114 protein-coding genes and 1 pseudogene (2 of these 115 only partly in view) are annotated in these 110,695 nt (G+C 69.7%); 43 read left to right on the forward strand and 72 right to left on the reverse strand.

The genetic code is table 11. The features are described from left to right. From FCI23_RS03120 to FCI23_RS03175, 12 genes are all read left to right on the forward strand, one after another. Positions 1-12: the end of a glycosyltransferase gene (locus FCI23_RS03120; RefSeq protein WP_136721865.1), read on the forward strand. Its footprint begins 1,260 nt before the window's first position; the window shows 12 of its 1,272 coding nt (coding positions 1,261-1,272); its start codon lies beyond the left edge, outside the window; its stop codon occupies positions 10-12. A gap of 126 nt (positions 13-138) precedes the next feature. Continuing rightward, complete coding sequence (locus tag FCI23_RS03125) at positions 139-786, forward strand: D-sedoheptulose-7-phosphate isomerase (protein WP_136721866.1); 648 nt, start codon at positions 139-141, stop codon at positions 784-786. Positions 787-1,141: 355 nt separating this feature from the next. Then, positions 1,142-2,542 (forward strand): PfkB family carbohydrate kinase, encoded by a 1,401-nt coding sequence (locus tag FCI23_RS03130; protein WP_169316666.1) that lies wholly within the window; start codon positions 1,142-1,144, stop codon positions 2,540-2,542. Positions 2,543-3,048: 506 nt separating this feature from the next. Next, on the forward strand, positions 3,049-4,017 hold the full coding sequence (locus FCI23_RS03135) for a glycosyltransferase family 9 protein (protein ID WP_407645916.1): 969 nt from the start codon (positions 3,049-3,051) through the stop codon (positions 4,015-4,017). Next, the gene (locus FCI23_RS03140; RefSeq protein WP_136721869.1) at positions 4,014-4,925 is read left to right on the forward strand and encodes a glycosyltransferase family 2 protein; all 912 of its coding nucleotides are present in this window, start codon (positions 4,014-4,016) and stop codon (positions 4,923-4,925) included. The genes FCI23_RS03135 and FCI23_RS03140 overlap by 4 nt, the downstream gene beginning before the upstream one ends. After that, entirely contained in the window at positions 4,922-5,845 is a 924-nt protein-coding gene (locus tag FCI23_RS03145) for a glycosyltransferase family 2 protein (protein ID WP_136721870.1), read from the forward strand. Before FCI23_RS03140 ends, FCI23_RS03145 begins: the two co-directional genes overlap by 4 nt. Before the next feature lie 5 nt (positions 5,846-5,850). Continuing rightward, positions 5,851-6,768, forward strand: a complete 918-nt coding sequence (locus tag FCI23_RS03150; RefSeq protein ID WP_136721871.1) for a polysaccharide pyruvyl transferase family protein — start codon at positions 5,851-5,853, stop codon at positions 6,766-6,768. 518 nt (positions 6,769-7,286) lie between these two features. After that, complete coding sequence (locus tag FCI23_RS03155) at positions 7,287-8,567, forward strand: MFS transporter (protein ID WP_407645925.1); 1,281 nt, start codon at positions 7,287-7,289, stop codon at positions 8,565-8,567. A gap of 91 nt (positions 8,568-8,658) precedes the next feature. After that, positions 8,659-9,234, forward strand: a complete 576-nt coding sequence (locus FCI23_RS03160) for a GNAT family N-acetyltransferase (RefSeq protein WP_246143254.1) — start codon at positions 8,659-8,661, stop codon at positions 9,232-9,234. Between the two features lie 201 nt (positions 9,235-9,435). Next, entirely contained in the window at positions 9,436-10,641 is a 1,206-nt protein-coding gene (locus FCI23_RS03165) for a cytochrome P450 (RefSeq protein ID WP_136721873.1), read from the forward strand. Positions 10,642-11,122: 481 nt separating this feature from the next. Beyond that, the gene (locus FCI23_RS03170; RefSeq protein WP_136721874.1) at positions 11,123-12,187 is read left to right on the forward strand and encodes a type III polyketide synthase; all 1,065 of its coding nucleotides are present in this window, start codon (positions 11,123-11,125) and stop codon (positions 12,185-12,187) included. Between the two features lie 152 nt (positions 12,188-12,339). After that, positions 12,340-12,930, forward strand: coding sequence for an acetyl-CoA carboxylase biotin carboxyl carrier protein (locus tag FCI23_RS03175; RefSeq protein ID WP_246143256.1), 591 nt, complete (start codon positions 12,340-12,342; stop codon positions 12,928-12,930). A 185-nt stretch (positions 12,931-13,115) separates the two neighbouring features. On the opposite strand, the gene FCI23_RS03180 is transcribed toward FCI23_RS03175, so the two are convergent. Beyond that, positions 13,116-13,904, reverse strand: a complete 789-nt coding sequence (locus FCI23_RS03180; RefSeq protein WP_136721876.1) for an AraC family transcriptional regulator — start codon at positions 13,902-13,904, stop codon at positions 13,116-13,118. A 71-nt stretch (positions 13,905-13,975) separates the two neighbouring features. Here FCI23_RS03180 and FCI23_RS03185 point away from each other — a divergent pair, with 71 nt between their 5' ends. Beyond that, on the forward strand, positions 13,976-14,791 hold the full coding sequence (locus FCI23_RS03185) for a phytanoyl-CoA dioxygenase family protein (protein WP_211265185.1): 816 nt from the start codon (positions 13,976-13,978) through the stop codon (positions 14,789-14,791). Further along, a complete protein-coding gene (locus FCI23_RS03190) occupies positions 14,788-15,093 on the forward strand; it encodes a hypothetical protein (RefSeq protein WP_136721877.1) in 306 nt (101 codons plus the stop codon). Before FCI23_RS03185 ends, FCI23_RS03190 begins: the two co-directional genes overlap by 4 nt. A 109-nt stretch (positions 15,094-15,202) precedes the next feature. Here the strand turns inward: FCI23_RS03190 and FCI23_RS03195 are convergent, their stop codons facing one another. Further along, complete coding sequence (locus FCI23_RS03195) at positions 15,203-15,481, reverse strand: helix-turn-helix domain-containing protein (protein WP_136721878.1); 279 nt, start codon at positions 15,479-15,481, stop codon at positions 15,203-15,205. A 49-nt stretch (positions 15,482-15,530) separates the two neighbouring features. On the opposite strand from FCI23_RS03195, the gene map reads away from it, so the two are divergent. Both map and FCI23_RS58120 read left to right on the forward strand, forming a co-directional pair. Beyond that, positions 15,531-16,298, forward strand: a complete 768-nt coding sequence (map, locus tag FCI23_RS03200) for a type I methionyl aminopeptidase (RefSeq protein WP_136721879.1) — start codon at positions 15,531-15,533, stop codon at positions 16,296-16,298. Continuing rightward, entirely contained in the window at positions 16,295-16,438 is a 144-nt protein-coding gene (locus FCI23_RS58120; RefSeq protein ID WP_211265186.1) for a hypothetical protein, read from the forward strand. The genes map and FCI23_RS58120 overlap by 4 nt, the downstream gene beginning before the upstream one ends. A gap of 131 nt (positions 16,439-16,569) precedes the next feature. On the opposite strand, the gene FCI23_RS03210 is transcribed toward FCI23_RS58120, so the two are convergent. Together FCI23_RS03210 and FCI23_RS03215 are read right to left on the reverse strand one after the other, a co-directional pair. Then, the gene (locus FCI23_RS03210; RefSeq protein ID WP_246143298.1) at positions 16,570-17,403 is read right to left on the reverse strand and encodes a pentapeptide repeat-containing protein; all 834 of its coding nucleotides are present in this window, start codon (positions 17,401-17,403) and stop codon (positions 16,570-16,572) included. Positions 17,404-17,738: 335 nt separating this feature from the next. After that, positions 17,739-18,194: a carboxymuconolactone decarboxylase family protein gene (locus tag FCI23_RS03215; protein ID WP_136721880.1), complete on the reverse strand. Its 456-nt coding sequence runs from the start codon at positions 18,192-18,194 to the stop codon at positions 17,739-17,741. A gap of 77 nt (positions 18,195-18,271) precedes the next feature. On the opposite strand from FCI23_RS03215, the gene FCI23_RS03220 reads away from it, so the two are divergent. Next, complete coding sequence (locus tag FCI23_RS03220; RefSeq protein WP_136721881.1) at positions 18,272-19,156, forward strand: sigma-70 family RNA polymerase sigma factor; 885 nt, start codon at positions 18,272-18,274, stop codon at positions 19,154-19,156. Positions 19,157-19,219: 63 nt separating this feature from the next. Here FCI23_RS03220 and FCI23_RS03225 read toward each other — a convergent pair whose 3' ends face one another. The 12 genes from FCI23_RS03225 to FCI23_RS03280 all read right to left on the reverse strand — a co-directional run bounded on the left by FCI23_RS03225 (position 19,220) and on the right by FCI23_RS03280 (position 29,978). After that, positions 19,220-19,612, reverse strand: coding sequence for a YccF domain-containing protein (locus tag FCI23_RS03225; protein WP_136721882.1), 393 nt, complete (start codon positions 19,610-19,612; stop codon positions 19,220-19,222). After that, the gene (gene htpX / locus FCI23_RS03230) at positions 19,609-20,469 is read right to left on the reverse strand and encodes a zinc metalloprotease HtpX (RefSeq protein WP_136721883.1); all 861 of its coding nucleotides are present in this window, start codon (positions 20,467-20,469) and stop codon (positions 19,609-19,611) included. Before htpX ends, FCI23_RS03225 begins: the two co-directional genes overlap by 4 nt. A 106-nt stretch (positions 20,470-20,575) precedes the next feature. After that, positions 20,576-22,078, reverse strand: coding sequence for an NADH-quinone oxidoreductase subunit N (locus FCI23_RS03235; protein WP_136721884.1), 1,503 nt, complete (start codon positions 22,076-22,078; stop codon positions 20,576-20,578). Then, complete coding sequence (locus tag FCI23_RS03240; RefSeq protein ID WP_136722018.1) at positions 22,078-23,655, reverse strand: complex I subunit 4 family protein; 1,578 nt, start codon at positions 23,653-23,655, stop codon at positions 22,078-22,080. Before FCI23_RS03240 ends, FCI23_RS03235 begins: the two co-directional genes overlap by 1 nt. 9 nt (positions 23,656-23,664) lie before the next feature. Further along, positions 23,665-25,653 (reverse strand): NADH-quinone oxidoreductase subunit 5 family protein, encoded by a 1,989-nt coding sequence (locus FCI23_RS03245; protein ID WP_136721885.1) that lies wholly within the window; start codon positions 25,651-25,653, stop codon positions 23,665-23,667. Further along, positions 25,650-26,021: an NADH-quinone oxidoreductase subunit NuoK gene (gene nuoK / locus FCI23_RS03250; protein ID WP_136721886.1), complete on the reverse strand. Its 372-nt coding sequence runs from the start codon at positions 26,019-26,021 to the stop codon at positions 25,650-25,652. The genes FCI23_RS03245 and nuoK (FCI23_RS03250) overlap by 4 nt, the downstream gene beginning before the upstream one ends. Beyond that, entirely contained in the window at positions 26,021-26,611 is a 591-nt protein-coding gene (locus tag FCI23_RS03255) for an NADH-quinone oxidoreductase subunit J family protein (RefSeq protein WP_136721887.1), read from the reverse strand. The genes nuoK (FCI23_RS03250) and FCI23_RS03255 overlap by 1 nt, the downstream gene beginning before the upstream one ends. Next, a complete protein-coding gene (locus tag FCI23_RS03260) occupies positions 26,608-27,189 on the reverse strand; it encodes a NuoI/complex I 23 kDa subunit family protein (RefSeq protein WP_136722019.1) in 582 nt (193 codons plus the stop codon). Before FCI23_RS03260 ends, FCI23_RS03255 begins: the two co-directional genes overlap by 4 nt. Then, positions 27,189-28,151 (reverse strand): complex I subunit 1/NuoH family protein, encoded by a 963-nt coding sequence (locus FCI23_RS03265; RefSeq protein WP_136721888.1) that lies wholly within the window; start codon positions 28,149-28,151, stop codon positions 27,189-27,191. Before FCI23_RS03265 ends, FCI23_RS03260 begins: the two co-directional genes overlap by 1 nt. Then, complete coding sequence (locus tag FCI23_RS03270; protein ID WP_211265187.1) at positions 28,148-28,993, reverse strand: NADH-quinone oxidoreductase subunit C; 846 nt, start codon at positions 28,991-28,993, stop codon at positions 28,148-28,150. Before FCI23_RS03270 ends, FCI23_RS03265 begins: the two co-directional genes overlap by 4 nt. After that, positions 28,990-29,619, reverse strand: coding sequence for an NADH-quinone oxidoreductase subunit B (locus tag FCI23_RS03275; protein WP_136721889.1), 630 nt, complete (start codon positions 29,617-29,619; stop codon positions 28,990-28,992). Before FCI23_RS03275 ends, FCI23_RS03270 begins: the two co-directional genes overlap by 4 nt. Next, entirely contained in the window at positions 29,610-29,978 is a 369-nt protein-coding gene (locus tag FCI23_RS03280) for an NADH-quinone oxidoreductase subunit A (RefSeq protein ID WP_136721890.1), read from the reverse strand. Before FCI23_RS03280 ends, FCI23_RS03275 begins: the two co-directional genes overlap by 10 nt. 192 nt (positions 29,979-30,170) lie before the next feature. Here FCI23_RS03280 and FCI23_RS03285 point away from each other — a divergent pair, with 192 nt between their 5' ends. The 7 genes from FCI23_RS03285 (at position 30,171) to FCI23_RS62260 (ending at position 39,247) form a co-directional block, all read left to right on the forward strand. Next, complete coding sequence (locus FCI23_RS03285; protein ID WP_136721891.1) at positions 30,171-31,343, forward strand: sensor histidine kinase; 1,173 nt, start codon at positions 30,171-30,173, stop codon at positions 31,341-31,343. A gap of 111 nt (positions 31,344-31,454) precedes the next feature. Continuing rightward, entirely contained in the window at positions 31,455-32,795 is a 1,341-nt protein-coding gene (locus tag FCI23_RS03290; RefSeq protein WP_136721892.1) for a sensor histidine kinase, read from the forward strand. A 163-nt stretch (positions 32,796-32,958) separates the two neighbouring features. Beyond that, complete coding sequence (locus FCI23_RS03295) at positions 32,959-33,618, forward strand: LuxR C-terminal-related transcriptional regulator (RefSeq protein WP_136722021.1); 660 nt, start codon at positions 32,959-32,961, stop codon at positions 33,616-33,618. Between the two features lie 272 nt (positions 33,619-33,890). Then, a complete protein-coding gene (locus FCI23_RS03300) occupies positions 33,891-35,819 on the forward strand; it encodes a 2-oxoacid:acceptor oxidoreductase subunit alpha (protein ID WP_136721893.1) in 1,929 nt (642 codons plus the stop codon). Beyond that, on the forward strand, positions 35,812-36,906 hold the full coding sequence (locus tag FCI23_RS03305; protein ID WP_136721894.1) for a 2-oxoacid:ferredoxin oxidoreductase subunit beta: 1,095 nt from the start codon (positions 35,812-35,814) through the stop codon (positions 36,904-36,906). Before FCI23_RS03300 ends, FCI23_RS03305 begins: the two co-directional genes overlap by 8 nt. Before the next feature lie 89 nt (positions 36,907-36,995). After that, the gene (locus FCI23_RS03310) at positions 36,996-38,978 is read left to right on the forward strand and encodes an APC family permease (RefSeq protein WP_136721895.1); all 1,983 of its coding nucleotides are present in this window, start codon (positions 36,996-36,998) and stop codon (positions 38,976-38,978) included. 134 nt (positions 38,979-39,112) lie between these two features. Then, positions 39,113-39,247, forward strand: a complete 135-nt coding sequence (locus FCI23_RS62260; RefSeq protein ID WP_265737715.1) for a hypothetical protein — start codon at positions 39,113-39,115, stop codon at positions 39,245-39,247. 237 nt (positions 39,248-39,484) lie between these two features. On the opposite strand, the gene FCI23_RS03315 is transcribed toward FCI23_RS62260, so the two are convergent. Next, positions 39,485-39,880: a winged helix-turn-helix transcriptional regulator gene (locus tag FCI23_RS03315; protein ID WP_136721896.1), complete on the reverse strand. Its 396-nt coding sequence runs from the start codon at positions 39,878-39,880 to the stop codon at positions 39,485-39,487. A 97-nt stretch (positions 39,881-39,977) separates the two neighbouring features. Between FCI23_RS03315 and FCI23_RS03320 the strand changes: the two genes are divergently transcribed. Both FCI23_RS03320 and rarD read left to right on the forward strand, forming a co-directional pair. After that, positions 39,978-40,835 carry an SDR family oxidoreductase gene (locus FCI23_RS03320; protein ID WP_136721897.1) on the forward strand — a complete coding sequence of 286 codons (858 nt, stop codon included), beginning with the start codon at positions 39,978-39,980 and terminating at the stop codon, positions 40,833-40,835. A gap of 136 nt (positions 40,836-40,971) precedes the next feature. After that, positions 40,972-41,955, forward strand: a complete 984-nt coding sequence (rarD, locus tag FCI23_RS03325; RefSeq protein WP_136721898.1) for an EamA family transporter RarD — start codon at positions 40,972-40,974, stop codon at positions 41,953-41,955. 19 nt (positions 41,956-41,974) lie between these two features. Here rarD and FCI23_RS03330 read toward each other — a convergent pair whose 3' ends face one another. From FCI23_RS03330 to FCI23_RS03340, 3 genes are read right to left on the reverse strand one after another with little or no spacing between them, the layout of a single operon-like run. Beyond that, positions 41,975-42,877, reverse strand: coding sequence for an ABC transporter permease (locus tag FCI23_RS03330; protein WP_136721899.1), 903 nt, complete (start codon positions 42,875-42,877; stop codon positions 41,975-41,977). Beyond that, positions 42,864-43,844 carry an ABC transporter ATP-binding protein gene (locus FCI23_RS03335; protein ID WP_136721900.1) on the reverse strand — a complete coding sequence of 327 codons (981 nt, stop codon included), beginning with the start codon at positions 43,842-43,844 and terminating at the stop codon, positions 42,864-42,866. The genes FCI23_RS03330 and FCI23_RS03335 overlap by 14 nt, the downstream gene beginning before the upstream one ends. A gap of 31 nt (positions 43,845-43,875) precedes the next feature. After that, positions 43,876-45,120 (reverse strand): LolA family protein, encoded by a 1,245-nt coding sequence (locus FCI23_RS03340; protein WP_136721901.1) that lies wholly within the window; start codon positions 45,118-45,120, stop codon positions 43,876-43,878. Positions 45,121-45,469: 349 nt separating this feature from the next. On the opposite strand from FCI23_RS03340, the gene FCI23_RS03345 reads away from it, so the two are divergent. Further along, on the forward strand, positions 45,470-46,006 hold the full coding sequence (locus FCI23_RS03345; RefSeq protein ID WP_136721902.1) for a sigma factor-like helix-turn-helix DNA-binding protein: 537 nt from the start codon (positions 45,470-45,472) through the stop codon (positions 46,004-46,006). After that, positions 46,003-46,746 (forward strand): anti-sigma factor family protein, encoded by a 744-nt coding sequence (locus FCI23_RS03350; RefSeq protein WP_136721903.1) that lies wholly within the window; start codon positions 46,003-46,005, stop codon positions 46,744-46,746. The genes FCI23_RS03345 and FCI23_RS03350 overlap by 4 nt, the downstream gene beginning before the upstream one ends. A 73-nt stretch (positions 46,747-46,819) precedes the next feature. On the opposite strand, the gene FCI23_RS03355 is transcribed toward FCI23_RS03350, so the two are convergent. The 16 genes from FCI23_RS03355 to FCI23_RS03430 all read right to left on the reverse strand — a co-directional run bounded on the left by FCI23_RS03355 (position 46,820) and on the right by FCI23_RS03430 (position 65,176). Continuing rightward, complete coding sequence (locus FCI23_RS03355; RefSeq protein ID WP_136721904.1) at positions 46,820-47,827, reverse strand: polyprenyl synthetase family protein; 1,008 nt, start codon at positions 47,825-47,827, stop codon at positions 46,820-46,822. A 422-nt stretch (positions 47,828-48,249) separates the two neighbouring features. After that, positions 48,250-48,681, reverse strand: coding sequence for a DUF7144 family membrane protein (locus FCI23_RS03360; protein ID WP_136721905.1), 432 nt, complete (start codon positions 48,679-48,681; stop codon positions 48,250-48,252). Between the two features lie 213 nt (positions 48,682-48,894). Beyond that, positions 48,895-50,553: an NADH-quinone oxidoreductase subunit NuoN gene (nuoN, locus tag FCI23_RS03365; RefSeq protein ID WP_136721906.1), complete on the reverse strand. Its 1,659-nt coding sequence runs from the start codon at positions 50,551-50,553 to the stop codon at positions 48,895-48,897. Then, positions 50,550-52,145 (reverse strand): NADH-quinone oxidoreductase subunit M, encoded by a 1,596-nt coding sequence (locus FCI23_RS03370; RefSeq protein ID WP_136721907.1) that lies wholly within the window; start codon positions 52,143-52,145, stop codon positions 50,550-50,552. The genes nuoN and FCI23_RS03370 overlap by 4 nt, the downstream gene beginning before the upstream one ends. Positions 52,146-52,215: 70 nt before the next feature. Beyond that, positions 52,216-54,159, reverse strand: coding sequence for an NADH-quinone oxidoreductase subunit L (gene nuoL, locus FCI23_RS03375; RefSeq protein WP_136721908.1), 1,944 nt, complete (start codon positions 54,157-54,159; stop codon positions 52,216-52,218). Between the two features lie 12 nt (positions 54,160-54,171). Next, positions 54,172-54,471: an NADH-quinone oxidoreductase subunit NuoK gene (gene nuoK / locus FCI23_RS03380; protein ID WP_136721909.1), complete on the reverse strand. Its 300-nt coding sequence runs from the start codon at positions 54,469-54,471 to the stop codon at positions 54,172-54,174. After that, entirely contained in the window at positions 54,468-55,304 is an 837-nt protein-coding gene (locus FCI23_RS03385; protein WP_136721910.1) for an NADH-quinone oxidoreductase subunit J, read from the reverse strand. The genes nuoK (FCI23_RS03380) and FCI23_RS03385 overlap by 4 nt, the downstream gene beginning before the upstream one ends. Continuing rightward, positions 55,301-55,978: an NADH-quinone oxidoreductase subunit NuoI gene (gene nuoI, locus FCI23_RS03390; protein ID WP_136721911.1), complete on the reverse strand. Its 678-nt coding sequence runs from the start codon at positions 55,976-55,978 to the stop codon at positions 55,301-55,303. The genes FCI23_RS03385 and nuoI overlap by 4 nt, the downstream gene beginning before the upstream one ends. Beyond that, entirely contained in the window at positions 55,971-57,362 is a 1,392-nt protein-coding gene (gene nuoH / locus FCI23_RS03395; protein WP_136721912.1) for an NADH-quinone oxidoreductase subunit NuoH, read from the reverse strand. Before nuoH ends, nuoI begins: the two co-directional genes overlap by 8 nt. A 172-nt stretch (positions 57,363-57,534) precedes the next feature. Next, positions 57,535-60,009 (reverse strand): NADH-quinone oxidoreductase subunit G, encoded by a 2,475-nt coding sequence (locus FCI23_RS03400; protein ID WP_136721913.1) that lies wholly within the window; start codon positions 60,007-60,009, stop codon positions 57,535-57,537. Further along, the gene (gene nuoF, locus FCI23_RS03405; RefSeq protein WP_136721914.1) at positions 60,006-61,343 is read right to left on the reverse strand and encodes an NADH-quinone oxidoreductase subunit NuoF; all 1,338 of its coding nucleotides are present in this window, start codon (positions 61,341-61,343) and stop codon (positions 60,006-60,008) included. The genes FCI23_RS03400 and nuoF overlap by 4 nt, the downstream gene beginning before the upstream one ends. Beyond that, entirely contained in the window at positions 61,340-62,158 is an 819-nt protein-coding gene (gene nuoE / locus FCI23_RS03410; RefSeq protein WP_136721915.1) for an NADH-quinone oxidoreductase subunit NuoE, read from the reverse strand. Before nuoE ends, nuoF begins: the two co-directional genes overlap by 4 nt. A gap of 23 nt (positions 62,159-62,181) precedes the next feature. Further along, entirely contained in the window at positions 62,182-63,519 is a 1,338-nt protein-coding gene (locus tag FCI23_RS03415) for an NADH-quinone oxidoreductase subunit D (RefSeq protein WP_136721916.1), read from the reverse strand. Continuing rightward, positions 63,516-64,250, reverse strand: coding sequence for an NADH-quinone oxidoreductase subunit C (locus FCI23_RS03420; protein WP_246143261.1), 735 nt, complete (start codon positions 64,248-64,250; stop codon positions 63,516-63,518). The genes FCI23_RS03415 and FCI23_RS03420 overlap by 4 nt, the downstream gene beginning before the upstream one ends. Then, a complete protein-coding gene (locus FCI23_RS03425) occupies positions 64,247-64,801 on the reverse strand; it encodes a NuoB/complex I 20 kDa subunit family protein (RefSeq protein WP_136721917.1) in 555 nt (184 codons plus the stop codon). Before FCI23_RS03425 ends, FCI23_RS03420 begins: the two co-directional genes overlap by 4 nt. Before the next feature lie 15 nt (positions 64,802-64,816). Beyond that, positions 64,817-65,176: an NADH-quinone oxidoreductase subunit A gene (locus tag FCI23_RS03430; protein WP_136721918.1), complete on the reverse strand. Its 360-nt coding sequence runs from the start codon at positions 65,174-65,176 to the stop codon at positions 64,817-64,819. Positions 65,177-65,753: 577 nt separating this feature from the next. On the opposite strand from FCI23_RS03430, the gene FCI23_RS03435 reads away from it, so the two are divergent. From FCI23_RS03435 to FCI23_RS03445, 3 genes are all read left to right on the forward strand, one after another. After that, positions 65,754-66,581, forward strand: a complete 828-nt coding sequence (locus tag FCI23_RS03435) for a C40 family peptidase (RefSeq protein WP_136721919.1) — start codon at positions 65,754-65,756, stop codon at positions 66,579-66,581. A gap of 131 nt (positions 66,582-66,712) precedes the next feature. Continuing rightward, on the forward strand, positions 66,713-67,822 hold the full coding sequence (locus FCI23_RS03440; RefSeq protein ID WP_136721920.1) for a baeRF3 domain-containing protein: 1,110 nt from the start codon (positions 66,713-66,715) through the stop codon (positions 67,820-67,822). A 79-nt stretch (positions 67,823-67,901) separates the two neighbouring features. Continuing rightward, the gene (locus FCI23_RS03445) at positions 67,902-68,267 is read left to right on the forward strand and encodes a hypothetical protein (protein ID WP_136721921.1); all 366 of its coding nucleotides are present in this window, start codon (positions 67,902-67,904) and stop codon (positions 68,265-68,267) included. A gap of 130 nt (positions 68,268-68,397) precedes the next feature. On the opposite strand, the gene FCI23_RS58125 is transcribed toward FCI23_RS03445, so the two are convergent. The 5 genes from FCI23_RS58125 to FCI23_RS03470 form a co-directional block, all read right to left on the reverse strand. Next, the gene (locus FCI23_RS58125) at positions 68,398-68,730 is read right to left on the reverse strand and encodes a hypothetical protein (RefSeq protein WP_211265188.1); all 333 of its coding nucleotides are present in this window, start codon (positions 68,728-68,730) and stop codon (positions 68,398-68,400) included. A gap of 369 nt (positions 68,731-69,099) precedes the next feature. Then, complete coding sequence (locus FCI23_RS03455; protein WP_136721922.1) at positions 69,100-69,999, reverse strand: ABC transporter ATP-binding protein; 900 nt, start codon at positions 69,997-69,999, stop codon at positions 69,100-69,102. Then, the gene (locus tag FCI23_RS03460; protein WP_136721923.1) at positions 69,996-70,388 is read right to left on the reverse strand and encodes a GntR family transcriptional regulator; all 393 of its coding nucleotides are present in this window, start codon (positions 70,386-70,388) and stop codon (positions 69,996-69,998) included. Before FCI23_RS03460 ends, FCI23_RS03455 begins: the two co-directional genes overlap by 4 nt. A 388-nt stretch (positions 70,389-70,776) precedes the next feature. Continuing rightward, a complete protein-coding gene (locus tag FCI23_RS03465; protein ID WP_136721924.1) occupies positions 70,777-70,971 on the reverse strand; it encodes a DUF397 domain-containing protein in 195 nt (64 codons plus the stop codon). A 10-nt stretch (positions 70,972-70,981) separates the two neighbouring features. Next, positions 70,982-71,872: a helix-turn-helix domain-containing protein gene (locus FCI23_RS03470; RefSeq protein WP_136721925.1), complete on the reverse strand. Its 891-nt coding sequence runs from the start codon at positions 71,870-71,872 to the stop codon at positions 70,982-70,984. A 164-nt stretch (positions 71,873-72,036) separates the two neighbouring features. On the opposite strand from FCI23_RS03470, the gene FCI23_RS03475 reads away from it, so the two are divergent. Genes FCI23_RS03475 through FCI23_RS03485 form a run of 3 tightly spaced genes read left to right on the forward strand, consistent with a single transcriptional unit; the run spans position 72,037 to position 73,479 of the window. Beyond that, on the forward strand, positions 72,037-72,483 hold the full coding sequence (locus FCI23_RS03475) for an ATP-binding protein (protein WP_136721926.1): 447 nt from the start codon (positions 72,037-72,039) through the stop codon (positions 72,481-72,483). Continuing rightward, entirely contained in the window at positions 72,473-73,018 is a 546-nt protein-coding gene (locus FCI23_RS03480; protein ID WP_136721927.1) for a M14 family metallopeptidase, read from the forward strand. Before FCI23_RS03475 ends, FCI23_RS03480 begins: the two co-directional genes overlap by 11 nt. 29 nt (positions 73,019-73,047) lie before the next feature. Then, the gene (locus tag FCI23_RS03485) at positions 73,048-73,479 is read left to right on the forward strand and encodes a hypothetical protein (protein ID WP_136721928.1); all 432 of its coding nucleotides are present in this window, start codon (positions 73,048-73,050) and stop codon (positions 73,477-73,479) included. A gap of 1,289 nt (positions 73,480-74,768) precedes the next feature. Here FCI23_RS03485 and FCI23_RS03490 read toward each other — a convergent pair. From FCI23_RS03490 to FCI23_RS03510, 5 genes are all read right to left on the reverse strand, one after another. After that, positions 74,769-76,055: a geranylgeranyl reductase family protein gene (locus FCI23_RS03490; protein WP_136721929.1), complete on the reverse strand. Its 1,287-nt coding sequence runs from the start codon at positions 76,053-76,055 to the stop codon at positions 74,769-74,771. Positions 76,056-76,119: 64 nt separating this feature from the next. Continuing rightward, on the reverse strand, positions 76,120-76,812 hold the full coding sequence (locus FCI23_RS03495; protein ID WP_136721930.1) for a demethylmenaquinone methyltransferase: 693 nt from the start codon (positions 76,810-76,812) through the stop codon (positions 76,120-76,122). A 42-nt stretch (positions 76,813-76,854) separates the two neighbouring features. Continuing rightward, a complete protein-coding gene (locus tag FCI23_RS03500; protein WP_136721931.1) occupies positions 76,855-77,253 on the reverse strand; it encodes an imidazolonepropionase-like domain-containing protein in 399 nt (132 codons plus the stop codon). A gap of 156 nt (positions 77,254-77,409) precedes the next feature. After that, entirely contained in the window at positions 77,410-78,624 is a 1,215-nt protein-coding gene (gene mqnC, locus FCI23_RS03505; RefSeq protein ID WP_136721932.1) for a cyclic dehypoxanthinyl futalosine synthase, read from the reverse strand. 224 nt (positions 78,625-78,848) lie between these two features. Then, the gene (locus FCI23_RS03510; RefSeq protein ID WP_136721933.1) at positions 78,849-79,715 is read right to left on the reverse strand and encodes a menaquinone biosynthetic enzyme MqnA/MqnD family protein; all 867 of its coding nucleotides are present in this window, start codon (positions 79,713-79,715) and stop codon (positions 78,849-78,851) included. Positions 79,716-80,022: 307 nt separating this feature from the next. Between FCI23_RS03510 and FCI23_RS03515 the strand changes: the two genes are divergently transcribed. Continuing rightward, positions 80,023-80,226 (forward strand): cold-shock protein, encoded by a 204-nt coding sequence (locus tag FCI23_RS03515; RefSeq protein ID WP_136721934.1) that lies wholly within the window; start codon positions 80,023-80,025, stop codon positions 80,224-80,226. A gap of 155 nt (positions 80,227-80,381) precedes the next feature. Here FCI23_RS03515 and FCI23_RS03520 read toward each other — a convergent pair whose 3' ends face one another. The 4 genes from FCI23_RS03520 to FCI23_RS03530 all read right to left on the reverse strand — a co-directional run bounded on the left by FCI23_RS03520 (position 80,382) and on the right by FCI23_RS03530 (position 83,515). Next, on the reverse strand, positions 80,382-82,292 hold the full coding sequence (locus FCI23_RS03520; RefSeq protein WP_136721935.1) for an AMP-dependent synthetase/ligase: 1,911 nt from the start codon (positions 82,290-82,292) through the stop codon (positions 80,382-80,384). Positions 82,293-82,439: 147 nt separating this feature from the next. Next, positions 82,440-82,598, reverse strand: coding sequence for a hypothetical protein (locus FCI23_RS56125; protein ID WP_169316667.1), 159 nt, complete (start codon positions 82,596-82,598; stop codon positions 82,440-82,442). Positions 82,599-82,603: 5 nt separating this feature from the next. Beyond that, the gene (locus FCI23_RS03525) at positions 82,604-82,930 is read right to left on the reverse strand and encodes a DUF4229 domain-containing protein (RefSeq protein WP_322973791.1); all 327 of its coding nucleotides are present in this window, start codon (positions 82,928-82,930) and stop codon (positions 82,604-82,606) included. Positions 82,931-82,996: 66 nt separating this feature from the next. After that, positions 82,997-83,515, reverse strand: a complete 519-nt coding sequence (locus FCI23_RS03530) for a GNAT family N-acetyltransferase (protein WP_136721936.1) — start codon at positions 83,513-83,515, stop codon at positions 82,997-82,999. Positions 83,516-83,721: 206 nt separating this feature from the next. On the opposite strand from FCI23_RS03530, the gene FCI23_RS03535 reads away from it, so the two are divergent. After that, positions 83,722-84,009, forward strand: coding sequence for a DUF6716 putative glycosyltransferase (locus FCI23_RS03535; RefSeq protein WP_136721937.1), 288 nt, complete (start codon positions 83,722-83,724; stop codon positions 84,007-84,009). Positions 84,010-84,454: 445 nt separating this feature from the next. Here FCI23_RS03535 and mqnE read toward each other — a convergent pair whose 3' ends face one another. The 3 genes from mqnE to FCI23_RS03550 form a co-directional block, all read right to left on the reverse strand. Further along, positions 84,455-85,618: an aminofutalosine synthase MqnE gene (gene mqnE, locus FCI23_RS03540; protein WP_136721938.1), complete on the reverse strand. Its 1,164-nt coding sequence runs from the start codon at positions 85,616-85,618 to the stop codon at positions 84,455-84,457. A 52-nt stretch (positions 85,619-85,670) separates the two neighbouring features. Beyond that, positions 85,671-86,126 (reverse strand): Lrp/AsnC family transcriptional regulator, encoded by a 456-nt coding sequence (locus tag FCI23_RS03545; RefSeq protein WP_136721939.1) that lies wholly within the window; start codon positions 86,124-86,126, stop codon positions 85,671-85,673. 91 nt (positions 86,127-86,217) lie between these two features. Then, the gene (locus FCI23_RS03550) at positions 86,218-86,892 is read right to left on the reverse strand and encodes a UbiX family flavin prenyltransferase (RefSeq protein WP_136721940.1); all 675 of its coding nucleotides are present in this window, start codon (positions 86,890-86,892) and stop codon (positions 86,218-86,220) included. A gap of 114 nt (positions 86,893-87,006) precedes the next feature. Here FCI23_RS03550 and FCI23_RS03555 point away from each other — a divergent pair, with 114 nt between their 5' ends. Next, a complete protein-coding gene (locus tag FCI23_RS03555; protein WP_136721941.1) occupies positions 87,007-88,059 on the forward strand; it encodes a hypothetical protein in 1,053 nt (350 codons plus the stop codon). A 256-nt stretch (positions 88,060-88,315) separates the two neighbouring features. Further along, positions 88,316-88,852: a rhomboid family intramembrane serine protease gene (locus FCI23_RS03560; RefSeq protein WP_136721942.1), complete on the forward strand. Its 537-nt coding sequence runs from the start codon at positions 88,316-88,318 to the stop codon at positions 88,850-88,852. Here FCI23_RS03560 and FCI23_RS03565 read toward each other — a convergent pair. From FCI23_RS03565 to FCI23_RS03575, 3 genes are read right to left on the reverse strand one after another with little or no spacing between them, the layout of a single operon-like run. Beyond that, positions 88,842-89,426, reverse strand: coding sequence for a Uma2 family endonuclease (locus FCI23_RS03565; protein ID WP_246143263.1), 585 nt, complete (start codon positions 89,424-89,426; stop codon positions 88,842-88,844). The genes FCI23_RS03560 and FCI23_RS03565 overlap by 11 nt on opposite strands. Positions 89,427-89,453: 27 nt before the next feature. Then, positions 89,454-90,374 carry a menaquinone biosynthesis prenyltransferase MqnP gene (gene mqnP / locus FCI23_RS03570; protein WP_136721943.1) on the reverse strand — a complete coding sequence of 307 codons (921 nt, stop codon included), beginning with the start codon at positions 90,372-90,374 and terminating at the stop codon, positions 89,454-89,456. After that, positions 90,371-91,822, reverse strand: a complete 1,452-nt coding sequence (locus FCI23_RS03575) for a menaquinone biosynthesis decarboxylase (RefSeq protein ID WP_136721944.1) — start codon at positions 91,820-91,822, stop codon at positions 90,371-90,373. Before FCI23_RS03575 ends, mqnP begins: the two co-directional genes overlap by 4 nt. Before the next feature lie 90 nt (positions 91,823-91,912). Here FCI23_RS03575 and FCI23_RS03580 point away from each other — a divergent pair, with 90 nt between their 5' ends. Beyond that, positions 91,913-92,212 carry a hypothetical protein gene (locus FCI23_RS03580; RefSeq protein ID WP_136721945.1) on the forward strand — a complete coding sequence of 100 codons (300 nt, stop codon included), beginning with the start codon at positions 91,913-91,915 and terminating at the stop codon, positions 92,210-92,212. Between the two features lie 231 nt (positions 92,213-92,443). On the opposite strand, the gene FCI23_RS63555 is transcribed toward FCI23_RS03580, so the two are convergent. Continuing rightward, on the reverse strand, positions 92,444-92,716 hold the full coding sequence (locus FCI23_RS63555; protein ID WP_407645920.1) for a PucR family transcriptional regulator ligand-binding domain-containing protein: 273 nt from the start codon (positions 92,714-92,716) through the stop codon (positions 92,444-92,446). A 227-nt stretch (positions 92,717-92,943) separates the two neighbouring features. Between FCI23_RS63555 and FCI23_RS03595 the strand changes: the two genes are divergently transcribed. The 3 genes from FCI23_RS03595 (at position 92,944) to FCI23_RS03605 (ending at position 96,184) form a co-directional block, all read left to right on the forward strand. Next, the gene (locus FCI23_RS03595) at positions 92,944-93,399 is read left to right on the forward strand and encodes a nucleoside deaminase (protein WP_136721947.1); all 456 of its coding nucleotides are present in this window, start codon (positions 92,944-92,946) and stop codon (positions 93,397-93,399) included. Further along, complete coding sequence (locus FCI23_RS03600; protein ID WP_136721948.1) at positions 93,396-94,379, forward strand: isopenicillin N synthase family dioxygenase; 984 nt, start codon at positions 93,396-93,398, stop codon at positions 94,377-94,379. Before FCI23_RS03595 ends, FCI23_RS03600 begins: the two co-directional genes overlap by 4 nt. Before the next feature lie 377 nt (positions 94,380-94,756). Further along, positions 94,757-96,184 (forward strand): alkaline phosphatase family protein, encoded by a 1,428-nt coding sequence (locus FCI23_RS03605; protein WP_136721949.1) that lies wholly within the window; start codon positions 94,757-94,759, stop codon positions 96,182-96,184. Positions 96,185-96,332: 148 nt separating this feature from the next. On the opposite strand, the gene ccsB is transcribed toward FCI23_RS03605, so the two are convergent. From ccsB to hemL, 8 genes are all read right to left on the reverse strand, one after another. Beyond that, entirely contained in the window at positions 96,333-97,412 is a 1,080-nt protein-coding gene (ccsB, locus tag FCI23_RS03610; RefSeq protein ID WP_136721950.1) for a c-type cytochrome biogenesis protein CcsB, read from the reverse strand. Then, positions 97,409-99,298: a cytochrome c biogenesis protein ResB gene (locus FCI23_RS03615; protein ID WP_136721951.1), complete on the reverse strand. Its 1,890-nt coding sequence runs from the start codon at positions 99,296-99,298 to the stop codon at positions 97,409-97,411. The genes ccsB and FCI23_RS03615 overlap by 4 nt, the downstream gene beginning before the upstream one ends. Positions 99,299-99,306: 8 nt before the next feature. Beyond that, positions 99,307-100,131, reverse strand: coding sequence for a cytochrome c biogenesis CcdA family protein (locus FCI23_RS03620; protein ID WP_407645921.1), 825 nt, complete (start codon positions 100,129-100,131; stop codon positions 99,307-99,309). Continuing rightward, a complete protein-coding gene (locus FCI23_RS03625) occupies positions 100,128-100,757 on the reverse strand; it encodes a TlpA family protein disulfide reductase (RefSeq protein ID WP_136721952.1) in 630 nt (209 codons plus the stop codon). The genes FCI23_RS03620 and FCI23_RS03625 overlap by 4 nt, the downstream gene beginning before the upstream one ends. Positions 100,758-100,918: 161 nt before the next feature. Beyond that, entirely contained in the window at positions 100,919-101,560 is a 642-nt protein-coding gene (locus FCI23_RS03630; protein ID WP_136721953.1) for a TlpA family protein disulfide reductase, read from the reverse strand. Between the two features lie 32 nt (positions 101,561-101,592). Continuing rightward, positions 101,593-102,912, reverse strand: a complete 1,320-nt coding sequence (locus FCI23_RS03635; protein WP_136721954.1) for a polysaccharide deacetylase family protein — start codon at positions 102,910-102,912, stop codon at positions 101,593-101,595. A gap of 119 nt (positions 102,913-103,031) precedes the next feature. Further along, a complete protein-coding gene (locus FCI23_RS03640; protein ID WP_136721955.1) occupies positions 103,032-103,778 on the reverse strand; it encodes a histidine phosphatase family protein in 747 nt (248 codons plus the stop codon). A 40-nt stretch (positions 103,779-103,818) separates the two neighbouring features. Then, on the reverse strand, positions 103,819-105,138 hold the full coding sequence (hemL, locus tag FCI23_RS03645; RefSeq protein WP_407645922.1) for a glutamate-1-semialdehyde 2,1-aminomutase: 1,320 nt from the start codon (positions 105,136-105,138) through the stop codon (positions 103,819-103,821). Positions 105,139-105,238: 100 nt separating this feature from the next. On the opposite strand from hemL, the gene FCI23_RS03650 reads away from it, so the two are divergent. After that, the gene (locus tag FCI23_RS03650) at positions 105,239-105,808 is read left to right on the forward strand and encodes a hypothetical protein (RefSeq protein WP_246143268.1); all 570 of its coding nucleotides are present in this window, start codon (positions 105,239-105,241) and stop codon (positions 105,806-105,808) included. A 66-nt stretch (positions 105,809-105,874) separates the two neighbouring features. On the opposite strand, the pseudogene FCI23_RS03655 reads toward FCI23_RS03650, so the two are convergent. From FCI23_RS03655 to FCI23_RS03680, 7 genes and pseudogenes are all read right to left on the reverse strand, one after another. Beyond that, positions 105,875-107,041: pseudogene (locus FCI23_RS03655) on the reverse strand (tyrosine-type recombinase/integrase); the annotation flags it as partial. 48 nt (positions 107,042-107,089) lie between these two features. Next, positions 107,090-107,392: a hypothetical protein gene (locus tag FCI23_RS03660; protein WP_136721958.1), complete on the reverse strand. Its 303-nt coding sequence runs from the start codon at positions 107,390-107,392 to the stop codon at positions 107,090-107,092. A gap of 156 nt (positions 107,393-107,548) precedes the next feature. Then, positions 107,549-108,355, reverse strand: coding sequence for a phosphotransferase (locus tag FCI23_RS03665; RefSeq protein WP_246143270.1), 807 nt, complete (start codon positions 108,353-108,355; stop codon positions 107,549-107,551). Between the two features lie 70 nt (positions 108,356-108,425). After that, positions 108,426-108,560, reverse strand: a complete 135-nt coding sequence (locus FCI23_RS62265; RefSeq protein ID WP_265737716.1) for a hypothetical protein — start codon at positions 108,558-108,560, stop codon at positions 108,426-108,428. Positions 108,561-108,562: 2 nt separating this feature from the next. Next, positions 108,563-109,678, reverse strand: a complete 1,116-nt coding sequence (locus FCI23_RS03670; RefSeq protein WP_136721959.1) for a radical SAM protein — start codon at positions 109,676-109,678, stop codon at positions 108,563-108,565. Positions 109,679-109,687: 9 nt separating this feature from the next. Further along, positions 109,688-110,242: a hypothetical protein gene (locus tag FCI23_RS03675; protein WP_136721960.1), complete on the reverse strand. Its 555-nt coding sequence runs from the start codon at positions 110,240-110,242 to the stop codon at positions 109,688-109,690. Next, positions 110,236-110,695, reverse strand: the 3' portion of a protein-coding gene (locus FCI23_RS03680; RefSeq protein ID WP_246143272.1) for an ATP-binding protein. The gene runs 2 nt beyond the window's last position; the window shows 460 of its 462 coding nt (coding positions 3-462); only part of the start codon is in view: it crosses the right edge, with 1 base visible at position 110,695; its stop codon occupies positions 110,236-110,238. The genes FCI23_RS03675 and FCI23_RS03680 overlap by 7 nt, the downstream gene beginning before the upstream one ends.

Consider the following 110,695-nt stretch of genomic DNA (forward strand, 5'->3'; position numbering starts at 1 on the left):
GGAGTGGCATGAACTTCTGGCCGAACGTCCGCGCCGAATGTCCGGCCGCCGAAATCGACCGCTCACGTGTGAAGGAGGCAGGGCCGCCACCGCCGTCCGTCGTCCATCGTCCGTCCGGACGGCGCGGGCCCGACCACCATGATCGATTCCCTTCGCGCAGCACACCAGCACTGCCAGTCCCTGCAGGACGCCCTCGGCCACTTCCGCGAGCACGGCCTGCGCCAAATCGCCGACTGGGGCGGCCGGCTCGCCACCGTCCTCCCCGTCGGCGGCAGACTGCTCGCCGCCGGCAACGGCGGCAGCGCCGCGCAAGCCCAGCACCTCACCGCCGAACTCGTCGGCCGCTACCAGCACGAACGCCCGGCGTACTCCGCGATCGCCCTGCACGCCGAAACTTCCAGCGTCACCGCCATCGCCAACGACTACGGCTTCGAAGAGCTCTACGCCCGCCAGGTCGCCGCCCACGGGCGCCCCGGCGACGTCCTCATCCTCCTCTCCACCTCCGGACGCAGTCCCAATCTGCTCGCCGCCGCCGACACCGGCCGTGCCGCCGGGCTCCAGGTCTGGGCGATGACCGGGCCCCGCCCCAACCCGCTCGCCGCCCGGGCCGACGAATGCCTCTCCATCCGCTCCGGCAGCACCGCGACCGTCCAGGAGGCGCACCTCGTCGCCCTCCACCTGCTCTGCGAGGCCTTCGACGCCGTCACCGCTTCCCCGCCCCCGGCCCCGGCCGGGGTGACCGCCCCGCCCCGGCCCACGGCCGCCCGGCCGAGGAGGCCCGCATGACGCGGGGCACCCCGCGGCCGCGCCCGGCTCCGGTCGCGGTCCCGGCCGCGGTCGCTGGCAAGGTGCCGGGCGGGGCCGCGAATGGTTCTCCGCAGGGGCGCGGTGCGGGGTCCCGAGGTGGTGCCACGCGGCGGCAGCTGCGCGGGGGCGGCGGACCGGGGCGGCGGCGCCTGGATCTCCGGCCGCGTCGGCCGGGGCGTGGCATGTACTGGCGCGTGGCATGTACTGGCCGGCGCGCCGGGGCAGGTCGGCGTCGGCAATCGAGCGGGGTGCCGCTCGGGGGCGGGTTGTGCCGGGGAACGGGCGCGGCAAGCGGGGCGGCAGGCCGGCCGGGGCCGGCGGATCGGAGGCATACGTGAACGCCAAGAAGCCACTCGTTGTCGTCGGCGACGTCCTGCTGGACCGGGACATCGACGGCGAGACGACTCGCCTCGCACCGGACGCGCCGGTGCCCGTGGTGGATGTGGTCCGGGACCGCTGCCGTCCTGGCGGCGCCGGGCTCGCCGCGGCGCTCGCCGCGCGCGACGGGCGTGAGGTCATCCTGGTCACCGCGCTGGGCGAGGATCCCGCGAGCGGCACGGTGCGCGAGGCCCTGCGGTCGCGGGTGCGGCTGGCCGAGCTGTCGCTGGACGGCACCCTGCCGGTCAAGACCCGGGTGCGGGTCGGCGGACGGCCCCTGGTGCGGGTGGACCACGGCGGAGGGACGCCCGGCGGGCCCGGCGATGCGGTGCGGGCCGCCCTCGCCGGGGCCGGGGCGGTCCTGGTCGCCGACTACGGGCGCGGCGCCGCCACCGCCGTACGCCAGGATCTGCTCCGGGCGGCGCGGCGGCTGCCGCTGCTCTGGGACCCGCATCTCCGGGGCGAGGCGCCGGTTCCCGGGGCGCGCCTGGTCACGCCGAGCGCGGCGGAGGCCTACGCCATGACGCGGGTCGGCGACGACTCCCTGCGCGCCCACGCGGCTCGCGGCGCCCGGCTCGCGGAGCGCTGGCAGGCGGTGGCCGTCGCCATCACGCTGGGCGAACGGGGCGCGATGCTCACGCGGGCGGGCAGCGACAGCCCCATGCTGGTGCCCGCACCCCACCGCGCCGCCGGTGATCCGTGCGGCGCGGGCGACTGCTTCGCCGCGACGGCCGCCGCGGCGCTCGCCGACGGAGCGCTTCCGGAAGAAGCGGTGCAGCGGGCGGTCACCGAGGCCACGGCGTTCGTCGCCGGAGGCGGCGCCGGTGACCACGCGCTGTGGCGGGACCCGTCCGAGGTCCCGGACCTGCGGCCGACTCGGACCATGGACCCCTTCGCCCTCGCCGAGTCCGTCCGGGCCCGCGGCGGAACGGTCGTCGCCACCGGCGGCTGCTTCGACCTGCTGCACGCGGGCCACGTCGGTCTGCTGGAGAGCGCCCGCCGGATCGGCGGCTGCCTCATCGTCTGCATCAACTCCGACAGCTCCGTCACCCGTCTGAAGGGCCCGGGGCGGCCGCTCACCCCCGAGCCGGACCGGGTCCGCATCCTGAGCGGGCTGGGCTGCGTCGATGCCGTCGCCGTATTCGGGGAGAACACCCCGGAGGCGCTCCTGCGCAGGCTGCGCCCCGATGTCTGGGTCAAGGGCGGCGACTACACCGCCGACGCCCTCCCGGAAGCCGCCGCCCTCCGCGAATGGGGCGGCCAGGCCGTCGTACTCCCCTACCTCGACGGCCGCTCCACCACCGAACTCGCCCGCCGCGCGGCGCTGGCCCGTACCGCCTCGGAGCCGCAGCGATGAGCCGCCCAGGCCGCACGGTGCCGCCTTCCGGCACGGAGCGCGCCCCCGATGCGGGTCCCGCACCGACGGCCCGGGGCGCCCTGCCCCACGCGGACCGCCGCCAGCCGTGCGGGACGGCCGCGTCGCCGGGGTCCCGGGCGGCGCCCGGCGCTGCGGCGCCCGGGGGCGAGCACGCCGGTCCGTCGGCAGTGACGGGCCTCAGCCCATCCCCGTCCGGATCCGAGCACCGGCCGGGCCGCACGAACCGGCCCGCACCGCCGGACCGCAGCACGCCACCCGTCAGGGCCGCACCCGACAGGGCGGCACCCGAGCCCGACCGCGGAGGCCGGCCCTCGGCGCCGGACCATGGCACCGCCCCCGCGAGGCCCGCTGCGCCCGACCGCGCCCCGCCCGACGAGGCTGCGGGCAGGACCGTATGCCCGGGGCCGCCTACAGCATCGGGCCGTATCACCCCGCCCGGGAGCGCCGGCCCGCGCGGCACCGCGCCGTCCGGGCAGCGGCGGCTTGTGGTGTTGCGGGCGCTGGGGCTGGGGGACCTGCTGACCGCTGTGCCGGCTCTGCGGGGGCTGCGGCGGGCGTATCCGGGTCACGAGATCGTGCTGGCGGCGCCGGGCCGGCTGGCGGAGGCGGCCGGGGCAACGGGGGTGGTGGACCGGCTGCTGCCGGCCGCCGCGCCGGGCCGGGCGGTGCCGGGCGCGATCGACTGGGCGGGGCCGCCCCCCGGCATCGCCGTGGACCTGCACGGGAACGGGCCGCCGAGCCGCCGCCTGCTCCAGGCACTGCGACCGCACCGGTTGTTCGCGTACGCGGATGGCGGCCCGCCCTGGTGCGAGGACGAGCACGAACGGGACCGCTGGTGCCGGCTGCTGTCCTGGTACGGGATCCCGGCCGACCCCGGGGACGTGCGGATCCCGGCACCGGACACCCCCTCGCCCGTTCCCGACGCCACGGTCGTGCATCCCGGGGCGGACGCGGCCGCGCGCCGCTGGCCGCCGGAACGCTTCGCGGCCGTGGCGGGGGCGCTGCGGGCGGCGGGGCACCGGGTGGTCGTCACGGCGGGGGCGGGCGAGGGGCCGCCGGCGCACCGCATCGCGCGGCTGGCGGGGCTGCCGGCCTCCTCGGTGCTGGGCGGCGCGGCCGATGTGCCGTTCATGGAGCTCGCCGCGCTGGTCGCGGGCGCGAGGGTGGTCGTCGTCGGGGACACCGGCCTGGCGCATCTGGCCACCGCGCTCGGTACGCCGTCCGTCGTACTGTTCGGCCCGGTCGCGCCCCGCCTGTGGGGGCCGCCGGACGGTCCGCGCCACCGGGTGTTGTGGCATCCCGGCCCTGACGACCCGCCCCGGCCGGGCGACGCCCACGGTGAGCGGCCGGACGAGCGGCTGCTGCGGATCACCCCGGCCGAGGTCCTCGACGCCGTCGGCCGGCTGCCCCGGCCGGGCTCCGAGCTCCTGCTGGTCGCCGGGCGGATGCCATGACCCCGCGAGTCGGGGTCGTTGTGATCACCCGCGACCGCCGCGAGAGCCTGCTGCGTACCTTGGACCGGCTCGCGGCGCTTCCGGAGCGGCCCCCGGTGGTCGTCGTCGACAACGGGTCGGCGGACGGCACCGCCCAGGCCGTCCGGGCCCGGCATCCGGCGGTCGGGCTGCTCACCCCTGGCCGCAATCTGGGCGCCGTGGGCCGCAATCTCGGCGCTGCCGCGCTGGCCGCGCCGTATGTCGCGTTCAGCGACGACGACTCGTGGTGGGAGCCGGGTGCGCTGGCCCGCGCGGTGCGCATGTTCGACGAGCACCCGCGCCTGGCGCTGATCGCCGCCGCGACGAGCGTCGGCGAAAGCGCGGGGCACCCGGATCCGCTCAACGAGGTCCTCGCCGCCTCACCGCTCGGCACGGAAGCGGATCTGCCCGGGCCGTCGGTGCTGGGCTTCCTTGCCTGCGCGGCCGTCGTACGGCGGGAGGCGTTCCTCGGCGTGGGCGGGTTCCATCCGGTACTGCACTTCGGGGCCGAGGAGCGGTTGCTCGCCCTGGACCTGGCGGCGCGGGGCTGGGGGCTGGCGCACTGCCCCGAGGTTGTCGCCCGGCACGATCCCGATCCCGGCGGGCGGCCCGGCCGGACCGCCCGGGTCCGCCGCAATGACCTGCTCACCGCGTGGATGCGCCGGCCGCTGCGGCACGCGCTGGCCCGCACCGCCGGGCTCGCCCGCGACTCCCGTACGGACCCGCAGGCCCGGCGCGCGCTGGCCGGGGCGGCCCGCCGGCTTCCGTCGGCTCTCGCCCACCGGCGCGTCCTGCCCCCGTCGTTGGAGCGACGGGTCCGCGCCCTGGAGCCCGGCCGGCCCGCGCGGCCCGGCCGGCCTGTCCGGACCGCCCGAGGAGACCAGTTGTGAACGATGCCCGGACCACTGTGGTCGTCATAACCCGCGACCGCCGCGACGACCTGCTGCACACCCTCGGCCTGCTCGCCGCCCTGCCCGAGCGGCCGCCGGTGACGGTCGTCGACAACGGGTCTGCGGACGGCACCGCCCAGGCTGTCCGGGCCCGGCATCCGGCAGTGCGGCTGCTCACTCCGGGCCGCAACCTCGGCGCGGTCGGCCGTAACCTCGCCGCCCGGGAGGTGACCACGCCGTATCTGGCCTTCTGCGACGACGACTCCTGGTGGGAGCCGGGTTCGCTCGCCGGAGCGGCCGATCTGCTCGACGCGCACGAAGGCGTCGCCTCCGTCACCGCCCGCATCCTCGTCCACCCCCGCTCGGATCTCCCGGTCGCACCTGCGGAGCCGTACGAGGATCCCGTCATCGCGGAGCTGCGGCACTCCCCCATCCCCGCGCCTGGCTGGCTGCCGGGCCCCGCGCTCGGCTCGTTCCTCGCCGCCGCGACCGTCCTGCGCACCGACGCCTTCCGCGCCGCCGGCGGCTTCTCACCACGCCTGTGGCTCGGCGGCGAGGAGGAACTGCTCGCCGCCGACCTCGCCGCGCTCGGCTGGTGGCTGCTCTACGCCGACGAACTGACGGCCCATCACTGTCCTTCGCCGCACCGCGACCCCACGCTGCGCCGGCGGCACGGCATCCGCAACACCCTGTGGTTCAGCTGGCTGCGCCGCTCCGCGCCCGCCGCCCTGCGCCGGACCGTCCGCCTCGCGGCCACCGTCCCCCGGGACACCGTCTCCGTGCGGGCCTTCGCGGAGGCCGCCGCCGGTCTGCCCTGGGTACTGCGCGAACGGCGCCCCCTGCCGCGCGCCGTCGAGGAAGGGCTACGGCTGCTGGAGGCACCGCAGAACGCGTCCACTGCCCGCCGCTACGTCGGCTGACCCCCATGCCGGCCACCACGCGCGTGCTGCTCACCGGATGGTTCAGCTTCCTGGAGGGGGAGGCCACCGCGGGAGACGTGCTCGCCGCCGAGGCGGTGCGGCACGCGCTCCAGCGGGCCTCTGTCCCGTGCGAAACGGCCTGGTCCCCCATGTTCCGCCCGGACGCGCTGCACCTGGACGCCGCGGACCCGGCCGACTACACCCACCTGGTCTTCGTCTGCGGGCCGGTGCACTCCACGCCGGGACGCGCCGACGGCCCCGCGCCGCTCCTCGATCTGCACCGCCGGTTCGCGCGGTGCCGCCGGATCGCCGTCGGCGTCTCCGTGCCCGACCCGGCCGACCCGGCCGCGACGGGGTTCGACGTCCTGCTGCCGCGGGACGGCCCGGGGCTCGCGGGCGCCACCCCGGACCTGAGCCTGCGCGCCCCCCTCCCGCCCCGGGTGCCACTTGTCGGCGTCATCCTCACCGAGGGACAGCACGAGTACGGGGCGCGCCGCCACCACGCACAGGTCGCCCGGATCCTCGGCGACTGGCTGCGCGGGCTCGAAGCCGCCCGGATCCCCCTCGACACCCGGCTGGACACCCGTGACTGGCGGCTCCCGGCGACCCCCGGCCAGCTGTACTCGATGGTCTGCCGGCTCGACGCGGTCGTCACCACCCGTCTGCACGGGCTCGTACTCGCCCTGCGAGCGGGCGTGCCGGCCCTGGCCATCGACCCCGTGCGGGGCGGTGCGAAGGTCACCGCGCAGGGCGCGGCGCTCGGCTGGCCCGCGGTGCTGCCCGCCGAAGGGGCCGCGCCCGCTGCTCTCGACCACTGGCTGGCATGGTGCCTGTCCCCCTCCGGCCGCGGCCTCGCCCGCACCGCGAGCGGCCTTCCCCACCGCGACCCCCTCGCCGACCTCATCGGCCACCTCCTCCAGTGACTGGATTGTGCCGACGCTGCGGGCAGGCGTGCCGCAGGCCACAACACCGGCCGCCGCCTCCCACCCCCCAAGAACCCCCAAAATCGTACGAGTGTGAGCAAAACCACCCGGGCACCACAATGCCTGGTGAGCCCGGGGGAACGGCACTTTCGAGGCGTCGGAACAGGAAGGCGGGATTCCGGTAGCGGGCGGTCGTCTGTGAAGATGGCACGGCCCGCCGGTCTGCCCCGCCTCATCGTCGAGTGCGGGACGCGATCAGCACCACGATCAGCACAGGCCGCGCACCCGGACCAATGGGCTCCGCCCCGGTTCGGGGTCTGTCCTGCTGCCCGTACACCGCCCTGCCGGGGCTTCACGAACGTAGTGCTGTGACTTTTTCCGCCCCACCCGCCCCTTCCGCCACCACCGACCCGTCCGTCGCCGCCCAACCCGGCGACGCCGCCCCAGCACCCACCCGACGCGGTGCCTGGCGCGGACGCGGGGGCAGTGCCTCCTGGCGCTGTCTGCGGTACCCGAGCATGCGGTGGTGGTCCACCGCCAACCTCGTCTCCAACGCCGGTACCTGGATGCAGCTCACCGTCCAGAACCTGCTGGTGCTGCAGCTCACCGGCTCCGCCGCCGCCACCGGCCTGTCACTGGCCGCACAGGCCGCTCCCGGTCTGCTGCTCGGCGCGGCCGGCGGAGCCGCCGTGGACGCCCTGCCCCGCAAGCTGGTCGCGGCCGTGACCCAGACGGTGCTGGCGCTCGTGGCCTTCGCCACAGCCGCCCTCGTGGCGTTCCACCTGCTCAGCGTCGGTGGACTGATGGTGCTGGCAGCGATCACCGGTCTGGTCGCCACCCTCGACGGTCCGGCCACCTCCCTCCTGGGCAATGATCTGGTCCCACCGCAGGATCTGCCCTCGGCCATCGCCCTGGGCTCGGTGGTGCACAGCGTCGGCCGCCTCGCCGGCACGGCCCTGGCCGCCGTCGTCGTGGGCCTCTTCGGCACCTCGACGGCGTATCTCGCCAACGGGCTGTCCTTCCTCTTCGTCGCCGCCGTCATCCCCTTCCTCCGCCCGGTGGCCGACACAGCCCCGCCAACGGAGCCGGTCGCGCCGAGGCCACGCCGGACCGCCCGTACCGCAGCGCGGAAGGCCACCCGCGAGCCCGGCAGCGCCGCCTTCTTCCTGCGCCGGCCCCGGCTGGTCGCACTCGCCGGGATCACCGCCCTGAGCTCGGTCTTCGGTCGCAACTACACCCTCACCCTGGCCGTCCTGGTGACCGGCCCGCTGCACGGTGGCACCAAGTCCTACGGCGTGGTCTCCACCGTCCTCGCCGTCGGCGGCATCGCCGGCGCCATCCTCGCCGGGCGGCTCCGCAGCCCCTCCGTCCGACTCGTCGCCACCCTGGCCGCCGCCGGAGCCGTACTCCAGGTCGCCGCCGGACTGTCCCCCTCCCTCTTCCTCCTCACCGCCCTGGTGCTCCCCATGGCCGTACTGGAGTCCGTCTCCGACACCGCCGGCACCACGGTGCTGCAGACCGACCCGCCCCCGCACATGCGCGGCCGCGTCCTCGGCGTGTGGCGCAGCGCCAGCACCGGCTGGGGCCTCGCCGGTCCCCCGCTCCTCGGCCTGCTCCTCCAGTTCGCGGGCGCCCGCGGCGCCCTCGCCATCGGAGGCCTGATCATCGCCGGAGGCATCGCCGCAGGCGCCCTCGGCCACGGCCGCGTGCTCCGCCCCGCGCCCGCACCCGAGCCCGTCCCTGTCGTCCCCTTCCCTGGTCAGCGTCATGACTCCGGCCGTCCCTGGCCGGCCGTATGACGCCACCCGGCCCCACGAGGTTCGGCTGCGCCGAAGACACCGAAAGGCCCGTCCAGGCCGGACGCCCTCGGGGCGGGCTACGCTGCGGATCGTGACGCCGGAAGCAGCCAGCGATGTGACCGCCGAGCCCGCCATTCTCGACGCTGCGCAGCTGGCGTCCGACCCGGAGCTGAGGGCCCGCTTCGCGGAATCCGCGCACCGCATCCTGGCGGAGCTGGTCAGCGGCGGCGCCGCCCTGGGCTGGGTCGAGCCGCCCTCGCCGGACGACGTCGCGGAACTGATCGATCACGTCGTATCCGCGGCACAGGCCGGGGACGCGGCCCTGCGCGCCGCCTACCTGGACCGGCGTCTGGTCGCACTGGGCTACTGGCGCCGCTACGCCCGGCCCACCCACTGGCCTCACGCCGACCTGGAAAGGGTCGCGGTCGATGCCGCCATGCACGGCCACGGCATCGGGCGGTCCCTGACCGCGGCCCTGGTCGAGGACGCCCGGGCGGCCGGCATCGAGGTGCTCACCCTGGACGCCCGTGGCGACAATGCGAACGCCCTGCGCCTCTACCGCTCACTGGGCTTCACCGAATACGGCCGTCTCCCCGGCTTTGTCGCCTTCGCGGGACGCCGCTACGACAAGGTCTTCTACATGCTGGACCTCCGTCAGGAGGCCTGACGGCCGGCCCGTCTGCCCCGGGCCCCGTATTCGAGGCGGCCAACTGGGCGGGCGCTGCCTGTCAGGGCACGTACAACCATCCCTTCATATGGACTAATTGGGACCGATTGGTGCGTGCCTCTGCGGATGATCGGGTACCTATGCCCCGTACAGCCTAATAGGTCCCTATTCATCAGTCAGATCCCATATCTGGAGCTCCACATGAAACCCGGTTCTACCGCGCGGGACTGTCCTTTCGACTATGCCGAAGCACTCGAATTCGACCCGCAGCTCAAGAGCCTGCTGACGGACGAGCCCATCGCCCGCATCCGGCTGCCGCACGGCGAAGGCGAAGCCTGGCTCGTCACCCGCTACGAGGACGTGCGTACGGTGACCACCGACCGGCGTTTCAGCCGCAGTGCCATCATCGGCCGGAACTTCCCGCGTATGACACCTGAGCCGATTGTCCAGGACGAGGCCATCAATGTGATGGACCCGCCGGCCAGCAGCCGCCTGCGCAGCCTGGTCTCCAAGGGTTTCGCGCCGCGCCACCTGGAACGCATGCGGGTCCGTACCCAGCATGTCGTGGACGAGCTGCTGGACCAGATGGACCAGCACGGCTCCCCCGCCGACCTCATGGAGCACCTGGCGGGCCCTCTGCCCCTCACCACCATCTGCGAGGTCCTGGAGATCCCCGAGGCCGACAGCTCGCAACTGCGCGCTCACGCACGGACCATGATGGACACCGGTATCGACAACCGGGACAGCGCCGTGCACGCCAAGGCCGAAATGCGCGCCTATTTCGAGACGCTGACGGCGCACCGGCGCCAGAACCCCGGCGACGATCTGATCAGCGCGCTGGCCACCGCCCGCGACGGAGATGAGATTCTCAACGACCAGGAACTCACCGTCATGGCGATGGTCCTGCTCATCACCGGCCAGGACACCACCACATACGAGATCGGGAACATCGCCTACACGCTGCTCACCCGGCCCAAAGAGCTGGCCATGCTGCGCGCCCGCCCCGAGATGCTCCCGCAGGCTCTCGAAGAACTGCTGCGCTTCATTCCGTTCCGCAAAGGTGTCGGCATCCCCCGCGTCGCCACCGAGGATGTGGAATTGAGCGGGGTGAAAATCCGGGCAGGAGATATCGTGCACGTCTCCTACCTGACGGCCAACCGGGACAGCCGGAAATTCGAACGGCCTGACGAACTCGATCTGGAACGCACCACTCTGCCTCACATGACCTTCGGCTGGGGTGGGCATCACTGCCTCGGTGCGCCGCTCGCCACCACGGAACTCCAAATCGCACTCGGAACCCTCCTGGAGCGGTTCCCTGGTCTGAAGCTGGCCAAGCCGGCCGAAGAAGTGCGCTGGAATACGACATCGATCTGGCGCTACCCGCTCGAACTGCCCGTCACCTGGTAAAAGTGGCGCCCCACCGCAGGCCGGTGGAAGCCGGCCGCAGCGGGTAGCCGCGTGGCGGTGCGGTCGTACCCGTGCCGGACAGCGCCCGGTTCCGGTGGGCGTGCGGGCCACGATCAGGACCGAGGACCTTGCCTTATCGATGATGCGTCAGTCCATGGTGCACGGCAACCGGAATCACCTGGCTCATTGCGTGTTGCGTTCCGCTCGACATGCGGCCCGCCTCCGCCTGCCGTAGCGTGATCAGCGGTGGCCAACCGCGCCGTGGCAGAACCGATCTGCCCATTACGGCGAGACCTCGATCTTCGACGGTGGGCCGCCCGTCCGCGCCTACAGGCGTATCGATCTCGACGCCGTTGGAACGCTGGCGATGTGTTCGTTGCCGTTCCGCACACGCGGCGCCGCAGCGGCTGGCGCCGGCCGGTAAGGCTTCGGACCCGGCATAGCCGCACCAGGTGGACCACCGTCCGCTAGGAGGAGATCCATGGCGATTTTGTGCAAGCCGGCAATCGCGGTCCCCGAGTACGTCATCACCAATGACGAAACCCTCGAACTGGCCCGAAGGTTGCACGCCGACCATCCGCAGCTCGAACTGGCTCTCAGTCTGATCGAGCACACGGGTGTGCAGAAGCGGCATCTGATCCAGCCCATCGAAAAGGTGCTGCAGCACCCGGGTTTCGATGCCCGCAGCGCCACCTACGAGGCGCAGACCAAGTCCCGCGTCCCGGCCGTGGTGCGTCAGGCGCTCGTGGAGGCGGAGCTCGACGCGACGCAGATCGACATGATCATCTACGTCTCCTGCACCGGCTTCATGATGCCGCCACCAACCGCCTGGCTCATCAACACGATGGGCTTCCGGCCGGAGACGCGGCAGATGCCGATCGCCCAACTCGGCTGTGCCGCAGGCGGCGCCGCCATCAACCGGGCCCACGACTTCTGCAGGGCGTACCCCGAGTGCAACGTGCTCATCGTCGCCTGCGAGTTCTGCTCGCTGTGCTACCAGCCCACCGACCTGAGTGTGGGATCGCTGCTGTCCGACGGGCTGTTCGGCGACGGGATCGCCGCCGCCGTGGTCCGGGGCACCGGTGGCACCGGGATCCGCCTGGAGCGCAACGGCTCGTACATCATCCCGAACACCGAGGACTGGATCTCGTACGCCGTCCGGTCCACGGGCTTCCACTTCCAGCTCGACAAGCGCGTGCCCGGGACCATGGAACCACTCGCCCCGGCCCTGAGCGCCGTCGCGGAACAGCACCAGTGGAACGCCAGCAAGCTGGACTTCTACATCATCCACGCGGGCGGCCCGCGCATCCTGGACGACCTGAGCCGCTTCCTGGACGTGCCGCCCGAGGCATTCCGCTTCAGCCGCGCCACGCTCACCGAGTACGGCAACATCGCCAGCGCCGTGGTGCTCGACGCCTGTGCCCGCATGTTCGACGAGGCATCGGCCCTCGACGGCCAGCGCGGGCTGATGGCCGGCTTCGGGCCTGGCATCACCGCCGAAATCGCCCTGGGCACCTGGACCTCGGATCCCGCGGCATCGGAATGAACCCGCGACGCTCGCGCTGCCACCGGTATGCGGGAAGACATCCGTCCCCTGCGCGGCCGGCTGGTGCCGTGGGAGCCGAAGCGGTGGAAGCGGCCGCACGGGCCGCTTCCACCCGCTTCGGCGTCGATAGAGACGCAAAAAGAAGGTGCGTCGTGACACTGGACAGCGAGAAGAAGAACCTCCGCGACTACGGCCACCCGGCGGGGCACGTCATCAGCACCACCCGGTCGGGCCCGACGACGTTGGACTCCGTGTGCCGCAATGTGACGGAACTGGCCAAGGCCGCGCCGAAGCCGCCGCGCAGGATCAGGCTCCAGCACGGGCTGACCACGGTCGAGGTCGAGTGGCCGACCCCGGAGAAGGCGGGCAACGCGCCCGCCTCCTCCGGGCGGGTCCCCGCTCCCGAGGAGCCGGGACCCGCCGCGGCCCGGGAGGAGCCCCCCTCCGGCCAGGAGCAAAAGGACGGGCTGCGGTATGTGTGCGCCTCCATGCCTGGCACCTTCCACCACTCCCCCCAGCCGGGCGCACCGCCGTTCGTCTCGGTCGGCGATGTGGTCCGGCCCGGACAGACCATCGGCATCCTCGAGGTGATGAAGATGATGAGCCTGGTCGAGGCGGACACCGACGGACGGATCGTGGAGATCCTCGCGACGGACGCCCAGTCCGTCGCGCGCCAGGAGCGGCTCATCGCCATAGCGCCGGCGAGCCGGACAGAAGAAGAGGTGATCATTCGCACGGCATGACCGAATTGCCGGTTCCGGGGTGGTAGGCACGTCGTGTCGCGCACCGAGATGCTCGCCGGCGCCGGGCGGGCACGGCTGTCGACCTGGTCCGATCGACCCGCGACCGGATGCTCGACGCCCTTGCCCGCCACGTAGCGGACGTTGAGGATGTCGCCCTCCACCGCGGGGGGTCGGTGCGTCGTTTTCTACGCTACGCCGCCGACCCCTCCGTACCGTCGCACCGTCCGGGGTGAGCCGCCCAGTTCCCGGTGGCAGGCCTTGTTGAAAGCCTGCAGGTCGGGGATGCCGACAGTGGCGGCGATCGCCGGGATGGAGAGGGTCGACTCGCGCAGCAGGTGCCGGGCCCGCTCCAGGCGGCGGCGCCGGATGTAGCCGACGACGGTGCCGCCGGTCTCGGCACGGAAGAGCCGGGTGAGGTGGTTGTGCGAGATCCCGGCGGCGCGGGCGACAGCGGGGACGGTGAGCGGGTGGGCGAGGTGCGACTCGATGTGGGTGATCGCGGCCGTCATGGCCGGGTGCGGGCCCGACTGCGGGGGCGGCGTGAGGTGGGCGACCCGCCAAAGGGCGGCCCAGACCTCGGCGGTGACCCGGCCGGGCGCGGTGGGGGCGGCCGCGATGGCTTGCAGCATCGCCGCGTTGAGGGCGGGCAGCCCGGCCCCGGCGTCCTGCATCACCGGGACGGAGCGGGGCGTGCCGGTGGTGGCGGGCAGTCGCAGGTGCGCGTAGAGGTGCTCGGAACGGTCCCGGTGATAGTGGTACCGGACGGTCGTCGCCGGCGGTACGAGACTGACCCGGCCGGGGCGGATGGCGTACGCAGTGCCGTCGACGGTCAGATCGGCGGCGTAGCGGTAGAGGTGGAGCTGCCAGAGGTCGGGGAGCCGGAACACATCCGTGTGCCCGGCGGGGCCGTGGACGCCGACGCCGATATTGACGACCCTAGGGGGCGCGTCCAGATGGACCAAGACCGCTTCCATGGTGAAAAACTACCAGCAGTGGGTGAGTACCACCCACACGCGGGCCGTACTCACCGGCCTAGCTTGGACGCATGGCAACCAGTGAGAGCTTGTTGACCTCCGTCCAGATGGCCCACTTCGTCGCGCACGGCTCGCTGCGCGTGGACGCGGTCGTCCCGGAGGAGATGAACGCCGAGGCGCTCGGCGTCCTCGCGGCGGGGATCCCCGCCGTCCCCTACGGCACCCCCGTGCCGCAGGCCTACCCGGAGGGCTCCTTCGCCCGCCGGCTCGTCGAACTCCCCGTGGTGGCAGGGGCCCTGCGCAGTCTCGTCGGCCCCGAGCCGACCATCGACCACCACGCGGTGCACATCCGTGAGCCGCGCGAGGGCAACGCCCAGCCGCTGCACGGCGACGCCATCATCGACGTGCGCCCCGACGCCTTCGACGTCCAGCTGATGTACTACCCGCAGGACGTCACCCTGGACATGGGCGGCACGCTGAGCGTGCCGGGCTCCCATCTGCGGCGGACCAACGAGACCGACACCGGGCGCTACCAGAATCTGCTGGGGCAGACCCGGCTGGTGTGCCCCGCAGGCACCGTGGTGTTTCTGCACCACGGGATCTGGCACGGCGGGCGGCGCAACGACAGCGATGCCGTCCGCTATATGTTCAAGATCCGCTTCAACCCGACCGTTCGGCAGCAGCTGCTCTGGGACACCGCCGATCTGGACGATCCCGCCGTGGCGGAGGAGTTGCAGCGCGGCTTCCCCTGGTACGAGGGCGCCACCGCCCGGCTGGAGATCTACAACCGGATCAAGCTCTGGCGCGCCCTGACCGGCGACGAGTCCTTCGACCTGGAGTACTGGATGACCCGGAGCTCCAACCGCCCGCAGAGGAGCGCCGTATGACCACCGCCACGACCTCCGCCGCGAACGCCCTCCGGCAGCAGGTGCTGGTGCTCTACCTGAACACGTCGGCCCTCGACGCCGAAGTCGTCGGCTGGTCCTTGTACGACGGTACGGGCCTCACGTCGCCGACCACCGGCGACAGCGACGAACCGCCATACGGGACGGGCGTCGACGCCCTGCGGGACGGATGGCGGCTGATCCAGGCGGCGCAGCTGATCCCGCCCTACCCGGGGCACGAGTACGACACGTCCTTCCTGAAGCACGAGTTCCTCTTCGAGAAGCTGGTTGCCCTGCCGTCGTAGGCGAGCAGGCGGCGGTGGCTCCTCCCCGAGGCGGGCGGCCGGCGCTGCCGGGTCCGCGAAGCGGCCGCCCGTCACACCCCGATCAGACGTACCGCGTCCGGCCCCGCGCTCACGCCGAGATCGCCTCCGCACCGCCCTCGGCGGCGCCGTCCGCGCAGGCGGCGGCCAGCTCGTCCAGCGACAGGTCCAGCGCGGAGGCCAGGGCCGCCACGGTGAAGAAGGCCGGGGTCGGCGCCCGGCCGGTCTCGATCTTGCGCAGCGTCTCCGCGGAGACGCCGGCCGCCGCGGCCACCTCCACCATGCTGCGTTCACCACGGGCCTGACGGAGCATCGCGCCGAACCGCTCGCCGCGGTCCCGCTCCCACGGGGTCAAAGGAACTCTCACCATGTCTGTGATACTAATACCGGTATAAGTATTGGTTGAGGAGGCACGGGACATGGTGGAGATCAAGACCGACGCGGCGCTGGAAGCGATGCGCGAAGCCGGGCGCGTCGTGGCACACGCCCTCGCCGCCGCCCGTGCGGCCGCAGCCGTGGGGACCCGCCTCCGCGAGCTGGACGAAGCGGCCCGCGCCGTCCTGAGCGAGGCCGGCGCACGCTCGCCCTTCCTGGGCTACCGGCCCTCTTTCGCCCCGACCCCCTTCCCCGCCGTCATCTGCGCCTCCGTCAACGACGCCGTCGTCCACGGCATCCCCGACGACTACCGCCTGCGCGACGGCGACCTCGTCAGCATCGACTGCGGCGCCGAACTGGGCGGCTGGACCGGCGACTCCGCCATCTCCTTCACCGTAGGCACCCCGCGCCCCGCCGACCTGGCCCTGATCGCCGCCACCCAGCAGGCACTCGACGCCGGCATCGCCGCCGCCACCACGGCCAACCGCATCGGCGACATCTCGCACGCGATCAGCACCGCCGCCCGCGCCGCCGGCTGCGGCATGCCCACCGATTTCGGCGGCCACGGCATCGGCCGCCGCATGCACGAAGACCCGCACGTCCCCAACCACGGCCGCCCCGGCCGCGGCTTCCCGCTCCGCCACGGCCTCGTCCTCGCCATCGAGCCCATGCTCATGGCCGGCGGCCGCGACGAATACCGCACCGCCCCCGACGGCTGGACGCTGCGCACCATCGACGGCAGCCGGGCCGCCCACATCGAACACACCGTCGCCATCACCGACGACGGCCCCCAGGTCCTCACCTTGCCGTGAGCGCGGCCGGCCGCGAGTTCGCGCACGACGCCGGCGAATCCCTGGACGAGCGGGTTGTCCGCGCCGTCCACCCAGGCGAGGGCGACCCGCAAGGGCTCGACGTCGGTAAGCGGGCCCAGGAGAGTTCGGGGCGGGCGTAGTACCGGTCCATGCTGGAGGGCGCGAAACAGATGGCGGTGCCTTCGGCCACCTGCTCCAGCACACTACGCGGCCGCGCCGCCCGCCGTCGAAAACGCGGGGCTTCGCCGCAGGTAGGCGAACCGGGCCAGGGCTACCAGTGGGCGGGGCGGGTGAGCGTCGGGGGCAGTTTGGTGGCGGCATCCCCCTTGGCCGCGTTGAGCTGGGCCTGGGTGAGGAAGATGCTTCCGGTGAGGTCGGCGCCGCTCACGTCCGCGTCGCGGAAGTCCGCTCCGATCAGGTCGGCCGCTCGCAGGTCGGCGTTCTTGAGGTCGGCAGCTATGAGGTAGGCCCCGCGAAGATTGGCGCCGCGCAGGTTGGCGCCTGCGAGTTTGGCCCCGATGAGATCGGCTCCCCGGTGGTTCTTCTTGCGGCCCGGGACGCCTGCCCGCACCAGTTCGCTGGTGCGCAGCAGCAGAGCGTTGACGTCGCTGCGGAGCGCCGCCACGTCCGTCTCCGCGAGCGATTCGGCGCTGCTGAGGGTGAGGCGTTCGGTGTTGTTCAGCGCTGCGCGGAGATCGCCGTGGACGGGGCGGGCCGGCGGCAGTGCGAGTGCTTCGGTCAGGTACCAGAGGAGTTCGTGGAGTTGCCGCATGACGGGGAACACCTCGAACATCCGGTGTGCGGTGCGCGGGGCCTGCCGCCAGTCCTGTCCGTCGAAGGTGACCTGGGAGACCTTCTGTCCCGCCCCGAAGCAGTCGAAGACGGTGCAGCCGGAAAAGCCCTGCTCGCGCAGGCCCGCGTGGATGCCGCAGCGGAAGTCCGCTCGCAGGTTTGTGCAGGGCTGCCCGGCGCCCTTGTCGACCGCGAAATCGGCCGAGGCGGCGAAGGGCAGCGCGACACAGCACAGTCCGAAGCAGTTCGCGCAGTCGGCCTGCAGGTTGAGACGGTCCCGGTCGGGGGAAGGGGCTTCGTGCTTCTGGGACAACGTCACTGATCTCCTGCCACAGGGTGAGCACCGCTTCCCCTGCCATGCGGTGGACGAGGACTCCATTCTCTCCGACGGGGAGGGTCCTTCTGGCCGCTGCTTCGTGCCGACCGTGCGCAGCACGGCGAGAACCAGTGCGCGGGTCACTGTGGTCTCCCCGGCATGAACGGCCAATGGGCACCTGGGGAGGCTACGGTCGGTCCTACCGACAATCAATACATGACCCTGGGCGCCGTGGACGCACCGCAGACGCGCTGATTTATATGCCGGCCAGGGGCATCCTGCACCTGGAGCAGGGCATTCAGCGCGTCCGCGGGACGCCCGTCGCCGCTGTGCTACCAGCCCGCGCCGGCGACCTGCTTGGTGGTGGCGTTGAGGCGGTTGAAGAGGTTGCTCACACCGATCATGAGGATCAGGGCCGCCAGCCCCTGCTCGTCGTAGTGTTTGGCGGCCTCGTCCCAGATCTCGTCCGGTACCGGGTCCGTCCGGTCGCTGAGCCGGGTGGCGGCCTCGGTGAGCGCCAGCGCGGCACGTTCGGCGTCGGTGAAGTAGGGCGCTTCCCGCCAGGCCGCCACCGCGAAGAGCCGCTCGTCGCTCTCGCCTGCCTTCTTGGCGTTGCGCGCTCCCCCGTCGACGCAGACGCTGCAGCCGTTGATCTGGCTCGCGCGCAGGTGGACAAGTTCGAGCGTCGCCTCGGGCACGCCGCCCTTCTTCGTGGCCTTGAGCACGCCGAGGATGGCGGGCATGGCCTCAGGAATGACCATTGCGGGGTTCTGCATCCGTGCCTGCATGGTTGCTCTCCTCGTGTCACATCGGCTGGGATTCATTCGTCACTGCTCTGACGGATCGCGACGAGGGAATGTGACCTATGGACGAGCACGATTTTCTGGCCGAACGCTTCGAGGCACACCGCACCCATCTGCGGGCCGTGGCCTACCGGATGCTCGGCTCGCTGAGCGAGGCGGACGACGCCGTCCAGGAGGGCTGGCTGCGGCTCAGCCGCTCGGACGCCGGCGAGGTCGAGAACCTGGGCGGATGGCTGACCACCGTCGTCGGCCGGGTCTGTCTGGACATGCTGCGCTCACGCACATCGCGGGGCGAGGAGTCCCTGGAGGTGCATGTGCCCGACCCGCTCGTGAGCAGCTCGGAGGGGATCGACCCCGAGCACGAGGCGCTGCTTGCCGACTCGGTCGGCCTCGCGCTGCTCGTGGTGCTGGAGACGCTGGCGCCCGCCGAGCGGCTCGCGTTCGTCCTGCACGACATGTTCTCCGTGCCTTTCGACGAGATCGCTCCCATGGTGGGACGCACCCCGACCGCGGCGCGGCAGCTCGCCAGCCGCGCCCGCCGCCGGGTGCAGCGGACGGCCTCGGCCCCCGACGCCGATCTCACCCGCCAGCGAGAAGTCGTGGACGCCTTTCTTGCCGCCTCGCGCGGCGGTGACTTCGACGCGCTGCTCGCGGTGCTCGACCCGGACGTCGTGCTCCGTGCCGACACCGGTGCCGGGCTTGTGGGCGTATCGCAGGTGCTCCGCGGTTCGCGGGCGGTGGCCGGTCAGGCGCTCGCCTTCCAGAGGTTTTCCGGGTTCGCACGACCGGCACTCGTCAACGGGGCGGCAGGAGTTGTCACGGCCTTGGACGGACAGCCGCTTGCGGTCATGGGCTTCTCGATCATGCGTGGGAGGATCGTCGAAATCGACATTCTGGCCGACCCCGAGCGCCTGCGCCGGCTCGACCTGAGGGTCCTCGGCGACTGACGAGCCAACCCGGCTGACTTGCCCGCCGGCCGGCCCGCCCCGGGCCAACCCGGCTGCCGCTGCTCAGCGCGTCGCGAACGGCTGGTCGGAGGGGACGATTTCGCGGCCCAGCGGCATCAGGGAGATCGGGATCAGCTTGAAGTTGGCGATGCCGAGCGGGATTCCGATGATCGTGACACAGAGGGCGATTCCCGTGATGACATGGCCGATCGCGAGCCAGATGCCGGCGAGGACCAGCCAGATGATGTTGCCGACGAAGGAGCCGACGCCGGCGTCGCGGCGCTCGACGGTGGTGCGTCCGAAGGGCCACAGGACGTAGTTGGCGATCCGGAGGGACGCGATGCCCCAGGGAATGGTGATGATGAAGACGAACATCAGCAGGCCCAGCAGGGCGTAGCCGATGGCCATCCACAGGCCGCACAGGACCAGCCAGACCAGATTGAGAATCGTTCTCACGGGCGGTGACCTGCCATTTCCTCAAGTCGGGCGATGCGCTCGGCCATGGGCGGATGGGTCGAGAAGAACTTGGAGGCGTCGCCGGGGCGGAACGGGTTGGCGATCATGAGGTGGCTGGTGGTCTCCAGCCTGGGCTCGGGCGGGAGGGGGAGCTGCTTGGTGCCGATGTCGAGCTTGCGCAGGGCGCTGGCAAGAGCGAGGGGATCGCCGGTAAGGCGGGCGCCGGAGGCGTCGGCCTCGTATTCGCGGGAGCGGCTGACGGCGAGCTGGATCAGGGAGGCGGCGAGGGGACCGAGGATCATCATGAGGAGCATACCCAGGATGCCGGGGCCTTCATCGTCGTCGGAACGGCCGATGGGGATGAGCCAGGCGAAGTTGACGAGGAACATGACCGCGGAGGCCAGCGCGCCGGCGACGGAGGAGATGAGGATGTCGCGGTTGTAGACATGGCTGAGCTCGTGGCCGAGGACGCCGCGCAGTTCGCGCTCGGTGAGGATCTGGAGGATGCCCTCGGTGCAGCAGACGGCGGCGTTGCGCGGATTGCGGCCGGTGGCGAAGGCGTTCGGCGCCGGTGTCGGCGAGATGTAGAGCCGGGGCATGGGCTGGCGGGCGGCGGTGGAGAGCTCGCGGACGATGCGGTAGAGCTCGGGGGCCTCGAATTCGCTCACGGGCCGGGCGCGCATCGCGCGTAGAGCGAGCTTGTCGCTGTTCCAGTACGCGTAGGCGTTGGTACCGAGCGCCACGACGAGCGCGATGATCAGTCCCGTACGGCCGAAGAGACTGCCGACGATCAGGATGAGTGCGGATAGTCCGCCGAGGAGTACGGCGGTCTTCAACCCGTTGTGCCGGCGGTGCACGGTGCGCCCTCCAAGGTGTACGTCAGGGGTCCCACTTCTCCCCTTTAGGAGAACCTCCTGTACGTGGCAACGCCACCGGAAGGGAGTTAGTTCCCTTGTGCACCGCTCACAGAAGGCTCGCCGCGGCGAAGCGGAGGACGAGCTGGGGGGCGCCCGAGAGCGCCACGGCGAGGGCCGCGGCCACGGCGATGGCCGCGGTCAGGGGGGCGGGCGTTCGGGTGGCGGGGGCGCTCTCGCCTTCGGGGCGGACGAAGAGGAGTGCGGTCCAGCGCAGGTAGTAGACGAGCGCGATGACGACATTGACGGCCATGAGAACGGCGAGCCAGCCGAGCCCGGCGTCCACGGCGGAGGAGAAGACCGCGACCTTGGCGAAGAGGCCGATGATGCCTGGCGGGAGTCCGGCCAGGCAGAGCAGGAAGAAGGCCAGGGAGAGGGCTGCAAGCGGACGCGTCGTATATAGGCCGCGGTAGTCGGTGAGCCGGTTCGCCTTATATGTGCGCGATACGAGGGCTGCGACGGCGAAGGCGCCGAGGTTCACGGCCGCGTACATGAGCGCGTAGGCGACGGTGGTGCCGATGTGGTCGGTGGTGGAGTACGCGGAGGCGGCGATCGGGACGAGCAGGTAGCCGGCCTGGCCGATGGAGGACCAGGCCAGCAGCCGGACGGCGCTGTGCGGGGCGTCGGGGCGCTCGCGGAGGGCGGCGACATTGCCGACGGTCATGGTGAGGGCGGCGAGGGCGGCGGCGGCCGGGCCCCAGATGGCGTCGTACGGCTTGAAGGCGACGACGGTGACGAGGATGAGGCCGGAGAAGCCGACCGCCTTGCCGACGACGGAGAGGTAGGCGGCGATGGGCAGCGGGGCGCCCACATAGGTGTCGGGCACCCAGAAGTGGAAGGGCGCGGCGGCCAGTTTGAAGGCGAAGCCGACGAGGGTGAGGGCGGCGCCGGCCTTGGCGAGGGTGGTGAGCTGCGGATCGACGCCGGGGAGGGCGTGGGCGATGGCGGTGAGATGGAGGGTGCCGGTGGCGGCGTAGACGAAGCTGACGCCGAGGAGGGTGACGGCGGTCGCGGCGACGGAGGAGAGGAAGAACTTGAGCGCGGCCTCACTGGAGAGCCGGTCACCGCGCCGGATTCCGACGAGCGCGAAGGTGGGCAGTGTGGCGACTTCCAGGGCGACGACGAGCGTCGCGAGGTCTCGGGAGGCCGGCAGCAGGGCCGCGCCCGCGACGGCGGAGAGCAGCAGGAACCAGTACTCCCCGGCGGGCAGCTCGTCCATGGTGTGCATGGACAGCAGGGCGGTGAGCAGTGCGCCGCCGATGACGAGGAGCTGGATGACGAGGGTGAAGTGGTCGGCGACGTAGGAGCAGTCGCGGGGGCTGGTGGTGAGGCAGAAGGTGGTGTGGTCGCCGTCGGTGAGCGGGAGCAGCGAAAGCCCGGCCAGGAGGAGGCCGCCGATGGTGAGCCGGCCGAGCAGTGGTTTGCGCCGGTCGCTGAGGAAGAGGTCGGCGACGAGGACGACGAGTGCCACGACGGCCGTGATGGTCGGCGGGGCGATCGCGATCCAGTCGACGGACTGGATGACGGAGCCGGAGGCGGCCAGGGTGCTCATCAGTTTCCTCCGAGGAGGGTACGCACGGCCGGGTCGGTGAGGCCGAGGAGGACGGCGGGCCACAGGCCGGCGAGGACGGTGAGGGCGACCAGCGGGGTCCAGGCGGCGAATTCGTAGGTCTGGATGTCCGCCAGGACGGGCTGCGGGGCGTCAGCCGTCTCGCGCTCGCCCATGTTGACGCGGCGTACGACGACGAGCAGATACGCGGCGGTGAGCAGCGTCCCGAAGGCGGCGATCGCGGTGAAGGTGAGGTAGGCGCCCCGGTGGAGCCCGGCGGCGGGCTTGAAGGCGCCGAACATGGCGAGCATCTCGCCCCAGAACCCGGCGAGGCCGGGCAGACCGAGGGAGGCGACTGCGGCGAAGGCGAGCAGGCCGCCGAGGCGGGGGGCCTTGCCGTAGAGGGCGGCGCCGGTGTGTCCGGCGAGGGTGTCGAGGTCGCTGGTGCCGTAGCGGTCCTTGAGGGCGCCGACGAGGAAGAAGAGCAGGCCGGTGATGAGGCCGTGGGCGATGTTGGCGAAGAGCGCGCCGTTGACGCCGGTGGGGGTGAGGGAGGCGATGCCGAGGAGGACGAAGCCCATGTGGCCGACGGAGGAGTAGGCGATCAGCCGTTTGAGGTCGCCGCCGGAGCCGCCTCGGGCGAGGGCGAGGCAGGCGAGGGAGCCGTAGATGATGCCGATGACGGCGAAGGCGGCGAGGTAGGGCGCGTAGGTGTGGGCGGCGCCGGGGGTGATGGGCAGGACGATGCGTACGAAGCCGTAGGTGCCCATTTTGAGCAGGACGCCCGCGAGGAGCACGGAGCCGACGGTGGGGGCGGAGGTGTGGGCATCGGGGAGCCAGCTGTGCAGCGGCCACATCGGGGCCTTGATCGCGAGGCCGAGGCCGATGGCGAGGGCGGCGATCAGTTGCGTGGTGTGACTGAGGTGTCGCCCCGCGTGAGAACTGTCAGTGGCGAGTGCGACCATGTCGAATGTGCCCGCCTTCAGCCCGATGAGGAGCAGGCCGAGCAGCATGATAACTGAGCCGAGGAGGGTGTAGAGGATGAAGCGGAGAGCGGAGCGCTCGCGGCCCGCACCGCCCCAGCGGGCGATGAGGAAGTACATCGGGATGAGGACCATCTCGAAGGCCAGGAAGAACAGCATCAGGTCGAGCACCGCGAAGGTGGCGAGGGTGCCCGATTCGAGGAGGAGGAGCAGCGCGACAAAGGCTTTGGGGCTTGGGCCTTCCGGCATTTTGAAGTAGCTGTACAGAGCGCAGAGGAAGGTCAGCAGCGCGGTGAGTACGAGGAGGGGGAGGCTGATGCCGTCGATGCCGAGGTGGATCCGGATGCCGAGTGCCGGGATCCAGCTGATGTCGGTGCTGGCCTGCATCTTCGCCGGGTGGCCGTGGTCGAATCCGGCGGCGAGGGCGATCGTGAGGGCGAGCACCGCGCCGGTGATGGTCACGCCGTGGCGGAGCACCGCCTGGTCGGGGTTCTTGCCCTTCAGACCGGGCGGGGCGGGGAGCAGTGCGCCGCCCGCGCCGAGCAGCGGCAGCAGGACGACGGCCACGAGGAGGTACTGGAGGACGGTGTCGTTCACGGTCACGGCTTACGCTCCGACAGCTACGAGGACGGCGAGTACGACGGAGCCGGCGAGCAGCACGCTGAGATAGGTCTGCACATTCCCGGTCTGGGCGCGACGGACGGCCGCGCCGAGCAGCCGGGGTCCGGCGCCGGCACCGCTGACGTATGTCTCGACGACCTCGCGGTCGAGGAAGCGTACGAGGGTGGCCGCGGCGAGCACGGGGCGGACGAAGAGCGCCGCGTAGACGGCGTCGAGGTGGAAGCCGTGGGCCGCGTGGCGGTGCAGCGGGCCGAGCAGGATCCGGCCGGGGTCGGCGGGGTCGCGGGCGGAGGCGATGTCTCCGTAGACCTGCTGGTGGGTGGCGATGGCGGCTTCCTCGACGAGGGCGGGCTCGGTCTCCTCCGGCGGAGCGGCGACGACGGCGCCGATGGGCGTGGTGCGGCGGCGGACGGCGGCGGACTGCCAGGCGCCGTAGGTGGTGAGGACACCGACGAGGGCGAGGCCGGTGCCGAGGATGGAGGTGGTGAGGGTCGGGTTGAGCGAGGTGCCGTCGAACCAGTCCGGGAGGGCGCCTGCGGTGGCGCCGAAGCCGATGGTGGCGACTGCGAGCACCCACAGGACGGTGGTCATGACGACGGGTTCGCGCCCGTGGTCCTCGACCTCGACGCCCTGGCCCCGGAAGGCCAGGAGGAAGAGGCGGGTGGCGTAGCTCGCGGTGAGGACGGCGGTGAGGAGTCCGGCCACCAGGACTGTCCAGCCGACGGCGGACGGGATGTGGTGGGCGTGGCCGCCGGCGGCGTGCTCGGCGGCGCGGAGTACGGATTCCTTGGAGAAGAAGCCGGAGAAGGGGGGTAGCGCGGCGAGGGCGGCGAGGGCGATGCCCGTGGTCCACATGGTGTCGGGGATGCGCTTTCCGAGACCGCCCATGCGGGACATCGCGGCCAGGGAGTTGGTGCCGGAGGCGTGGATGACGACGCCAGCGGCGAGGAAGAGCAGTGCCTTGAAGACGCCGTGGGAAAGGAGGTGGAAGATGGCGGCGCTGCGGTCGCCGACGGCCAATGCCCCGGCCATGTAGCCGAGCTGACCAATGGTCGAGTAGGCGAGGACCCGCTTGATGTCGTCCTGGGCGAGGGCGGCCAGACCTGAGCCGATCATGGTCACGGCGGCCATGACGGCGAGTACGGCGAGCGCGGCCGCGGAGGAGGTGAAGACCGGCAGCAGGCGTGCGACGAAGTAGATGCCGGCCGCGACCATGGTGGCGGCGTGGATCAGCGCGGAGACGGGCGTGGGGCCTGCCATCGCGTCGGGCAGCCAGGTGTGCAGCGGGAACTGCGCGGACTTTCCGGCGACTCCGGCGAGCAGCAGCAGCGCGACCAGGGTCGGGTGGGCGAGCTCGCCGTGGGCGGCGGCGGTGAGGATGCCGTTGATCCGGAAGGTTCCGGCGTCGGTGGCGAGGGCGAAGACACCGATCAGGAAGGGGACGTCGCCGAGTTTGGTGACCAGGAACGCCTTGAGCGAGGCGGAGCGGGCAGCCTCGGTCTCCCAGTAGTGGCCGACCAGGAAGTACGAGCAGATGCCCATGATCTCCCAGCCGACGAGCAGCACCATCAGGTCGCCGGAGTAGACGACCAGGAACATGGCGGCGGTGAAGAGGGAGACAAGGGCGGCGTAGGAGGGGTAGCGGGGGTCGTCGCGCAGGTAGCCGGTCGAGTAGATCTGGACGCAGGTGGCGACGAGGCCGACAAGGACGGCGATCAGGACGGCGAAGCCGTCCAGGTGCAGGGCGAGGTCGATCGGCACGGAGCCGGTCGGGGCGAGCCGGTGGGCGGCGTCGGTCGCCGGGCCGGTGCCCTGCCGGGCGGCGACGATCGCGGCGATCACGAAGGCGGCGGCTGTCGGCAGCACGGCGACCGGTCGTACGAAGCCGGGGGCCCGGCCACCGAGCAGCAACCCGGCGACGGCGCCGAGGAAGGGAAGGATGGGTACGAGGGCGGCGAGGGTCGTCAGGGTCACGCGGCGGCCTCTGCCTTCTTTTCGGCCTCTTCTGCTTGATCTTCTCGTCCCGGTCCGCCTGTTCGTTCGGCGAGATCGGTGAGTTTGTCGACATCGGCGGTGCCCCGGTTGCGGTACACGAGCAGCACGATCGCCAGGCCGATGCCGATCTCGGCGGCGGCGATGACGATCACGAACAGCGTGAGCGCCTGGCCGCTGTGGAGCTTGTCGCGGAGCCAGACGTCGAATGCGACGAGGTTGAGGTTGACCGCGTTGAGCATCAGCTCGACCGACATCAGCACGAGGATCGCGTTGCGCCTGGCGAGTACCCCGTACAGGCCGATCGAGAAGAGGAGGGCGGCGAGCACGGCGGGATAGGCGAGGTGCATCAGCGCGGTGCCCTTCCGTTGGCGGCGGAGGTGGTGGTGGAGGAGGAGGAGGAGGAGGAGGAGCGGCGGGAGAGGACGATGGCGCCGACGAGCGCGGCGAGGAGCAGTACGGAGAGCGCCTCGAAGGGCAGCACCCAGTGGCTGAAGAGGATCTCGCCGGTGACCTTGGTGGAGCCCTGCGCGGCGCCGTCCAGATTGATCCAGGTGGCCCGGAAGGCGTCCACGACGACCCAGACGAGGGTGGCCGCGGCGGCGACCGCCACCACGAGCGCTGCCCATCGATTGCCGGAATCCGCGTCCGGGGAGCGGCCGATGGGCGCCCTGGTCAGCATCAGCCCGAAGAGGAGGAGCACCACGACGGACCCCACATAGATCAGCACCTGCACCCACGCGATGAACTCCGCGGTGAGCAGGAGGTACTCCACAGCGAGGCCGCCGAGCGCGACCACCAGCCACAGGGCGGCGTGCACCAGCTGCTTGGTGGTGACGGTCACCAGTGCCGCGCTGAGCGTCGCGATGCCCACCAGTACGAACGCGATCTCGACGCCGGTCGGGGACAGGAAGCCATGGCTTTGGGCGGCGAGCGTCATGCGTCGCCCTCCGGCTGCTCCTGGGCGGGCTCCCGCGCGGCGGTGGCAGCGGCTGCTGCGTCGGCCTGCTTCTCGGCGGTCTTGCGGGCGGCGGCGATCTCCTTGGGCTCCTCCGCGCCGGGGTCCAGCGCCGGGGGTGCGGGCACCGTCCACATCCACTCGCGGAGCTTGTCGCGCTCATGGGTCAGTTCGAGGATGTCGGTCTCCGCGTACTCGAACTCCGGGGACCAGAAGAGCGCGTCGAAGGGACACACCTCGATACAGATGCCGCAGTACATGCACAGCGAGAAGTCGATCGCGAAGCGGTCCAGCACATTGCGGCTGCGGTCGCGGCCGCCGGGGACGGAGGCCGGCACTGTCTCCTTGTGGGAGTCGATGTAGATGCACCAGTCGGGGCATTCCCGCGCGCACAGCATGCAGACCGTGCAGTTCTCCTCGAAGAGCGCGATGACGCCACGGCTGCGGGGCGGCAGTTCGGGCTGTGTCTCCGGGTACTGCGCGGTGACCGAGCGGCGGGTCATCGTGCGGAGGGTGACGGCGAGGCCCTTGGCCAGGCCGGAACCGGGAATGGCCATGATTACTGGATCACCACCTTGACGACGCCGGTGAGCGCGATCTGGAGGAGGGAGAGCGGAATGAGGACGGTCCAGGCGAACTTCTGCAGCTGGTCCTCGCGCAGCCGTGGGTACGTCACCCGCAGCCAGATGACGACGAAAGCGAGGACCGCCGTTTTGAGCAGGGTCCACAACCAGCCGATGCTGTCGGACCACGGGCCGTGCCAGCCGCCGAGGAAAAGAACGGTGGTCAGCGCGCAGAGCACGACGATCCCTGCGTACTCGGCGAGGAGGAAGAAGGCGAAGCGCAGGCCGGTGTACTCGGTGTACGCCCCGAAAATGATCTCCGAGTCGGCGACCGGCATATCGAACGGCGGCCTCTGAAGCTCCGCGAGGCCCGCCGTGAAGAAGATGAACGCCCCGACGATCTGCCACGGCGTCCACCACCACTGGTACGCCTGGACGATGCCCGGCAGCGAGAGCGTCCCGGCCGCCATCGCGACCGACGCCGCCGCGAGCACCATCGGCAGCTCGTACGCCATCAGCTGCGCGCCGGTGCGCAGGCCGCCCAGCAGGGAGTACTTGTTCGCCGAGGCCCAGCCCGCCATGAGCGAGCCGAGGACGCCGACGCCCAGCACGGCGAGTACGAAGAACAGGCCCGCGTCGATGGCCTGGCCGACGAAGCCGTGCGGGCCGACCGGGATGACGATCAGGACGAGGAGGTACGGCAGGAGCGCCACGGCGGGCGCGATCTGGAAGACCTTCCGGTCCGCGTCGGCGGGGACGATGTCTTCCTTCTGTGCGAACTTCACACCGTCCGCGACGAGCTGGGCCCAGCCGTGGAAGCCGCCCGCGTACATCGGGCCGAGGCGGCCCTGCATGTGGGCCATGACCTTGTGCTCGGTCTGGCCCACGGCCAGCGGGAGTACCAGGAAGGCGACCAGGACGGCGAGCAGTCGCAGGATGACGTCGAGCACGTCGTTCACTGGTTCTCGCCTCCCTCGGTGGTGCCGCCTGCGGCGGGCTTGTCTCCCCCGGCCTCCTGTGGCTGCTCCCATGGCGCGTCCGGCGTGGGCGGGGCTGCGGGCTGGGCCCGCTGGCTCGCGGAGCCTTCGCTCACGCTGCGGGCGCGCCGGGCGGGGCGCTCGCCGGACGCAGCGCCTGCCGCACCCGCCGCACCCGCCGCGCGGGGAGTGCGGGCGGCACGGGACGGGGCGGGGGGAAGTTGGCCTTTGAGGGGGCCCCATTCGTTGGGGTCGGGGACGCCCGGGGGGAGCATCTGGCGGCGCTTGGGGCCGCCGGACGCCCCTCCCACCGCAGGTTCCCCCGGCTCCTTGGCGCCGGGCCAGGCCTTGGCGACGCGCGCGGCCAGGATGAAGTCCTTGCGCAGGGGATGGCCCTCGAAGCCTTCGGGGAGAAGGAGCGGCACGAGGTGCGGGTGGCCGGTGAAGGCGATGCCGAACATCTCGTACGTCTCACGCTCGTGCCAGGCGGCACCGGCGTAGACGCCGGTGGCGGTGGGCAGGGCGGGTCCCTCGTGCGGGAGGGCGGTGCGCACCAGAAGCCGGCGGACGGCCAAGCCGCCGGACGGATCCGGGAGCGCGACGACATGGGCGCAGACGCGGAAGCCGGTGCCGGGCTCGTCGACGGCGCTGAGCCAGTCGAAAAAGGTGCAGCCGAGGGTGGAGCGGGCGGTCTCCAGGGCTGCGGTCCACGATCCGGCGGGGACGTCGATGGTGAGCAGGCCGTACGCCTCCTCGCCCGTCGCCTCCTCGCCGAAGAGTTCGGTGACGGCCGTGGGCAGCCAGCCGATGGCGGTACCGGTCACTGCCTGCCCTCCGGTGCCGCGACCAGGCCGCTCTGCAGGGCGGCGGCGGGCGGGCGGGCCGCGCCGGAGGCGGCGTAGCGGTCGCCGAGCGATTCCCGGGCGATCTTCTCCTGGAGCTTGAGAATGCCCTGGAGCAGCGCTTCGGGCCGGGGCGGGCAGCCGGGTACGTAGACATCCACGGGGATGATCTGGTCGACGCCCTTGGTGACGGAGTACGAGTCCCAGTAGGGCCCGCCGCAGTTGGAGCAGGCACCGAAGGAGATCACGTACTTGGGCTCGGGCATCTGCTCGTAGAGCCGCTTGACGGCCGGGGCCATTTTGTCGGTGACCGTGCCGGAGACGATCATGAGGTCGGCCTGGCGCGGCCCGGGCGCGAAGGGGATGACGCCGAGCCTGATGAAGTCGTGCCGGGCCATGGAGGCGGCGATGAATTCGATGGCGCAGCAGGCCAGCCCGAAGTTGAAGACCCACAGGCTGTAGCGGCGGCCCCAGTTGAGGACCACCTTCATCGGCTCGGGGGCCAGACGGGACAGTGTGCCGAGGCGGCGCGGCTCCGGCAGGTCCACGGGTACTGCGGGCACGGCGGGCTCCACGGCGTTCACGGAGTCCACAGGGTTCACGTCCATTCGAGGACGCCCTTCTTCCAGGCGTACAGCAGACCGACAGCGAGGAAGCCGAGGAAGACGAACATCTCCACCAGTGTCGCGCCGCCGTATCCCTTGGCGGCGAAGACCGTCGCCCAGGGGAAGAGGAAGATCGAGTCCACCGCGAAGACCACGTAGAGGAAGGAGTACACGTAGTAGCGGATCTGGGTGTGCGCCCAGCCCTCACCCACCGGGTCGACCCCGCATTCGTAGGTAAGCAGCTTCTCCGGCGTCGGCACGACAGGGCGGAGCAGCCGCCCGGCCCCGAAGGCCACGGCGACAAAGAGCACTCCGACCACCGCGACCAGGCCGACGACCGAGTAGCCGTGGAAGTAGTCCACGTCCGTCCGCCCCTTTACTACCTCGTGTCCAGCGATCCCGGTGGATCTTTAGACGATCTGTACGGAGGGGAGTCTAGGCCCTGCCTATGAAGAGGGAAGCAACCGCGTTCGACAGCGGTCGGGATAACCCCACCTTGTCCAGTCCTGCGGGCTCCATGGCGCGACCGGGCCGTCCGGCGGCAGGCTGGGCCCATGATTGCCCGCGCCGATACTCCTGCGCCCGAAGACGCCGCTGCGCTGCCGCCCCTCCGGCCACCGCTGTCGGCGGCTACCTGGAAGGAGATCAGCTTTCTGCTGACAAACCTACCGGTGGATCTGGTCGGCTTCATCTATGTCGTGATCCTGTTGACGCTGGGCATCGGCCTCTCCTTCACCGTGGTCGGCCTGCCCGTGCTGGCCACCGGTCTGATCGGCTGCCGCTTCCTCGGCCGGCTCGAGCGCGGGCGGGCGCGGGCACTGCTCGGCGTGCACGTCGACCGGCCGACGCCGTGGCGGCGCCGGACGCTCGGCTTTCTGCCGTGGCTGTGGGCGTCGCTGAAAGACCCGGTGGCGTGGCGGCACGCCCTGTACTTCTTCATACGGCTGCCATGGGGCATCGCCACCTTCACCGTAATACTCGTGTCGCTTTTCGTGGCATGGCCGGTGCTGCCCTGGCTGGCGCGCGGGCTGGCCAACGCCGACCGCGCGATGGTGCTTGGGCTGCTGTCGCCGTCGAACGAGCTGGAGCGGCGGATAGCCGAGCTGGAGTCCGACAGGGGGGTCGTCGTCGACACGGTCGCCGCCGATCTGCGGCGGATCGAGCGCGATCTGCACGACGGGGCGCAGGCGCGGCTGGTCGCCCTTGCCATGGACCTCGGGCTGGCGAAGGAGAAGCTGCTGGACGGCCAGGCCGACGAAACCGTGGCCAAGATGATCGACGACGCCCATGGGGAGGTCAAGCTGGCCCTTCAGGAGCTGCGCGATCTGGCGCGCGGCATCCATCCGGCGATCCTGACCGACCGGGGGCTGGACGCCGCGCTGTCCTCGGTCGCGGCCCGGTGCACCGTGCCGGTGGCCGTTGCGGTGGATCTGGCGTCCCGGCCCGCTGCCGCGATCGAGGGGATCGCGTACTTCACCGTCTCGGAGCTGCTGCAGAACGTCAGCAAGCACAGCGGCGCGGCGACCGCCGGCGTGGAGCTCTGGCGGTCCGGCGACCGCCTGATGATCCAGGTCCGGGACGACGGGCGCGGCGGCGCCGAAGCCGCCTGCGGTACGGGGCTGGCCGGCCTGGCGGCGCGGCTCGGGGCGGTCGACGGGCTGCTCGTCGTCGCCTCCCCCGTCGGCGGGCCGACCACGGTCACCGCCGAGCTCCCCTGGCGCGCGTAGAGGTAGGGATATCCCCCGGCCGAAGAGGCCGATCGGCACCATGGGCGGGCAAGCGATGTTCCGGGACGCTGAAAGCGCAAAGCCCACCGCTCATGAGGGACGGTCGCGATCATGGACTACGGCGACAACGACGCCTACGGCTTCCCGTCGGAGACACGGCGGCACCGCCTGCCGGCGGTATTGCGCGCTCCGGTGGAGGCCCGTACCTGGCGGGAGTTCCTGTACCTGCTGCTGAATCTCCCGATGGGGATCGTGGGCTTCGTCTACGCCGTGACGATGCTGTCGCTGGGCGCGGGCCTGCTGGTCACGTTCCTGGGGGTGCCGGTGCTGGGGGCGCTGCTGGCCGGGTGCCGCGGCCTCGGCATCGTGGAGCGGGCACGGGCGCGCAAGCTGCTGCGGCACGATGTGCCGGAGCCGGCGCGGACGCCGGGGCGGGGGCAGGGGTTCATGGCGTGGCTGGGGGCGCAGTTCAGGAGCGGGGTGTCGTGGCGGCATGTGCTGTACTGCCTCGCGCACTTCCCGTGGGGGGTGTTCAGCTTCGTCCTGTCGGTCACCCTCTTCACATACGGCTGGGGCGCCTTCACGTACCCGCTGTGGAAGTGGGTCTTCCCGGCCTACCTCGGCCAGCCCGGCGTGCAGTTGTACGGAGACGGGCACGGCCGGAGCTGGTACCTGGACTCGCCGCTGGAGCAGTTGGCCACGTCCGGCATCGGGCTGGTGATGGTGCTGGGCACGCCGTGGGTGATCCGGGGCATGGCGTACGTCGACCGGGGGCTGGTGTCGGGGCTGCTCGGTCCGGCGGGGCCGACGGCGCTGGCCACGCGGGTGACCGAGCTGGAGTCGGACCGTGGGGTCGTCGTCGACACGGCGGCGGCGGACCTGCGGCGCATCGAGCGGGACCTCCATGACGGGGCACAGGCACGGCTGGTGGCCCTTGCCATGGACCTGGGCCTGGCAAAGGAGAAGCTGACGGAGGACCCGGAGGCGGCGGCGAAGATGGTCGGCGAGGCACACGGGGAGGTGAAGCTGGCCCTTCAGGAGCTGCGGGACCTGGCGCGTGGCATCCACCCGGCGGTACTGACGGACCGGGGCCTGGACGCGGCACTGTCGTCGCTGGCGGCGCGGTGCACGATGCCGGTGTCGGTGGAGGTGGACCTGCCGGCCCGGCCGGTGCCGGCGATCGAGGGGATCGCGTACTTCACGGTCTCGGAGCTGCTGCAGAACGTCAGCAAGCACAGTGGGGGTTCGCGGGCGACGGTGGATGTCTGGCGGGCGGCGGACCGCCTCATGATCCATGTGAGCGACAACGGGCGCGGTGGCGCGAGCGCGGACGCCGGTTCCGGGCTGGCGGGGCTCACGGAGCGTCTCGGCGCGGTGGACGGGGTGCTGGCGGTGGACTCCCCGCCGGGCGGCCCGACCAGGATCGCGGCGGAGCTGCCCTGGCGCGTGTAAGAGGCCGCACAGGACCGGAAGGCGTTGACGACCCGGCGCGCCCGGGCCCCGAAGCTGGAATGCTGGGGGGAGGGGTCGGATCAACGGGTGGGGGATCAGCGCCGTGGAGCGTCTGGAACGTACGGATGGTGCGGGCCGTGCGGAACGTGTGGAGGACGGCAAGGTGCGGGTAGTCATCGCTGAGGACTCGGTGCTGCTCCGGGACGGCCTGACCCGGCTGCTGACCGACCGGGGGCATGACGTGGTCGCGGGGGTGGGCGACGCGGTGGCGCTGGTCAGGGTGGTCGGCGAGATGGCGCGGGAGGGCTCGATGCCGGATGTGGTGGTGGCGGACGTACGCATGCCGCCGACGCATACGGACGAGGGTGTGCGGGCGGCGGTCCAGCTGCGCCGGGACCACCCGGAGCTGGGGGTGCTGGTGCTGTCGCAGTACGTGGAGGAGCGGTACGCGACCGAGCTGCTGGCCGGCAGCAGCCGAGGCGTCGGGTATCTGCTGAAGGACCGGGTGGCCGAAGTCCGGGAGTTCGTGGACGCGGTGGTGCGGGTGGCGGCCGGCGGGACCGCGCTGGACCCGGAGGTGGTGGCGCAGTTGCTCGGGCGCAGCCGTAAGCAGTATGTGCTGGCGGGGCTGACGCCGAGGGAGCGGGAGGTCCTGGGGCTGATGGCGGAGGGGCGGACGAACTCGGCGGTCGCGAAGCAGCTGGTGGTGAGCGACGGGGCGGTCGAGAAGCACGTCAGCAATATCTTCCTGAAGCTGGGGCTGGCGCCGAGCGAGGGGGACCACCGGCGGGTGCTGGCCGTGCTCACGTATCTCAATTCATGACGGTGACAGCCCCGGGGGTCAGCCCAGGGCCCGAGCACAGGACCAGGACTACGAGCACAGGACCAGGACTAAAGGACCACTGAGGCGCACCTTGCGCTGCAAGCGCAACAGGGGTGGCAAACCGCCACAAAACATGGCAGACGGGGGGCTCGACGTGGCGCCTGCAATGCGAAATAGCCAGGGAAGGCGACCCTTACCGACGTACGATGGCGCGTGGGACAGAAGGTCACGACCAGGGTCGTGTGCCGCCGCCTCTAAGGAGGTCCGATTCAGTGAGCAGCCAGGTCAGCACTTCGGCGAACGGGCAGCCGGTCCTCGGTGAGCAGCGGGAGCCGGTCAAGGAGACCAGGCGTTTGGACCGGGTGATCATCCGGTTCGCGGGGGACTCCGGGGACGGCATGCAGCTGACGGGGGATCGTTTCACGTCGGAGACAGCTTCGTTCGGGAATGATCTGTCGACGCTGCCGAATTTCCCGGCCGAGATCCGTGCGCCCGCGGGGACGCTGCCGGGGGTTTCCTCGTTCCAGCTGCATTTCGCCGACCACGACATCCTGACGCCGGGCGACGCGCCGGATGTGCTGGTGGCGATGAATCCGGCCGCGCTGAAGGCCAATATCGCCGATGTGCCGCGCGGCGCGGAGGTGATCGTCAACACCGATGAGTTCACCAAGCGCGCGATGACCAAGGTCGGGTACCCGGCCAGCCCCCTGGAGGACGGTTCGCTGGCCGCGTACGCGGTCCATCCGGTGCCGCTGACGACGCTGACGGTGGAGGCGCTGAAGGACTTCCCGCTGTCGCGGAAGGAGGCCGAGCGCAGCAAGAACATGTTCGCGCTGGGCCTGCTGTCGTGGATGTACCACCGGCCGACCGAGGGGACGGAGCGCTTCCTGCGGTCGAAGTTCGCGAAGAAGCCGGAGCTGGCGGAGGCGAATGTCACCGCGTTCCGGGCGGGCTGGAACTTCGGGGAGACCACGGAGGACTTCGCGGTCTCCTACGAGGTCGCCCCGGCCACCAAGGCCTTTCCGCCGGGCACGTACCGGAACATCTCGGGGAACCTGGCCCTGTCGTACGGCCTGGTCGCCGCGTCGAGGCAGGCGGACCTGCCGCTGTTCCTGGGCTCGTACCCGATCACCCCGGCCTCCGACATCCTGCACGAGCTGAGCCGGCACAAGAACTTCGGCGTGCGGACCTTCCAGGCCGAGGACGAGATCGCCGGCATCGGCGCCGCGCTGGGGGCGGCGTTCGGCGGGGCACTGGGGGTGACGACGACGTCCGGGCCGGGGGTGGCCCTGAAGTCGGAGACCATCGGTCTGGCGGTGTCGCTGGAGCTGCCGCTGCTGGTCATCGACATCCAGCGCGGCGGCCCGTCCACCGGCCTGCCGACCAAGACCGAGCAGGCTGATCTGCTCCAGGCGATGTACGGCCGCAACGGCGAAGCACCGGTGCCCATCATCGCCCCGGCCACCCCCGGAGACTGCTTCAACGCGGCGATGGAGGCGGCGAGGATCGCGCTCGCCTACCGCACCCCGGTCTTCTTGTTGAGTGACGGCTACCTCGCCAACGGCTCCGAGCCCTGGCGCGTCCCGGACGTCGCCGAACTACCGGACCTGCGCGTGCGGTTCGCCACCGCCCCCAACCATGACGGCGAGTTCTGGCCCTACCTCCGCGATCCCGAGACGCTGGCCCGCCCCTGGGCCGTGCCCGGCACCCCGGGCCTTGAGCACCGCATCGGCGGCATCGAGAAGCAGGACGGCACCGGCAACATCTCCTACGACCCGGCCAACCACGACCACATGGTGCGCACCCGCCAGGCCAAGATCGACGGCATCACCGTCCCCGACATCGTGGTGGACGACCCGGAGGACCGCGCGCGCACCCTGGTACTCGGCTGGGGCTCCACCTACGGCCCCATCACCGCCGCCGTACGGCGCGTCAGAGGCGCAGGGGGCGCAGTCGCACAGGCCCATCTGCGCCATCTCAACCCGTTCCCGAGGAATCTCGGTGAGGTGCTCGGCCGTTACGACAATGTCCTGGTGCCGGAGATGAATCTCGGTCAGCTCGCCCACTTGCTGCGGGCGAAGTATCTGGTCGACGCCCGCTCCTACACCCAGGTCACCGGCCTGCCCTTCAAGGCCGAACAGCTCGCCCGTGCCATCGCCGCTATCGAGAACGGCACCCAGGAGGAGAGCGCAGATGTCTGAGGCACCCGCCGTCGAGCATCCGGCCGCCGGACTGCCGGCCCTCGCTGCCCTGTCACTGGTCCCCAAGGCCGGTGCCCCGCAGTCCATGAAGGATTTCAAGACCGACCAGGAAGTGCGCTGGTGCCCCGGCTGCGGCGACTACGCCGTCCTCGCCGCCGTGCAGTCCTTCATGCCCGAACTCGGCCTCGCCCGCGAGAACGTCGTCTTCATCTCCGGCATCGGCTGCTCCTCCCGCTTCCCGTACTACATGAACACCTACGGGATGCACTCCATCCACGGCCGCGCCCCCGCCATCGCCACCGGCCTGGCCGCCTCCCGCCGCGACCTGTCGGTCTGGGTGGTCACCGGCGACGGCGACGCGCTCTCCATCGGCGGCAACCATCTGATCCACGCCCTGCGCCGCAACGTCAACCTCAAGATCCTGCTCTTCAACAACCGGATCTACGGCCTCACCAAGGGCCAGTACAGCCCGACCTCGGAGATCGGCAAGATCACCAAGTCCACCCCGATGGGCTCCCTGGACGCGCCCTTCAACCCCGTCTCGCTCGCCATCGGCGCCGAGGCCTCCTTCGTCGCCCGCACCATCGACTCCGACCGCAAGCACCTGCAGTCCGTGCTCCGCGAGGCCGCCGCCCACTCCGGCACCGCGCTGGTGGAGATCTACCAGAACTGCAACATCTTCAACGACGGTGCCTTCGACGCCCTGAAGGACAGATCCTCCGCCGAGGAGGCGGTCATCCGGCTGGAGCACGGGCAGCCGATCCTCTTCGGCGCGGACCGCTCCAAGGGCGTCGTACGCGACCGTGCCACCGGCGATCTCAAGGTCATCGACACCACCGTGCACGGCACCGCCGATGTACTGGTCCATGACGCCCACGCCGCCTCCCCCACCACCGCCTTCGCACTCTCCCGCCTGGCGGACCCCGACACCCTGCACCACACGCCGATCGGGGTGCTGCGCAGCGTCGACCGCCCGGTCTACGACACCCAGATGTCCGACCAGCTGCAACAGGCCGCCGAGCAGCAGGGCAAGGGCGACCTCGCCGCGCTGCTGGCCGGCAAGGACACCTGGACGGTCGTCGGATAACCGCCGGTACAAGCCGGTAAGGGTGGCGTACGGGTGCCCGGCCGGGGAGTCTGACGACACCCGGGCCGGGCAGCCGTTCTGCTAGGGGTATGGCCGCCACCACCAGCAAGTCCGAGACCCTCCGCGACCCGCTGTCGTACCGCCTCAAACTGCTGCTGCTCGGACCGCCGCTGGTCTCCGAGCGGCTGAAGCACGAGAAGCTCAGCAACCCCATGGCGCTGGGGGTGCTCGCCTCCGACTGCGTCTCGTCGACCGCGTACGGCACCGAGGAGATGCTCCGCATCCTCGTGCCGGTTGTCGGGGTGGCGGCCTTCACCCTCGTGCTGCCGGTGACCGGGGCGATCCTGCTGGTCCTGCTGCTGCTCACGCTCTCCTACAGCGACGTCGTGATGATCTACACCCGGGCGGGCGGCTCGTATGTCGTCGCCCGCGAGAACTTCGGGCCGGACATCGCGCAGATCGCCTCCGTGGCGCTGCTCGTCGACTACATCGTCACCGTCGCCGTCCAGGTCTCGGCGGGCACGAACGCGCTGATCTCGCTCGCCCATCTGCTCGGCGACTACTCCCCCCGCCTCGACCGGTTCCAGCTTCCGGTCAGCGCCGCCGTCATCGTCCTGCTCGCCTACGGCAACCTGCGCGGAATCCGCGAGGCCGGCCGGGTCTTCGCGCTTCCCGCCTATCTCTTCATCGCCGGCGCCGGATCGATGCTGCTGGTCGGCGCCGTGCGCTGGGCCACCGGCGGCCTGCCGCACGCCGAAATCCACACCCCCGGCGCCATCCCCCTCGGCCATCCGGGCAACGGCTGGCTGTACGGCGCCTCCCTGTTCATGGTGCTGCGGTCCTTCGCCAACGGCGGCTCGTCACTCACCGGCCTGGAGGCCATCTCCAACGGCATCTCCGCCTTCCGCGAGCCCCAGGGCCTCAACGCCCGCCGCACCCTCATCGCCATGAGCTGCATCCTCGGCGTCCTGGTGCTCGGAGTGTCCGTGCTGGCCCACCTCACCCACGCCATCCCGTACCGGGCCGGCACGCCCACCGTGATCGCCCAGGAGGCCCACCTCGTCTTCGGCCACGGCTGGATCGGCCAGGCCGCGCTGGTCTTCATGCAGCTCGCCACGGCGCTCATCCTCTACACCGGCGCCAACACCCCCTTCACCGGCTTTCCCTACCTGGCCAGCTTTATCGCCGAGGACCGTTTCCTGCCGCGCTGGCTCACCCGGCGCGGACACCGGCTCGCCTTCTCCAACGGGATCATCGCGCTGTCCACGGTCTCGATGGCCCTGCTGCTGGTCACCCGCGCCAATGTCGACAAGCTGGTCGCGCTGTACGCCATCGGCGTCTTCACCGCCTTCACCATGGCCGGCGCCGGGCTGACCGCCTACCACCTGCGACGGCGCGAGCGAGGGCGCCGCTGGAAGCTCGGCGTCAACGCGGCGTCGGCCGTCGTCTCCGCCCTGGTCGTGGTCATCTTCGCGATCACGAAATTCACCGAGGGGGCCTGGCTGGTCGTTGTGATCTTCCCGCTCGGGGTGTGGGCGCTGATGCGAATCAACCGCGAGTACCGCCTGGAGGCCGCCGCCCTGGAGTCGTTCTCCGTCGTGGGCGAGCGCGAGCTGCCGGTCTGGCGGCGCCACATCATCTACGTACTCGTGGACGCCCTGGACCTGGCGACCGTCAAGGCACTGCGCTACGCCCACGCCGTCAACCCGGACTCGGTCCGGGCCGTGCACTTCGTCATCGACGAGCCCCGCGCCAAGCTCCTGGCGCGGCGCTGGCAGGACTCCCCCAGCACCACCGTCCCGCTGGAACTGGTCGACTGCCCGGACCGGCGGCTGCGGCACGCGGTGGTCGAGTTCGCCGCCAGGGCCACCGAGGACGCGGACACAGCGCTGACGCTGCTGGTGCCTCGCCGGGCGTATCCACCACTGATCGGCTTTCTGCTGCACCGGGGGACGGGTGAGGTGCTGGCCAAGGCGCTGGACCATCTGCCGGATGTGGCGGTGACGATCCTGCCGTTCGACGTGGCCCGGGCGATCCGTGAGCTCCAGGCCGGCCGGCGGCCGAGGCCGTGAGTGCCAATCGGCTCAGCCGTCCGCGGGACCCTCGGCGGAGACCTCCCCGATGCCCGCCGCGCCCACTCCTCCTGCATCGCGTACAGGCGCAGGCCGTACTCGAGGGCGAGTCGGCCGTTGGTGGTCAGCATGTCTTGAGCGCCCCGTACCTGACCTACCATCGCGCCGACGCCGGCGGCGAACTCACCGTCACCCGTCCCATCCACGTAGCCGCGCCCACGATGATCTCCCCCGCCGGCTTCCACGGCAACTGGCTCCCCGACGCCTGACCGAATACCGACCGCTTGCGGTGTCGACGGCGCGGGCGACCACCAGCACCGGAACGCTTGCCAGCCGCAGGAGGCCTTGGTGGAGGTCGGCGCGGCGCTCCGACCCCTCGGGTCTGCCCGGACCGGGCCACACCCTTGCGCAGCACATTCAGGACCTTTCCGGCCTGAGCCCCCGGACTGAACCAGCGCCATGCGCCACGGTCGCAGCGGGGGGACAAGAGGCCATTGACCCAAGGGCTAGCTCCGCGCCTTGAGCGTGTCGTATTCCTCGCGGGCGGCGGCGATATCCGGGGCGTGGCCCTCTACCCAGCGGGCCAGGGCCCAGACCTGCCGGGCGGCACCCTCACCGAGCGGGGTGAGCGAGTACTCGACGCGCGGGGGGATGACGGGGTACGCCTCGCGGCGTACGAGGCCGTCCCGCTCCAGGGTCTGGAGGGTCTGGGCGAGCATCTTCTCGCTCACCCCGCTGACCCGGCGACGCAGCTCGCTGAAGCGGTGGGTGCCTTCGAGCAGCACGGCAAGCACAAGCACGCCCCAGCGGCTGGTGATGTGTTCGAGCATGACGCGCGAGGGACAGGCGGCGGCGTTGACATCCGCGTTGATCCCGGGCAGGAGTGTCTCGCTTACGTCCATGGCAGTACCTTACTTCAAAGTCGGTACTAACGCATGGTTAGTGCACGCCTTATGGTTAGTAATGCATCCGCAATCGAGGAACCCAGGAGCAGAGCCCATGAGCATCGTTGTCGCCGGAGCCACCGGACACCTCGGCCAACTCGTCATCGAGGAACTGCTGACCAGCGTCCCGGCCGGGCAGGTCGCCGCCGTCGTGCGGGACGCGGAGAAGGCCGCCGGGATCGCGGCGCGCGGCGTCGAGCTCCGGATCGCCGACTACAGCGCGCCGGAGACGCTCAAGGACGCCTTCCACGCGGGCGACATCGTGCTGCTGATCTCCGGCAGCGAGGTCGGCCGGCGCGTCGCGCAGCACACCGCCGTCGTCAACGCCGCCAAGGAGGGGGGCGTCGCCCGGATCGCCTACACCGGTGTCCTCGGCGGTCCGGCGGCCGACTTCCTGCTTGCCGCCGAGCACAAGGTCACCGAGCAGGCCATCCTCGACTCCGGCCTGACGTACACCTTCCTCCGCAACGGCTGGTACACCGAGAACTACACCGCGCAGATCCCCGTCCAGCTGGAGCACGGCGTCGTCGGCAGCGCCGGTGACGGCAGGGTCGGTTCCGCCTCGCGAGCCGACTACGCCGCCGCCGCTGCTGCCGTCCTGACCGGCGAGGGCCACGAGAACAAGGCGTACGAGCTCAGCGGCGACAGTGCCTGGACCCTCACGGAGTACGCGGCCGAGCTGTCGAAGCAGTCCGGCAAGGAGGTCACCTACACCGATGTGCCCGGCGAGGCGCTCAAGGGCATCCTGCTCGGCGCCGGCCTTCCCGAGCCGCTCGTCGACATCCTGGTCGACGTCGATGTGTCCGGCATCTCGCGGGGCCTTCTGACCGGCGGCAGCGGCGACCTGTCCCGGCTCATCGGCCGCCCGGCCACCCCGCTCGCCGACACGATCGTGGCGGCACTCAACGCCTGATCCGCCCCTCCGCACCTCGCGTTTCCCATGTCATGACCGTCATGCGGAAAGCAGATGACGGATACCCTCCCCGCGCGCTACGGTCGCCCGGACAGGGCCTAGATTGCCAACCGCGTCCGCGTCCAAGGAGGATCCGTTGAACGACCAGGGGGACAGCCAGGGGGACAGCCAGCGTGCCGGGTTCGCGTACGGAGTCGCGGCCTACGGCCTGTGGGGCATCTTCCCGCTCTACTTCCCCCTCCTCGAACCGGCCGGCCCGCTGGAGATCCTCGCGCACCGGATGATCTGGTCACTGGTCGTCGTCGCCGTCGTGCTCCTGGTGCTGCGCCGCTGGGCCTGGATACCCGAGCTGCTCCGGCAGCCCAAGCGTCTCGGCCTGATCGCCCTCGCCGCCCTCGTCATCTCCGTCAACTGGGGCACGTACATCTGGGGCGTCAACTCCGGCCATGTCGTGGAGACCTCCCTGGGGTACTTCATCAACCCGCTGGTGACCATCGCTCTCGGCGTCATCGTCCTCCACGAGCGGCTGCGCCCCGCCCAATGGGCCGCTGTCGGCATCGGCGTCACCGCCGTACTCGTCCTGGCCATCGGCTCCGGGCGGCCGCCCTGGATCGCCCTCACCCTCGCCTTCTCCTTCGGCAGCTACGGCTTCATCAAGAAGAAGGTCAACCTGGGCGGCCTCGAATCCCTCGCCGCCGAGACCTCGGTCCAGTTCCTCCCTGCCCTCCTCTTCCTCATCGTCCTGGGCGTCCGCGGCGACTCGACCTTCGCGACCCACGGGCCCGCCCACGCCTCGCTCCTCGCAGCCTCCGGCGTCATCACCGCCATTCCCCTCGTCGCCTTCGGCGCCGCCGCCATCCGCATCCCGCTGAGCACGATGGGCCTGCTGCAGTACCTCGCCCCGGTGTTCCAGTTCCTGCTCGGGCTCACCTATTTCCACGAGTCCATGTCCCCGGCGCGCTGGGCCGGCTTCGCCCTCGTCTGGGCCGCCCTGACCCTGATGACCGGCGACGCCCTCCGCACCGCCCGCCGCACCCGGATCGCCCTGCGCGCCGCCGCGGCCGACACCCCGCCCCGGTCCGTGCTCCCAGGCCCCGGCGGTACGCCCGCCCGGCACTGAGCGTTCCGCTGCCCGCCGCTCAGACGGTGATGTCCCGGGTGGTGAACCGCGCCCAGGCGGCAGAGCCGAAGACGACGGCGTAGACGGCCTGCAGGATGAGGTTGCTGCGGAGGTCGTCCCAGTAGACGGGGTCGCGGAGGATGTCGGCGAAGCTCAGCCAGTAGTGCGTGAAGAGGTACGGCTGCACCGCCTGGAGCTGGGGGATGGTGTCGACGATCTGGACGGTGATGAGCAGGCCGATCGTCGTGGCCATGGCGGCGATGCCGCTATTGGTGAGCGTCGATACGAAGAGGCCCAGCGCGGCGATGCCGACGAGGGAGGCCGCGACGGCGACGGCGATCAGCAGGGCCCGCAGCAGGCCTTCGGAGAACGGGACCGTCGTGCCGGACAGCAGGGTCACGTCGCCCAGCGGGAAGAGGATCGCGCCGACGAGGAGCGCGCAGGCGGCGACCACGAGGGTCGCGGCGAGGCAGAAGGCCAGTACGGAGACGTACTTGGCAAGGAGCAGGCGAGTGCGCCCGGCCGGGGCCACCAGGAGATAGCGCAGGGTGCCCGAACTGGCCTCGCCGGCGATCGAGTCGCCCGCGACGACGCCGATGGCCATGGGAAGGAAGATGGGCAGGGTCACGGCGAGGGAGGTGAAAACCAGGAAAAGGCCGTTGTTGGTGACCTGGGTGATGAAGGCGGGGCCGCCGCCCCGGCCTCCGTCGACCGATCCGCCGCCGCTGGACTCGATCTTCACGGCGATCCCGATGAGGATGGGGACTGCGGCGAGTACGGCGAAGAGGGCGAGGGTGCGCCAGCGGCGGAAGACGATGACCGCTTCGCTGCGGAAGAGGCCCAGGGTCCAGCTGAGCCTTACCGGCCTCGGCGGTGTTGCCGTCCCTGCCGCCGCGTCCGCCGCCGCCTCAGCCCGCGACATCGAAGCCCTCCCCCGTCAGGCTTACGAACACATCCTCCAGCGAGGCCCGTTCGACCCCGAAGGCCCGGACCCTTACGCCGGCGGTGACGAGGGCGGCGTTGATGTCGGCCAGGTCGGGCGGATCGGAGGCGGGGAGCTCTCCGGTGACCTTGTCGTCGAGGGTGGTCAGATCCGTGACTCCGTGTTCCTTGAGGACCCGGGTGGCATCCGCGGGATCCGGGGTGGTCACCGCGAGACGGCTGCGGGCAGCGAGTGCGTCGACCGTGCCCTGGGTGATGAGACGGCCGCGGGACATGACCGCGGCATGGGTGCAGACCTGCTCGATCTCGTCGAGGAGGTGCGAGGAGAGGAAGACGGTGGTGCCGTCGGCCGCCAGCTCGCGCACCAGGGATCTGATCTCGCGCATGCCCTGCGGGTCCAGGCCGTTGGTCGGCTCGTCGAGGATCAGCAGCTCCCGCGGCTGGAGCAGGGCGGCGGCCAGCCCGAGGCGCTGCTTCATCCCCAGCGAGTACGCCCGGGCCTTCTTGCCGGCCGCCGCCGCCAGCCCGACCCTGGCCAGCGCCTCGCCGACCCGGGCCGCTCTGGTGCGCGGGTCGGCGGTCGGGTCGACGGCGTCGTAGCGGAGCAGATTGTCGCGGCCGGAGAGGAACCCGTAGAGCGCCGGTCCCTCGATGAGGGCGCCGACACGGGGCAGTACGGTGCGGACGGCGCGCGGCATGGGCTCGCCGAGGAGCCGGGCGGTGCCGGAGGTCGGCTCGATCAGGCCCATGAGCATGCGGATGGTCGTCGTCTTGCCCGAGCCGTTGGGGCCCAGGAAGCCGAAGACGCTGCCGCGCGGCACCGTGAGGTCGAGCCCGTCGACGGCGAGCGTGCCGCGGTAGCGCTTCACGAGGCCGCGGGTGACGATCACCGGGCCGCCCCCGCCCGGCCCTTCCGCCCCGTCGGCCTCCGGCACCTGCTCCTCCATCGTGCTCCCGGTTGCTTCGGTTGCCTGGCTGCTACTTGGCGGCGTTGGCGGCCTTGACAAGGGCGTCCTGGCTGACAGCGCCGACGAAGACCGTGCCCTTGTCGGTGATGAGGGCATTGACCAGGCGGGTGCTGACCAGGGTGCCGGAGCCGAAGTTGCCGTGGACGGCCTTGCCGAAGTCGCTCAGCATGGAATTGCTCGTGCTGCCGGACGCCGAAGTCCCGGTGCCGGACTTGAGCTCGGCGATGGAACTCCAGCCCTGGCCGAGGACATTGAGGCCGGAGAGGGCGTCCTGGGCGGTGCGCTGGTTGTTCTTCTGGGCGTCCTTGAGCGCGGAGGTGCCGGCCTTCTCGGTCGTCACCTTGGCGCCCTTGGGCGCGGTGAAGGCGAAGGTGCCGGCCGCGGGCTTGCCGAAGTCCACCTTGGTGAAGCCGACGTCGACCACCGCTTTTCCACCGCTCGCGGGGAGCAGGGTGAACTTCAGCGGGACACCGGTGGCGGAATCGACCGCGATACGCACCGACCCGACCGTGGTGCCGGACTGCTTGGGCTTGATCAGCAGCTGGTACGCGTCCCGGCCCGCGACCTTGGCGGTGCCGTCGACCGAGACCGCCGTGGTGCTGTCGACGGCCTTGAGGGCCTGCTGAGCGGCTTCCTGCGGGGTGCTGGGCAGGCCCGAGGAGGGCGTCTGCTTCTGCTGGGCCTTGGAGGTGCCCTTGGGCGCGGTGGCGTGGTACGCCTCGTTGGTCTTGCTGTCGTAGGCCCACGTCTCGTCGCCGTTGTGGATGAGGCTGTACTCGGCGGCGTTCTCGATGATGGACACCTTCTGCTTCTGCGGCCCGTCGGCCGCGACCTGCAGGGTGTGGGTTCCGGACAGCAGCTGGACGAGCTGCTGCTGCGGGTCGGCGGCCGAGCTGCCGCTCTTGCCGTTCGTGGCGGCGCTCGCGGCGCCGGCGAACGGGCTTGTGCCGCTGCCCGAGGCGGCGCTGGTGAGAAGGGAGGGCAGCCCGAGGTCGGTGGTGAACCTCACCGTGCCCGTCACCGTCTGGGTGTCGGAGGCCGCGATCTTCTCGATCAACTTCTGTGCCGTGATGCCGGGAAGGCTGGGGCTGCCCGCGCTGGCCAGAGCGGGGACCAGCCCGACGGTCGCCGCGGCGACCCCGGCCGCAACCACCGGAACGGCGAAACGCACCGCCTTGCTGCGTGCGCTGTTGCGGCGGCTGTCCTGCGGGTCCCCGTTGTCCCCTGTGAGATGTACCGGTTCGATCCTTGTCATCGTCTACCTGCCTCCGTCGGTACGGCGGTTCCACCCATTGTCCACCCGGTCCGCCGTCTGGTGGTGTGTCAATCACATCAAAACAACCGCTCCGGCACATCAGCCGACGGGATCAACCCGGTGTACGCCGCCGGGATGACAGACCCCGAGGCGTGTACGGGTGGTGCGGCTTCGGTTCCGCTCCATCGGTTCGGGGTACTTCGCCGCGTGACGTTATTCATAGCGGGCCCCTCCCATGGCGGATCCGGGTGCTTCTTGTGCAGGACATGTGACGGCACTGTGGTGAGATTCACCCCGGATTCGGGATGTATGTCATGCACGGATGTTTGAACACTCTTCGATGCCGAACATGTTTGTCCATTTGGCGGTCTCGACCTGGAGGTTCGACGTAGGCGAAGATGCGGTGGTGACCGAATCTCGTCACGGCGCGGACCCAGACGAGCAGCTGATCCGCACCCTTCACCGGGAACATGCCGGCCCCTTGCTCACGTACGTCATGCAGTTAGTGGACGGCGATCGGCAGCGTGCCGAGTACGTCGTCCAGGAGACCCTCCTGCACGCCTGGCGCAGCGGCGTAACCGGGCCCGTCCGGCCCTGGCTCGTCACCGTCGCGCGGCGGATGGTCTACGGCGGCGCGCCCCCACGCCTGACTGCCGTCGACGACCAGGTCGGCAATGTCCTGCGTCTCATGTCCGCCTCCGACGCCATGGAGGCGCTGAGCGCGGAACACCGCACGGTGCTCACCGAGACGTATCTGCGACGCCGTACGGTCAACGAGGCAGCCGCCGCCCTGGGGCTGCCGCCCGCCACTGTCCGGACACGGATCTTCTACGCCATGCGCTCATTGAAGCTCGCCCTCGAGGAGCGGGGCGTGACCACCTCATGACCGGCCCCGGCCCCTACGACCCTTTCCACAATTCAGTCCCTTCCGCATCGCCCTACTGCGACTCCGTCGGTGCCTATCTGCTCGGCGTCCTGGACGACGCCGACGCCACCCGCTTCGAGTTCCATCTCGCCGACTGCGACGCCTGTGGCGCCGAGCTCGACTCCCTCTCCGGGCTCGGGCCGCTCCTCGCCGAGTACGCGGCCGGGGTGGCCGATCCGATGGCCTCGCCGAGCCCGGATCTGCTCGAGCGGCTCATGCGGGAGGTTTCCGAGGAGCGTGCCCGTAAGCGGCGCAAACGTTTCGTGCTGGTCGCCGCGGCCGCCGCACTGATCATCGGCGGGCCGGTCATCGCGGCCTCCGTCAGCTCCTCCGGCTCCCCTTCCGGCTCCGGCTCCACCGTCTCCGCCGCCACCCCGAGTGCGGCGGCCGTCGCGAGGGCCGCTGACGTCGCGTCAGGGGCGGTCGCTGTCGTCAGCATGGTCGACAAGGGCTGGGGTACCGACGTCAGCCTGACGCTGCGCGGCGCCAAGGGGCCGCAGAAGTGCTATCTCGTCGCCGTGTCGAAGGACGGCGAGCAGGAGACCGTCTCCACCTGGTCGGTACCCGCGGCCGGTTACGGCGTGCCGGGCCATCCGGACCCGCTCGTCGTGGAGGGCGGCACCGGCTTCGCGCGCAAGGACATCGCCCATTTCGAGGTCCGTACGTCGACCGGGACGACTCTGGTGACCGTCGACACCTGACGGTCACCGGAGCCGGCCCGCTCCGGCCGGTCACCCCGGCGCCCAGCCCCGCAGCCCCCCGGGCGGCAGCCCGTCAGCCCGCGCGGTGCACCACGGCGTCGCACAGGCCCTCCAGGGCCTGCTTCGCCGGGCACGACGGCAGTGGCACCAGGGACGCCCGCGCCTCGTCCGCGTAGCGCACGGTGTCCCTGCGGGCCTGTTCCAACGCCGGGTGGGCTCTCAGCAACCGCAGCGCCTCCGCGTGGCGGCCGTCGTCCGTGAGGTCGCCGTCCAGCAGCTCCCGCAGCCGCTGGTCGTCGGCGGTGGAGGGCGCCGACGCGCGCAGGTGCAGTACCGGCAGCGTCGGGATGCCCTCCCGCAGGTCCGTTCCCGGCGTCTTGCCGGACTCGTGGCTGTCGCTCGCGATGTCCAGGACGTCGTCCGCCAGTTGGAAGGCCGTCCCGAGCCGTTCCGCGTACTGCGTCAGGATGTCGACGACCGTCTCGTCCGCGCCGGACATCATCGCCCCGAAGCGGGCCGCCACGGCGATCAGCGAGCTCGTCTTGCCCGCGATCACTTCCAGGTAGTGCTCGATGTGGTCGCGGCCGTCGCGCGGGCCGACCGTCTCCAGGATCTGGCCGGTCACCAGCCGCTCGAACGCCTGAGCCTGGATCCGTACGGCTTCCGGGCCCAGGTCGGCCAGGATCTGCGAGGCCTTGGAGAAGAGGAAGTCACCGGTCAGCACGGCAACGGAATTGTCCCAGCGGGCATTCGCGCTGGGCACTCCGCGCCGTACGTCCGCCTCGTCCATCACATCGTCGTGGTAGAGCGTCGCCAGATGCGTCAGCTCCACAACCACGGCGGCGGGTACGAGACCCGGCGCGTACGGGTCACCGAACTGCGCCGCCAGCATCACCAGCATCGGCCGGAGCCGCTTGCCACCGGCCTGCATGAGATGCCGGGCGGCCTCGGTAATGAAGGGCACATCGCTCTTGGTGGCCTCCAACAGGCCTTCCTCGACGGCTGACAGACCGGCTAGGACGTCGGCCTCAAGTGCCGGGTCCCGCACGCTCAGCCCGAAGGGCCCGACGACGGTCGTCACGAGGGGTACTCCTGTTCTGCGGACGATCACCTGGAATGTCGATGTGTCGCTGTCACCGGAGGCAGCCTATCCGGTCCTCCCTGGATCACAGTGGGCGCGTACCCTCTGCCCACCTCTGGGCAGAGGTGGCTTGATTGCGCGGCCGGCACCGGTTCGGCACGCGGTCCCCCGGGGCGGTCGCGCGCCGGTGAGGGCCGCATCAGCGCGCCTGCCCAGCCCGGCGGCCACGAAGCACCTCCCCTGGCCCGAAATGCCCTGACGTCGTCAAGGGTGGTGGCGACCATGATGAGAGACGGATGGGTGAACGCCGGCGGGAAATTGCCCAGTTGCTCGCCGCTGGGGCCGATCTCCCTGGCGAACAGGCCGACATGGTTGGCATAGGCGTGCGTCTTCTCGAACGCGTAGCGGGCCGGACGGCGGCATCAGACCTGCGCGTCTGTCCTCGGGGCGCACAGGGCCCAGATGATGAAGGCGTCCACCGCGATCAACACGATGGCCCAGACCGGGGCATACGGCAGCCACATGAAGTTGGCGAGCATGCTGAGCCCGGCGAGCACTACGCCGACCACCCGCGCCCACAGCATCCCGCTGAGCAGCGCGAACCCGGCGACGGCGACCAGAGCGCCGAGGACGATGTGGATGAAGCCCCAGCTGGTCAGGTTGAACTGGAAGGTGTAGTTGGGCGTGGCGATGAAGACAGCGTCCTTGGCGATCGCGGCGACGCCCTCGAAAATCGCCATGATGCCGCCGAAGATCATCAGAACCGCCGCGACCACGGTCCACCCGGCCGCGAACTCTGTGCGTGTGGTCCTCGGGGCGTGGCCTCTGCCCGTACCGCTGATGTGACTGGTCATGTCGGGCTCCTTCCGGAAGGAGACCCGCCGTTCTGGCCGGAGAGCCAGATCGACGGCTTCCGAATTCCACGCTTCCACTACTTCCCCGGTACGGCACCTCAGGCCCGGCGCCACCGCGACCCGTCACCTCGGCCTCATCGACCCCGTTTCGCCACGGAAACGGGCGCCCCGGGACCGACCGATCCGGTCCTGGGGCACCGCCACCCGCAGCGGTCACCGCACGAAGACCCCAGCCTGCCCTGCCAGGTCCAGGAAGTACTGCGGTGCGACACCGAGCACCAGCGTCACCGCGACCCCGATCCCGATGGCCGTGTACGTCAGCGGGCTCGCGACCGCCACTGTCGGACCGTCGGCCTTCGGCTCGCTGAAGAACATCAGCACGATCACCCGGATGTAGAAGAACGCGGCGATGGCCGACGAGATCACACCGACGATCACCAGGGGCATCGCCCCGCCCTCCGCCGCCGCCTTGAAGACCGCGAACTTTCCGGCGAAGCCGCTGGTCAGCGGGATACCGGCAAAGGCCAGCAGGAACACCGCGAACACGGCCGCGACCAGCGGCGAACGCCGCCCGAGCCCGGCCCAGCGCGAAAGGTGGGTCGCCTCGCCATCGGCGTCGCGGACCAGCGTCACCACGGCGAAGGCGCCCAGCGTCACAAACGAGTACGCCGCCAGGTAGAAGAGCACCGACGAGACGCCGTCCTCCGAAGTCGCGATGACCCCGGAGAGGATGAAGCCCGCGTGCGCGATGGAGGAGTACGCGAGGAGCCGTTTCACATCGGTCTGCGTCACGGCGACGATCGCGCCGAGCAGCATCGTGAGTATGGCGACGCCCCACATCACCGGCCGCCAGTCCCACCTCAGCCCCGGGAGGACGACGTAGAGCAGCCTCAGCAGCGCACCGAACGCGGCCACCTTGGTCGCCGCCGCCATGAAGCCGGTGACGGGCGTGGGGGCGCCCTGGTAGACATCCGGCGTCCACATGTGGAAGGGGACGGCACCGACCTTGAAGAGCAGGCCCATCACGACGAGCGCGGCGCCGATCAGCAGCAGCGCGTCGTTGCCGGTCGTGGCGGCGAGCGCCGGGGTGAGCTTGGCGGAGCCGTCGATGACGTCGGCGATGCCGGAGTAGGTGACGGTGCCGGAATAGCCGTACAGCAGAGCGATGCCGAAGAGCAGGAAGGCGGAGGAGAAGGCGCCGAGGAGGAAGTACTTGACCGCGGCCTCCTGGGACAGCACCCGCCGGCGCCGCGCCAGCGCGCACAGCAGGTAGAGCGGCAGGGAGAAGACCTCAAGGGCGATGAAGAGCGTCAGCAGATCGTTCGCCGCCGGGAAGATCAGCATGCCGCCGATGGCGAAGAGCAGCAGCGGGAAGACCTCGGTGGTGGTGAAGCCGGCCTTCACGGCGACTTTCTCGGCGTCGCCGCCGGGAATCGCGGAGCCCTGGGCGGCGAAGGAGTCGACGTGCCGGCCGTGCGCCTTGGGGTCGAGGCGGCGCTCGGCGAAGGTGAAGACCCCGACGAGGCCGACCAGCAGGATCGTGCCCTGCAGGAAGAGCGCCGGGCCGTCGACGGCCACGGCGCCCATGGCGGCGATATGGGCCTTGGTGGAGGCGTAACCATCGGCGGCCAGAGCGATGACGGCGGCAAAGGCGGCGGCCAGACCGACCACGCTCACGCCCAGTTGGGCGAGATAGCGGGAGCGGCGGGGCAGGAAGGCCTCCAGGAGGATCCCGAGGACCGCCGCGCCGAAGACGATCAGGGTCGGGGCGAGCTGGGCGTACTCGATCTTCGGCGGAGTGATCTTGTCGGCGGCGGGAGTCGCTGCCGCGCTTGTCCACAGGCTGTGGACAATTGTTCCCGTGGCGCTCACTTCACAGCCTCCACAGCGGGCTTGGGGTCGGTCTTGTGCACATCGGAGAGGGTCTGCTTGACCGCCGGATTCACGATGTCGGTCACCGGCTTCGGGTAAACGCCCAGGAAGAGCAGCAGCGCGATCAGCGGTGCCACCACGAGCAGTTCCCGGACCCGCAGATCCGGCATGCCGTGGATGCCCGCCTTCACCGGGCCGGTCATCGTCCGCTGATAGAGGATCAGTACATAGAGTGCCGCCAGCACGATGCCCGCTGTGGCGACGATCCCGAGCGCCGGGTAACGGCTGAAGGTGCCGACCAGGACGAGGAATTCACTGACGAAGGGCGCCAGCCCGGGCAGCGAGAGGGTGGCGAGCCCACCGACCAGGAAGGTGCCCGCCAGGACCGGCGCCACCTTCTGCACACCGCCGAAGTCGGCGATGAGCCGCGAGCCGCGCCGGCCGATCAGGAAGCCGGCCACCAGCATCAGGGCGGCGGTCGAGATCCCGTGGTTGACCATGTAGAGCGTGGCCCCGGCCTGGCCCTGGGTGGTCATCACGAAGATGCCCAGGATGATGAAGCCGAAGTGCGAGATCGACGCATAGGCGACCAGCCGTTTGATGTCCCGCTGACCGATCGCGAGCAGCGCCCCGTAGATGATGCCGATCACCGCCAGCACCACGATCACCGGTGTCGCCCACTTGCTCGCCTCCGGGAAGAGCTGGAGGCAGTAGCGAAGCATCGCGAAGGTGCCGACCTTGTCGACGACCGCCGTGATCAGCACGGCCACCGGCGCCGTCGACTCCCCCATCGCGTTCGGCAGCCAGGTGTGCAGCGGCCACAGCGGCGCCTTCACCGCGAAGGCGAAGAAGAAGCCCAGGAAGAGCCACCGCTCGGTGGTCGTCGCGAAGTGCAGCTTGCCGGCCGCCCGCGCCTGCAGGATCTCCTGGAGGGAGAAGGTGCCGGTGCCGAGCTGGTGGGCAGTGGCCGCGTACAGGCCGATGACGGCGGCCAGCATGATCAGGCCGCCGACCAGGTTGTAGAGCAGGAACTTCACGGCGGCGTAGCTGCGCTGGCGCGCCGCCTCCTCCTCGCCGTGCGCATGGGCACGGTCCCCGAAGCCGCCGATGAGGAAGTACATCGGGATGAGCATGGCCTCGAAGAAGATGTAGAAGAGGAAGACATCGGTGGCCTCGAAGGAGAGCACCACCATCGCCTCCACGCCCAGGATCAGCGCGAAGAAGCCCTGCGTCGGCCGCCAGCGGCGGTTGGGGTTGACGTCTTCCAACGGGTCCGCGTCATGCCAGCCCGCGGCGATGATGAACGGGATCAGCAGTGCCGTCAGCCCGATCAGCGCGACAGCGATGCCGTCCACACCCAGCTCGTAGCGGACCCCGAAGTCCTTGATCCAGGCGTGCGATTCGGTGAGCTGATACCGCTCGCCGCCCGGATCGAACCGTACGACGATGATCGCAGCCAGGACGAGCGTCGCCAGGGAGAAGCCGAGCGCCAGCCACTTGGCGCCGGTACGGCGGGCGGCCGGGACGGCGGCGGTGACGATCGCGCCGACCGCAGGCAGCACGGCCGTCGCGGTAAGGAGAGGAAAGCTCATCGTTGACCGACCGCCCTCGTCGTGGGACTCGTCGTGAGAGTCGTGGAACTCGTCGTGAGATGGGAACGCTTCATGACACCGACCTCATGAGGAGAGTCGCCGCGACCAGGACCGCCGCACCGCCGAGCATCGAGACCGCGTAGGAGCGGACGTAGCCGTTCTGCAGCCGGCGCATCCGGCCCGACAGACCACCGACAGCGGCCGCCGTGCCGTTGACCACCCCGTCGACGACCGAGTGGTCGAGGTACACCAGGCCCCGGGTGAGGTACTCACCGGGCAGGACCAGCGCCACATGGTTGAAGTCGTCCTGAAGCAGGTCACGCCGGGCCGCGCGGGTCAGCAGGCTCCCGCGCGGGGCGGTCGCCGGTACGGGGTTGCGTCCGTAGACGGCCCAGGCAAGTCCCGCGCCGAGGAGCAGCACGACCATGGTGGCCGCCGTGACGGTCCCGGCGCCGACCGGCGAATTGCCCTCGGTGTGGCCGGTGACCGGCTCCAGCCACTTCACGAAGGCACTGTTGATGCTGAAAAGCCCACCGGCGAAGACGGAGCCGAAAGCGAGGACGATCATCGGGATGGTCATCGACTTCGGCGACTCGTGCGGATGCGGCACGGCGTGCTCGCCACGGGTCCCGGCCGCCGGCTCCGCGCTCGGCGCGTCCGGCGACGGCGTCGTACGCCACCGTTCCTCGCCGAAGAAGGTCATCAGCATCACGCGGGTCATATAGAAGGCGGTGATGGCCGCGCCCAGCAGAGCCGCGCCGCCGAGGACCCAGCCCTCGGTGCCGCCCTTGGCGAAGGCAGCCTCGATGATCTTGTCCTTGGAGAAGAAGCCGGACAGCCCCGGGAAGCCGATGATGGCGAGATAGCCGAGCCCGAACGTCACAAAAGTGACCGGCATGTACTTGCGCAGGCCCCCGTACTTGCGCATGTCGACCTCGTCGTTCATGCCGTGCATGACCGAACCGGCACCCAGGAAGAGCCCGGCCTTGAAGAAGCCGTGGGTGACCAGGTGCATGATCGCGAAGACATAGCCGATCGGTCCGAGCCCTGCCGCGAGGATCATGTAGCCGATCTGCGACATCGTGGAACCGGCGAGCGCCTTCTTGATGTCGTCCTTCGCGCAACCGACGATCGCGCCGAAGAGCAGCGTGACCGCGCCCACGGTCACCACCGCCATCTGTGCGTCCGGCGAGGCGTTGAAGATCGCCCCGGACCGGGTGATCAGATACACCCCGGCGGTCACCATCGTCGCCGCGTGGATCAGCGCCGAGACGGGGGTCGGGCCCTCCATCGCGTCACCGAGCCAGCTCTGCAGCGGCACCTGGGCCGACTTGCCGCAGGCGGCGAGCAGAAGCATGAAACCAATACCGGTGACCGTGGCGTGCTTGGCCTCACCGACGTGTGAGAGCACCGGGCCGAAGGCGAAGGTCCCGAAGGTGGTGAACATCAGCATGATCGCGATCGACAGGCCCACATCGCCGACGCGGTTGACGATGAACGCCTTCTTGGCAGCCGTCGCGGCGCTCGGCTTGTGCTGCCAGAAGCCGATCAGCAGATAGGAGGCGAGGCCGACGCCCTCCCAGCCGACGTACAGCAGCAGGTAGTTGTCCGCGAGGACGAGCAGCAGCATCGCCGCGAGAAAGAGGTTGAGGTAGCCGAAGAAGCGGCGGCGGCGCTCGTCGTGCTCCATGTAGCCGATCGAATAGATGTGGATCAGCGTGCCCACACCGGTGATCAGCAGCACGAATGTCATCGACAATTGGTCCAGCTGGAAGGCGACATCCGCCCGGAAGCCGCCGACCGGCACCCAGCTGAAGAGGTGGGAGTGCAGCGCCCGGTTCTCCCCGGAGCGGCCCAGCATGCCGGCGAAGAGCACCACGGCGAGGACGAAGGAGACACCCGCGAACAGGGTGCCGATCCAGTGCCCGGCGCGGTCCAGCCGCCGGCCGCCGGTCAGCAGGACGCCCGAGCCCAGCAGTGGCGCCAGGACGAGCAATCCGATGAGAGTTGACACAGGTTCGACCCCTTACAGCTTCATCAGGCTGGCGTCGTCGACCGAAGCCGAGTGACGGGAGCGGAAGATCGTCACAATGATCGCCAGGCCGACGACCACCTCGGCGGCGGCGACAACCATCGTGAAGAAGGCGATGACCTGGCCGTCGAGATTGCCGTGCAGCCGGGAGAAAGTGACAAACGCCAGATTGCACGCGTTCAGCATCAGCTCGACGCACATGAAGACGACGATCGCATTTCGCCGGATCAGCACCCCGGCCGCGCCGATGCTGAACAGCAGCGCCGACAGATACACGTAGTTGACCGGATTCACTTCGCTCCCTCCTCCGCCTCGGTGTGGACCCGTTCCAGCCAGTTGTGCGCGCGCGTTTCGAGCTCGGCGACGCCGGTCAGGGGCTCGCCCGACACATCACGGATCTGGCCGCGTCCGCGCAGCGTGGCATTGACGGTCAACTCGGACGGGGTGCCGTCGGGCAGCAGGCCGGGGATGTCCACCGCGTTGTGCCGTGCGTACACGCCGGGCGCGGGCAGCGGGGGGACCTGGATGTTCTCGCGCACCCGCAGCTCGGCGAGCTCGCGCTGGGTCTGACGCTCCTCGGTCCGCTCGCGGTGGGTGAGGACCATCGCCCCGACCGCCGCGGTGATCAGCAGGGCGCCGGTGATCTCGAAGGCCCATACGTACTTGGTGAAGATCAGGGCGGCCAGGCCCTGGACATTGCCGCCCGCATTGGCCTGGCCGAGTCCGGCGAAGGTGTTCAGCTTGGCGTTGCCGATGCCGGCGATCAGCAGGATCCCGAAACCGACGCCGCATGCGGCGGCCAGCCAGCGCTGGCCCTTTAGGGTCTCCTTGAGCGAGTCGGCGGCGGTGATGCCGACCAGCATGACCACGAAGAGGAAGAGCATCATGATCGCGCCGGTGTAGACGACGATCTGCACGATGCCGAGGAAGTACGCGCCTTCCGCGAGATAGAAGACGGCCAGCACGATCATCGTCCCGGCCAGCGACAGCGCGCTGTGCACGGCCCTCTTCATCAGTACCGTACCGAGCGCGCCCAGCACGGCGACGGTCCCGAGCAGCCAGAACTGCACCGCTTCGCCGGTCGAGGTGGTGCTCGCTACCGCTGCGAGCGTCGCGGTGGTGCTCATGCCTCGCCTCCTGTCCCGGCGGGCGCCGCGCCCCCGGTGGGCGGAACGCGCACGCCCGGCTCGGCCCCGGCCGCGGGCTCGGATTCGGGCACTTCGCCCTTGCTCCACGCCACCTGGCGCACCGTGCCGGGGGCGGCCTCGGTGACCAGGCCGCGGTAATAGTCCTGCTCGTCCATCCCGGGGTAAATGGCGTGGGGCGAGTCGACCATGGTCTCCTCCAGCCCGGCGAGCAGCTGCTCCTTCGTGAAGATCAGCGATTCGCGGCTGCTGTCGGCGAGTTCGTACTCATTCGTCATCGTCAGCGCCCGGGTCGGGCACGCTTCGATGCACAGCCCGCACAGAATGCAGCGCGCGTAGTTGATCTGGTAGACCCGGCCGTACCGCTCGCCGGGGGAGTAACGCTCCTCTTCCGTGTTGTCGGCGCCCTCGACATAGATCGCATCGGCCGGGCAGGCCCAGGCACACAGCTCGCAGCCGATGCACTTCTCCAGCCCGTCCGGGTGCCGGTTGAGCTGGTGGCGGCCGTGGAAGCGGGGAGCGGTGGGCTTCTTCACCTCGGGGTACTGCTCGGTCAGCCGCTTCTTGAACATGGCCTTGAAGGTCACGCCGAAGCCCGCGACCGGGCCAAGCAGGGGGGGCCGGGGGGGCTTCCCCGGGACAGTACCGTCAGGCATCGTCGGCCTCCTTTCCGTCACTGTCAGTATTGGGGCCACCACTGACAATCAGCTCGCGATCATGGCGGGAACGACGTCGGGGCACCGGCGGCAGCGTCTGGCCGGGCAGCGGTGGCACGGGGAAGCCGCCCGCCATCGGGTCGAACTCGACCGGTGGCGCGAGCTTCTCGGCCGCCTCGCGCTCCTTCTCCTCGCGGTCCCGGAAGACATCGACGATGAGGGAGATGAGCAGCAGCCCTAGAACCGCCCCGCCGACGTAGAGCAGGATCGACTGGAAGTTGTAGTTCTCGTTCCGCAACGCCCGGACCGTGGCGACCAGCATCAGCCAGACCACCGAGACCGGGATGAGGACCTTCCAGCCCAGCTTCATCAGCTGGTCGTACCGCACCCTTGGGAGGGTGCCGCGCAGCCAGATGAAGAAGAAGAGCAGCAGCTGCACCTTGATGACGAACCACAGCATCGGCCACCAACCGTGGTTCGCGCCCTCCCAGAAGGTGCTGATGGGCCACGGGGCCCGCCAGCCGCCCAGGAAGAGGGTGGTCGCGACCGCCGAGACGGTGACCATGTTGACGTACTCGGCGAGCATGAACAGCGCGAACTTGATCGACGAGTACTCGGTGTTGAAGCCGCCGACCAGGTCGCCCTCGGACTCCGGCATGTCGAAGGGGGCGCGGTTGGTCTCGCCGACCATCGTGGCGATGTAGATGAGGAAGGAGACCGGGAGCAGCACGATGTACCAGCGGTTCTGCTGCGCCTCGACGATCGTCGAGGTCGACATCGAGCCGGAGTAGAGGAAGACCGACGCGAAGGCGACACCCATCGCGATCTCGTACGAGATCATCTGGGCGCAGGAGCGCAGTCCGCCCAGGAGCGGGTACGTCGAGCCGGACGACCAGCCGGCCAGCACGATGCCGTAGATGCCGATGGACGCGGTGGCCAGGATGTAGAGGATGCCGATCGGCAGATCGGTCAGCTGCATCGGGGTGCGGTGCCCGAAGATCGAGACCTCGTTGTCGGACGGCCCGAAGGGGATCACCGCGATCGCCATGAAGGCCGGGACGGCCGCCACGATCGGCGCGAGGACGTAGACCAGCTTGTCGGCCCGCCTGACGACGATGTCTTCCTTCAGCATCAGCTTGATGCCGTCGGCGAGCGACTGGAGCATGCCCCAGGGGCCGTGCCGGTTGGGGCCGATCCGCAGCTGCATCCAGGCGACGACCTTGCGTTCCCAGACGATCGAGAAGAGCACGGTCAGCATCAGGAACGCGAAGCAGAAGACCGCCTTCAGCAGGATCAGCCACCACGGATCCCGCCCGAACGCCGACAGGTCGTCGGCCGCGAGGTGATTCAGGCCCACGGTCTGAACCGTTGAGATGGCGCTCATGGCCGCACCTCCATGGCCTCGAAGTTTGTTCCGGCCACGCAACCCAACTGGCTACTGCCGGTTCCGCACCGCCGGACGACGCCGTTTCGCCTCGCGCCGTGGCGGCGGGAGATACGTGCCGGAACCGTCCGGCGGTATTGAGCCGATCTCAGCCCATGGGGCAGGAGCGTGGTCACTGGGCCACCTCCTTCGCGGCTGCGGCGATCCTGACCACCTGGCCGGGCCCGGCGCCCAAGTCGTCCGGCACGCCGCCGCCCGTGGAGTTGAGCGGCAGCCATACGACCCTGTCGGGCATCGGCGTGATTTGGAGCGGCAGCCGTACGGAGCCGGCCGGGCCGGTGACCTCGATCTCCGCGCCGTCCGGCAGGCCGGCTTCGGCCGCAGTGGTGGCGGAGAGCCGGGCGACGGCGGGATGACGGGTGCCGGAGAGGGCCTCGTCGCCGTCCTGGAGGCGGCCCTGGTCGAGCAGGAGCCGGTGGCCGGCGAGAACGGCCTCGCCGCGTTCGGGGTGGGGCAGGCGGCGGGCGATGCCGAACGGCGGGGAGGCGTGCGGGCCGCTGTAGGTGGCGAGTTGGTTCAGCTCGCGCCGGGCGGCCGCCACATCGACGAGGCCGAGGCTGACACCGAGCGCGTCGGCCAGCATCGTGAGCACCCTGGCGTCCGGCAGCTGGTGGCGGGTGACCGTCTGGTCGGGCTTGAGGGCGGCCTCGAAGAGCCGGGCGCGGCCCTCCCAGTTGAGGAAGGTGCCCGGCTTCTCGGCGACGGCGGCGACAGGGAGGACGACATCGGCCCGGTCGGTGACCTCGCTCGGCCGCTGCTCCAGGCTGACGACGAAGCCGACCGCGTCCAGCGCCTCACGGGCCCTGCCGGGGTCGGGCAGGTCCGCGAGTTCGACACCGCCGATGAGCAGGGCGGCGAGCCCGCCGTCGAGCGCGGCGTCGAGGATCTCGCCGGTGTCGCGGCCGGGGCGGTGCGGGAGACCGGAGACGCCCCAGACCTCGGCTACGCCGGTTCGAGCCCCGGGGTCGGTGACGGGGCGGCCGCCGGGCAGCAGCCCGGGGAGGGCGCCCGCCTCGACCGCGCCCCGCTCGCCCGCCCGGCGCGGGATCCACGCCAGGCGTGCGCCGGTCGCGGCGGCGAGCGCAAGCGCGCTGGTCAGCCCGCCGGGTACGGTCGCGAGCCGTTCCCCGACCAGGATGACCGAGCCGTCGGCACGCAGTGCCTCGGTCACTTCCCGGCCCTCGGGGCGGTCCCCGGCGGTCAGCGCGTCGAGCCATTCGGACTCGGTGCCGGGCGCGGCCGGCAGCAGGGTGCCGCCCGCCTTTTTCAGGCCCGGGGTGGTGAAGGGCGCGAGCGCGAAGGTGCGCTGGCGGCGCTTGCGGTTGGCCTTGCGGAGCCGCAGGAAGACGCCGGGCGCCTCCTCTTCCGCCTCCAGCGCGACGAGCAGCACCACCGGGGCCTTTTCCAGCAGGGCGTACGTGACTCCGGTGCCGTCCAGGTCCCGGCCGCGGCCTGCGACAGCCGCAGCGAGGAAGTCCGCCTCCTCGGCGGAGTGCGGACGGGCCCGGAAGTCCACATCATTGGTGTCGAGGGCGACGCGGGCGAACTTGGCGTACGCGTAGGCGTCCTCGACCGTCAGCCGCCCGCCGGGCAGAACGCCGGTACGGCCGCGGGCCAGGCCGCGTGCGGCGGCCTCCAGCGCCTCCGGCCAGCTCGCCGGTTCCAGGACGCCTTCGGCATTGCGCACCAGCGGGTGCGTCAGCCGGTCGGGGCGCTGGGCGTAGCGGAAGCCGAAGCGCCCCTTGTCGCAGATCCACTCCTCGTTGACCTCGGGGTCGTCCGCCGCGAGCCGCCGCATGACCTTGCCGCGCCGGTGGTCGGTGCGGGTGGCGCAGCCGCCGCTGCAGTGTTCGCAGATGCTCGGTGAGGAGACCAGGTCGAAGGGGCGTGAGCGGAAGCGGTAGGCAGCCGAGGTGAGCGCGCCGACCGGGCAGATCTGGATGGTGTTGCCGGAGAAGTACGAATGGAAGGCGTCGCCCTCCCCCGTACCGACCTGCTCCAGCGCGCCGCGCTCCAGCAGCTCGATGAAGGGGTCCCCGGCGATCTGCTGCGAGAAGCGGGTGCAGCGGGCGCAGAGCACGCACCGCTCGCGGTCGAGCAGCACCTGTGTGCTGATCGGAACCGGCTTCTCATATGTGCGTTTTTGGCCTTCGAACCGTGTGTCGGACTGTCCGGCGCTCATCGCCTGGTTCTGCAGCGGGCATTCGCCGCCCTTGTCGCAGACGGGGCAGTCGAGCGGGTGGTTGATGAGCAGCAGCTCCATCACACCGCGCTGCGCCTTCTCTGCGACCGGCGAGGTGAGCTGGGTCTTCACCACCATGCCGTCGGTGCAGGTGATGGTGCATGACGCCATGGGCTTGCGCTGGCCCTCGACTTCGACGATGCACTGGCGGCAGGCGCCGACCGGGTCGAGGAGCGGGTGGTCGCAGAAGCGCGGGATCTCGATGCCCAGCAGTTCAGCCGCGCGGATGACGAGGGTGCCCTTGGGGACGGAGATCTCGATGCCGTCGATGGTGACGGAGACGAGATCCTCCGGGGGCAGCGCCGCCTCTCCGCCTCCGGAGGGTGCGTTGGTAGTGACAGTCACGCGTTCACCTCCAGGGAGGACTTGTCGGCCCACACGGTTGAGCGGGACGGGTCGAACGGGCAGGCCGCGAGCTCGATGTGCTTCTCGTACTCCTCCCTGAAGTACTTCAGGGAGGAGAAGATCGGGCTGGCGGCGCCGTCACCGAGGGCGCAGAAGGACTTTCCGTTGATGGTGTCGGCGATGTCGTTGAGCTTGTCGAGGTCGCTCGGCTTGCCCTTGCCTGCTTCGATGTCGCGGAGCAGCTGGACGAGCCAGTAGGTGCCCTCGCGGCAGGGGGTGCACTTGCCGCAGGACTCATGGGCGTAGAACTCGGTCCAGCGGGTGACGGCCCGCACCACGCAGGTCGTCTCGTCGAAGCACTGGAGTGCTTTGGTGCCGAGCATCGAGCCGGCGGCGCCGACGCCCTCGTAGTCGAGCGGTACGTCGAGGTGCTCTTCGGTGAACATCGGGGTGGACGAGCCGCCCGGGGTCCAGAACTTGAGCTGGTGGCCGGGGCGGATACCGCCGCTGATGTCGAGCAGCTGGCGGAGGGTGACGCCGAGCGGCGCCTCGTACTGGCCGGGGTTGGCGACATGCCCGCTGAGCGAGTAGAGCGTGAAGCCGGGGGACTTCTCGCTGCCCATCGAGCGGAACCACTCCTTCCCCTTGGTGAGGATGGAGGGCACCGAGGCGATGGACTCCACGTTGTTCACCACAGTGGGGCAGGCGTAGAGGCCTTCGACCGCCGGGAAGGGAGGCCGCAGCCGGGGCTGGCCGCGACGCCCTTCGAGAGAGTCGAGCAGTGCCGTCTCCTCGCCGCAGATGTACGCTCCGGCGCCCGCGTGGACGGTGAGTTCGAGGTCGAAGCCGGAGCCCTGGATGTCGCGGCCGAGGTAACCGGCGTCGTACGCCTCGGCGACGGCGTGGTGCAGTCGGCGCAGGACGGGGACGACCTCGCCCCGCAGGTAGATGAAGGCATGCTGCGAACGGATCGCGTGGCAGGCGATCACCATGCCCTCGATGAGCGAGTGCGGGTTGGCGAAGAGGAGCGGGATGTCCTTGCAGGTGCCCGGTTCCGATTCGTCGGCATTGACGACCAGGTAGTGCGGCTTGCCGTCTCCCTGGGGGATGAACTGCCACTTCATGCCGGTGGGGAAGCCGGCGCCGCCGCGTCCGCGCAGCCCGGCCTCCTTGACCAGGGCGATCACATCGTCCGGCGGCATGGCGAGCGCCTTCTTCAGGCCTTCGTACCCGTCGTGCCGTCGGTAGGTCTGCAGCGTCCAGGACCGCGGTTCGTCCCAGAAGGCCGAAAGCACCGGTGAGAGGACCTTCTCCGGCGAGTGCACGGTCATCATTCCCCCTCCTCGCCTTCCGGACGTCCCGACGGGTGGTCGGCGTCCGAGGCAGAGGTCTCCATAGGTGCGTCGTGGGAGCTGAGATGTTCGGCGCCCGGCTGGGGCGGCTCGTCGTGCGGGGGTTCCCGGCGCGGCGATACGACCCTGGCCGGCGGCGCCTCGCCCTTGTGCAGGCGCAGGCCGGCGAGCGAGGCGGGGCCCGCGCCGCCGCTCGCCTCGACCGCACCGGGGCGTCGGTCCGGGAACCCGGCGAGGATTCTGGACGTCTCCTTATATGTGCACAGTGGAGCGCCCCGGGTCGGTTCGACGGTCCGCCCTGCCCGCAGGTCGTCGACGAGGCGCTTGGCCGATCCGGGCGTCTGGTTGTCGAAGAACTCCCAGTTGACCATCACGACGGGTGCGAAGTCACAGGCCGCGTTGCACTCGATGTGCTCCAGGGTGACCTTGCCGTCCTCCGTCGTCTCGCCGTTGCCGACGCCGAGGTGCTGCCTCAGCTCGTCGAAGATCGCGTCGCCGCCCATGACCGCGCACAGGGTGTTGGTGCAGACCCCGACCTGGTACTCACCACTCGGCCCGCGCCGGTACATGGAGTAGAAGGTGACGACCGCGGTGACCTCGGCTGTCGTCAGGTCCAGCAGCTCGGCGCAGAAGCGGACGCCGGTGCGGGTGACGTACCCCTCCTCGGCCTGGACGAGGTGCAGCAGCGGCAGCAGGGCGCTGCGGCTGTCGGGATAGCGGGAGATGATCTCGCGGGCGTCCGGCTCCAGCCGCTGCCGTACGCCGGCCGGGTACTCCGGCGCGGGCAGCTGGGGCATGCCCAGGTTTGTCGCAGTGTCTGTCACCGGTCGACGCCTCCCATCACGGGGTCGATGGACGCCACGGCGACGATGACATCGGCGACCTGGCCGCCCTCGCACATCGCCGCCATGGCCTGGAGATTGGTGAAGGACGGATCGCGGAAGTGCACCCTGAAGGGCCGGGTGCCGCCGTCGCTGACCGCGTGCACCCCGAGCTCGCCCTTCGCCGACTCCACGGCCACGTATGCCTGGCCGGCCGGGACCCGGAAGCCCTCGGTGACCAGCTTGAAGTGGTGGATGAGGGCCTCCATCGAGGTGCCCATGATCTTCTTGATGTGGTCCAGTGAATTGCCGAGCCCGTCCGGCCCGAGCGCCAGCTGCGCGGGCCAGGCGATCTTCTTGTCCTCGACCATCACCGGGCCCGGCTCCAGCCGGTCCAGGCACTGCTCCACGATCCGCAGGCTCTGCCGCATCTCCTCCAGACGGACGAGGAAGCGGCCGTAGGAGTCGCAGCTGTCGGCGGTCGGCACGTCGAACTCGTAGTTCTCGTATCCGCAGTACGGCTGCGCCTTGCGCAGGTCGTGCGGGAGGCCGGCGGAGCGGAGGATCGGGCCGGTGGCGCCGAGCGCCATGCAGCCGGCCAGGTCCAGATAGCCGACGTCCTGCATACGGCCCTTGAAGATGGGGTTGCCGGTGGCGAGCTTGTCGTACTCCGGCAAGTTCTTCCGGAGTGTTTTCACCAGCTCGCGGACCTGGTCGACGGCGCCCGGCGGGAGGTCCTGGGCGAGGCCGCCGGGGCGGACGTAGGCGTGGTTCATCCGCAGGCCGGTGATCAGCTCGAAGATATCGAGAATGTATTCACGATCCCGGAAGCCGTAGATCATGATCGTGGTCGCGCCGAGCTCCATGCCGCCGGTGGCGATACAGACCAGGTGCGAGGAGATCCGGTTCAGCTCCATGAGCAGGACCCGGATGACGGTGGCCCGGTCCGGGATCTGGCCGGTGATGCCGAGCAGCTTCTCGACGGCCAGGCAGTACGCCGTCTCGTTGAAGAGCGGCGTCAGGTAGTCCATGCGCGTCACGAAGGTGGAGCCCTGGGTCCAGTTCCGGAACTCCATGTTCTTCTCGATGCCGGTGTGGAGATATCCGATGCCGCAGCGGGCTTCGGTCACCGTCTCGCCGTCGATCTCCAGGATGAGGCGGAGCACGCCGTGGGTGGACGGGTGCTGCGGGCCCATGTTGACGACGATCCGCTCGTCATCGGTCCTGCCGACGGTCTCGGCGAGCTCGTCCCAGTCGCCGCCGGTGACGGTGAAGACCCGGCCCTCGGTGGTCTCGCGCTCCTCCGCCTGGTGGGGCGCTGCGTAGCCGTTGGTCATGAGTACGACCTCCGCTGGTCGGGAGCGGGAATCTGGGCGCCCTTGTACTCGACGGGGATGCCGCCGAGTGGATAGTCCTTGCGCTGCGGGTGCCCCTGCCAGTCGTCCGGCATCATGATCCGGGTGAGCGCGGGGTGGCCGTCGAAGACGATCCCGAAGAAGTCGTACGCCTCGCGCTCGTGCCAGTCGTTGGTCGGGTAGACCGCGACGACCGACGGAATGTGCGGGTCGGCGTCGGGGGCGCTGACTTCGAGCCGGATCAGCCGGTTGTGGGTGATCGAGCGCAGGTGGTACACGGCATGCAGCTCTCGGCCCCTGTCCTCCGGGAAGTGGACGCCGCTCACGCCCGTACAGAGCTCGAAGCGCAGCGCCGGGTCGTCGCGAAGCGTCCGGGCCACGGTGGGCAGGTGCTCACGGGCGATGTGGAAGGTCAGCTCGTCCCGGTCGACGACGGTCTTCTCGATCGCGTTGGCCGGCAGCAGGTCCTGCTCCTCCAGGGCGCCTTCGAGCTCGTCCGCGACCTCGTCGAACCAGCCGCCGTACGGGCGCGATGACGCACCCGGCAGCCTTACGGTGCGGACCAGCCCGCCGTAGCCGGAGGTGTCACCGCCGTTCTTGGCGCCGAACATGCCGCGCTGGACGCGGATGGCCTCGCTGCTGTCACCGCGCGGGACCGGTGCTTGGCCGTTGTGGCCGTTGTGGCCGTTGTGGCCGTTCTGCTCGCCGCTCACCGCAGCAGCCCCTTCATCTCGATGGTGGGGAGCGCCTTGAGCGCCGCTTCCTCCGCCTCGCGGGCCGCCTGCTCGCGGTTGACGCCGAGCTTCTCGTGCCTGACCTTCTCGTGGAGCTTGAGGATCGCGTCCATCAGCATCTCGGGCCGGGGCGGACAGCCGGGCAGATAGATATCGACCGGGACGATGTGGTCGACGCCCTGCACGATCGCGTAGTTGTTGAACATGCCGCCCGAGGAGGCGCAAACGCCCATCGAGATCACCCACTTGGGGTTCGGCATCTGGTCGTAGACCTGGCGCAGCACCGGGGCCATCTTCTGGCTGACCCGTCCGGCGACGATCATCAGGTCCGCCTGCCGCGGCGAGCCGCGGAACACCTCCATACCGAACCGGGCCAGGTCGTAGCGCCCGGCTCCGGTGGTCATCATCTCGATGGCGCAGCACGCGAGGCCGAAGGTCGCCGGGAACATGGACGACTTCCGTACCCAGCCGGCCGCTGTCTCGACCGACGTCAGCAGGAACCCGCTCGGCAGCTTCTCTTCAATACCCATGGCGTTTATCCGCCCCTAGTCCCATTCCAGGCCGCCGCGGCGCCATACGTAGGCGTATGCGACGAAGACGGTGAGCACGAAGAGCAGCATCTCCACGAGCCCGAAGATCCCCAGGGAGTCGAAGGTGACGGCCCAGGGGTAGAGGAAGACGATCTCGATGTCGAAGACGATGAAGAGCATCGCCGTCAGGTAGTACTTGATCGGGAAGCGGCCCCCGCCGGCTGGCTGCGGAGTGGGCTCGATGCCGCACTCGTACGCGTCTAGTTTGGCCCGATTGTAACGTTTTGGGCCGATCAACGATGCCATGACCACGGAGAAGATTGCGAAGCCGGCCGCAAGGCCGCCCAGCACAAAGATGGGCGCGTAGGCGTTCACCGTCCCCGCTCCTTCCAGTCGACTCTGACTGATGACGGCCGCGCCCGGAGCTGCGTCCCACATGACACACCACCTGAAGATCGTGCGTATGTGAGGCAGTTCACAAGCCCGAACCGCCTGCATCTTATGCCTCCCGGTCTGTGATCTGCGACACGGGGTACGCCAGGACCTTTGTGATCTACAACACCTGACGAATGATCATGAAGTCCGATGAGCGCAGATCCGACTACGCATTCCGCAGTATCAGCCCACCCTGGGTGACTGCTGCCCGCATTGTCGCTGGCCGGAGGCTTTCTTGCATTATCAAGCACAAGGCGTCCGAATCAAATTGGCATTGGGCGAAAGCTCGTGGTAGCCATCCGGGGACCCTCGCCCGGCAAGGCCCGCCGAGACGGTGAACGCCCCGCTGACAGCAAGTGAACGCGTGCACGAACATCCGTGACCGGGTGCCCCATTCGTCCCGCGTAAGGAAGATCGCGACAGTGGAAATCGGGCACTCTACATGTCAACCCCCGTTTTTTGTGGCGGATCCCACCTTTCTTGAGCCGGACCCCCGCCAACTGATAGCCAAGACCCCATGCCCCTTCAGACCGACACCGAGACCGAGACCGAGCAGCCCTCGTATATACGCCGTCGGCGACACGCCACGCAGCCCGACAACCCGCACTGGGTGCGCCGCGCTGGAGTCGCCGGCGGCGTCATAGGCACGCTCGCACTGTCCGGCGTATCCGCCGCGAGCGCCGCCGACACGACGGCCCCCTCCCCGGCCGAGACCACAGCCGGGATCCCCGTTCTCAATACGGCCACCACCGCCGCACAGGCCGCCGAAGCCGTCGACCAGAGCGCCGTCGAGATCCAGCTCCAGGCCCACCAGGACGCCGCGGACGCGGCCGCTCTGAAGACCGCCAAGGAGCAGGCCCTCCGGGCCGCCGCAGCGAAGGCCGCCGCAGCGAAGAAGGCCGCCGCAGAGCGCAAGGCCACCACGCAGGCCGCGTCCCGCTCCTCCGCCCGCACGACGCTCTCCTCCTCGACGTCCACCTCCACCGCGAGCGGCAGCGTCGCCTCCGTCATCAACTTCCTGAAGTCCCAGGTCGGCAAGGCCTACGTCTACGGCGCCACCGGCCCCAGCGCCTACGACTGCTCCGGCCTCACCCAGGCCGCCTTCAGGACCATCGGTGTCGATCTCCCCCGCACCTCCGAGGCCCAGTCCACCTTCGGCACGCCCGTGTCCGTCAGCAACGTGCAGGTGGGCGACCTGCTCTTCTGGGGCGGTGCCGGCTCGGCGTACCATGTCGCCGTATATGTCGGTAACGGCCAGTATCTGGACGCCGCCAACCCCGGCAAGGGTGTCGTCATCCAGCAGATGTCGAACTACATGCCGACGTCCGCGGTGCGCGTGGCCTGATCCCGTCCCCGTAAAGCGGCGGAGTCGCCGGCCCGAGCGGGAGGCCGGCGGCCCGCCGTCCGCGATGCGCCGCCCCCGCCCGTGCGTGATGCTGGTTAGACAGGCCACTTCGGCACTGTCGGGAGGCGTTCATGCGCATCACAGACCTGACGTCCGACACACTCGCCGCACTGCGGGCACCACGGCCCTACCCCGCCGTCACGGTCGCGCTGCCGACCCATCGCCGCAACCCCCTGAGCCAGGAGGATCCGGTCCGGCTGCGCAATCTGGTCACCCAGGCCAAGCAACGCCTGGAGACCGACCCGGCGGTGACCAGGGAGGCCCGGTTCGAGGTCAGCGGGCAACTCGACCAAGCCGCGGCCGAAGTGGACTTCCGGCACACCCTCGACGGGCTGCTGATCTTCGCCGCCCAGGGCGAGCACCAGGTCTGGGACTCGCCCCGTTCCGTGCCCGAGCGCATCGTCTTCAGCGACACCTACGAGACCCGCAATCTCGTCGCCGCCCGCAAACGGGCCCAGCCGTACTGGGTGCTCGCCGTCGCCCTCGATCGTACGACCCTCTGGAGCGGAACCGACGATTCCGTAACCGAGGCCCCCGGCCAAGGCTTCCCCATGGAACCCGACCGCCCCGACCCCGACCCGGAAAACCTGGAGAGGGCCGGCGAACGGCTCGACCCCCTCCGCGGCGAAACCGCCCGCCGCTACTTCCGCCAGGTCGACAATGCCCTCCAACAGGTCCTCGCCGAGGACCCCCGGCCGCTGTACCTCGTCGGCCTCCCCCAGGAGCTCAGTCTCCTGGACGACGTCGGCACCGCCGTCAAGGACGCCACCGACCGCGTCCACGTCGGCGGCCTCGCCCACGGCCCCGGCTCCGCCCTCGCCGCCGAGCTGCGCCCGGCATTCGAGGCCCAGGTCCAGCGCGACCTGCAACGCGTCGCCCAACGCTTCGAGGAAGCCCGCAATCGCAAGACCTTCACCACCGGCCTCGACGAGGTCTGGCAGACCGTCCAGGAAGGCCGTATCGACCTCCTCGCGGTCGAGGACAGCTTCGAGGTCGCCGCCTGCATCTCCGGCGGCCATCTCATCCCCGTCGACTCCGAGGCCGCCACCGGACTCGTCGTGCGCGAGGACACCGTCGACGAGATCATCGAACGCACCCTCGACTTCGGCGGCGAGGTCGTCTTCGTCCCCGACGGCGTCCTCGCCGCCCACGACCGCATCGCGGCGGCGCTGCGCTACTGAGGCGGGCGCGGGCCGATATGTACGCCGACGTCGGCGGTCGTTACCCTGGGAGTCATCGGTCGCACGGGGGAGGCATTGTATGGGTGGCTGGATCTGGTGGGTGATCCCCGCCGTGCTCATAGGCGTTGGCCGTGGCAGCGAGAGCGTCCGAAGGGCTTTGAAGACTCGCCACAAGCGGAAGCTGGAGCTGCTCAAGGCGGCCGAAGCGCAGCAGCTCGTACTGCTCGCGGCGAACCAGCCACCCGAACCCGTCTGCGGTTGCACCCACCACCTCGCCAAGCACGACAGCAGCGGCAAGTGCCATGAGACGGTCGAGGCCCCGACCGCCTGGGACGCCGAACGCAAGCCTCTGCGGTACGAAGCCAAGCCCTGCAACTGCCAGCAGTACATCGGCCCCGAACCGCTCGGGCTGGTGTACGCCCCCAAGATCGTCGACCCGCGCTAGGTTACGTCCAGGTCGTGTTCTAAAGGTCGCCTTCACACCTTGCCTCGCGCCGCCGGCCATGACGACATTCACCTTGTCGCCGACGGCAGTTGTCGGCCCCCGGCCTTCGTCCTGAGTGCCGGACGCGGTCTCACACGGTCAGGCGACGGATGGTGGCGAAGCCGCCAGCGAGCATGACAGCGACGACGACAGCGAGGGCGCCAGTGACTCCGGTGGCGGTGAGGGCGGTGAGGAAGCGGCCGATGTTCCCCCAGCCGTGCGCCCATGTCGTGATGATCGCGGCGAGGGCCAGCGCGCCGAGTTGTGTCGCGCCGAAGATCGACGTGCCGGGTAGCCCGGCGCGACGGTAGATCAGGCCGTACAACATCCCGTAAACGAACAAGAGGGCGAACATGGTCGTCGCGGTGAGCCACGACAGGTACCAGGGGCCGTCGAGGAGGTAGGGGATGCGGAAGTAGGCCATGTTCGTTCATGCCCCATCCGCCGGTCGCGCGTTCGAGGGTCTGGCCGACGGCGAGTACGAGCCCGAAGCACACGGCCAGGGCGACGGCCAGTGAGGTGACACCGAGGAAGTAGGTGCGTCGGCTGACCCCGAGGGTGAGGGCGAACGGCAGTGCGCGGGCGACGGACTGCACGCCCACGACGAACATGACGAGGAAGACCCCGGCCAGGCCGCCGACCCAGCGGTGGTCGCTGTGGCCGGCCGGGGTGAGTTGCAGGATCACCACATCGAGGATGAAGCCGAAGGCCGCCCACGCCCAGGGCAGTACGAGGTAGGTGACACGGTCGAGGAGCAGATAGCGGGCGACGGTGACGATCGGGGTGGGGCGCATCAGGATGCCCTCGCTGGTGTGAGTCCGGACTGGGTGTCGTGCCCGGCTGCGTAGACCGCGAGCTGCTGAAGAGTGACACGCTCCAGGCGCAGGCGCAGGTGGTCGGCGACTTCGCGGTCGCGTTCGTCGAGCCGGCCGACCATCACCGCCTGGGTCTGCGTGCCCATCGTGCGCCGGCTCAGTGTCGCGCGGCCGGCGACGAACCGCTCCACGCAGTCGGCCGGGCCGGTCACGATCGTGGCGGTGCCACGCAGGTCCTCGGCGAGCGCGTCGAGGACCAGCTTGCCGTGGTCGAGGACCAGGACACGGTCGAGGAGTTCGTCGGCCTCGTCGATGAGGTGGGTCGAGAGCACGATGCATCGCGGGTGGGCGGTGTAGTCGGCCAGCAGTTGATCGTAGAAGAGCATGCGGGCGACCGCGTCCAGGCCCGCATACGGCTCGTCGAACAGGGTGATTTCGGCGCGGGCGGCCAGCCCGATGACGATGCCGAGCGCGGTCCGCATGCCGCGCGACAGCTTTTTGATCGGTCGGTTCGGCGGCAGCTCGTAGAGGTCCAGCAGCGTGCCGGCCAGGTCGGTGTCCCAGTTCGGGTACAGCAGCGATGCTGCTGTGATCGCGTGCCGAACCCGCAGGTCGGGGTAGATCTGGTCCTCCCGGATGAGGATCATCCGGCGCAACACCGCATCATTCTCCAGCGGCCCGGCCCCGAACACGTGCACGCGCCCGGAGGTGGCGAACTCCTGGCCGGCCAGGATGCGCAGCAGCGTGGTTTTCCCGGCGCCGTTGCGGCCCAGCAGTCCGGTGATGGACGGCGTGTCGATCTCGAAGGTGACATCGGTCAGCGCCTGGTGGCCTCGGTAGCGGCACTCGACCCCGGCTACCGAGATCGCCGGCGTCATGCCCCTCCTCCCGTCGTCACCTCGACCGAGGCCAGCTCCTCGCGTACCAGCCCGAGCAGTGGCTCCAGCCCGATCCCGAGCCGTGCCGCCTCGACCACCAGCGGCCGTACGTATCGGTCCGCGAAGCGGCGCCGCCGGGCCTGTACGAGCCGGTCCCGCGCGCCCGCCGCGACGAACATGCCGACGCCTCGCCGCTTTTCCACCAGTCCCTCGTCCGAGAGCACGGTGAGGCTGCGCGCCGCTGTGGCCGGGTTGACCCGGTAGAACGCCGCGAGTTCGTTGCTTGACGCGACGCGTTCTCCCTCGCCCACCGTGCCGTCGGCGATCTGGTTCGCTAGCTCGGCGGCGATCTGGGCGAAGATCGGCCCGCCGTCATCGAGGAGTGACATCCTGCCTCCATTGCTCAACTGGTTCCCTATCTTAGTAGGGAACCAGTTGGCCGAACAAGGGAGTGGAGGGCCTGAGCATCGAGTCCGGACCCGCTGGCGCCGCCCAGCGATGATCCCGGATCAGACAACGAGCAGGTGACGAAGCTCGGTGAGTGGGTGGGAATCGACGCGAGCAGGTCTGCCCCATCCCGTAGCACGAGATGGGGACTTTCAACGAGCGCCATCAGCCAAACGCACCCGCCACATCACCCACGCCGGAATGGCGGGACCGGCAACCCCGGCACCGGGCCACCCGGCAGGGGCCACGGCAAGCTCGACGCAATCATCGAGGTCTCCGGTCCCGGTGAAGCTCGACCTCCACTGGGTCAGGTCCGGCGAACGCTGCCCCTCACAGATCGAATTCGCCAGCCTTGATGCCCTTGACGAAGACGTCCCACTGGGCGGGGACCGTGGTCACCACTGCGGCGGGCTGGTCGCCCTCGCGGAGGCGGAGCAGCCCGTCGGGGGCGGTCGCGACTTCCAGACAGTCGTTGGATGTTCCGGTCCCGCTGAAGCTGGACTTCTGCCAAGCCAGATCCGTCATGGTGTTCCCCTCACAAGACATAGAGCAGATGCTGGACCAGACCCAACGAGTCCTTCTTGGCAGAGAACATGGACTCTGGCTGGGGGTCCAGCGGTGGCAAGGCCACCGTACTCAGGGTCTCAAACGTCGCTCTGAACTGTGCCAGTTGAGCCTGCTCGCCAAGAAACAGCGGGGAGACCGGGTGCTCCACATATACGGTTCCGAGCTCAGGTACAGACGGCTCAAAGATCACGAAGGGTGTGCCAAAATCAGCGGGATACGCCCGCCCGGCGAACGGCATAATCTGGATGCAAACGTTGGGCAGCCTGGCCATCTCCACCAGGTGCTCGATCTGCTGGCGCATGATCTCGGCGCTGACGAGGCGCATGTGCAGCGCGGCTTCGTGGATCACTGCGTGGAATCGCAGCGGGGACGTGCCCTTGAGGACTTCCTGCCGTCGCAGCCGGAACTCCACCCCCCTGTCCAATTCCCCGAGTGTGGCGTCGGGCTGCCCGGCCTCGAACAAGGCACGCATGTAATCGGGGGTCTGGAGCAAGCCATGGACGTACACCCACTGAAAGCTCCGATGCGCCGTGTTTGCCGCCTCCAGCTCGGCGAGATCGAGCACTGAACTGGACTGGGTGTCCCGATAGTCCGACCACCACCCCCTACCTGTCGACTCCCCCATCACGACGAGTGCGTCGATCAGCCCCTGACTGTTGCAACCGTACGCGCGTACTAGCGCGCGCAACTTGTCCTCCGGGATAGCCGTGCGCCCCATCTCAATGTGGCTCATATGGGCGCGCCCCAGCCCGGCGAGAGCACCGGCATCCGTCGCGGACATACCGCTCAACTCGCGGAGCCGACGTAGCTCCGCGCCCAAACGACGCTGGCGCTGTGACGGATTGGACCTCAGTCCCATGACGACCTCCTACGTGAATCACGGGCAGTCTGCCGGGCAGGCCGGGGCCGGGTCCACTCGATAGGGGCAACTCGCCGATACAGGTTGCAACTGCTAAAGGTCACCCCTTACCGTCGAGAGAACTTGACTCTGTGTCACCAACCCGCCACCGGAGGCAAACCGCCATGCCCGGAATCGACTTCTCCATCGTGTTCGCGCCGAACCCCGCGTGGGTCCGTTCCGTCCGCGAATCCGTCCGGACCATGCTCACGATCCACCGCCGGGAAGACCTCATCGACACCGCACTCCTCCTCACCTCGGAAGCCGTGACGAACGCGATCAACGCCTGCCTGCGCAGCGGCTGCTCATCCCCCGTCACCGTCTTCGCCGAATTCGCGGCTTCGACCAACGCCTTCCGCGTCCTGGTCGAGGACGACGCTCCCGGAATCCCCCGCCGCCACTGCGCCAGCGGCAGCGACGAATCGGGCCGGGGCCTGCCGATTCTGGACGCGTGTGCCACCTCCTGGGGCATCTGCCTCCGCACGGCGGCGGCCCCCGGCAAAACCGTATGGTTCGAGCTCGATGGGAAGCCCGATGGGAAGCCCGACGGGAGGGCGGCGAATGGACATTGACGCGTACGTCAGCGAGGTCCGCGACCACGACCACTTCCCCTCCCTCGACGAGCTGGACGACGCGCTCGCCGCCATCCCCGGCTGGCACACCACCATCGGCACCAGCCGCCTCGGCGAACCGCTGCGCCTGCTCTCCATCGGAACCGGCAGCCGCGACGTCCTCTTGCTCGGCGGCCCCCACCCGAACGAACCGGTCGGCTTCCTGACTGTCCTGGAGACCGCCCGCATCATCTCCGAGGCGCCCGAGCTCGCTGACGGGGCCGACTGCACCTGGCATTTCGTGCCGTGCATCGATCCGGACGCCGCCCGTCTGAACGAGGGCTGGTACGGGCAGCGGCCACTCACCCTCCCCACCTACCTCCACCACTTCCACCGGCCCGCCCTCGCCCACCAGCCGGAGTGGACCTTCCCGCTCCCCCTCGCCCCCGCTCCGCTCCCCGAGACCCGGGCCCTGATGCGGCTGATCGACGCCCTCCGCCCCCACGTTCAGCTCTCCTCCACAACGCCGACTTCGACGGCGCCCACTTCGTCCTGAGCCGCGCCCTACCGGACCTCGCGGAACAGTTGGCCGACGCCGCAGCCCGGCGCGGCATCCCGATGGAGGCCCGGCCCGCCGACTGCGCCGGCTGGGCCAGCCTCCGCGAGGGCGTCTTCGTCATGCCGCCTGCCACCCCGACCCGCCGCCACGGTGCCTCCAGCGCGCTACGCGACTCGGCACGGCGCGCTCACGGTCACCCCGGCGGTCCCGCTCTTCCGTATCCGCGCACCCTCCCACCCTCGCCCGCCTCCGCCGCCGCCGAGCTCGAAGCCGCCCTGGACCGCGTCTCGCCCGGCCTGACCCTCCTCACCCCCTTCAAAGCCACCGCCCTTGATGCCCTCCTCGCCGACTGGTCCGCCAACGCCCAGGCCCACACCGGCGCCGAGCCCCACCCCATCCGCGATCTGGTCGCCATCCAGACGGAGGCCGCCCTGCGCGCGGCCGCCCTGAACCGCTGACGGCGAGCCCGGAGGTTGTCCCGGTCCCGCCATTTCGGCGTGGGAGGTGTGGCGGGTGCGTTTGGCTCCCTTCGGTCGCGAAGATCAAAGGCGCTAACTGCGGAGGGGGAGGAGGGGGGCTTGTCTTGTCGGTTGGCTCCCGGGTGGGTGGGCGGCGGGCGTCAAGGCGGCTTGCGCGGCATCGGTTCGGTGGGTGTCTGGGGTCTCGTTGCCGGATCCTGGTAGAGATGGTCGGTGGCGACGCCTGTTGTCCGTGGGGGGTTGGACTGCCGTAACCGGCGGCTGACGGGTGCTTGGTGGCTTGGCCCCGGGGCGGGGGAAGTGAGCGGGGGCCCGGTGGCTGCCCTCCCGGCCGGTGGGTGGGGGTCCAGGCGCGGGGGTGCAGAAACGTTCCGGCGGAGGGCGGGTGGCTCTCCTCCGGGTTCGGGGCAGGAACGTTTTTGCGGGGGATCGGGACGTCAGGTACCCGAATGGGACACTCTCACGGCCCCCGCTCGTAGTGTCGCTGTCTCATCGGGGCACCTCATGGATCCGCCCCGCCGCAGAATCGTTTCAGCGGGAGCCGCGAAGCCTTCCCGTGTCCGGCATATCGGTTAATTCCTCTCGTGCCTGCGTGCACTTCAGTCCTTGCTTGCGTACACCCCCGCCACACCGGGGTGTACGCAGGCATGGGTGGAAGTGCACGCAGGCGGCCTCACTCGGGCCGAATGACGGGGCCCTTATGACCACTTGGATCGATTCAAAGTGGTCATAAGGCCCCCGTCATTTCCGGTCACGGCGCATTGAGCCCGGGCCCACCCCGCAGCCCAGCAGAAACCTTTCCGCACCCCCCGGCCGCCTCTGCATCCGGCGGGCGAGCTCCACCACCCCCCGCTCCTGGCCCGGCAAGAGGCGGCCCCCAACGGCGCAGGCCGTGGAGGAGGTAAGCCACCAAGCACCTGTCAGCCGCCGGTTACGGCAGTCCAGCCCCCCACGGACAACAGGCGTCGCCACCGACCATCTCTACCAGGATCCGGCAACGAGACCCCAGATACCCACCGAACCGATGCCGCACAAGCCGCCTTGACCCCCGCGACCCACCGGGCCGGCGGCCGACCGACAACCGGAACCCCCCTCCTCCCCATCCGCAGTTAGCGCCTTTGATCCTTGCGACCGAAGGGAGCCAAACGCACCCGCACCCGGCCAATCAGAAATGGCGAGACCGGGACAACCCCGGCGCCGCGCCCAGCGGACAAGAGCCCGCCAGCCACCAGCCACCAGCCGCCGGCCACCAACCGCCCGGCAGGCGTTCAGGCCTTGGGGGCGATTTTCGACAGGCCGTTGATGATCCGGTCCATCGCGTCGCCGCCGACCGGGTCGGTGAGGTTGGCGAGCATCTTGAGGGTGAAGCGCATCAGCAGCGGGTGGGTGAGGCCGCGTTCCGTGGCGAGCTTCATGATCTTGGGGTTGCCGATGAGCTTCACGAAGGCGCGGCCGAGGTTGTAGTAGCCGCCGTAGGTGTCCTTGAGGATGCGGGGGTAGGCCTGGAGGGCGAGTTCGCGCTGGGCGGCGGTCTGGCGGGCGTGGGCCTGGACGATGACGTCGGCGGCGATCTGGCCGGACTCCATCGCATAGGCGATGCCCTCGCCGTTGAAGGGGTTGACGAGGCCTCCGGCGTCGCCGACCAGCAACAGGCCCTTGAAGAAGTGCGGCTGCCGGTTGAAGGCCATGGGGAGGGCGGCACCTCGGATGGCGCCGATCTGGTTCTCGTCGGTGTAGCCCCAGTCGGCGGGCATGGAGGCGCACCAGGCCTTGAGGACCTCGCGCCAGTCGAGCTCCTTAAAGGCGGAGGAGGAGTTGAGGATGCCGAGGCCGACGTTGGACGTGCCGTCGCCCATGCCGAAGATCCAGCCGTAGCCGGGAAGGAGGCGGTCCTGGGGGCCGCGCTTGTCCCAGAGCTCGAGCCAGGATTCGAGGTAGTCGTCCTCATGGCGCGGCGAGGTGAAGTAGGTGCGCACGGCGATGCCCATGGGGCGGTCGTCGCGCCGGTGCAGGCCCATCGCGATGGACAGCCGGGTGGAGTTGCCGTCGGCGGCGACGACGAGCGGGGCATGGAAGGTGACCGGGGTCTTCTCCTCGCCGAGCTTGGCCTCGACGCCGGTGATCCGGCCCGTACGGCTGTCGCGGATCGGGCCGGAGACGTTGCAGCGCTCGTAGAGCCGGGCGCCGGCCTTCTCGGCCTGGCGGGCGAGGACTTCGTCGAAGTCCTCGCGCTTGCGGACGAGTCCGTAGTCGGGGAAGGAGGCTAGGTCGGGCCAGTCGAGCTGGAGGCGGACGCCGCCCGCGATGATGCGGAGCCCCTTGTTGCGGAGCCAGCCGGCCTCCTCGGAGATGTCGATGCCCATGCCGACCAGCTGCTTGGTGGCGCGCGGGGTGAGGCCGTCGCCGCACACCTTCTCTCGGGGGAAGGTGGTCTTCTCCAGGAGCAGGACGTCCAGTCCGGCCTTCGCCAGGTAGTACGCGGTCGTTGAACCGGCGGGCCCGGCCCCGACAACGATCACATCGGCGCTGCGCTCGGAAGCGACGGTTTCTGTCACGGTCGCGGTCTCCCGTTCTCAGTTACGCTCGGTCATGCTGGAGTCATGCTCAGTTATGGACTCGTTATGGCTTGGTGGCGCGGTGCAGGGCGACGATGCCGCCCGTGAGGTTGCGCCAGGCGACCTTCGACCAGCCCGCCTGCTGGAGCCTGGCTGCCAGCGCGGGCTGGTCGGGCCAGGCCCGGATGGATTCGGCGAGGTAGACGTACGCGTCGGGATTGCTGCTCACGGCGGTGGCGACCGGCGGGAGAGCACGCATCAGGTACTCGGTATACACCGTGCGGAACGCCTTGAGGGTGGGGTGGCTGAACTCGCAGATCACCACCCGGCCGCCGGGCCTGGTGACCCGGAGCATCTCGCGCAGCGCGGCGTCCGTGTCGTGGACGTTGCGGAGTGCGAAGGAGATCGTGACCGCGTCGAACACCCCGTCGGCGAAGGGCAGCCGGGTCGCGTCCCCGGCGGTGAGCGGGAGGAACGGGCTGCGCTTCTTGCCCTCGCGCAGCATGCCGAGCGAGAAGTCGCACGGCACGACACGGGCGCCTGCGGCGGCGAAGGGGAGGGAGGAGGTGCCGGTCCCGGCGCCGAGGTCCAGGACCCGCTCCCCGGGGCTTACAGCCAGGGACTGGGCGACGGCCTTGCGCCAGAGGCGGGTCTGGCCGAGCGAGAGCACGTCGTTGGTGAGGTCGTACTTGGCCGCGACATCGTCGAACATCGCGGCGACTTCGTGCGGCTGCTTGTCCAGAGAGGCTCGGGTCACGGTCCCATTCTTGCCTGTGCGTGTGGCGCTCCCGCGCCAGGGTCATGCGCGGCGGTGCACCAGCCGTCCGGCGAGGACCGTGGCGACGCACTCGCCGCTCGCGTCGATCACAGCGAGATCCGCCCGTGCCCCCGGCGCCAGCCTGGCCCGGTTCCGGGCCACCGCTGCCCTCTTCAGCGCCTCGCGCAACGCCGGGTCCGCCGGCAGGTCGGTAATGGCGGTCACCCCGCGCCGCAGTAGCGCGTGCACGCGCTCGCGCGGGCTCGGCGCGTCCGGCAGCGGGCCGCTGTGCGCCAACCCCGGGCCTACGGTGCCGGGCCACTGGCGCACCCGCGCCCGGGGGTGCGCTTCGCGCAGCGCGGCGAGCGGGGCGAGGGCGGCGATGCGGTCGCCCTCGACCAGGACGGCTGCTCCGTTGGCCCCGGCGTGGATGGTGAGCATGCGGCCATGATGCCTGGCGCCTCCGGCGCGGGCTCGTCCCGCCCCGGGCTCCGGGCACGTGCGGGCCGGTGGTCGGGTTGTGCCCACCCTCCCCCAGCTTTCGGCCGGGAGGTGCCCCCATCTCGCTCCGCTCGCCTTGCGGAACACCTGCCCAACTTAGTTGGCGTCGATCAGCTTCAGCTCGGGGTGCGCGGTGCCGCCCTCGATCGCGGTGGAGGAGAGGTGGGAGACGACCTGGTCGTTGACGGGGTCGTTGGCCGGGTCGTCGTGGATGACGAGGTGCTCGTAGGTGGTGGCGCGCTGCGCCGGGACACGTCCGGCCGAGCGGATGAGGTGGATGAGCTCCATGCGGTTGGAGCGGTGCTTGGCGCCCGCCGACGAGACGACGTTCTCCTCCAGCATGACGGACCCGAGGTCGTCGGCACCGTAGTGCAGGGAGAGTTGCCCGGCCTCCTTGCCGACCGTCAGCCAGGAGCCCTGGATGTGGGCGACGTTGTCCAGGAAGAGCCGGGCGACGGCGATCAACCGCAGGTACTCGAAGATCGTGGCCTGCGTCTGGCCCTTGAGGTGGTTGTTCTCGGGCTGGTAGGTGTACGGGATGAAGGCGCGGAAGCCGCCCGTACGGTCCTGGACGTCGCGGATCATGCGGAGGTGCTCGATGCGCTCGGCGTTGGTCTCCCCCGTACCCATGAGCATGGTGGAGGTGGATTCGACGCCGAGACCATGTGCGATCTCCATGATCTCCAGCCAGCGCTCGCCGGACTCCTTCAAGGGCGCGATGGCCTTGCGCGGGCGCTCCGGCAGGAGTTCCGCGCCGGCGCCGGCGAAGGAGTCGAGCCCGGCGGCGTGGATGCGGCGGATGGCCTCCTCGGCGGAGACGCCGGAGATCCGGGACATGTGCTCGACCTCGGAGGCACCGAGGGAGTGGATGACCAGCTGCGGATAGGCCGCCTTGATGGCCGCGAAGTGCTCTTCGTAGTACTCGACGCCGTAGTCGGGGTGGTGGCCGCCCTGGAACATGATCTGGGTGCCGCCGAGTTCGACGGTCTCGGCGCAGCGGCGGAGGATGTCGTCGAGGCCGCGGGACCAGCCTTTTTCCGTGTCCTTCGGGGCGGCGTAGAAGGCGCAGAACTTGCAAGCGGTGACGCAGACGTTGGTGTAGTTGATGTTGCGTTCGATGATGTACGTCGCGATGTGCTCGGTGCCGGCGTAGCGGCGGCGGCGTACGGCGTCGGCGGCGCCGCCGAGGGCATGCAGAGGGGCGGAGCGGTAGAGGTCCAGGGCCTCCTCTGGGGTGATCCGGCCGCCGGCGGCTGCACGGTCGAGGACGGCTGCGTAATCAGCTGACGCGAGCTCGGCGTTCTCGGGCACCGGGGCTGTTCCTTCCGGGGGGACGCAAGTGGACCTGCTCAGCGTACGCCAGGGGTTCGGCGGCCCGGCTTTGCGAGGTGGCCCTCGGAATTGCCGGCCGGTGGGTGTTGCTTCCACGCGGCTCCATGACGGGCCGGCTCAAAGGCCGCATCGACCGGCTCAGAGGCCGCATCGATCAGAGGCCGCGTCAATAGGTGGGGCGGCTGCGGGCGCCCCACCGTGCCCTATGGCGCCAGCAGCTCGACCTTGGCCGCCGGCGGGAAGCCCACCCGGCGGGCGAACTCGGCGATGCCGGTGAGCTGGTCCGGGCCGAGGGAGAAGTCCAGGGTCGTGAAGTAGCGGCGGAGCAGTTCCTCGTCGAAGGCCTCCCAGCGGGCGGCCTGCTCGGCGACCTTCGCCACTTCCTCCAGTGAGAGGTCGCGGGAGGCGAGGAACGCCTTGTGCACGTTGTGTACGGCGTCGGGGCGGGCGGCGAGGAAGTCCCGGCGGGCGGCCCAGACGGCGAAGACGAACGGCAGCCCGGTCCACTCCTTCCACATCAGCCCCAGATCGTGGACCTCGAGGCCGAGTCTGGGCGCGTCGTGCAGTGAGGCCCGCAGCGCGGCGTCCCCGATCAGGACGGCGGCCTGCGCCTCCTGCATCATCAGCGCGAGGTCGGGCGGGCACGTGTAGTAGTCGGGGGTGACGCCGTACTGCTCGGTGAGCAGCAGCTGTGCGAGGCGTACGGATGTACGACTGGTGGATCCGAGTGCGACGCGTTCCCCGTCGAGCCGGTCCAGCGGGAGCTGGCTGACGATCACGCATGACATCACCGGCCCGTCGCAGCCGACCGCGATGTCGGGGAGGGCGATCAGCTCGTCGGCGTGTCGCAGGTACTCCATGAGCGTGATGGGGCCGATGTCCAGGTCACCGCGGACCAGCTGGGCGCTGAGCTTCTCGGGGGTGTCCTTGGTCAATTCGACGTCGAGCAGTGTCCCCGTTCGGGCGAGTCCCCAATAGAGAGGCACACAGTTGAGGAACTGGATGTGGCCCACCCGGGGGCGGGTCAGCCTGCTGTCGGTGCCATGAGTGTCACGCGCAGATTTATCCACATCAGGAGGCTACCGGCGCCCGGCATGGATCTTCCGGTGGGGCTGCCCATACATGCCCCGGCCTGCCCGCCGTCCCCTTTTTGACACCTGTCCGTCAGCTCCGCCGCGACCGCGCAGAAAACGGATCTTGCACCTCTTCCCCGTCGCCGATCTCGCGTGCTACTGTCGTCGCAAGTTGCAGTTTGGTTTCCCTTGCAGTACAGAGCCTGCGGAGCATGTGACCCGCAGGCTTTTGTAGTTTTCAGACTTCTTGCAGTTCGCAGGGTAGGTTCTGGAGCAGGGCAACCCTTTGGCCCAAGGAGGGCTTATGGCTACCGGAACCGTCAAGTGGTTCAACGCCGAAAAGGGCTTCGGCTTCATCGCCCAGGACGGCGGCGGACCCGACGTCTTCGTCCACTACTCCGCGATCAACGCCTCCGGCTTCCGCTCCCTTGAGGAGAACCAGCCGGTGAGCTTCGACGTCACGCAGGGCCCGAAGGGCCCGCAGGCGGAGAACGTCACCCCGAACTAATCCCCTCGGGTCTGGCATTCGCGATCGACTTGTAACACCCAAGGAGCCCTGCACCCGACCGGTGCGGGGCTCCTGCCTTTCGCTCGCCGCCGGGCCGCCCCGGCGCGGGCAGCCCGGGGCGCGCCGTTTTCCAGGCCGCCCGGCGGCGTTCGCAGTCAGGGCTTGGTGTAGAGGGCCTCGATCTCCTTGGCGAAGTCGGCAGCCACAGCGGAGCGTCGTAGCTTCATGGACGGGGTGAGGTGGCCGTCGGCCTCGGTGAGGTCGACCGGCAGAACCGCGAAGCGGCGGATGGACTCCGCCCGCGACACCGTGGCGTTGGCGTCGTCGACGGCGTGCTGGATGTCGGCGAGGAGTTCGGGGTCCTCGGCGAGGGCGGCGCGGCGGGCGGATTCCTTGTGGTGGATGCGCTTCCAGTGGCTGAGGCCGTCGGGGTCCAGGGTGACGAGGGCAGCGACGTAGGAGCGGTGCTCGCCGACGACCATGCACTGGCCGACGAGGGGGTGGGCGCGGAGCCGGTCCTCCAGGGGTGCGGGGGCGACGTTCTTGCCGCCGGCGGTGATGATCATTTCCTTCTTGCGGCCGGTGATGGTGAGGTAGCCGTCCTCGTCGAGCTCTCCGATGTCGCCGGTGGCGAACCAGCCCTGGTGGAGGGCCGGCTCGGCGCCGACGGAGGAGTTCCAGTAGCCGGTGAAGACCTGGCCGCCGCTGATCAGCACCTCTCCGTCGGGCGCGATACGGACGGCGGTGCCGGGCAACGGCCAGCCGACGGTGCCGAGCCGGGGCCGCAGCGGCGGGGTGACGGTGGCGGCGGCGGTGGTCTCCGTCAGGCCGTAGCCCTCGAAGATCTCGACGCCGATGCCGGTGTAGAAGGCGGCGAGGCTGCGGCCGAGGGGCGAGCCACCGCAGATGACGTGGCGCACCCGGCCGCCGAGGGCGGCGCGGATGCGGCGGTAGACCAGCGGCTCGTAGAGCCGGTGCGCGGCTTTGAGTCTGAAGGACTTGAGGGAGGTGACCCGGCCGGTGCCGCTGTTGCGGCGGGCTACGAGGGCTTCGCCGTACTGTCTGGCGATGCTCGCGGCGCGGTCGAAGGAGGAGGCGCGGCCCATGGATTCGGCGGTGGCGCGGCCGGTGTTGAAGACCTTCTCCAGGACGTACGGGATGGCCAGCAGGAAGGTCGGCCGGAAGCCGGCGAGGTCGGCGAGCAGGTCCTCCGTGGCGATGCTGGGGGCGTGGCCGAGCCGTACCCGGGCGCGCAGGCAGCCGATGGCGACCATGCGGCCGAAGACATGGGAGAGGGGGAGGAAGAGCAGGGTGGACGCGGGCTCGTCCGTGCTCCCCTTGAACACCGGGTAGAGCATCTCGATCGCGTTGTCGACCTCGGAGAAGAAGTTGCCGTGGGTGAGGACGCAGCCCTTGGGGCGGCCGGTGGTGCCCGAGGTGTAGACGAGGGTGGCGATGCCCGCCGGGCCAAGCAGGCTCCGGCGGCCCTGGACGACGACGTTCGGCAGGTCGCGGCCCGCGGCGATGAGCTGCTCGACGGCCCCGGCGTCGATCTGCCAGAGATGGCGCAGCCCCGTCAGCTCACGGCGCTGAGCGCTGATGAGGCGGGTCTGCTCGACGCTTTCCACGGCGCAGGCCGCCGCCCCGGAGTCCTCGAGGATCCAGCCGGCCTGGGACGCGGAGGAGGTCGGGTATATGGGGACGGTGATCAGGCCGGCGGCCCAGGCCGCGAAATCCAGCAGCGTCCACTCGTAGGTCGTACGGGCCATGATCGCGAGCCGCTCGCCGGACTGGAGGCCGAACGCGATCAGGCCCTTGGCGACGGCCATGACCTGGTCACGAAACGCGGCGGCCGTGATGTCGTGCCAGTCGCCCTGCGCGTCCTGGCGGCTGAGCACCGGCTCGTCCGGGGCCTCGGCGGCGTTGGCGAAGGGTATGTCGGCGAGGCTGCCGCTGGTCACCGGCCGCACAAAGGGCGCCACCAGCGCCTGCACGACTCTGCCGCCCTCCATGGCCTTCTCGGGTTCGACCACTTCGACGGCCTCGACGGCTTGCGGGCTGCCCATGGGCATACTCCTTGGCCACGATATGACGCGCGAGTAACCTTACGGGTCCGTAATTTACTTCAGAGTAGGGATGCGGCCAATGGCCTCGCACCTCCTCATCCGCCCCGTATGCGACTGTGCGACGGCGGCATCGTGCGGGTGCGGGCCCTAGGACTGGTCGGCCGCGAACATCCGCAACGCCTGTGCCGGACAGAGCACTACGAGCCCGGCATCCGCCAGGACCGCCGCCGTCGCGTTCCCGCGGATGCCCTCGGCCAGAAGCCGGCAACCGCCGACGGCCAGGAGCAGCACGGCCCCGGCACGCATACCGGTCAGCCCTGCGCGGCGCGCGTGGCGTCGTCCGCCGCGTCCTCCTGGGAGCGGTTGGCGGCGAGGTTGCGCCGGGTGTTCTCGACGCGCTGCGAGATGTGGGCGGCGGCCTCGTTACGGGCGCCGCGCAGCAGTACGTAGCTGAGCGGCGCGGTGATCACGAGGGCGAGCAGCATGACCCACAGCAGATTGGACTTGCCAAGGCCGGCGGGGACGACCCGCAGATAGACCAGGCCCCAGATGACGGCGAAGGAGCCGACGAAGAGGGCGAGGCGAAGCAGGGTGTAGCGGAGCATGGGACTCGGCTTCCAGCTCAGCTTCCGGCTCACGACGTTTCCTCTTTCGTTCCTGTACGAGATGTGCTGCCCTCCCAGTGAAGCACGGCCCCGGGACACTCAGACCAGGGGGAGCCACATCGTGACGTCGTCACGGTCGTCACCTGGGGAGACGCGGATCGCGGCGGGCACCCGGCCGACCTCCTTGTAGCCGGCGGAGGCGTAGAAGCGCTCCAGACCGAGCCCGCTGCGGCAGCCGAGCCTGATGCCCGCGAGACCGAACTCCCGGCCGCGGCGCTCGGCCGCGCGGAGCAACTCGGCTCCGTATCCCCTGCCCTGGAGGGACGGGTGGACCATGACCGTGACCAGCCAGGCCCAGTGCCTCATGAGGCGGTGGGTGTTGAAGGAGAAGAAGGCGGTGCCTACAAGTTTGCCGCCCTGCAACGCGGCAAGCATGCGGAAGCGGCCTTCGGCAACTGCGGCCAGGTGCTCGTCGGCCTGGGGCCGTATATCCGCGGAGGTCACCGGGGGCACAAAACCCACCGCACCGCCCGCGTTGCTCACATCGGTCCACAACCGAACGAGCTCTTCGTGACGTTCAACGTTCATCTCAGGGTCGAGCGCGAAGTCCATTGACATATAGGTCATTTTATGATGAGCCAGAGCTGTCCCCTCACTCAGGGCTTACGACAATCTCATGGTGCATTCATGACCTGTTCGTAACTTCGGTCCACTCCCGCGACACCGGGACATCCCCCAACTGTCAGACCGGGCGCAGCCCCGGTCCGGAAGGGCTTTCCCCAGGCGACCTGGTCGACGACCCCGAGCTTGCCGCTGCCGATCTGGTGGTCTTCGCCACCGCGGGCGGGCTCACCGTTTCGCTGATCCATGCCCTGGGCCTGGCCTGGGACGGCCTGCTCAACCGGGCCGGATCGGACATCATGCTGGCCAATAGCACCTTCGACGCCGACCGTTTCCGTACCGTCTTCCGAGGCGTCGGTGTGGATCCCGACTCCGTGGTGGAGGCGGCGCTGCCATTTCTGGGCGGAGCCCCGTACGATCCGTCGGCCGCCGCACCCTCCCCACCGTCCTGGAGGGCACCGGTGTCGAGATCGTTGTGCACGAGGGCGTGAGAGACTGGCTGGAGCCCGGCACTTCCGACCGTGCCGTCGCTTTCCTGGACGAGGTCGCCCACACCGCCCGTACCCGGCACCGCCTCGCCGCGGTCGGCGATTAGGGACCTTCCGGCGGTTCCGCATCCCGGAGCCGCCCCGGGGAGGCAGGCGTGTTGCGCGTGGGGGCGCTGCGCCTGCCTTTCCGGGGCGGCTCCGGGGGCTCTGCCCCGGGCCCCGGGTTGCTGGCTTGTGCGGGCCGGTGGTCGGCGTTGTGCCCACCCTCCCCCAGCTACCTCCCCCAGCCTTCGGCCGGGAGGTGCCCCCAGGAGGTGCCCCCATCTCACTTCGCTCGGCTCTGCGGCACGCCTGCCCACAACGCGCTGACAATTCCAGCCCGTCCGGCATTTGAGGACCTGGGGGGCCCCCACGCCCGCAGGGCGTAGGGGGCGGAGCCCCCGGTTGGTCAAAGGCGCATGGGCTGCGGGGCCTCCCGGCGCGCCGCGTCGGGGCCCGGGTACTCGCGGAGCGTCTCGTACCGCGTGTTGCGCTCGACCGGACGGAACCCCGCATCGCGGATCAGGTCGAGAATGTCGTCCCGTGTGAGCTTGTTCGGCGTACCGAAATCGTCCGCATCGTGCGTGATCTTGTACTCGACGACGGATCCGTCCATGTCGTCCGCCCCGTGGTTCAGCGCCAGTTGCGCCGTGGCGAGGCCGTGCATCACCCAGAAGACCTTGACGTGCGGCACGTTGTCGAACAGCAGCCGTGAGACCGCGAAGGTCTTGAGCGCCTCCGCGCCGGACGCCATGGTGGTGCGGGCCTGGAGCCGGTTGCGGACCTTGCCGTCCTTCATGTCCACGAAGTCGTGCTGGTAGCGCAGCGGGATGAAGACCTGGAAGCCGCCGGTCTCGTCCTGGAGCTCGCGCAGCCGCAGCACATGGTCCACCCGGTGCCGGGGCTCCTCGATGTGCCCGTAGAGCATGGTGGCGGGGGTTTTCAGCCCCTTCTCGTGCGCGAGGCGGTGGATCCGGGACCAGTCCTCCCAGTGGGTCCGGTGATCGACGATGTGCTGCCGGACCTCCCAGTCGAAGATCTCGGCGCCGCCGCCCGTCAGTGACTCCAGCCCTGCGTCCATCAGTTCGTCGAGGATCTCGGAGGCGGAAAGCCCGGAGATCGTCTCGAAGTGGTGGATCTCGGTCGCGGTGAAGGCCTTCAATGAGACGCTCGGCAGCGCTTCCTTCAGGGCCTTGAGCGAGCGCGGGTAGTAGCGCCAGGGCAGCGTCGGGTGCAGGCCGTTGACGATGTGCAGCTCGGTGAGGTTGTCGCCCTCCATCGCCTTGGCGAGGCGGACGGCCTCCTCGATGCGCATCGTGTACGCGTCCTTCTCACCCGGCTTGCGCTGGAACGAGCAGTAGGCGCACGAGGCCGTGCACACGTTGGTCATGTTCAGGTGCCGGTTGACGTTGAAATGAACGACGTCACCGTTCTTCTGCGTGCGCACATGGTGTGCGAGACCGCCGAGCCAGGCGAGGTCGTCGGACTCGTACAGCGTGACCCCGTCCTCCCGGGAGAGCCGCTCGCCGGCGTAGACCTTCTCCTCCAGCTCACGCTTGAGCCCCGCGTCCATGCCGCCTCCTCGTAACAAATCGACCCGATCCAGACCCCGATCGAGAGTACGCCTAAGGAACTTCCGGCAGCTCGCCGACCCGGTTCTCCCACTTCGTGGAGAGCACGACCGTGGTGCGGGTGCGGGCCACGCCCTTGGTGCCTGACAGCCGGCGAATGGTGCGCTCCAGGCTGTCCACGTCCCCGATCCGGACCTTGAGCATGTAGGAGTCGTCGCCCGCGATGAACCAGCAGTCCTCGATCTCGTCGAGGTCCTGGAGCCGCCGCGCCACCTCCTCGTGGTCCGCGGCGTCGCTGAGCTGCAGTCCGACCAGGGCGGTCACTCCCAGCCCGAGCGCCGCGGGGGCGACCGTGGCCCGGTAACCGGTAATCACCCCGGCTTGCTCCAGACGGTTGATCCGGTCGGTCACGCTGGGCCCGGAGAGCCCCACCAACCGGCCCAGCTCGGCATACGAGGCCCGGCCGTTCTCACGTAGCGCCTGGATGAGCTGTCTGTCCACCGCGTCCATCAATCCTGGACCCTTCCATTCATCCCGCGACCACGCTGTCAGAACAAGAATCTAAGGCATGAACGGTCATGCGCCCTGCGCATCACTTGCATCACTCTGCCTTGATGCCGCGTCCCCCGCCCAGTTCCCCCTCCCACCGCTGGTAGAGCTTGTGCGGCACGCGCACAGCGTCCAATGCCCGCCCCGCCACGAAGTCCACCAGATCCTGGATGTGGGTGGCCCCCGCGTAGAAGGCGGGCGACGCGGGCAGCACCACGGCTCCCGCCTCGTCCAGCGCCACCAGGTGTTTCAGCGTCTGCCCGCTCAGCGGAGTCTCCCGTACGGCGACGACCAGCGGCCGCCGCTCCTTCAGCGTCACACTCGCCGCCCGCTGGAGCAGGTCCTTCGACAGCCCCAGCGCGACCCCCGCGACGCACGCGGTACTGGCGGGCACGATCAGCATCCCCTTCACGGGGTACGAGCCCGAACTCGGCCCCGCCGCCAGGTCCCCCGCGGCCCAGAACCGCACATTGGCCAGGTCCGTCTCGAAGCGCCCGTCCGTCCCGTCGGCGCCGCGGGCCAGCCACGCCCGCAGGTCCTCGCGCCGGTGCGCGTCCCGGAAGGGCCGGCCGGTCTCGTCCAGGACCGTCAGCCGCGCGGCCCTGCTGACCACCAGGTCCACCGCCTCGCCGGCGTGCAGCAGCGCCCTCAGCACCGCCGCGGCGTACGGGGTCCCGGAGGCCCCGGAGACCCCGACGATCCAGGGCCTGCGCTCGCTGTCGTCCATAAATGACGAGCCTATCCGGCCTGGCCTGGTGCAACCTTTTGGCCATCCCCGTAGTCATACTTATCCGAACTCTATTTCAATCAGGAGCATGTCATCAATACCTTCCGCAAGGGCGTGGCCTCCGCCGGCTGTATCGCCTTCATAGCCACCGCCGCGACCGCGTGCGGCACCGCCCAGCAGATAAGCGCCGGTGTCAAGGTCCAGCGTGCCGTCGACAAGCTCGGCGAGCAGAAGGCCGTCACCACGAGCCTCGGTCTGGACGCGACCCAGCAGCAGATCTGGACCGCGCTCAAGGGTGAGAAGGGCTTCACCCAGGATGACGCGAAGACCCTCGCCGGGCTCGACGTGTCCGTCTCCATGAGCTCGACGAAGCCGCTGAAGGACTCGAAAACACGCTCCGTGGCCTTCCAGTTGTCCCTCGGCAGCCAGAAGGATCTGCTCGAATTCCGCAGCGTCGGCCAGAAGTTCTACGTCAGAGCCGACCTCAAAAAGCTGATGTCAGTGGGCGGTGGCAGCAGCCAGGACATCAAGCAGTTCCAGTCGATGGTCACCGCGGCCGGCAAGCTGCCGTCCTCGTACCAGTCCGTCAAGGACCTCATCGGTGGCAAGTGGATCACCATCGACCTGAAGTCCTTCCAGGAATTCGCGAAGACCATGGGTGTGAACACCCCCGCACCCAGCACGAGCACCCTCGACGCCAAGACCCAGCAGCAGGTCGCCGACGCGGTCAAGAAGGCCATCGGCGACAGCGCGAAGTTCAAGGACACCGGCAGCCGTAACGGGGCCGACCACGTCTCGGTCACCATCCCCGCCGACAAGGCTGCCGCCGCGCTCGTCCAGGGGCTCAAGCCTCTGCAGAAGCAGCTCCCCAAGGGCTTCTCGCCCTCCGACCTGCAGAAGAACGCCCCGGCCAAGGACATCGTCCTGGACCTGGCCGTCAAGAACGGGACGCTTTCCAGCGTCACCGTCGACCTGGCGACGTTCGACAAGAACGCCAAGGGCAAGCTGCCGCTGACCATCGGCTTCGCCACCGACGTCCAGGCCGTCAAGGCCCCGGCCGGCGCCACCACGCTCAACCCGCAGGACATCATGGGCGCCATGATGCAGCTGATGACCGGCAGCAGCTCCACCAGTCTGAAGGGCCTGGGCCTCAGCGGCCTGAACTAGCCGTGTCCGGTGGTCCTCAAGCGCTGGACGGGCTCAAAATGAGCCCGTCCAGCCCGGCAACACCCCCAGCCAGCCCGGCGTTTGTGCTGGGCTGCCGGGGAACCGCCCCGAATGTCAGTGGCGTTGTCTACCGTAGGTACACAACGACCGAAGGGGGGATTCGGTGGCGTACAAACCCATCGCGGGCGATTCCACGGCCGCACGACCGAGAAACGTTCTGGGCCCGGCTGCCCGGGTCAGAGCGGCAGCAGGGCTCATGCTGGCCTGGGTCGGCCTGCTCTGGCTCATCGAAGCGATCGACCTGGCCTCCAACCACGCACTCGACACCTTCGGCATCGTGCCGCGCGAGATCGGCGAGCTGCGTGACATCATCCCGGCCGCCTTCATCCACTTCGGTTTCGACCATGTCGCCGCCAACAGCGTCCCGCTCCTGGTCCTCGGCTTCATCGCGGCGCTGCGCGGCATACGCCGCTTCCTCGGCGTCGCCTTTGTCATCACCCTCACCAGCGGCTTCGGCGTCTGGCTCGTCGCGCCCGCCCACACCAACACCGCCGGCGCCTCCGGCGTCGTCTTCGGCCTCTTCGGCTATCTGCTGGTCCGCGGCTTCGTCGACCGCCGCCCGCTCGACATCGCCGTCGGCCTGATCATCGCCGCCCTCTACGGCTCCATCTTGTGGGGCGTCCTGCCCACCGCCCAGGGCGTCTCCTGGCAGGGCCACCTCTTCGGCCTCATAGGCGGCGTCGCCGCGGCCTTCCTCCTCCGCGAGCGCCCGGAGGACGGGCTCATACGCTGACGCCGGGGTCGACCGGCAGCTGATCGGTGTCGAAACTCAGCTCTCCGACGGTCGTGTCCACGGTCACGGTCTTGCCGTACGGAATCGTGTCCCGTCCCAGGTAACCATCAGGGCCAGGGTTCCACAGGGTGCTGCAGCGGCCCTTGGTAGGATCGAAGATCAGGTAGTTGGCGATGCCCTGGGCCGCGTACCGCTTGTCCTTGACCTCGTAGTCGTTGCGGACGCTGCTCGGAGACACCACCTCGATGACGACTTCCACCAGGTCCGGGGCGTAGGCGCTCAGATTCCGGCTCTCCTCGGCGGCGGGGATCACGGCAAGATCCGGGCACAGCTCGAATTCGTCGCTGAACGGCATAGCGACATCGCTGATGATGCCCCACTCATCCGACAGCTGAGGTTCCAGCTGGTTCCACAGAAGGCGAATGGTGCGCGCGTGGAATGGCCGTACTGGACTCATCACGATGTTGCCCTCGACAATCTCGACCCGATAGCCCGGGAACATGTCCTCGAAGCGACTGAGCTGCGAGTGCACGCGGTGGAGCTCGGTGACTGTCACATCGGCCTCCCTGTCCATGCTCTCGATGGTAGGCCGAAACCGTACTCATACGCCGAGGCCACGCACCGCCAGGTCCAGCAGGGCACACACGAACAGGGCAATACCGATGAAACCATTGACGCTGAAGAACGCCCGGTTGAGCCGGGACAGGTCACCCGGCCTGACGATGCTGTGCTCGTACAGGAAGGCCGCCACGACAATCGCCAGCCCCACCCACCAGAACACACCGGCGCCGACAGCGGCCCCGTACCAGGCGAGCAGCACCACCGTCACCGCATGGCACGCGCGGGCACCGTAGAGCGCCGCCGTGATACCGAAGCGCGCCGGAACGGACTTCACCCCGTGGGCGCGGTCGGCCGCGACATCCTGGGATCCGAAGATCAGGTCGAATCCGCCGATCCAGATGCCCACCGCCAGCCCCAGGATCACGGCGTCCCAGGACCAGCTGCCGGTGACGGCCAGCCAGGCGCCGATCGGGCCCATGGCCTGGGCCAGGCCCAGAATCGCGTGCGGGAAGTTCGTGAACCGCTTGCCGTACGGATAGACCACCATCGGGATGACCGCTATCGGCGCGAGCGCCAGGCACAGCGGGTTGAGCATCGCGGCCGCACCGAGGAAGACCACGACCGCGACCAGCGCACCGGTCCAGGCGGAGCGCACCGAGACCGCGCCGGTCACTATCTCGCGGTTCGCCGTGCGCGGATTACGGGCGTCGATCTCGCGGTCGATGATGCGGTTGCAGGCCATGGCGAAGGTGCGCAGGCCCACCATGGCCACCGTCACGAGGAAGAGCCGCCACCAGTGGACGGTGCGGTCCTCCGCGAACATCGCGCTGAGCGCGGCGATATAGGCGAAGGGGAGAGCGAAGACCGAGTGCTCGATCATCACCAGCCGCAGGAAGGCTTTGACCTTGCCCGGCCGGGGCTCGGGCCCGAAGAGATCGGGGATCAGGGAATCAGCGCTCACAGGCCGTACTCCTTCCAGCGGGCGTCGACCTTCGCCGCCGTCTCCGGGTCCGGGACGACCATGTTCGGCCAGCCGCCGTCCCGCGTGTAGCCCTCCTCGGGCAGCTTCTCCGTCGCGTCGATGCCGGCCTTGCCACCCCAGAACTGCTGGTAGGAGGAGTGGTCCAGATGGTCCACCGGCCCTTCCACCACCGTCAGATCACGGGCGTAGTCCGTGTTCCCCAGGGCCCGCCAGGCGACCTCGTGCAGATCGTGCACATCGCAATCCGCGTCTACGACCACGATCAGCTTGGTGAGCGACATCATGTGCGCGCCCCAGATCGCATGCATGACCTTCTGCGCGTGCTTCGGGTACTTCTTCTCGATCGAGACGATCGCGCAGTTGTGGAACCCGCCCGCCTCCGGCAGGTGGTAGTCCACGATGTCCGGCACGATGATCTTCAGCAGCGGCAGGAAGAACCGTTCAGTCGCCCGGCCCAGCGGGCCGTCCTCCGTCGGCGGGCGGCCGACCACGATCGACTGCAGCAGCGGACGCTTCCGCATCGTCACACAGTCGATGGTCAGCGCCGGGAACGGCTCCTGCGGAGTGTAGAACCCCGTGTGGTCCCCGAAGGGGCCCTCCGGGAGCATCTTGCCGGGCTCCAGCCACCCCTCGAGGACGACCTCCGCCTGCGCGGGCACCTGAAGGGGCACCGTCTTGCAGTCCACCATCTCCACCCGCTTGCCCTGGACGAAGCCGGCGAACAGATACTCGTCGATGTCCCCCGGCAGCGGCGCCGTGGAGGCGTACGTGACAGCCGGCGGACAACCGAAGGCGATGGCCACCGGCAGCCGCTCGCCCCGCCGTTCCGCGACCTTGTAGTGGTTGCGGCTGTCCTTGTGGATCTGCCAGTGCATGCCGATGGTCCGGCGGTCGTGCCGCTGCAACCGGTAGAGCCCGAGGTTCCGCACCCCGGAGTCGGGATCCTTCGTGTGCGTCAGCCCCAGGTTGAAGAAGGAACCGCCGTCCTCCGGCCAGGTGAAGAGCGCCGGGAGCTGGTCGAGATCAACGTCGTCCCCCTGCAGCACCACCTCCTGGACAGGGGCGTCCTTCACCTTCCTCGGCGGCACATGCGTCATCCCGGCGAGTTTCCCGAAGGCCTCCCGCACCCCCACGAAGCCGTGCGGCAACTCCGGCTTCAGCAGTCCGCCGATCCGGTCGCTGATGTCCCCGTAGCTCTTCAGCCCCAGCGCCTTCAGCAGCCGGCGGTCGGTCCCGTAGACATTCATCGCCAGCGGCATCGCCGATCCGCGCACGTTCTCGAACAGCAGCGCCGGACCGCCCGCCTTGTTCACCCGGTCGGTGATCTCGCCGACTTCGAGGTAGGGGTCGACCTCGGCCTTGATGCGCTTGAGGTCGCCGTCTCTCTCCAGGGCCCTCAGGAACGAGCGAAGATCGTCGTAAGCCATACATGCCAGTATCGGGCACCCACTACCCTGGACCCATCACCGGGCCCCGCCGACGGCCCGGGCCACCTCAAGCAGGGGGGCGCCTCCAAGATGCTCAGGTATTTTCCCTACCTCCTGATGCTGGCACTGGTGATCTACGCGTTCATCGACTGCCTCAGCGCTCCCGCGGAAGAGATCCGCGGGCTGCCCAGGGCGGTCTGGCTGCTGATCATCCCGTTTTTCCCCCTCGGCTGGCTCGTCGCGGGCAAGTGGCAGGGCGCCCCAGCCACGATCAGCGCCCCCGCCGGACCGTGGATCCCCCCGGACGACAACCCGGAGTTCCTCAAGTCCCTCGGCGAGGCGCAAACGCGCCGACGGGATCAGGACCCGGGCGGCACCGACACTCCCTAACGCCCCACCCCCTACAAGCTGTACGCCGCCCCGCCCCCCGCTACGGACATTGCGCCCCTTCAGCCAGGCCCCCCGCGTACGGCTACAAGGTGATCGCCGTCGAAGCGACGGGGGCCGAGCCCATCCCGCTCGCCGAACGGCACGCCAGCCCCGTCCACCTCCTGTGGACCTGGTCCTCGCCGAACATCGAGTTCGCCACCGCCTATATCGGTGTCATCTCCGTCCTCGGCCTCAGCTTCTGGCAGGCCGCCGCCGCCCTCGTTCTCGGCACCGCGGTCGGCTCCGCCGCCCGAAGCAGCTCCCGCCCGTCCCCACCTCGGCGGGGACGTCCGGCAGTGAGCGCCCGATCTCGAAGGCGACGCCCGCGACGTCACGCGCGGCCAGCTGGCGCACCCAGTGCCGACGGGCGCCGGGGTCCGCCCCGGCGAGTCCGAGGCCGGTGGTGAGGAGCAGCTCGCCGCCGGAGAGCAGTGGCCCGATCTCGTAGATCTCGCTGGAGTGCACCCACCGGACCGGCCGGTCCGGGGACGTACTCGCCCGCGAGCACTTCGGGCCCGGCCCCGCCGACGACGTCCAGGGCCAGGATCTCGCCGAGAGTGAGGAGGGGAAAAGCAGCCATGCGAACCAACCTCCCGGGGCACGGGACCAAGACATTCCGTCCGGTGTCGGGCCGTCCGGAAAGTACTTTCCGCACGTTGCCAGGGTGTTTCCGGGCCGGGAGAGTAGTCCGTATGGACATCGACGCGCTCGACGCATCCGCCATGCTGGCGACAGCCGTCGCCGAGGCCAGGGCCGGTCTGGCCGAGGGCGGCATCCCCATCGGGGCCGCGCTGTACAGCGCCGAAGGTACCGTGCTGGGCCGCGGCCACAACCGCCGCGTGCAGGACGGGGACCCCTCCGCGCACGGCGAGACCTCCGCCTTCCGCGCCGCCGGCCGCCAGCGCGCCTACCGGGGTACGACGATGGTGACGACCCTGTCGCCGTGCTGGTACTGCAGCGGGCTGATCCGCCAGTTCGGGATCTCGCGGGTGCTGATCGGCGAGGCGGAGACCTTCCACGGGGGCCATGACTGGCTCGCCGAGAACGGAGTGGAGATCGTGCTGCTGGGCGACCAGGAGTGCGTCACCCTGATGACGGACTTCATCAAGGCCCGCCCCGAGCTGTGGAACGAGGATATCGGCGTATGACAAACCCGGAGCAAGCGCAGCGCACCCGCATCCCCACCCTCGACCTCGCCCCCTGGCTGTCCGGCGACCCCGAGGCCCGCGCCGGTATCGCCGCCACCGTCGACGACGCCCTGCGCACCGCCGGGTTCCTGCTGGTCACCGGCCATGGCGTCGACCCCGCCCTGCGCAGCGGCATCCGGGATGCCGCCCGCACCTTCTTCCGTCTCCCGGCCATCGTCAAGGAGCCGTACTCCGTGAAGGTCGGCGGCCGGGGCTGGCTCGGGCCGGGCGCGGAGGCGAACGCGTATGCGGACGGCATCGAGACGCCGCCCGATCTGAAGGAATCGTGGAGCTTCGCGGCGGACGAGCCGACCGGCGACCCGGACACGGACGCGGAGTGGTTCCGGCCCAATGTCTGGCCGGACGAAATCCCCGCTCTCCAACCCCTGGTGACGGCGTATCTCGCCCAGATGCGTGCCCTCTCCGATCAGCTTCTGGAACTCCTCGGCGTCGCCCTCGGCGAGTCGGCGGACTTCTTCACCCGGCACACCGCTCACCCCACCTGGGGCTTCAACATCAACTGGTATCCGGGCACGGACACCGTCGGCACCCCCGAACCGGGCCAGTTCCGGATCGGCCCGCACACCGACTTCGGCACGGTCACCGTCCTGGACCGCCAGGCGGGCAAGGGCGGGCTCCAGGTCTTCACCGACGAGGGCGGCTGGGAGGACGCCCCGTACGACCCGGAGGCGTTCACCATCAACATCGGCGATCTGATGGCACGCTGGACCGGCGACCGCTGGCGCTCGGGCCGGCACCGGGTGCTGCCGCCACCGGCGGACGTGCCCGCCGAGGAGCTGATGTCGCTCGTCTACTTCTACGAGTGCGACACGGGCACCGTCGTCGAGTCGGTCCCCGCCCCGGCCGGCCAGGTGGCGTACGAGCCGGTGGACTCGCACACCTACCTCCGCGCGAAGCTGGACTCGATCACGGCGGGCTAAGGGGCCGCGCGAATAGGTGGGGTGGGTGAAGGAGCGTGGCGAGGTGCAAGTCTGGCAAGGCGGAGGAGTGAGGCGACGCGGAGCGTCGTCGACCGACACCGACGGCAACACTTCCAGGCGCCCCCGCCGACGGAGTCGGCTGATGTCACAGCTCGGCACGCGACGCCGCCCCACCTACTCGCGCGGCCTCTAAGGCCTGTCCGGTGGCAGGGTCGCTGCCGGCTGGCCGGTGGCACCAGGGCCGTGCCCGGAAGCGGGCTCTTTGCCGCCGAATGGTGTATTGCTCACGCAAGTCGTCTCTGCCCTGTCGGTAGTGCTCCCGCAGAGTCGTATGTGGCCCAACGAGGCCTTATGCGACTCAAGGGAGAGGGACAACCATGCCCGACACGACCCGACGCAGACTCCTCGGCACGGCGGCCGGCACGGTCGGCGGCGCTGCGGCGCTGTCGCTGCTGCCGCCAAGCGTCCGGCGGGCGGCGGCCGCCGGACCCGCCCCCCTCAGCTCGCTGGGCGACATCAAGCATGTCGTCCTGCTCATGCAGGAGAACCGTTCCTTCGATCACTACTTCGGGACCCTCAGCGGTGTACGCGGCTTCTCCGACCCGAACGCGCTGACGCTCTCCACCGGCCGGTCCGTCTTCTACCAGCCGGACACCGTCAATCCCGACGGCTACCTGCTGCCGTTCCACCTCGACACGCGTACCACCAGCTCACAGTCCATCCCCTCCACCAGCCACTCCTGGACGGTGCAGCACCAGGCCTGGAACGGCGGCGCGATGGACCACTGGCTGCCGGCCCACCGCGCGGCGGACGGGGTAAACGGTCCCTACGTGATGGGCTATTACACCCGCGAGGACATCCCGTTCCAGTTCGCGCTGGCCGAGTCCTTCACCATCTGCGACAACTACTTCTGCTCGGTCTTCGGCCCGACCTGGTCCAACCGTCTGTACTGGATGACCGGCACCATCGACCCCGCGGGCGCCCTGGGAGGCCCGGTCATCTCCAACAAGGCCCCGTCCCCCTACCGCTGGACGACCTACGCGGAGCGGCTCCAGGCGGTCGGCGTCAGCTGGAAGGTCTATCAGCAGGCGGACAACTACCGGTGCAATCTGCTGGAGGAATTCCAGCAGTTCCAGAACGCGAAGCCGGGCGAACCGCTGTACGACCGCGGCATGGCCACCGGCCCGGAGGGCACCTTCGAGTACGACGCCCGGGCCGATCGGTTGCCGGCCGTCTCATGGATCATCCCACCCAGCCACCAGTCGGAGCACCCGAACTACCTTCCGGCGGCGGGCGCCGACTTCGTCGCCCAGAAGATCGAGGCCATCGCCTCGAATCCCGCTGTCTGGGGCAAGACCGCCTTCATCCTCAACTACGACGAGAACGACGGCCTCTTCGACCACGTCCCGCCACTCGTGCCCCCGGCCGGCACCCCGGACGAGTTCATCGGCGGCCTGCCCATCGGCGCCGGCTACCGCGTGCCTTGCATCATCGTCTCCCCGTGGACGGTCGGTGGCTGGGTCGCCCGCGACGCCTTCGACCACACCTCCGTACTCCAGTTCCTGGAGCGCTGGACCGGCGTCCGGGAGCCCAACATCAGCGCCTGGCGCCGCAGCACCTTCGGCGACCTCACCTCCGCCTTCGGCTTCCGCCGCCCTGCCCAGGCCCCTCCCTTGCTGCCCCAGGACACCATCGCCCAGCTGGTCCGTGCCCAGGCAGCCGTCGCTACCCTCCGTCCCACTGTCTTCCCCGGCGCCGCCCAGACCCCGCCGTGTCAGGAGAAGGGGCGCCGCCGGCCCCGCTGAGACAGCCGCCCAGGCCGTACGTGCCGGGCCCCGCCACGGCTGGGGCCGCCCGGGAGGGTGAGGCCCTGGCGGGCGCTCTGGCACGACGGGCGGAGTCCGGCGCAGCCGTCCGAAGCCCGCGAAGCGGCGCGAGGGCGGCGGATGACAATCAGACGCCCGCGTACGAGTGCTTGCCGGTGATGAAGATGTTGACGCCGTAGTAGTTGAAGATGAAGCACGCGAAGGCGAGCAGCGCCAGGTACGCCGCCTTGCGGCCCTTCCACCCGGCCGTGGCGCGAGCGTGCAGGTAGCAGGCGTAGATCACCCAGGTGATGAAGGACCAGGTCTCCTTGGGGTCCCAGCCCCAGTAACGGCCCCAGGCGGCCTCGGCCCAGATGGCGCCGGCGACGATCGTGAAGGTCCACAGCGGGAAGACCGCCGCGTTGACGCGGTAGGAGAACTTGTCGAGGCTCGCGGCGGCGGGCAGCCGGGACATGATGTTCGCCCAGCGGGGGTCCGTGACCCTGCCCTCGGTGAGCGCGACCTCGTACCGGTCGCGGAAGAGGAAGAGGAAGGTGGAGACGGCGCCCAGGAAGAACAGCGCGCCGGAGATGATCGCGCAGGAGACGTGGATCCACAGCCAGTAGGAGTGCAGGGCCGGAACCAGCTGGTCGCTGGCGGTGTAGAGGACGGAGACGGCCAGGCCGAGATCGAGCAGCACCGCGGTGGTGAGGAAAAGCCCGATCCAGCGGACCTTCTTGCCGAGCAGCAGCAGTACGAGGTAGGCGGTGACCACTGTCGCGCCGAAGGTCGTGGAGAACTCGTACATGTTGCCCCAGGGGGCACGCCCCACCGAGACCGCACGGGCCACGACCCCGCCGACATGCAGCGCCCAGGCCAGCACTGTGAGCGAGATCGCGATCCGCCCGTACATGTCGCCCTGCTCGTCGGTACCGGCTGCGCCGGGGCCGTCGGCGATTCCGCGGTCGCTGGTGGAAGCTCGGGTGATGACCTTGGGGCGCTCGATGACGGCGGTGCCGCCGACACGCTGGGCGACCTTCACCGTCGCCACCGGGGCGGCGGCTTCCTTCACCAGCGCGGCGGAGGTCGTGGCTACCTTGCTGCGGCTGCCGAAGGTCCACTCGGCGATGTGCGCCAGGAAGGCGAGCGTATAGACGGTCATCGCCGAATAGATGAGGTAGTTGCTGAGATTTGCCGCGTTCTCATTGACCGCTGCAGCGATGGTCACGCGCGCGCTCCTTCGTCATCGGACTCGGGCTGGGCTTGCTCGGGGTTGGCTTGTTCGGGGTTGGCTTGTTCGGGTTCGGCTTGCTCGGGTTCGGCTTGCTCGGGCTTGGCTTGTTCAGGCTTGGCTTGTTCAGGCTTGGCTTGTCCAAGGTCCGGCTCGGATTCCGCCGCGGGCTCGGGCTCCGCCACAGGTGGTGCTGTCTGCGAGGCCAGTACGTCCACGAGGTCGCCGAGCTCGTCCGCGATCCGCGCGGACTCGCTGCGTCCGAGCCCGGCCAGCTCCACCACCGTGACGCCGTCGCGGCCCACGGTGGTTCGAATCCACACCCGGCGGCGCTGGATGAAGAGCGAGCCGATGAGGCCCAGGATCATGGTGACCACGCTCGCGAGCGCCCAGCCGGTGGCGGCCTGGTGGGAGATCTGGAAGCTGGCCCAGGTCTTGACGCCCTCGAAGGTGAGCGACCCCGCACCGTTCGGCAGCGTCAGGGTCTCGCCGGGCTTCATCGCCTTGCTGACGATGTTGCCCTTCGCGTCCTTGAACTGCTTCATGTGAGTGGTGTCGAGCTGGTACACGTTCTGGGCGATCCCGGAATCCAGGCCGAGGTCACCGTGGTACGCGGTCAGGATCAGCGCCGGGTAGTCCAGGGCCGGGAAGGAGGAGTGCGGTCCCTGTGTGTTGTTCAGCGCGAAGGTGGGGGTGAAGATGCCGGTGAAGCCGAACTGGTCCTTCGTGCCGTTCTTGGCCTTGGCGTCCGGCACCTTCACCACCCCCACCGAGGTGAGGTTGCTGTCCTGCGGCAGGAACGCGACCGGCCCCTGGTAGACGACGTTGCCCTGGCCGTCCTTGACGGTGACGACCGGCGCGTAGCCGTGCCCGATCAGATAGACCTTGGAGCCTTCGATGTCCAGCGGCTTGTTGACCTCGATCGAGGACTTGTGCTCCGTGCCGTTGGTGCCGTTCCAGTAGTGGATGTTGGCGCGGAAGGTCCGCGGGGTGCCCTTGTCCGAGCCGCTGCGGGCGTAGGAGGCGGTGAAGCCGTCCAGGGTGAAGCCGAACGGGTTCAGGTCCTTGGCACCGTAGAAGGTGCCGGGCGAGAAGTCGTCGTACTGCGTGAGCGTGTTGGAGAATCCGTCACCCTCGACGATCAGTTTGCCGCCCTCGGCCTTCCACAGCTGCCCGACGCCGAAGGAGACCAGCAGTCCGAACAGGGCGATGTGGAAGAGCAGATTGCCGGCCTCGCGCAGGAAGCCCTTCTCGGAAGCGACTGCCGTCCCGACGATCTGCGTACGGAATCTACGCCCCCGCAGCACCCTTTGTGCGCTCTGCAGCACCTTCTCGGGCGCGGCGTCGGTGCGCCAGGTCGCGTACGCGGGCAGCCTGGTCAGATTGCGGGGCGCGGCCGGCGGCTTGGAGCGGAGCTGGCCGACGAACTGCCAGCTGCGCGGGACGATGCAGCCCGCGAGGGAGGTGAAGAGCAGGATGTAGATCGCCGAGAACCACGGCGAGCTGTAGACGTGGAAGAGGCCGAGCCTCTCGTAGAGCGGCGTGATCGAGCTGTGCGCCTTCTGCCAGTCCGCCACCTTGACCCGGTCCACGCTGGTCTGCGGGATCAGCGAGCCGGGAATCGCGGCGAGCGACAGCAGGAAGAGCAGGAAGAGCGCGACCCGCATGGAGGTGAGCTGCCGCCACATCCAGCGCAGCCAGCCGGTGATCTCCCGGCCCCACCAGGCGACCGCGCCGCGCCGGCCGGGAGCGCGGACCCCGCCGAACGAGCCGGGGACCGGTTGCGCGGTCTCCTCCGCCGGTGCGGTGGAGAGCTGGGCGCCCGCCGCGCCGAGGTCGCGCTCCTCAGTGGCGCCGGGAGGGGTGTCCGTCGTACTGCTCATCGTTTCGCTCAGATCCCAACAGTGAAGCCGGAGGACCAGATCTGCATCTGGTAGACGATGTGGTCCCAAACCCCCGTGACAAGAAGCACACCGACCGCCACGAGCATGCCGCCGCCGGTCCGCATGACCCACACATAGTGGCGCTTGATCCAGCCGAAGGCGCCGATGGCACGACGGAAGGCGAGCGCGGCGACTATGAACGGCACGCCGAGGCCCAGGCAGTACATGGTCATCAGGAAGGCGCCGCGTCCGGCACTCGCCTCGTTCCAGGCCAGGGCCTGGACGGCGCCCAGGGTCGGTCCGATGCAGGGCGTCCAGCCGATGCCGAACAGGACGCCGAGCACCGGCGCACCGGCCAGGCCGACCGCCGGACGCCGGTGGAAGCGGAACTCCCGCTGGGCGAAGCCGGGGAGCACACCCGCGAACGACAGCCCGAGGACGATGGTGAGCGCGCCGAGCACCTTGGTGATGACGTCCTGGTGCGCCAGCAGCGTGCTGCCGAAGTAGCCGAAGGCCGCCCCGCCGGACACGAACACCGCGGTGAAGCCGAGTACGAAGAGCAGTGAGCCGGCGAACATCCGGCCGCGGCCGCTCCGGCCCTGCTGCATGTTCTGCTGCGAGGTGGCGAGATCGGCGCCCGAGAAGCCGGTGACGTAGCTGAGGTAGCCGGGGACGAGCGGCAGCACACACGGCGAGAAGAAGGAGACCAGCCCGCCGAGGAGCGCGACCGGCACCGCGAGCAACAGCGCGCCGTGCAGCACGGTCTGGTTGGGGTCGCCGACCGATGCGGCCAGGGTGACGGCCGGGGTGACGCCGTCGAGGATTTGGCTCACGATTTCTCCGCGATCACGGGAGCGAGCATGGCCTGCAGTTTCTCCTCGGTCAGGCCCGCCGCCGCCCTTACAGCGATGCCGCCCTTACGGTCGACGACAATCGTGGAGGGAATGGACTGCAGTGTCAGGGTCCCGTTCGGGAATTTCAGCAAGAGCTTTCCCTGGGGATCAAAAAGGCTGGGATAGGTGATGCCGAAGTTCCGCTCGAAGGCGAGCGCGTTGTCCTTCGCCAAGTCCCGGGTATTGATCCCGATGAACTCCACGCCCTTGCTCTTCGTGCTCTGGTACACCTTCTCCAGCCCCGGTGCCTCCGCCCGGCACGGGGCGCACCAGGATCCCCAGACGTTCAAGACCACCACCTTGCCCCGGTAGTCCGCGAGGTTCAGCGTCTTGCCGTCGACGGTCCCGCCGGAGATGTCGGGCACCTGGGGCCGGTGCCCCTGCGCGGCCCGGCTGATGTCGCCTGTGCCCTGGACGAACCGGGTGCTGCTGCCCGACGACGTGCCCGACCCGGTCGACGAGCAGCCGACGGCGGTGAGCGCGAGTACGGCAACGCCCGCCGCCAGTGATACGTGGCGGGGGGCGCGACGCGCACGTCGCCAGGCCCGGGGGCGGGATTCAGGCATGAAACAGAGTCTCGCACGCGCCCATAACCGCTCCCGTGCCGCCCCCTGGGCCGCGCATGGGCCTGGCATGTGACACGTCACGGAACAGATCATGAAGCACGAGATCAGGCATCGCATCAAGCACCGCATCAGGCACGGCATGAGCACAACGGAAACGGCCGCTACTTCTCCGCGGCGACGGACCGTACGGCGGAGCTCAACTCGTCCTCCCCGACCGCGTGCAGAATGCGTACCGCGATCTTCCCCTCCCGGTCGATGATCACCGTGGAAGGAATGTCCTGTGGGTTGACTGTGCCTTTGGGGAACTTCAGGACCAGCTTCCCCTCGGGATCGAACAGGCTCGGATATGTGATCTTGTACTTGCTCTCGAACGCCTTTGCATTGGCGATCTGCAAGTCCTGGGTATTGATCCCGAGGAACTGCACACCCTCGGCCTCGGTCGCGCGGAAGACCTTCTCCAGCCCCTTGGCCTCCGCCTGGCAGGGGTCGCACCAGGAGCCCCAGATGTTGGCGACGATCACTTTGCCGCGGTAGTCGGACAGCTTGAGCGCCTTGCCCTGGAGGTCCTCGCCCGTCAGATCCGGCGCGGTCTGCCGCTTCCCCGCAGCGATCCTGGTGGTCAGGCCGGTTCCGTCGATGAAGCTGTTGCCGCCGCCGGTCGGATCGGCGGTCGCACCCGGCGTGCCGGACAGCACCTCTGGCTCGGACGAGCCCTGCTGCGACGACGAGCAGCCGGCCGACACCAGCACGGCCGCTGCGGCGAGCACGGCGGGAAGCACGGCGGATCGGGATCGCTTGCGCATGGCCCGAGTCTTCCACCCCCGGCGCCGACGGATCACACCGGCTTTCGGACGGCGCCGTTCTTCGTGCCCGCGCTGTTCTTCGTGCCCGCGCCGCTGCCCCCGCGCTCGGGCAGAAAGCCCCGCCAGCCCTCCCCCGGCCGCTGCCCCGGTGCCAGCGTGCGGAGCTTCCGCAGCACCGCCGGATCCTGCACGTCCAGCCAGTCGGTGAACTGGCGGAAGGAGACCATACGGACGTCCTGGTGGCCGGCGATGTACTTGAGGGCATCCTCGACGGCTTTCATGTAGATGCCGCCGTTCCACTGCTCGAAGTGGTTGCCTATGAAGAAGGGCGCCCGGTTTGTCTCGTACGCCCGCCGGAAGCCCGCGATATACGATTCGCGCGCCTGCCGCTCCCAGCCCGGGTAGTTGCGGGGATCGCTGCGGGTCGCGTTGACGGACTGGTTGGCGAGCATGTTGTAGTCCATCGACAGCACCTCGAAGTGCCGCCCGGGGAAGGGCACCGACTGCAGTGGCAGATCCCACAGCCCCAGCCTCATCGCCGGCCACGTCTGGAGGCCGCCCGGCGAGCTCGCGTCGTAGCGCCAGCCGAGCCGCTCGGCGGCCGGCAGTAAGTTTTCCTGGCCGAGCAGACAGGGCGTACGGCTGCCGATCAGCTCTTTGCGGTAGTCGAAGGGCAGCGGCTCCAGGTCGTGGAAGCCCGTGTTCGTACGCCACTGTTCGACGAAGGAGACGGCCTGGACGATCTCGCTGTGCCAGTCGTCAGGGGTCCAGCGGCCCACCGAGCCGGAGCCGTCGCAGAAATGGCCGTTGAAGTGCGTGCCGATCTCGTGGCCGTCCAGCCAGGCCAGTCGCACCTGTCGCAATGTGGCCTTGACGTGCTCGTCCGTGAGATAGCCGATGGCGGAGGCGCCCACCGGGTTGTTCGGCGGCCGATAGAGGTGCTTCTTCGACTCCGGGAGCAGATAAAGCCCGGAGAGGAAGAAGGTCATCGCCGCGCCATGGTCCTGGGCGACCTTCCGGAACCGCGAGAACAAGCCATTGTCCAGTTCCGCCGCCCCGTCCCAGGAGAACACGACGAACTGCGGCGGCCGCTGCCCCGGTTCCAGCGGTTCCGGCGCATGCGGCTGGTTCGGCTGCGCGCCGGTGTCCGCCGTGGAGCCGTCACCGATCAGCCGTACCGACGGATCGTTCCTGCGCCCCAGCCCCTCGGCGCGCGCACTCGGGGCGGACGCACTCGGCGCCGGGACGCCCCCCGGCTGCCCCTGCGCCCCGCCCGTCCCGCACCCGGCCACAGCGGCTCCGGCGGCTCCGGCGGCCAGTCCCAGTAGTCCCCTTCGGTTGATGTCGCGCATGTATTCCCCGTCCCTGCTCGCCATGCCCCGTCGTCCGAAAATTCGGACAACGAATTAGAGTGCATGACGGACACTACGGTTCCCGCGTAAAGACGTCACCGGGCGTGCAGGCGGCGCAATTAGGCGCCAAATCCCTTTGATGCCCCCTTGACCGGCTTCGCACCCGCCAGCAGATGCGCCGGCACAAGATCCCGCGCCGGTTCGGAATAGCCGACCGAAATAATCTTGTCGCCCTCATATGTGAATGACGTCAGCGACGCGAGCGTGCACTGCCGTTTCCGCGGGTCGTGCCACAACCGCCGCCGCTCCACAAAGCTCCGTACGGTCCAGATCGGCAGCTGATGGCTCACACACACCGCCTCGTGCCCGCGCGCCGCGTCCCGCGCCGCACCCAGCGCCGCCATCATCCGTACGACCTGATCGACGTACGGCTCGCCCCAGCTCGGCCGGAACGGATTCGTCAGGTACCTCCAGTTCCCCGGGTGCCTCAGCGCCCCGTCGCCGACGCCGAAGGTCTTGCCCTGGAAGCTGTTCGCCGCCTCGATCAGCCGCTCGTCCGACGCCACCTCCAGACCGAGTACCGCAGCGACCGGCGCTCCGGTCTCCTGTGCCCGCTCCAGCGGCGACGCCACGACATACGTGATGTCGCGGCCCGCGAAATACTCGGCGACCCGGTCGGCCATCTTCCGGCCCAGGTCCGACAGGTGGTAGCCGGGCAGCCGCCCGTACAGCACGCCCGTCGGATTCTCCACCTCACCGTGCCGCAGCAGGTGGACGACCGTAATGTCCTTCTTCTCCTGGCTTCTCGCTTCGCTTTTCTCTTCGCTCACGCCACTCACATCGCTCACGCCACTCACATCATCCATGTCGTCTGCGTCACCCAGTCACTCACGCTCTTCCCGCCCATCATTCCGCTGCCTCTGCCGCCGCACGCGCGGCACCCGGCAACGCGGCGGCGATCCGCTCCACGGCCCGCGCATCGTGCGCCGAGGACACGAACCACGCCTCGTACGCCGATGGGGGCAGATACACGCCCTGCGCCAGCATCGCGTGGAAGAACCCGGTGAAGCGGAAGGCCTGCTGGCGCTTCGCCTCGTCGTAATTGGTCACCGCGTCCTCGGTGAAGAAGACCGAGAACATGTTCCCCGCCTTCTGTAGCCGGTGCGCGACGCCCTCCTTGTTCAGCGCCTCGCTCACCAGCCCGGACACCTCCGCGGAAACAGCGTTCACGGTCTCGTACACCGCGTCGTCCAGCAGCCGCAGCTGCGCCAGACCCGCCGCCGTCGCCACCGGGTTTCCGGACAGCGTGCCCGCCTGGTACACCGGCCCGGCCGGCGCCAGGTGCCCCATGACATCCGCACGGCCCCCGAAAGCCGCGGCCGGGAAGCCGCCGCCCATCACCTTGCCGAACGTCATCAGATCCGGCCGGACGCCATCGATCCCGTACCAACCGGCCTTCGACACCCGGAACCCGGTCATGACTTCGTCGGAGATGTACAGCGCCCCGTCGGACCGGCAGATTTCGGCCAGCCCCGCGTTGAACCCCTCCAGCGGCGGCACCACCCCCATGTTCCCCGGCGACGCCTCTGTGATCACGCACGCGATCTCCCCGGGGTGCGCCGCGAACGCCGCCCGCACCGCCCCCAGATCGTTGTACGGCAGCACAATCGTGTCCCCCGCCTGCGCCCCCGTCACCCCCGGCGTGTCCGGCAGCCCGAACGTCGCCACTCCCGACCCCGCCGCCGCCAGCAGCGCGTCCACATGCCCGTGGTAACACCCCGCGAACTTCACGATCTTCGCCCGGCCCGTGAAGCCCCGCGCCAGCCGGATCGCCGACATCGTCGCCTCCGTCCCCGACGACACCAGCCGCACCTGCTCGACGGGCGTGACCCTGGCCACGATCTCCTCGGCCAGTTCCACCTCCCCCTCACCCGGCGTGCCGAACGAAGTGCCCCGCGTAACCGCCGCCTGCACTGCGGCGATCACCTCGGGGTGGGCATGACCAAGGATCATGGGCCCCCACGAACAAACAAGATCCACGTACTCCCGTCCGTCGGCATCTGTCAGGTACGGACCAGTACCGGACACCATGAACCGGGGCGTACCACCCACCGCCCGGAAGGCCCGGACTGGCGAGTTCACGCCTCCAGGGGTCACTGCTGACGCCCGATCGAACAGGGTCTGAGAAACTGGCGCTTCATATGCGTAGGGATAGCTCACACGCACATGGTCTCAAACGCCGGGCGTTGCGCAGCCGCGTATCAACCCTGCATCTGAGACGATGATCGGGTTGCGCGGTTGGGTCTGCGGATGGTCGGGTAGTGAAATGCAGCACGGTGAGGAGCTGGGCGCGGAAACGGGCGACGGCGAGCCCGAGCGCGCCCGCCCCACCGGCAGACGCCGCCGGCAGTCCGCCGAGCGCAAAGCAGCAGCCGCGGAGAGTGGGAACAGGGGTGGCCGAGTGGGGGTGACCTACAAGTATTTCGGCGCACCCGACGGCGCCACCGCCGCACGGGTCCCGATCTCCATGCGTCCCGAAGAGCTCGGGGGCGACGAACTCGGCCACGGCATGTACACCAAGGTCAAGCCGGAGACCATGGCCGCCATGGTCCTCACCGGCATCCAAGGCATACCCCCGGCCAAAGTCCCTCCCCTGGAACTCGTTGTCCTCCACCCGGACTACGCCGTCGTCAAACTGCCCATATCCGTCGTCGAGCCTCTCCGCAAGGCCGGCGAGGAAGAGCTGGGCGCCGCCGCCTTCATCTGGTCCACCGTCCCGGACCGGCGCGGGCCGCGCGACGCCTTCGTGATCTACAAGATGCTGGTGGAATGGCAGGGCTTCGCCCAGCGGTGCCAGGAGGCAGGACACCAGCTGTACTGCCTGGTGTGGCCCTGAGCTGGGGCTTTGCGGTGTACGGGGGCTGATCCGGCGCGGGCTACGGAGTCCCCGGATCTGGCGTTTTCAGGCCGCCAGTGCACATTGAGGGCACATGGCGGATCCTTCCGCCTCGGACGTGCCCTGGGGTGGGCCGAACATCGCTCGGTCGATCGCCCGCCGAGTTCGGATCGCGCTGCCGGGCATGAGGTGGGTGTACGTCCGGAGCGTGAACCCGGGGTCCGAGTGCCCGAGGTACTCGGCCAGCGCCTTGATCGTCTCCCCCGCGTCCAGCAGCACGGAGGCGTACGCGTGGCGTAGTGCATGCATCCCGTCGTCCGGAGCGGCAGCAAAGTACTGCGAGTTCGAGGTACGCGGTGGAATCACGCCAGCCGCCACGAGGGCCCGCTTCCAGTCGCCCTGGTTGAAGACGCTGCGGTTGTACGCCTTGCTCTTCACGTCCGTGAACAGCAGACGGTACGTGCGGAGTTCACCATCCGGCGTGCCCCAGGGCAGCACGACCGCTATGGGCGGGAACTCCTTCATCTGCGCCTTGAGTTCCTTGGCCACCCCGGGGGACATCGGTACGGACCGGATCCGGTTGCCCTTGGGCAGGGCGAAGACCATCTTGTTCCGTACGATCCTTATCTGCCGGTTGACGTGGATCTCCAGGCCAGCGAAGTCGATGTCCTCGACCGCGAAGCCGAAGACCTCGCCCTGCCGCAGGCCGCAGCCGAAGGCGAGCTTGCCGCCGCGCCGGAAGCGCTCGGGCAAGCCGGCGATGACCGCGTGAACGCGTTCCAGCGTCCAGGGCACGATCTTCCGCTTGGTCTGCTTCGGCAGCTTGACCGTGCTGGACCGGCAGGGATTCCGGGTGACAAGCCCGTCTTCGACCGCCGCGTCCAGGATGCCGACAAGGACGTCGTGGATCCCGCTGATCGTGGACGCCTCCAGCCCCACCGCCTGGAGCTGTTTCACCCATGCCTGGATGGTGGACGGCTTGTTGAGGGTCCGGAGCTCGCGGCGCCCCAGGTGCGGCTCGATGTGGTTGCGAACGACGCCTTCGTACCTCTCCACCGTCGTAGGCCCTGCCGTGGCCGTGGAGAGCCACTGCCGGGCGTACAGGGCCAGCGTCACCTTCCCCGCCGACGGGTCGACGTACGTGCCGCCCTTGAGGTCGTTCTCGACTTCGGCAACCCGCACGTCGGCCGCCGCCTTCGTCTCGTAGTTCTCCTTGCGCTGATCCCCGTTGAGACGACCGAACTGCGAGCCGCCGCCAACGAATTCGAACGGGCCACCCGCTCAAAGATCCGCGCCGACCACCAGCAGGCCAGCCAGCTCCGCTATGCGGCCAAGTAACTCCTCCACGAGGTCGGCGAAGGAGACGGCGTCGCGATCCTGCTCTCCAGACTGGTCCTGCTCGTCATAGCTGCAGCCCACTGGCACAACACCCGCCACCACGAACAGCAGACCGCCGCCACCCACCAGGCCCTGATCCACCTCCAGGCCGCCTACGACCACGCCGCCAGCCGCCCCCTCGCCGACCTCACCCGTCGTGCGCCCTCGCCCGAGATCAGCCGCCGCTACGAGACCGTTCTGCGCCAAGCCGTCCCCGACCACGCCGCTCGCAAAGAAGTCAGCTGATTACTGACACGCTGAGGCACCAGATCGAAGACGATCCGCAGGTGGTGGTCCAGCCATCTGGAGCTGAGCTGATTAAGGCCACCCCGGTGAGACAGAGGTGAGCCTTCGGTGAGGTCATCATTTTCCGTCAAGATGCGCCGACCAGGTGTGAGCCGCGGCAGTCATGCTCCCGGTCCAGGAGTCGGGGTCCGCGCCCGCGATCTCATCCCAGATTCGGGTATTGGCCTTCGCGAAGGCCCTCAGAGCTGGCGGTGAGGCAATGTGCCACGAGGGAATTCGTGCGGCCCACGCTTCCGCTGACTCGGGCCCGTGATTTCCGGCGGCGATGAGCCAGATGACCCAGTAGGCCGCGTCGAGCCAAGCGGCTCCGCGGGTGGCCCAGCCCCAGTCGACCAGATGGACACGGTCGGTGATGAGCAGGTTGTGGCAGTTCAGGTCGGTGTGCAGGAGGCTCTCGCCCTCGAAGTACGCCACGGCCGCCGGGTCGTCGACGTAAGACGCGAGGCGCTGTTCGGCCCGCCGGAGCAGGATGTCGGGGCAGGGGATGTCCCCGAGCTGTTGGAGTGCCTGGGCAACTTTGGGCAAGTCCGGTGAGCAGGGACCGTAGTCGGCGTGGTGGCCGTCGACGGTCTCGAAGCCGAGGATGTTCCAGCCGTCGGTGTCGATGTGCCACAGGAGCCTGGGGGCAAGGGGGACGACGTACGGGTTGATGTCGGCCTCGCGCTGCTGGGTCCACACCCACCGGTGATCACTGCGCAGCCCCTTGAGGAAGACGCTGCCGGTCGCGGTGTACACGCGGGCGGACAGTGCACTGTTCAGCCCGGCCGAGACCGCCTCCACCTTGAGGATCGGACCCGTCTCCGCTTCCACGGCGGCAAGGACAGGCTCGGGGAGGTCGTCGAAGGCGACGGATTGGGTTGCCACGATGACAGCTTTCCAGACGGGATGGGGCTCTCCGGCGTGACAAGGGCCGGAGAGCCCCATCATTCATGGGTCAGTTGTACGGGTTGTCGTTGCCGCAGCCGGGCTTGGCCGGCTCACCGAAGGTCTCCAGGTCGTCCAGGAAGACGACCTCCTCGTCCGCCTCGGCAGGCCGAATGGGTGCGATCTGGACCGGGACTGGTGCCATGGTCAGCTCCTTGTCTCTGTGTGCTGGCAGTAACTTGTGAGTGGTGCCTTCGCCTCCTGGTAAGCCTTGGCCAGCGGCCTGCAGACCCGGCAGGTGCCGGACAGCTGGCAGCCGGAGCAGCCACCGGTGCGAAGCATGAGGGAGTCGGCCATGCCGCCCAGTCGGGCAAGCCCTTGGACTCCTTCGGTCAAGAGCGGGATCTGCTGGTCACGGCCGACTTTGCAGATCGATGCCATGCCGAGTGGGTCGACGTGGAAGAAGGTGTGGCCCGCCGGGCAGCCCTTGAAGATCTCGCCCTTGTTGAGGTAGCCGGGCGCCTGCGCGGCCAGGGTCTCGCCGGTGCCGAAGTAGGTGGGCGAGATGTTGGCGTACTCCATGCTGCGGGCCCCGTAGCGCTGGGCCATGGCGCGCATCTGGTCGGCCTCGTGGGCGTTGTGCTTGGTGGTGATCAGCGCGAGTTCCAGCGGAATGCCCGCCTCGCGAGCGGCGCACAGGCCCTTCTCGACCAGCTTGAAGGCGCCCTTGCGCTGGGTCAGTGCGTCGAAGCTGTCGGCGGTCGCGCCGTAGAGGGAGACCGTGACCTTGCAGGGCCGTAGACGCGTCAGCAGGTCGAGCATCCTCGGGTGCGCGAGCCGCGAGCCGTTGGTGAGGATCTCGGTCATCATGCCCAGCTCGTAGGCGAGGCCGTACGCGTCTGCGAAGTGCTTGTCGATCATTGGCTCGCCGCCGGTGAGCTGCAACCACAGGACGCCCGCGTCCCGCAGGATGTGCAGCAGCCGGACCTTGTCCTCCCAGGCCAGGCCCTGGAATTCCTTCAGGCCGAGGTAGCAGTGCTCGCAGGCGAAGTTGCACCCTTTGTTGATCTCGTACGAGGCCCGGCCGTAGCTGTACGGGGACGGGGCGCGGACCAGCACGGTGCCGGCTGCGGATCGTCCGGTGAGATCCAGATCCCAGGCGCGGCAGACGGGTTCGACGAGCCAGGCCGGGCAGTCCTCGCCGGCACCGGCCGCGTGCTTCAGCTCCAGGTACTTCTTGAGCGGGATCTTCAGCGCGGATGGCCTGCCTGGCCGGAGCACGAGGTAACCGTCCAGGAAGGGGCTGGCGATGAGGTCGTGCATGGCGACTCCTCAGAATGTCGTGGGCACGGTTTCCGGAATTTCCGAACCGGCTGGAGGCGACGTGCTTGTATGAGCTGCGCCTGTCCGTACGGCATGTGCCGTGCCGAAGAGCAGACGTCGGCCTTCGAGACCGAGAGCGAGGTAGCTGTCGACGTCAGCCATGGCGGCGATGCGCGCCAGCGGATCGAGGCCGACGATCACGGCAACGTCCGACCGCCGGAGCAGGAGCCGTACCCACCGTGGGTGCGCGGGGAGCTGCAGTCCGTAGCGCGCACCGTTGGTGTGGAGGAGGACGTGTGCGGAGCGCGGATGGAGCGTGAGGCAGGAGCCTAAATCGGCCATCGGCTCCTCGGGTTCGGACATACCGAGAGCGGCGGCGTAGGACCGCATGCGTTGCTCGATAGTCCGGTCGGCGTCTTCAGCGCCGCGCGCCGGGGAGGGCGTCACCAAGACCATCCCTACCGGCGCGTTCGCCGGGTCCAGCCCGATCCATGTGAACGCGCTCAGCGAAACCAGCAGCCCGATGGAGACGTGCGTGTCCTGTTGGGGTGGCGGGGTCAGCATGTGACCGCCGCCGTACGACGAGCAGCCGTCTCGGCGAGCATGAACACCGACCACACGGTCTTTCCGACGGCCTGCTCGTCGACTCCCCAGTCATCGGCCAGTTCGTCCACCAGTAGCAGGCCGCGGCCAGACGTGTCCTCCCACCCTGGCGTCCGGCGTACGGGCTGCCCGCCCCCGAGATCCTCCACTTCGACGCGGAGCTGCTGTGCCGACGCAATGACGCGGAGTATGAAGCCGCATGACGCCGACGCACCGTGCGCGAGCGCGTTGGTGACCATCTCGCTGACGCACAGCCGAATGTCGTCCTGCCGCTCGGCAATGCCCCACCGGCCAAGCGCGTCGGACACAAAGGTCCGCGCGGCACCCACCGATTCCGGGGTGTCGCCGAAGGCTCTCTTGTCGGATTCGGGCGTGAACCGGCCGCTCGTGTGGTCTTCCGTCATGGTCGTCTGC

The organism is Actinacidiphila oryziradicis, assembly GCF_005047355.1.
Taxonomy (GTDB): Bacteria; Actinomycetota; Actinomycetes; order Streptomycetales; family Streptomycetaceae; genus Actinacidiphila; species Actinacidiphila oryziradicis.

What these genes read in the sequence shown, in the direction of transcription:
- FCI23_RS03530 (WP_136721936.1), bottom strand. Translation starts at nt 83,515, where the DNA reads ATGTCAATGGACTTCGCGCTCGACCCTGAGATGAACGTTGAACGTCAC.
- FCI23_RS03635 (WP_136721954.1), bottom strand. Translation starts at nt 102,912, where the DNA reads ATGCGCGACATCAACCGAAGGGGACTACTGGGACTGGCCGCCGGAGCC.
- FCI23_RS03520 (WP_136721935.1), bottom strand. Translation starts at nt 82,292, where the DNA reads ATGGGCAGCCCGCAAGCCGTCGAGGCCGTCGAAGTGGTCGAACCCGAG.
- FCI23_RS03630 (WP_136721953.1), bottom strand. Translation starts at nt 101,560, where the DNA reads ATGCGCAAGCGATCCCGATCCGCCGTGCTTCCCGCCGTGCTCGCCGCA.
- FCI23_RS03580 (WP_136721945.1), top strand. Translation starts at nt 91,913, where the DNA reads ATGCTCAGGTATTTTCCCTACCTCCTGATGCTGGCACTGGTGATCTAC.
- FCI23_RS03560 (WP_136721942.1), top strand. Translation starts at nt 88,316, where the DNA reads ATGCTGGCCTGGGTCGGCCTGCTCTGGCTCATCGAAGCGATCGACCTG.
- FCI23_RS03235 (WP_136721884.1), bottom strand. Translation starts at nt 22,078, where the DNA reads ATGAGCACCCTGGCCGCCTCCGGCTCCGTCATCCAGTCCGTCGACTGG.
- FCI23_RS03275 (WP_136721889.1), bottom strand. Translation starts at nt 29,619, where the DNA reads ATGGACGTGAACCCTGTGGACTCCGTGAACGCCGTGGAGCCCGCCGTG.
- FCI23_RS03285 (WP_136721891.1), top strand. Translation starts at nt 30,171, where the DNA reads ATGATTGCCCGCGCCGATACTCCTGCGCCCGAAGACGCCGCTGCGCTG.
- FCI23_RS03650 (WP_246143268.1), top strand. Translation starts at nt 105,239, where the DNA reads ATGCAGCACGGTGAGGAGCTGGGCGCGGAAACGGGCGACGGCGAGCCC.
- FCI23_RS03350 (WP_136721903.1), top strand. Translation starts at nt 46,003, where the DNA reads ATGACCGGCCCCGGCCCCTACGACCCTTTCCACAATTCAGTCCCTTCC.
- FCI23_RS03460 (WP_136721923.1), bottom strand. Translation starts at nt 70,388, where the DNA reads ATGTCACTCCTCGATGACGGCGGGCCGATCTTCGCCCAGATCGCCGCC.
- FCI23_RS03185 (WP_211265185.1), top strand. Translation starts at nt 13,976, where the DNA reads ATGGCAACCAGTGAGAGCTTGTTGACCTCCGTCCAGATGGCCCACTTC.
- FCI23_RS03470 (WP_136721925.1), bottom strand. Translation starts at nt 71,872, where the DNA reads ATGGGACTGAGGTCCAATCCGTCACAGCGCCAGCGTCGTTTGGGCGCG.
- FCI23_RS03290 (WP_136721892.1), top strand. Translation starts at nt 31,455, where the DNA reads ATGGACTACGGCGACAACGACGCCTACGGCTTCCCGTCGGAGACACGG.
- FCI23_RS03435 (WP_136721919.1), top strand. Translation starts at nt 65,754, where the DNA reads ATGCCCCTTCAGACCGACACCGAGACCGAGACCGAGCAGCCCTCGTAT.
- FCI23_RS03515 (WP_136721934.1), top strand. Translation starts at nt 80,023, where the DNA reads ATGGCTACCGGAACCGTCAAGTGGTTCAACGCCGAAAAGGGCTTCGGC.
- FCI23_RS03445 (WP_136721921.1), top strand. Translation starts at nt 67,902, where the DNA reads ATGGGTGGCTGGATCTGGTGGGTGATCCCCGCCGTGCTCATAGGCGTT.
- FCI23_RS03150 (WP_136721871.1), top strand. Translation starts at nt 5,851, where the DNA reads ATGCCGGCCACCACGCGCGTGCTGCTCACCGGATGGTTCAGCTTCCTG.
- nuoH (WP_136721912.1), bottom strand. Translation starts at nt 57,362, where the DNA reads ATGAGCGCCATCTCAACGGTTCAGACCGTGGGCCTGAATCACCTCGCG.
- nuoF (WP_136721914.1), bottom strand. Translation starts at nt 61,343, where the DNA reads ATGATGACCGTGCACTCGCCGGAGAAGGTCCTCTCACCGGTGCTTTCG.
- FCI23_RS03340 (WP_136721901.1), bottom strand. Translation starts at nt 45,120, where the DNA reads ATGACAAGGATCGAACCGGTACATCTCACAGGGGACAACGGGGACCCG.
- FCI23_RS03545 (WP_136721939.1), bottom strand. Translation starts at nt 86,126, where the DNA reads ATGGACGCGGTGGACAGACAGCTCATCCAGGCGCTACGTGAGAACGGC.
- FCI23_RS03575 (WP_136721944.1), bottom strand. Translation starts at nt 91,822, where the DNA reads ATGGCTTACGACGATCTTCGCTCGTTCCTGAGGGCCCTGGAGAGAGAC.
- FCI23_RS03600 (WP_136721948.1), top strand. Translation starts at nt 93,396, where the DNA reads ATGACAAACCCGGAGCAAGCGCAGCGCACCCGCATCCCCACCCTCGAC.
- FCI23_RS03330 (WP_136721899.1), bottom strand. Translation starts at nt 42,877, where the DNA reads ATGTCGCGGGCTGAGGCGGCGGCGGACGCGGCGGCAGGGACGGCAACA.
- FCI23_RS03595 (WP_136721947.1), top strand. Translation starts at nt 92,944, where the DNA reads ATGGACATCGACGCGCTCGACGCATCCGCCATGCTGGCGACAGCCGTC.
- mqnE (WP_136721938.1), bottom strand. Translation starts at nt 85,618, where the DNA reads ATGGACGCGGGGCTCAAGCGTGAGCTGGAGGAGAAGGTCTACGCCGGC.
- nuoI (WP_136721911.1), bottom strand. Translation starts at nt 55,978, where the DNA reads ATGCCTGACGGTACTGTCCCGGGGAAGCCCCCCCGGCCCCCCCTGCTT.
- FCI23_RS03165 (WP_136721873.1), top strand. Translation starts at nt 9,436, where the DNA reads ATGAAACCCGGTTCTACCGCGCGGGACTGTCCTTTCGACTATGCCGAA.
- FCI23_RS03190 (WP_136721877.1), top strand. Translation starts at nt 14,788, where the DNA reads ATGACCACCGCCACGACCTCCGCCGCGAACGCCCTCCGGCAGCAGGTG.
- FCI23_RS03640 (WP_136721955.1), bottom strand. Translation starts at nt 103,778, where the DNA reads ATGGATGATGTGAGTGGCGTGAGCGATGTGAGTGGCGTGAGCGAAGAG.
- FCI23_RS03475 (WP_136721926.1), top strand. Translation starts at nt 72,037, where the DNA reads ATGCCCGGAATCGACTTCTCCATCGTGTTCGCGCCGAACCCCGCGTGG.
- FCI23_RS03170 (WP_136721874.1), top strand. Translation starts at nt 11,123, where the DNA reads ATGGCGATTTTGTGCAAGCCGGCAATCGCGGTCCCCGAGTACGTCATC.
- FCI23_RS03370 (WP_136721907.1), bottom strand. Translation starts at nt 52,145, where the DNA reads ATGAGCTTTCCTCTCCTTACCGCGACGGCCGTGCTGCCTGCGGTCGGC.
- FCI23_RS56125 (WP_169316667.1), bottom strand. Translation starts at nt 82,598, where the DNA reads ATGCGTGCCGGGGCCGTGCTGCTCCTGGCCGTCGGCGGTTGCCGGCTT.
- FCI23_RS03385 (WP_136721910.1), bottom strand. Translation starts at nt 55,304, where the DNA reads ATGAGCACCACCGCGACGCTCGCAGCGGTAGCGAGCACCACCTCGACC.
- FCI23_RS03195 (WP_136721878.1), bottom strand. Translation starts at nt 15,481, where the DNA reads ATGGTGAGAGTTCCTTTGACCCCGTGGGAGCGGGACCGCGGCGAGCGG.
- FCI23_RS03315 (WP_136721896.1), bottom strand. Translation starts at nt 39,880, where the DNA reads ATGGACGTAAGCGAGACACTCCTGCCCGGGATCAACGCGGATGTCAAC.
- map (WP_136721879.1), top strand. Translation starts at nt 15,531, where the DNA reads ATGGTGGAGATCAAGACCGACGCGGCGCTGGAAGCGATGCGCGAAGCC.
- FCI23_RS03625 (WP_136721952.1), bottom strand. Translation starts at nt 100,757, where the DNA reads ATGCCTGAATCCCGCCCCCGGGCCTGGCGACGTGCGCGTCGCGCCCCC.
- FCI23_RS03215 (WP_136721880.1), bottom strand. Translation starts at nt 18,194, where the DNA reads ATGCAGGCACGGATGCAGAACCCCGCAATGGTCATTCCTGAGGCCATG.
- FCI23_RS58125 (WP_211265188.1), bottom strand. Translation starts at nt 68,730, where the DNA reads ATGGCCTACTTCCGCATCCCCTACCTCCTCGACGGCCCCTGGTACCTG.
- FCI23_RS03155 (WP_407645925.1), top strand. Translation starts at nt 7,287, where the DNA reads ATGCGGTGGTGGTCCACCGCCAACCTCGTCTCCAACGCCGGTACCTGG.
- FCI23_RS03345 (WP_136721902.1), top strand. Translation starts at nt 45,470, where the DNA reads ATGTTTGTCCATTTGGCGGTCTCGACCTGGAGGTTCGACGTAGGCGAA.
- FCI23_RS03425 (WP_136721917.1), bottom strand. Translation starts at nt 64,801, where the DNA reads ATGGGTATTGAAGAGAAGCTGCCGAGCGGGTTCCTGCTGACGTCGGTC.
- FCI23_RS03335 (WP_136721900.1), bottom strand. Translation starts at nt 43,844, where the DNA reads ATGGAGGAGCAGGTGCCGGAGGCCGACGGGGCGGAAGGGCCGGGCGGG.
- FCI23_RS62265 (WP_265737716.1), bottom strand. Translation starts at nt 108,560, where the DNA reads ATGGCACCAGTCCCGGTCCAGATCGCACCCATTCGGCCTGCCGAGGCG.
- FCI23_RS03565 (WP_246143263.1), bottom strand. Translation starts at nt 89,426, where the DNA reads ATGGACAGGGAGGCCGATGTGACAGTCACCGAGCTCCACCGCGTGCAC.
- FCI23_RS03180 (WP_136721876.1), bottom strand. Translation starts at nt 13,904, where the DNA reads ATGGAAGCGGTCTTGGTCCATCTGGACGCGCCCCCTAGGGTCGTCAAT.
- FCI23_RS03415 (WP_136721916.1), bottom strand. Translation starts at nt 63,519, where the DNA reads ATGACCAACGGCTACGCAGCGCCCCACCAGGCGGAGGAGCGCGAGACC.
- FCI23_RS03140 (WP_136721869.1), top strand. Translation starts at nt 4,014, where the DNA reads ATGACCCCGCGAGTCGGGGTCGTTGTGATCACCCGCGACCGCCGCGAG.
- FCI23_RS03605 (WP_136721949.1), top strand. Translation starts at nt 94,757, where the DNA reads ATGCCCGACACGACCCGACGCAGACTCCTCGGCACGGCGGCCGGCACG.
- FCI23_RS03550 (WP_136721940.1), bottom strand. Translation starts at nt 86,892, where the DNA reads ATGGACGACAGCGAGCGCAGGCCCTGGATCGTCGGGGTCTCCGGGGCC.
- FCI23_RS03615 (WP_136721951.1), bottom strand. Translation starts at nt 99,298, where the DNA reads ATGAGCAGTACGACGGACACCCCTCCCGGCGCCACTGAGGAGCGCGAC.
- FCI23_RS03320 (WP_136721897.1), top strand. Translation starts at nt 39,978, where the DNA reads ATGAGCATCGTTGTCGCCGGAGCCACCGGACACCTCGGCCAACTCGTC.
- FCI23_RS03255 (WP_136721887.1), bottom strand. Translation starts at nt 26,611, where the DNA reads ATGACGCTCGCCGCCCAAAGCCATGGCTTCCTGTCCCCGACCGGCGTC.
- FCI23_RS03465 (WP_136721924.1), bottom strand. Translation starts at nt 70,971, where the DNA reads ATGACGGATCTGGCTTGGCAGAAGTCCAGCTTCAGCGGGACCGGAACA.
- FCI23_RS03675 (WP_136721960.1), bottom strand. Translation starts at nt 110,242, where the DNA reads ATGCTGACCCCGCCACCCCAACAGGACACGCACGTCTCCATCGGGCTG.
- FCI23_RS03305 (WP_136721894.1), top strand. Translation starts at nt 35,812, where the DNA reads ATGTCTGAGGCACCCGCCGTCGAGCATCCGGCCGCCGGACTGCCGGCC.
- FCI23_RS03455 (WP_136721922.1), bottom strand. Translation starts at nt 69,999, where the DNA reads ATGACGCCGGCGATCTCGGTAGCCGGGGTCGAGTGCCGCTACCGAGGC.
- nuoK (WP_136721886.1), bottom strand. Translation starts at nt 26,021, where the DNA reads ATGCACCTCGCCTATCCCGCCGTGCTCGCCGCCCTCCTCTTCTCGATC.
- FCI23_RS03125 (WP_136721866.1), top strand. Translation starts at nt 139, where the DNA reads ATGATCGATTCCCTTCGCGCAGCACACCAGCACTGCCAGTCCCTGCAG.
- nuoE (WP_136721915.1), bottom strand. Translation starts at nt 62,158, where the DNA reads ATGCCCCAGCTGCCCGCGCCGGAGTACCCGGCCGGCGTACGGCAGCGG.
- FCI23_RS03360 (WP_136721905.1), bottom strand. Translation starts at nt 48,681, where the DNA reads ATGACCAGTCACATCAGCGGTACGGGCAGAGGCCACGCCCCGAGGACC.
- FCI23_RS03480 (WP_136721927.1), top strand. Translation starts at nt 72,473, where the DNA reads ATGGACATTGACGCGTACGTCAGCGAGGTCCGCGACCACGACCACTTC.
- FCI23_RS03310 (WP_136721895.1), top strand. Translation starts at nt 36,996, where the DNA reads ATGGCCGCCACCACCAGCAAGTCCGAGACCCTCCGCGACCCGCTGTCG.
- FCI23_RS03440 (WP_136721920.1), top strand. Translation starts at nt 66,713, where the DNA reads ATGCGCATCACAGACCTGACGTCCGACACACTCGCCGCACTGCGGGCA.
- FCI23_RS03670 (WP_136721959.1), bottom strand. Translation starts at nt 109,678, where the DNA reads ATGCACGACCTCATCGCCAGCCCCTTCCTGGACGGTTACCTCGTGCTC.
- FCI23_RS03500 (WP_136721931.1), bottom strand. Translation starts at nt 77,253, where the DNA reads ATGCTCACCATCCACGCCGGGGCCAACGGAGCAGCCGTCCTGGTCGAG.
- FCI23_RS03220 (WP_136721881.1), top strand. Translation starts at nt 18,272, where the DNA reads ATGGACGAGCACGATTTTCTGGCCGAACGCTTCGAGGCACACCGCACC.